The sequence below is a fragment of the Maritalea sp. genome (assembly GCF_051251695.1).
Classification (GTDB): Bacteria; Pseudomonadota; Alphaproteobacteria; order Rhizobiales; family Devosiaceae; genus Maritalea.
The window spans coordinates 1-113,774 of record NZ_JBPOEU010000012.1 but is presented as its reverse complement, the minus strand read 5'-3'; the positions used below and the strand labels follow the sequence as shown (position 1 = coordinate 113,774).

The following is a 113,774-nucleotide window of genomic DNA, read 5'->3' as shown; positions in this document are numbered from 1 at the left end:
CCGAAAGAACATGGTTAACAAAGGTTTAACGGCGAAAATTTTTATTCAATTTTTTGCCACTGCCCCATAATATGGTGACTGGGCAAAATTTTGTCGGCCAATTTTCTTTATGTCAACCATCGGGTTTACACCAAGCATGCGTATGTCTGACGTCAGCGTCTATTGGTTCCAAATACCCTGACTACGGACGGTTCTGTCGCAATTTTTTAAGCGGTTAGAGAACTGGCTATCGCTAGCCACGATTATGCAGCGAGTGATGCGAATTGCTGAAATACGGATTGGCCACTGAATATAAATTGGTGCTTTCGGATCATGTGAGCGACTTCGATACCCTCCAATGTTGCTGATGCAGATTGAAAGGATTTGAAGCCTTTCATAGGGCGGGTCAACTTCTTGATGAAACGATGGTCTTGTTCAATCATGTTATTGAGATATTTGACCTGCAGGACGTCGATTAGCCACAACCATCCATGCAATAGCAGTAGCAGATTCATGTTTTGTAATCCTGCAAAATTAGCTCCACTCTTATCTATTGCAACCTTTTCAGGCCAACCATTATTTTTGATTGTTCGAGCAAAGAAATTAGTAGCTGCGACTTCATTTCGGCGCTCAGACAGCATGAAATCAAGGGCTTTCCCGTGTTTATCAACAGCGCGATAAAGATACATCCACTTGCCCCTAACCTTAATGTAGGTCTCGTCCATATGCCAAGAACTGTTTGTTGCGGATTTCCGGCGATGAGCCTCACATGCAATCAACGGTGAATACTTGACCACCCATCTGTTCAGCGTCGCGTGGTCAACGACAACACCACGCTCTGCCATAATCTCTTCCAGATCACGATAGGATACAGCGTATCTGACATAGAAAAATACCGCATATAAAATTACGTCTTTGGGATAGTGGCTGCCTTTAAAGTCGATCATTGGAACCTCAACCTGCATATTCATTTAGTTGAGAGCTCAATACAAAATCAAAATGAACCGAGCGTAAATTTTGCGACAGAACCATCATCACCCTCTTGCTCGACACGAGGGGCCCTGGTGAGTTGGCGACGATGTCCCCGAAACACATTTATTTGGTTTCATTAAATCAAAGAGCCGGGTGGATCCTCAAATCAAGTCCGAGGATGACGAATAAGATGGTTGGGCAGCCTGCGCGGCATGAGCGCCAAAAAAATGCTGAGCGCTGCGACCAACGGCGGCGCAAAAGAACAGTAAACAAAAAGCCCGACACTGATTTCTCAGGCCGGGCTTTCTAATTCAGTCAAAGAATTTGAAGTGACTACTCGTCAGCTTCGCCTTCTTTGATTTCTTCGCCCGTTTCCTGGTTTACAACTTTCATGGACAAACGCACTTTGCCGCGGTCGTCAAAGCCCATCAATTTAACGTAGACTTTGCCGCCTTCTTTAACGACGTCAGTTGTTTTTTCAACGCGCTTATCGGCAAGTTGTGAAATGTGTACAAGGCCATCACGTGGACCAAAGAAGTTCACGAATGCGCCAAAATCAACACATTTAACAACTGTACCTTGGTAGATTTCGCCAACTTCTGGCTCATCTGTGATCGACTTGATCCATTTAATCGCTGCGTCGATGGCTTTGCCATCGCTTGAAGCAATTTTGATGGTGCCATCGTCTTCGATGTTCACTTTAGCGCCGGTTTTTTCAACGATCTCACGGATCACTTTGCCGCCAGTACCGATAACTTCACGGATTTTGTCGGTTGGGATCTTCATGGTTTCGATGCGTGGCGCAAATTCACCAACTTCGTCACGAGCACCATCAAGCGCTTTAGACATTTCGCCCAAGATATGCTCACGACCATCTTTAGCCTGAGCCAAAGCTGTTTTCATGATGTCTTCGGTGATGCCAGCGATTTTGATGTCCATTTGAAGTGAAGTGATACCTTCTGACGTACCAGCCACTTTAAAGTCCATGTCGCCAAGGTGATCTTCATCACCCAAAATGTCTGAAAGAACAGCGAAACGCTCGCCTTCCATGATCAAGCCCATGGCAATACCAGAAACCGGACGTGCCATCGGAACACCTGCATCCATAAGCGCCAATGATGCACCGCAAACACTTGCCATTGAAGATGAACCATTAGATTCAGTGATCTCAGACACGATACGAATAGTGTAAGGGAATTCTTCAACACTTGGGCGTACTGGGTTGATCGCGCGCCAAGCCAATTTACCATGGCCCGTTTCACGACGGCTTGTGCCGCCCATACGACCAGCTTCACCCACAGAATATGGAGGGAAGTTATAGTGCAGCATGAAGTTGTTTTTGAACGTACCGTCAAGGCTATCAACGAACTGTTCGTCGTCGCCAGTACCTAGCGTTGCAACAACCAAGGCTTGTGTTTCACCGCGTGTAAACACAGCAGAACCGTGCGTACGTGGCAAAATGCCAGCTTCAGCAATGATAGGACGAACCGTTGAAAGATCACGACCATCAATACGCTTGCCTGTATCCAAAACGCTCAAGCGAACAACTTGTGCTTGAAGCGATTTAAACACTGCACCAATTGTTTCGTCTTTATACTGAGCGTCTTCGCCTTCGGCTGGAGCATAGTGCTCTTTCACTTTGGCTTTAGCCGCATCAATAGCAACGTAACGTTCTTGCTTTTCAGTAATTTGATAAGCAGCGCGCAAATCGTCTTCAACCAATTTAAGCATTTCAGCTTCAAGGGCAGAATTGTCTTCTGCTTCGAACTCGCGTGGCTCTTTAGCCGCTAATTCAGCAAGCTTGATGATCGCATCAATGACTTTTTGTGATTGCTCGTGGCCATACATAACCGCGCCAAGCATCTGATCTTCGCTTAGTTCGCTAGCTTCTGATTCAACCATCAAAACGGCGTCTTGTGTGCCGGCCATGACCAAATCCAATTTTGAATCTGTGCCTTGTTCTGGCGCAAAGTTCAAAACATATTCGCCGTCGATATAACCAACGCGTGCCGCACCAATTGGGCCCATGAACGGGATACCAGAAATGGTGAGCGCTGCAGAAGCTGCAACCAGGCCAAGAACGTCTGGACGGTTTTCCAGGTCGTACTGAAGTACTGTTACAACGATTTGTGTTTCGTGCTTATAGCCCGCTGGGAACAATGGACGGATTGGACGGTCGATCAAACGACAGATCAGTGTTTCCGCTTCTGTTGGACGGCCTTCACGTTTGAAGTAGCCACCCGGGATTTTACCCGCAGCGTAGAATTTTTCTTGGTAGTTCACGGTCATCGGGAAAAAATCGACGCCCGCTTTTGCTTTTTTGGCTGAAACAACGGTTGCCAATACAACGGTTTCGCCAAGGGTTGCCAAAACAGCGCCGTCAGCCTGACGTGCCATTTTACCTGTTTCAAGGGTCAGCGGTTGGCCGCCCCAGTTTAGTTCCACCTTATGGTGATCAAACATATCTTTTTGTTCCTATATGGCCCTGCCGGACATGACCCTCATGGTCACATTTTCATCGTCGACAAGGCATCATTCATTCAATTGGCGAAACGGGAAAGTGAGCCGGATGGCAAGGCGCTTTTGAAATGAAGTAAATATACTTCAAAAGCGACCGACGATCCTGCTCGCTTGTCCGTTTCGCTAGATTATAAGTGACGCGGCGACCATCTAGGCCACCGCGCCAAAAGTTTTTGTCTAGCGACGCAAACCAAGACGCTCAAGGAGCGACCTGTAACGCGCATCGTCTTTTTTCTTGACATAATCAAGCAAACGACGACGCAAGCTAACCATTTTCAATAGACCACGACGGGAATGGTTATCCTTCTTGTGGCCTTTAAAATGTTCGGTGAGGTTGGTGATGCGCTCTGAAAGGATCGCAACCTGTACTTCAGGTGAACCAGTGTCACCCTCTTTGGTTGCATATTCTTTGATAAGCTCTTCTTTACGCTCAGCAGTTATCGACATCGTAAATTCCCTTCTACAAAACTAAAGGAGTAATAAGCCGCCATGCGCCAAGATGTCGTCCAGCGCTGGCCCGAATTGGCCGCCCGTCGGTCAGACCATAAGGGCGGTTAGGCTGGCTTATACAGGAAAATTTAGCCGATGAAAAGAGGTAGGTTTTCAGCGCAGGTTCAACCCGCTACGATGACCCGACTTGGCTTGAACTGGCCTTTTTCAACAAACCCAAGAGCAACCATTTCACCTTTATGGGTGGCATAGGCTTCTTCTACCGAGATCGGTGCGTTTTTGCCGATCAGAAGTGCTGGATTGCCCATACGGACCAATTGTGCCTGACGCTCATCCAAGCTGATTTCTTCAAGATGAGCAACCGCATCATTTAAGGAACGTAATTCTAGATCGCGCTCAGCCAATTCAAGGGCTTCGATTTCATCAATACTGGTCGCATCTTCATCGGTAAATGGGCCAACAGCCGCCCGGTGGAGGCGCGAAACATGGCCTTTTGTGCCCAATTGTTCTGCGATATCGCGCGCGAGCGCCCGCACATAGGTGCCTTTTTGACACGTCACGCGAAATGCCGACACGTCGTCGCTGTGAGAAACCAACTCAAACGCCTCGATTTGAACATCGCGTGGTGGCATATCCACTTTTTCACCGGCGCGCGCCAAATCATAAGCGCGTTCGCCGTTAATTTTGATGGCAGAAAATGCCGGGGGAATTTGGGTGACGGTGCCGGTAAACTGAGGCAAGACCGCTTCAAGTTCACCCTTGCTTGGTCGTACGTCGGAAGTGGCAACCACTTCGCCCTCGATGTCGTCTGTTGTGGTGGCGCTGCCCCATTTCAGATCAAACTCATAGATTTTGATGCCATCTTGCACATAGGGCACGGTTTTTGTCGCTTCGCCCAAGGCAATCGGCAGGATGCCAGTCGCCAATGGGTCAAGCGTTCCCGCATGGCCGCCTTTTTTGGCGCTGTACAGCCATTTGATTTTACCCACGGCTTGGGTCGAAGTCATATCATAAGGCTTATTGAGAATAAGCCAGCCGGAAATGGGCCGTTTTACACGTTTTAACTGGGTCATCAATTTGATCTTTTGGCCGTTTACTGGTCGTCTTGATTTTTAACTTCGTTTTCGTCAGATTCATCTTCGCGCGCAAGATCTTGCGCCACGTGATCTGAACGCAACAGCTTGTCGATCCGGCCAGCCTCGTCAAATGTTTCATCTGCATAAAACTTGAACTCAGGTGAAAACCGAAGATCCAGTTTTGGCGTGATTTGGCCGCGAATGAATTTTTGGTTGCGGTTGAGCGCTTCAACGACGGTCTGCACCTCTTGCCCACCCAATGGCATAATATAGACTTTTGCCCATTTCAGATCCGAGGACATGCGGACCTCGGGAACTGTTATGAATGCGCCATCTAAGTCTGGGTCTAGAATTTCATCACGAGACAAGAACGCAGAAAGCGCATGTCGCACCAATTCGCCGACCCGCAATTGACGCTGGGATGGAAGCTTTTCACCGCTCATAATATTTTGCCTTTAGTGGCTGGGGGCTGATTTTTTGATGGTGGCTAACATTGTCGCGCCCACCAAAACTGTTCCGCCAGATATTTTGTTGATCCAATATGCCGCGCCGCTTTTGGCCAAACTGGTTCCCGCGCGCTGAGCGATGAAGGCATAAGCCACTACGGCGGAATAATCAAGTATGACGAAACTGACCGCCATCAAAGTGAATTGAGGCACCAATGGTTGCGTCGGGTCAATAAACTGGGGAAAGAAGGCAACAAAGAACGCTATGGCTTTGGGGCTGGTTATCGCCACCACAAATCCTTGCCTGACATGCCACCAATTTGACTTCCTTGGGAGGTTTTCAATCCCATCTGTTTGAAATGTGGTTTTGGAGCGGATCATTTTGATCCCCTACCAAACCAGATAGGCAATTCCAACGATTTTGAGAATGGTGAACGCTGCCGCGGAGGTCGCCAAAACTAGGCCCAATCCAGTTGCGGCAAGCGCCATCTAAATAACATTTGCACTAACGTCGCCAAGAGCTGTGAACATCACGCGACGCCAGCCAATTCCCAAAGAATGAGAAACACCAAGCAAAACAGAGGGGCCAAGTGTAAGCTCCAAAACAACAACTGCGAAGTAAAGCGTGAGGTCCATTTGAACACGCTCAATAAGTGAAGACACTTTAAAAAAGCATACGCCGAAAGCCAATTTGCTGCTAGAGGATTTAAAGCTTTGCTCAAGCCACCCGACGCTGGCCATCAAAAAACTGCCCGAGACGCTCAAACGCAGCTCGCCACCCATTGCTGACGATTTCTTGATATTCAGGATGGACTGGCGATTGCATCAAAGTGACCAACGTGCCGCTTTCTGACTGTTCAAAAATGACCCTCACTGTTACGATCTGATCCGCCGAAAAACCTGGCATTTGATAAATCAGCAAATTTGGTGGATCAAATGTGATAATTTTGCCCTCAACCGTATGCTCCCCGACACCATTGATGGTCATTTTGTGCCGATAGCAACCGTCCTGTTGCGGCTCAATATCAGATTGTACCTTCGAGGTATCTTCACATCCCCACCAATGAGTGGTTTTAGCCGCGTCAATCCATGCATCAAACACGTCCGCTTTGGCCGCGTCATATATTTTTTTGGCTGTAAGGCAATTTTGCTCGCAGTTAATCTGTACGCTCATCCGAATTCTCCAATTGTTTCAATTTTTGTTCGACGAGATCGAATTGGTGATGCCAAAGGTTGGAATAATAGTGGATCCATTTAGCCGCCTCATCTGCGGCCCTTGCATTGACACTGATAAATTGCTCGCGGCCACGTTTTTTTCGACGAACCAAATCTGCCCTGTCCAGTACTTTAAGGTGCCGTGAAATGGCCGGCTGGCTAATGGCAAACGTCTTGGTTAAGTCGCCGACATTTTGCTCCCCAGTCGACAAGCGACTGAGGATACCGCGCCGCACAGGGTCAGACAGCGCGAAAAATATATGATCAAGTTGTTGCGAATCCATAACCATATGGTTATATATTTTCTATGTTTTGTAAACAGAAAAGTTTGAGCGGAAGAAAATGACAAATGAGATGAAAAATCTTGATCGGTATCAGGCGCTTGTATCGGCCTATTTCGACGATGTAGTGAAGGGCAAAAACAACCCGTACACCTCAATTAATGGCAATATGTATAGTTTTCTTGATCGAGATGGGCGTATTTGCTTGCGCCTCAACAAAGTCAAGGCAGCAACATTTGCGCCGCTTTTAGGCAGTGAGCCAGTGGTGCAATATGGGTCAATTATGAAGGATTATGTCGCCGTTCCCGAAACGCTGTTTAAAGATGAAACGCTGATCGCTGAAATTTTTACAGCTTGTCGTTCTCTTTCAAAAGCCTTACCTACAAAGCCAACAAAGCGCAAAAAGTAGCACCTAGTATAGAACACCAAATATCAAAAAGACAAAAAATATGGCGCCAGAAGACGCCATATATAAATCTGTAATTTTGACGAGAACGTTAAAGCGTGCGCTCAATCGATTCGACGCGGTAACATTCGATGATATCGCCTGCGCGCATATCTTCGTATTTTTCGAACGCCATACCGCATTCTTGACCAACTTGAACATCTTTCACTTCGTCTTTGAAGCGTTTCAATGTTGAAAGCTTGCCTTCATGGACAACAACGTCATCACGGATCAAGCGAACACCTGCGCCACGTTCCACCATACCGTCGGTAACCTGACAACCAGCAACACGACCAACTCTGGTGATGTTGAAGACTTCAAGGATTTTCGCGTTACCGATAAAGGTTTCGCGCACCTCTGGAGACAATAGACCGGACATTGCCGCTTTCACGTCATCTACAAGGTTGTAAATGATGTTGTAATAGCGAATTTCAACGCCTTCGCGCGTCGCCGCTTCGCGTGCTTGCTTATTCGCCCGTACGTTAAAGCCGATCACAACAGCATTTGAAGCCGCGGCCAATGTCACGTCGCTCTCTGTGATACCGCCAACACCGCCAATAAGCACTTGAGCAGACACTTCGTCTGTGCCCAACTTATCAAGCGCACCGGTAATGGCTTCAACAGAACCTTGTACGTCACCTTTAACAACCAATGGAATTTTGGCCATATCTTCGGTTTTAAGCTGAGACATCATTTGCTCAAGCGATGTTACACCGCCACCAGCGCCAGATTTCTCACGTTTTCCACGTTGACGATATTCAGAAATTTCACGGGCTCTCGCTTCGTGCTCAACCGCACCAAACAAATCGCCAGCATCTGGAACACCGGTAAACCCAAGAACTTCAACCGGGGTTGAAGGACCTGCCGTTTTAATCTGCTCGCCTTTGTCGTTGATCAATGCACGAACTTTCGCCCATTGCGACCCAGCAACAACAATGTCACCCACAGCCAACTTGCCGTTCTGAACCAAGACTGTTGCAACGGCACCACGGCCCTTGTCCAGTTTCGCTTCAATAACAATACCTTGGGCACGGCCCTCAGGATTTGCTTTGAGTTCAAGAATTTCAGACTGAAGGACAATCGCGTCCAAGATGCCATCAAGGTTTTGCTTTTTAACGGCAGAAACTTCAACATCTAGAATTTCACCGCCCATGGTCTCAACAAACACTTCATGTTGAAGCAATTCGTTGCGCACACGGCTTGGATCGGCTTCTGGCTTATCCATTTTGTTGATCGCCACGATAATCGGCACGCCGGCCGCTTTCGCGTGTTTGATCGATTCAATGGTTTGAGGCATAACGCCATCGTCAGCCGCAACCACCAAGATAGCGATATCCGTCGCTTGCGCACCACGGGCACGCATTGCGGTAAACGCTTCGTGGCCCGGTGTATCCAAGAACGTGATGTTTTGACCGTCGCGCTCAACTTGATATGCACCGATATGCTGCGTAATGCCGCCAGCTTCGCCCGAAACCACATTGGCTTTGCGAAGAGCGTCGAGTAGCGACGTTTTACCGTGGTCAACGTGACCCATGATGGTCACAACTGGCGCACGTGGTTTCAAGTCGTCAGGGTTTTGTGTGCCCTCGTCTTCAAACACACCCTCTACCACATCAGCTTCAGCAACACGTTTAACCGTGTGGCCCATCTCTGTTGCGATCAGCTCAGCAGTATCTGCGTCAATAACGTCATTGATGGTGACCATTTGGTCTTGCGCCATCATCAGTTTGATCACATCAACAGCACGTTCAGCCATACGGTTAGCCAATTCCTGAACGCTAATCGCTTCTGGAATAATGACTTCACGTGCAATTTTTTCTTTAGGAATTTGCGGACCTTTGCCACGCTGCTTCTCACGGCGACGACGCATTGCGGCCATTGAAGGACCACGATCGCGTTCGCTGTCGCCACGGGTCGCTGCTGTCACGGTGAGACGTGTTTTGCGGCGATCAGGTGCAGTTGATTTTTTGGTCGGCTGCGGTTTCGCCGCGCGCTTTGCCCGTTCCAATTCGTCCTGACGAACCAAAGGTGCGCCAGACTTACGTGCATGTTGTTCCGGTGTTTTGGAATTTGCACGCTCGGTTGGGGGGGCAGGCGGCTCGTAAGGCGCTTCCTCAGCTTTTGCAGGAGCAGCAGCTTTTTCTTTCGGCGCAGCGGTTTTTTGCTTCGCTTCTTGAGCAGCCGCACGTTCACTTTCTTCACGCTCTTCAACAAGACGAGCTGCTTCAGCCAATTTTGCGCGTTCCGCTTCTTCGCGATCTGCTTTGCGGCGTGCGGCATCATCGATGCGACGTTGCTCGGCTTCAGCCTGCAAACGCTTTTCATCGCCAGCACGTGCAGCGGCTGCGCGTAAGGCGCGCTCGCGGGCTGCATTTTCAGAACTGGTTAGACCCTGTTGAACTGGCCGTTTGTCGCCACCGCCTGCTGGACGGTTACGATTATTATTTGGCCGACCACTTTGATTTTGGGAACCAGGGCGTTGTCCGCCAGGTCGTTGCCCACCTGGGCGCTGACCTTGGGGGCGTTGACCCTGTGGTCTTGCCGGTGCTGTTGCACTATCACCGCCCGCAGGACGAGGTGCGCCAGCGCCACCGGGTGGGGTGAATTGGCGTGTTCGTTTTTCCACTACGACGGTCCGAGAAGACCGCGCAGCACCAGGACGACCGCCAGCAGCTGGTCCGCCTTTTAGCGAGAGGGTCTTTTTACCCTCTTCACCTGATGTTGCATCTGATCTTTTATCGTTGTCACTCATATATTCGCCACTATCCGTTATGTTTTGGCCAAATAGCGTACAAGGGTTTTGTACCGCTCTAAGGCCGAATTTGCTGCTGCACCGCCTACCAGCGCTGCATGTATCACATTTTTACCGCCAAATGCCAAACTCAATTGTTCAGCACCCAAAATATCAATATGAGGCAACGTGTCATCGAGTTCTAAAACCCGCAACAATTGCATCATTTTACGTCGACCATCTTCGCGCGCATCTTGGGCCGTAATGAGCGCCCGGGCTTTATCCGATTCTAATGCGCTGCGCACTTTGACCGCGCCCATTACCAAAAAGCCGCCCTTGCGCGCCAACTGTAACGCGCCAATCAAGCGATTTTCCAAGTGTTCTTGGGTCAAACCAGCAAGATCGTCTGGCATTTTAACCTGCATTTTCAGTGCGCGGGTAAATGCCTTGCGTTTTTGTGCCTCAGCAACATGATGAGCCGTTGGGGTTACCCATACGCCTCGTCCGCCAGCTTTTCCAGTCACATCTGGATAAATTTGGTCATCTGGCCCAACAACAAACCGCATTAGCTCGGTTTTTGGCAAAATTTGTTTGGTCACGCAACATTCACGCGTCGCAATTTGCCTATGTGTTGTCATTGAGCCTTCGTTTTCCTTTACCCTTAGTCTTATTCAGCTACAGGCTTTTCTTCTGTTTCAACTTCTGTCGCAACTTCAGCATCAGCCACCGCGTCTGCGGCCTCGGCTACAACTTCTGTTTCAGCTTCGCCTTCGTCTTGAACTTCTTCGTCGCTCAAATCGTCCAGCGTCACCCAACCAGCCTGCAAACGTGCAGCCATGATCATTTCCTCAGCTTCTTCGCGGCTGACAGGGAAGTCTTTGAATGTGCCATCAAAACGCGACACTTCGCCGTCTTTTTTCTCTGTCCAGCCAACCAAATCGTCCGCTGCAAAACCGGCAAAGTCTTCAATCGTTTTGATTTCTTCTTTACCTAAAGCAACAAGCATTGCGCCGGTTAGACCGGGGATATTGTAAAGTTCATCTTCAACGCCGAGTTTTTTGCGCTCGTCGTCACGCTCTTTTTCGCTCGCTTCAATATACTCAGCAGCACGGGCTTGAATTTCAGCCGCTGTATCTGTGTCAAAACCATCAATCGATGCGATTTCAGTTGGCTCAACATAGGCGACCTCTTCAAGAGAAGAAAAGCCTTCAGATGCCAACAATTGCGCAACCATCTCGTCAACATTCATCGCGTTCATGAACAGATCAGAACGTTCAGTAAATTCTTTTTGGCGACGCTCTGATTCTTCTTGCTCAGTAAGGATATCGATATCCCAACCCATCAATTGAGACGCGAGGCGCACATTTTGGCCGCGACGGCCAATGGCCAAAGACAATTGCTCGTCCGGCACAACAACTTCGATGCGCTCGGCTTGCTCGTCCAGCACCACTTTTACCACTTCGGCGGGCTGCAATGCAGAAACCACCAAATCACCGATACTTTCGGTCCATGGGATAATGTCGATTTTTTCGCCTTGCAATTCGTTCACAACGGCTTGCACGCGTGATCCACGCATACCCACACAGGCACCAACTGGATCGATCGAGCTATCATTTGAAACAACAGCAATTTTTGCGCGGCTACCCGGATCGCGAGCGATTGAGCGAATATTGATAATGCCGTCGTAAATTTCAGGCACTTCTTGCATGAACAATTTCGCCATGAATTGCGGGTGTGTTCGAGACAAGAAGATTTGCGGGCCGCGTTGTTCTTGGCGCACATCGTGAATGTAGGCACGCACACGGTCGCCATAGCGGAACGTTTCACGCGGGATCAATTCATCACGACGAATAATCGCTTCGCCGCGACCAAGGTCAACAATCACATTGCCATATTCAACGCGCTTAACAGTGCCGTTGATGATATCGCCAAGCCGATCTTTAAACTCGTCATACATACGCTCGCGCTCGGCATCACGTACTTTTTGTACGATAACCTGTTTCGCGGACTGCGCAGCAATACGGCCAAATTCAATTGGGGGAAGCGGCTCGGTGATAAAATCGCTTAATTTGGCTTCGGCATTTCGAAGCTGGGCGTCAGGCAATGAAATCTGACGGCCATGCTCTTCAACCTCTTCCACAACTTCGAGCAGACGCCACATGCGCAACTCGCCAGTTGTTGGGTTAATTTCTGCTCTAACTTCAGTTTCAGCACCATAGCGAGATCGCGCCGCTTTTTGAATTGCGTCTTGCATTGCTTCAATTACGATCGTGCGATCAATTGATTTCTCGCGCGCTACAGCGTCTGCGATCTGCAATAGTTCAAGCCGATTTGCACTGACAGCCATTATGTCATCTCCTCATATGTAAACAGGCACCTAAATTTTTAGGCGTCGCTGTCCTGTTCACCGATTAGTTCGGATTGGTCGATTTCTGTTTCTATTTCTTCATTATCCAACGGGCTCGCCTCTTTTTGTCTGGCGCGCGCTTCGTCGAGCAATTTGTCGGTCATCAACAATTTGGCTTCCGCCAAATTTTCAATCTCAATTTTGTGCAAGTCTTCTTGACCCGCAGGGATATCTGGCAATCGCAATAAAACTTGATTGCCTTCAACGGCCTCAATCGTGCCGCGATATCTGCGACGACCATCGACCATATTTTGCAATTCAACTTTTGCTTCATGGCCTACCCACAATGCAAAATCTGAAAGCCTAACCAACGGACGATCAATCCCGGGGGACGATACTTCCAAATGATATTCGCGGCTAATCGGGTCTTCGACATCCAAAATCGGTGAAATTTCTTTCGAGAATTTCTCACAATCGGAAATGTTGAACTCGCCTTGGGCGTTTTCAGCCATGATTTGCAGCGTGCAGCCATTATCATTGCTGACGCGCACGCGAACCAGCCGATAGCCCATATCTTGTGCTACCGGTTCAAGGATCGCGGAAACGCGCAGTTCTTGGCCCGTTTCGCGGTTAAATCTTTGTTCGTTTAAGTCGAGTTCGACGCTCATTTGACCCATTTTGGTATTAAAAAAGAGCGGGGCCGGTTGGCACCACTCTCATATTTAGATTGAGATTTTGAGGTCTATATACTTGCCTTATGCCGCTTTGGCAAGCCATTTGCTCACCACCCCGCCCGTCGACAAGCAAGCCACCAAGTTGACTTCCATCAACGCATTAAGGGGCAAACAAGTTCATCATAGACAAACAACACAAGGGAACAGCGATGCTCAGGAACTTTTTTGTCTATGCGTTCTATTTCACCGGGGCCACAATTGTGCTTTTGGCATTGGTGGGTTTCTGGTTCAATTTCAGCGACAAAAAGCAGCTGGACGCCGTCAATGATCAAATCTGGAAATGGCAAGATGGGGCAAGAGGTGTCTATGACCCTTCAATGATAGCCGGTCTACCGCCTGCTGTTCAAAGCTATTTTAACTTTATGATCGCGCCAGGTGCAGACCTAAAAGTTGTCAGTCGCATGGAAATGGTGGGCGACTTTGGATTGGGTGACGTGCATAAGCACACCTATTACAAGTTCACGGCAACCCAATATAATGCCCCCCCGACAGGATTTACGTGGAGTTTGAAGACCTACGACACCGCAATGCTCATGAATGGAAGTGACGTATTTTGGAACGCCAGCGCCAATACTCGGTTTTGGTTGTTGGGACTATTTCCTGTTGTGCGCGCAGGTGGGGACGCCAATTATCAACGCTCCGGTTTTGGCCGGTTGGTGATAGAAATGGCCGCGTGGTCACCTGTGTCCCTGTTGCCCCAATTCGGGGTTGAATGGGAACAGATTTCGCCCAACGTGATCCAAGCAACGGTAAATGCGCATGGGTTAACCCAAGCCGTTGACATTACAGTTGATCAGCGAGGGGCTCCAACTAAATTTCAAATTCAGCGGTGGAGCAATGCAAATGCAGCCCAAGAATTTAAACTGCAACCGTTTGGTGGCATAGCGCATGGGTATAAAACCTTCGACGGCATCACCATTGTGAGCGACGTGGAAGTTGGCAACCATATAGGTACCCCTGATTATTTCGCGTTTTTTAAAGCGCAAGTAACTGAATTTGAATTTCAGTAAACAACCGAACCCTAGCGACGGATAAAAGTGAAATAGAACGAGATGTCTCGCCCTTCTTTTCGCGCCTTTTGCTCATATCGGGTGGATTGCCATCCGTCCCATGGCTGATGCCATGATCCGGCTTTTGCAGTGGGCCAGTTAAATTCTGAATGGCGGACAACATGGCCAAGGGTCCAGGTGGCATAGTCTTCAATATCTGTTGCCACGCGAAATTGCGCGCCGGGCTTTAAAATTTTAGCCAATGCATCCAGCGTAACGGAATTGATAAATCGACGCTTATGGTGCCGTTTTTTTGGCCACGGGTCCGGATAAAGCAGATAGGCACCATCAAACTGGGCCTTGGGCAGCACTTTGAGCAGGTGTAGCGCGTCGTCGGTGTAAAGGCGCACATTTTCAAGATCGTTTTCATTGATGGCTTGCAGCATCTTGCCGATGCCGCCGATAAATGGCTCACACCCGATAAAGTTGGCGTCGCGATTTGTCTGTGCTTGACGGGCTAAATGCTCGCCACCGCCATAGCCAATTTCGATGAAGTTTTTGGACGCAGGCTGTGCAAAAACATCACCCAGCCCTACCTCACTGTCAGGCAGATCCAATTTGACCTTGGGCAATAGCTCTTGGGCCAGCTTTTCTTGGGTTGGGTGCAACTTATGGGCTGAGCGGCGACCAAAAAAGGCCTTTCGCTCAGCTTCTGGACCGTAGTCATTTTTTCGCACATGTGAGGTGGAAACGGGTGACATGGACTAGGACAACTCTGCCAATATTGATGGGCCCAAGTCTGAACGTTCCCAAGAAAACCCACCATCATTTGTTGGGTTCCGACCAAAATGGCCGTATGCAGCGGTTCGCTCATAAATTGGTTTGTTCAATTGAAGCGCTTCTCGAATGCCGCGTGGGGACAGGTCCATCACTTTGTTCAAAACTGGTCCCAGTTTATCATCATCAACCGTGCCAGTGCCAAATGTATCCACAAAGATCGATAGCGGCTTGGAAACACCAATCGCATAGGACAATTGGATCACGCATTTTTTGGCCAAACCAGCAGCAACCACATTTTTCGCCAAATAGCGGGCGGCATAGGCCGCAGAGCGATCAACTTTTGTTGGGTCTTTACCTGAAAACGCACCGCCGCCATGGGGCGCTGCGCCGCCATAGGTGTCCACGATGATTTTTCGACCCGTGAGCCCAGCGTCACCGTCAGGCCCACCGATGACAAATGCGCCGGTTGGGTTGACGTAAAAATCTTCCTCAGGGCACATCCAGCCCTTTGGCAAGGCATTAACCACAAAAGGACGCACAATATCGCGGACTTCCGCTTGGCTGACGCCTTCCATGTGCTGGGTGGAGACCACAATAGATGTCGCGCCAACCGGTTTGCCATCTTGATATCTCAGCGTGACCTGACTTTTGGCGTCCGGGGCGAGTTGAGGCACCTCGCCAGCATGTCGGGCTGTTGCCATCGTGCGCAAAATCTTATGGGCATATTGGATAGGCGCAGGCATGAGTTCTGGCGTTTCGTCCGTCGCAAAACCAAACATGATGCCCTGATCGCCAGCGCCTTCATCTTTGTCGCCTGCCGCATCGACCCCTTGAGCAATTTCAGCAGATTGCTCGTGAACATAGACATCGATATCACATTTTTCCCAATGGAAGCCGTCCTGCTCATAGCCAATATGCTTTATGCAGCCGCGTGCAATTTCTTGCATTTTCGCCTTGTCGATTGACTCAGGTCCGCGCACTTCGCCCGCTAAAACCACCCTATTTGTGGTGGCAAGCGTTTCAACCGCCACCCGGGAATAGGGGTCTTCCTTAAGGAAAGCGTCCAGGACAGCATCTGATATGCGATCACAAATTTTGTCTGGATGGCCTTCTGAAACTGATTCAGAGGTGAAAAGATATGACGAAGTTGCCACAAGCAAAGCCTTTCCGTAAGGATCGATAGGTGCCATTGGAGCACCATTGTCCCAGTTGTTGCCACGAGTGATATTATTTGAACGTCATAATTGCAATAGGATATAAAGATTTCGTTATATCAAAAATCATTCATCCAAATTTTGTGCCAAAAAAGGCGCAGCCATTTGGTCTGCGATGTCCAAAAGTGCCTTTTTGGCCTGATCTGAGGGAATCGCGTTGAACGCTTGCAACAAACGTTGATCGTCTGGGGAAAGGTTTGAAAATGATTGTTGGGCCCCTTCTGCAAACGCACTTTGGGTTCCGCTCGCGTAAAAATCACCGGGGCTACTGCCCAGTAATTCAGCGATTAGTGCGAGGCGAGATACGGGGATCCGGTTGGCACCGGTCTCATATTTTTGCACCTGTTGGTAGGTAATGCCTATTTTTTCTGCCAGTTGCTTCATGGACATACGGCAGGTTTTGCGCCGAATTCGAACTTGTTGGCCAACATGTTGATCAACCAAGTCTGGTTGTCGGGGGCTGGTGAATGACAAATTAGTCCTCCCATCGGCGACGCCATCGATTGCGCAATAATACAGAAATAAGCGTCGCAAAAATTATCAAATAAAATACATTGTGACGATATTGGGCAAAAATGGTTTTCTCAAGCCTTTGGGGCAAGTTGGCTGTGAGTATAAGCGCCTGATCAGGCGCAAGCGCCGCTGTTATGCGACCATTCGGGTCAATAATTGCGGTAAGGCCGGTATTGGCGACACGCACGAGTGGCAGTCCCTGTTCAACAGCCCGCATGCGCGCGTGTTCAAAATGTTGGGCTGGACCGATCGTGCCTTGAAACCATGCATCATTTGTTAAGTTAAGCATCCACTCGGCTTGTTGTGCGATTTGCCCAAACCCACCCGAAAAAATGACCTCGTAACAAATAAGCGGCAATAAAGGCGGCGTTCCCAGAGGTTGGAATGGTTTTCGGGGCGTGTCCCCATGCACAAAACTATCCGACGCGGTGACCAGTTCGCGAATACCCAAAAGGGAAAGCAAAGGTTTAAACGGTACATACTCGCCAAAGGGCACCAGCCGATATTTGTCGTAAGTGGCGTTTATTTCACCCTGATCATTAAAACTAATGATCGAATTAAAAATACCGTCCCGGTTCTGATCCACCCCTGACAGGGTAAAATCTTGACGGGCAGCACCAGCGATCAAAGTTGTGCCATTGGGTAACAGCCTTGCAATTCGCGCCAGTGCATCTGGGTGATCATTGATCAAAAACGGAAATACTGATTCAGGCCAAATCAAATGGGTCGCCGCAATTAGGCCAGGGTCAGATGGCGAGCTTTGTTCTTTGGACATGGCCAAAAGCTTTTCAAAGATCGGCACTGCATTTTCAGGTTTCCACTTTTCAACCTGGGGAATGTTGGGCTGAACCAAGCGCAAGCGCACATCATCACGAAAAATGGTGGGGTTTGCATTCAGCTGCATCTGTCCGAAGGCTGCAAAACCGGCAACAAGTACAATGCTAGCAAACAGAGGCCCAAATCTCTTTTTTGCCGATTGTTCCATGTGCGGCCAAATGGACGCGGGAGACATGGCAAAAAGCAGCGCCAAAAAACTCAAACCATAAATGCCCAGAATTGAGGCCAATTGCAGCGTTTGGTCGGTGATGGCGAAAACATAGCCGGGCAAATTCCACGGAAAGCCGGTGAATAAATGGCCGCGCAAAAATTCAGCAATGCTCAGACAGGCTGCCAAGGCAAAAATACGTTGCCCATAATCAGACCACATAAGGTGAGCCAATGCTGCACCGATACCCCAAAATATCGCCAAAACAGCTGGTAGACCCAGCAGCCCTAAGGGCAAAGCCCATAAAAACAGGTCCGGCTCGATAAAAAACGCGCCAGACATCCAATGGAGTGAAAAGGTGAAATATCCAAAACCAAAGGCCCAACCGATGCGAAAGGCCGGGCCAAATAGTTTTTGACGCCAACTCAGATCGGTTTCAACACCGTCAAGCAGCCACACCAAAATTGGAAAAGCGATAAACAGGGCGGGAAAGATAAATAGCGGCGGCATGCTGAGCGCCGCTAGGGCACCGGCCGCAAACGACAATATAAGGCGTCGCCATCCATGTACCAACATGCACCATTGTGCGAAATTTTCCAGCATTTTGCGGCTCTACCCAAATTGCAAATCAGTTAGGCGCATTGCTCACGTTTCACAGTGGGTTCGTCAAGTGCTGAACACGCCTATTCTTGCTGTGCCCTACTCAGCGGCTGTTTTCGTGCTGTCGCTTTCTTGGCTTTCTTCGATCTTAAGCTTGCGCGGGGGGCGCGGACGTGTCGCCCGTTTTCGTTGGGTCACCTTGATCGTGCGCAAACGGCGTGGATCTGCGTGAATAATTTCAAATTCAAATCCACGTAACTTTGAAATAACTTCACCCCGTACAGGCACGCGATCCACAAGCGAAGTTATCAACCCGCCCAATGTATCCACATCATCAGCGTGTTCGCCGGGATCAAACTCGGGGCCCAGAGCGATAGCTAAATCATCCAATTCACAGCGCGCATCTACAACGAAAGTGGTTTCGTCGAGCTGGCTGATTTGAATTTGTGCGGCTTCATCATGTTCGTCCTCGATGTCGCCGACAACTTCCTCGATCAAATCCTCAATGGTCACCAGACCATCGGTTCCGCCATATTCATCAACAACGATTGCCATATGAATGCGAGTTGCTTGCATGGATTGCAGCAAGTTGCCAACCGGCATGGCGGGGGGCACGTAAAGCACTTCGCGCACAATTCCGGTATTGGCCAGTTTTGTGCGCAGGGTGCCAGACTTGAGTTTTTCAGGTTGTGATTTTTTTTCGTCGGATTGCTGGGGTTCGGACAGGCTTAGCAATAGGTCTTTGATGTGAACCATCCCAACAATATTGTCGAGCATGACATCGTAAACCGGCAAACGCGAGTGACCTGCAATTCGAAACCGAGCGATCAGGTTTGAAACCGTATCATTAATTTCGGTTGCTTCGATATCAGCCCGATTGATCATCACGTCTTCGACGCGAATTTGAGACAGGTTCAAAACGTTTTGAATGAGCGCGCGTTCCCCATCTGAAAAGGCAGCGTCAAATCCATTTTTGGTCGAATCTTCAAGCGCCTCTTGCAGATCTTCACGCAAGGTCGGGGCACGGAACGCCAGTTTTGCTCGGATTTTTCCCCAAAAAGATAGCTTTTTATCAGCCAACTGGTTTTCAAGGGATTGAATTTTGGATGGTGCGCTGTCGCCAGATTGGCGATGCGGCCTTTGCGCCGCGGCGATGGGTTGATCTTTGTCGTTCATCTCAATACGGCCGTTGGGCCGTTTTTACTCCTCTAGAAGTCTTACGTTTTCAAGTGCTATTTCGGTGTATGGATCATCAATTTCAAGCGTCAATAATATTTCACGCTCTAAGAGTTCCATTTGCTCCGCGTCGTCATTTGTGAGGTGATCATAGCCCAAAATATGTAAAAAACCATGCACGCAAAGGTGCGACACATGATCTTTTAGGCTTTTGTTTTCACTCTGCGCCTCTTTTGCAACGGTCTCGTAGGCCAACGATATGTCGCCAATAAGGCCAGCAACCGGAGAAAACGGCTCAATTTGCGGGAAAGAAAGCACATTTGTTGAGGACTGTTTTTCCCGCCATTGCGCGTTTAACTCATGTTGATGCTGATCATTGGTCAGCAAAACTGAAAGTTCTGCTGGTACTTTTACATCAAGTTTTAGATGGGCAATCGCGGCGTTAATCGCGCGCAAAATATCAGCTTCCAAAGATAAAGGCCAAATCTCATCTACGATGAGAACGTCAATCTCCAAATCAAATTCAGGCAAGATCGAACACCAAATAAGCAGAAATTTTAATCTGCATTTTTGGCCTTTTTCTCAGCTTTATCGTAAGCGCGAATAATGCGGGCCACCAACTCATGACGAACAACATCTTTATCTGTAAAGCGCGTAACGTGAATACCTTCAACACCGTTGAGGAAATCCAACGCTTCTACCAAACCAGATCGAACGCCACGGGGCAGATCAACTTGAGAAGGATCGCCGGTGATGATCATTTTCGAGTTTTCGCCCAAACGGGTCAAAAACATCTTCATTTGCTGGGCAGTGGTGTTTTGCGCTTCATCCAAAATCACCACGGCATTGGACAAAGTCCGGCCACGCATAAACGCGAGTGGCGCAACTTCGATGGTGTGATTTTCAATGCAACGATCAACAATTTCAGGCTGCATCATGTCATATAGCGCATCGTAAAGCGGACGCAGATAAGGATCGACCTTTTCTTTCATATCGCCGGGCAAAAAGCCCAAATGCTCGCCAGCTTCAACCGCCGGACGAGACAAGATGATCCGACTAATATCGCCACGTTCTAACATTGTTGCGGCATAGGCGACCGCCAAGTAAGTCTTGCCCGTACCCGCAGGGCCAACGCCGAACACCAATTCGGTGCGATCCATGGCGCGGATATAGCCATCTTGTGCCGGTGATCTGGCGATAATGGTTGATTTGCGGGTGGCGATTTGCGCCATGCGCACACGGCCTTTTTTCTCAAATGTAGGCAAAGTGAGCTGGCTATCCTCGGTAAGGATCATGCGAATAACGCCATCTACATCGCCAATTGAGAAATTTTGGCCATCTTCAAGCTGCGCATAAAGAGATTCTAGGGTTCGTCGCGCCTGATCAACACTCACCGCATTGCCAGAAAGCATGACGTGATTGCCACGGGTATTGGCGCGAACGCCGAGCTTTTGTTCGATCAACGCTAGATTTTGGTCAAACTCGCCATAAAGTTGGGACGCGAGACGGTTGTCTTCAAACGCCATTTCCAAATCTGTTGTGTCCGATTTATGGCCTTCGGGTGACCATGATTTTGTCAAACAAGCGCTCCTAAATGTTTTGCGACTCACTATCACTTTGAGTATGCCGCAACTATTGGAATATTGATCTATCTAATTTGTGACAATCTTACCAAAAAGTGAAAATTTGCCTACCGATTCCACAAAAACATCCTGAATAGTCCCGATATGGGACGGGTCTGCATCCACTTGAACCGGTTGAAGGTATGGCGAACGACCAACAATTTGACCCGGATCACGGCCTGTTTTTTCAAACAATACGCGCATTGTTGAGCCGATACGAGACTTGTTGAACTCGGTTTGTTGGTGGTTGAGCAGTTCTTGCAAACGTTGCAACCGCTCAGACTTCACTTCTTCTGGCACCTGATTATCCATCTGCGCACCGGGCGTGCCGGGACGGGTTGAATATTTGAACGAATAGGCTTGGGCATATTCCACGTCGCGCACAATTTTCATTGTCGCTTCAAAATCTTCGTCCGTTTCACCGGGGAAACCAACGATGAAGTCTCCCGACAGCGCAATATCAGGACGCGCTTCACGCATGCGTTCCAACACCCGCAAATATTCCTCTGCCGTATGTTGACGGTTCATCGACTTTAAAATCGTGTCAGAACCCGACTGCACAGGCAAATGCAAATAGGGCATCAACATTTCAAGATCGCGGTGGGCGTTGATCAAAGCGTCATCCATATCGCGCGGATGCGATGTGGTGTAGCGCAAACGGTCCAGCCCTTTGATTTCGCTGAGGCGATAGAGAAGTTGGGCCAAACCTTGAGTTTCCCCGCCCTTACCTTCCCCGTGATAGGCGTTTACATTTTGGCCAAGCAGCGTGATTTCTTTAACGCCCGCATCAACCAAATTTTCTGCTTCGCCCAAGATTTGAGCCACTGGGCGGGAAACTTCTGCGCCCCTTGTATACGGCACCACGCAGAACGTGCAGAACTTATCGCACCCTTCTTGCACGGTAAGAAACGACGTTAATCCGCGCGCAATGGTGGTTTCTCTTGCGGGTTTGGGCAAATGTTCGAATTTGTCTTCGGCGGAAAAATCAGTTTCCACAACCCGGCCCTTATGGGCTCTTTCAACAAGTTCGGGTAATTTGTGGTAAGATTGCGGACCAAAAACCAGATCAACCACCGGCGCACGGCGAACGATTTCTTCGCCCTCGGCTTGAGCAACACAACCGGCAATCCCGATCATCATTTTGCCGCCAGCTTGTTCTCTTTTTTGGCGCATAATGCGCAATCGGCCCAATTCGGAATAAACCTTTTCCGCTGCCTTTTCCCGAATGTGACAGGTATTTAGAACCACCAAATCTGCCTGATCGATATCGGTCGTTGCTTCATAGCCCGAAGGGGCGAGCGCGTCCGCCATACGATCACTGTCATAGACATTCATTTGACAGCCATAGGTTTTGATGAACAGTTTTTTCATGAGGTGTAAAACCGGTCTTTTTTGATCATGTTAAAAGGATAAGGCGTCTTGTTACACCAAAGTTTCAGATGAGGCAAAGACTTCTAGTGCGCGCCTTGATGGGCGGTAGGCAGTGCGGTTTGCCGATTGATCGCAACCAACATATCGCGCACGGCTTGCTCAGCTTTTTTAGTCACCAGTTTACGGTCTTCATCACGCGAAAACAAAATTGGTTCTCCAAACATGATGGTGACAGATTTTGTGCCTGAACTAAGGATATCGCCAATATTGTCCTCGACCCCCATATCACCAACCCAAGCAATTTTGGAGCGCTCCGCGCGAGAGATCGGCAAGCCATTTAAATGGGTGTAAGCGATGGTCATGGGTTGGATGTAAAGCTCGCTAATTGCGCCATCTTTCATCGCCGTCTGGGCGCTGCCGACCAACGCCGAGCGAAACGGGAGGACATGCAAACCGATATCAGATGTTCCTTCGGCAAAAAGCAGAACAGGTTGTCCGCTGGACATGCGCTCGCTCATTTCGTCCGTTACCCGCCCGGTATCGGTTTTCCTTTGCCGATCGACATAAATCGTTTTTTGCAAATTGGCCAAGAACCCAACAATTGGCCAACGGCCAACTTCAGACTTGGCGACAAAGCTTACCGGTGCGGTTGCACCAACGGCTGGAATGTCGAGCCAAGAAATGTGATTACAGACCAAAAGGGTCGGCTTATCGCGCGCAGGCTGGCCGATTTGGCGCACCTTTAGCCCCAAATTGAAGCAAACCAATTTGTGCGCCAAATGTGGGAAAAAGTGCCAATTTGGCCATTTAAGCCACAAATAAATCGTTTGAAAAGTGACGATGGCAATAAGCCCCGGCACGGTAATCAGTATAAAAAATATGATCCGCCAGATCATTTATCTTCATCGTCCGCTTTTTTATCTTCAAGTGGCACGCCATAAAGTTCGAGCCGATGATCGACCAACTTAAAACCTAATTTGCGGGCGATGACTTCTTGAATGGCCTCGATTTCCTCGTTGCGGAATTCGATGACTTTGCCGGTGCGCACATCAATTAAGTGGTCGTGATGCTCGTCTGGGATTTGCTCAAAACGGGCGCGGCCATCTTTAAAATCATGCTTGGTGACCAGTCCCGCCTCTTCAAACAGGTTAACCGTGCGATAAACAGTTGAAAGGGAAATACGTGGATCAATTGCTGATGCGCGACGATATAGTTCCTCAACGTCAGGATGGTCAGCCGCCTCTGCCAGCGCACGGGCAATGACGCGACGCTGTTCGGTCATGCGCATACCCGATGTTTCGCAGAGTTGTTCAAGGTTTGCGTTCTCGTTTGAATTGCCCATCAGCCAAACCCCATTTATTCTGCGCAGTGATCTGAATTTGAATTATCCGAGATCAGCTTTCATGACAAGGGCCGTTGCCGTTTTGCCATCAGGACGTGGGTAATATCCACGCCGTTCGCCAATTTGGGCAAAACCAAAACGATCATAGAGTTTTCGGGCAGGCTGATTGTCTTCGTCCACCTCCAAAAACATTTTGGTGACCGGGCTCATCATCAAATCTTCAATCATCGCCTGCATTAAAGCGGTGGACAGGCGTTTGCCTTTGAATTTTTTATTGATCACGATGGTCATCAACTCGCACTCGTCATCCGCAATGCGCAACATGGAAAAGCCAGCGATTTTGCGTTTTGCATCACACGCGACATAAATTGGGGTTTCTGCGCTACGCAAATAAGATTGAAAATCCGCCGTGGTCCAACCGCGGAAGAACCCTTCAGCGTGCAAAGCGGCGAGGGACTTTTCATCACCCACTTGGGCAGGCTCGACATGAAGTCCGGCTGGTGCCATCCAGATTTTCATAGGCGTTCAATATGTTTTGCAGATTGGGGCTTTGCGTCCGGCGCGCGGATATAGCATGGCTCCGGCGGGAAATCTTCTATTTTGGCAGTTTGGCCAAACTCAGCCATCTTCACCACGTTGATGAAGGTGCGCATATCTGGGTCGCGGGCCAACTCCAAATTTTGAACGCCGCATTGTTCAGCCGCCCATTGGGCACCAGATCCAAGAACTCGGCTTTTGTCATCCAAACCTTCTAGCGCAAGGTTATTGTCAATCGCTGCGGGCGCGGACATTGGTTTACCCGGCGCAGAAAATTCTTGGCGGAAATACTGATCACGACGCGCATCAATCAGAACGCTTAGCGGGTGATTGTCTTTGCCGCTTAAGGAAAGCGCCAACATGGTAGGAATGCCCAAACACGGAATATCCAGCGCCACGGCCAGTCCGCGAGCGGCGGCCAATCCCACGCGCAAACCGGTGAAAGAGCCTGGGCCCGCGCTAACAATAATCCGTTCAAGGTCGTCATATTCGCGCTGCGCATTGTCAAGCAGCGCATCGATTTGATCCATCACATGTTCAGCATGCCCACGCGCTCGCGCTTCGGACATTGCATAGCTAGAGCCATCTGCGTCGATCAGTGCGCTTTGACAGCTGGCCTGCGCCGTGTCGATGGCGAGGGTGATGGGATAATGGGTCATCTAAGTATAATACTTGAAGCTAGATTTGCTGTACATCTTCTACACCAGGAACGAAGTGACGAAGGAGGTTTTCAATGCCGTTTTTCAACGTTGCGGTTGAAGATGGGCAACCAGCGCACGCGCCTTGCATATGCAGATAAACAGTGCCTTGCTTGAAGCCTTTAAAGGTGATGTCGCCGCCGTCCATCGCAACAGCCGGTCGCACCCGCGTATCCAACAGTTCTTTGATCACTTCGACCATTTCGGCGTCAGCTTCTTCAAAAAATTCGTCAGCATCATCACTTTGCGATTGGCTAGCGCCATCCGCTAACAACGGCTGGCCGGACATGAAATGTTCCATGATGGAGCCAAGAATTGCTGGTTTGATGTGTGACCATTCATTTTCGCCTTTGGTGACGGCGATGAAATCTGATCCAAAGAACACACCTGAAACACCATCAATGGTGAACAATGCGGATGCAAGCGGCGAAGCGCCTGCTGCTTCCTCGGTTCGAAAATCCATAGGCTCGCCTGCCAACACATCGCGTCCAGGCAAAAACTTTAGAGTTTGCGGATTTGGTGTCGCTTCAGTTTGAATAAACATGGTTCTCAGGTCTCCGAGCTTTTAAACCCATCGTTGGGGCTAAATCTTCTTTAGAATAGTTCCAAAATAGTATTTTTAAACGCAAAGGCAAGGGCTAACACTAAACTGTGACGCTTTATCGCCGCGAAGCTTAAGCTAATTCTTCAATATCTTCATCGCTGAGGAAGCCCGGCACAATCGCCACGGGTATGGGCAGAGCTGTCGCGCCACGTGCGGCAATGGCGCTCACCAATGGGCCCGGTCCATCAGTAGACTTAGACGATGCAAGCACTAAAATTGAAATGTGTTTATCTTCAGCGATTGCCGCTTCTACTTCATCTGCCTTAACGCCTTCGCGGATTTCGCGCTCAACCGGAATATCGCCGAGTTTTTTAATCTGAGCTTCAGCGTCGTCGAGCCAGCGATTAGCTTCTTCAAAAGCTTCGGCCCGCATGACATTTTCCACGCCAATCCAGTGTTGAAACTGATCGGGTTCGATCACAACAAGCAATTTGACGACGCCGCCGGTGCGGCGCATGCGGCACGCAGCAAAGGTAACGGCCACTGCGCATTCGTCCGTGCCATCCAAAACTGCTAAAAATTTGCGATTATATCTAGGTCGATCCATATTTGCCGCATCTCCCGTTTGGCGCATGCTGACATTTGCTGCGCCATTTGCCAAGATAGAATTCTTGACAGAACCGGCGCAGCAAATTTTCAATCTGATTTAGCTAAGAAAGCCAACGATTTGGCGCACATGCTTCATGGTTTCTTCTGCAATTTCACCCGCGCGTTCCGCCCCATCGCGCAAAATGGAATCAATTTCATCTGGTTCTGCTAACATCCGGCTGATCTCAGCAGAAATTGGGCTCAAGCGCTCTACGGCCAAGTCAGCAAGCGCTGGCTTAAACGCGCCAAATCCTTGTCCACCGAATTCACGCAAGACGTCTTCCGAGGTTTTATCGGCAAGAGCGGCATAAATTTCAACCAAGTTGCGCGCTTCAGCACGACCTTCAAGCCCCTCAATTTCGGATGGTAGCGGTTCCGCGTCTGATTTTGCTTTGCGGAATTTCTTCGCTATTTTTTCTGCATCATCCATCAGGGCAATGCATGACATTTCGGAAGGGTCAGACTTTGACATCTTTTTCGTGCCATCGCGCAATGACATAATCCGCATCGCTGGGCCGGAAATCAAAGGTTCGGTGATGGGGAAAAACTGTCCGTCCTCAAAACCTTCTTCAACGATTTCAGCGTTGAAATCATTGTTGAACTTTTGCGCGATGTCGCGGGTTAATTCCAGATGTTGTTTTTGATCATCGCCAACAGGCACATGTGTTCCGCGATACAATAAAATGTCCGCCGCCATCAAGCTAGGATAGGCATAAAGCCCCAAAGACGCATTTTCACGATTCTTACCGGCTTTGTCTTTAAACTGTGTCATGCGGTTCATCCAGCCGATCCGTGCCACACAATTAAACACCCAAGCCAGTTCTGCATGTTGCATGACTTGGCTTTGGTTGAAAATGATCGAACGTTTCGGATCAACACCAGTTGCAATGTATGACGCCGCAACTTCGCGGGTTTTTTGGCGAAGCACTTTTGGGTCCTGCCAAACGGTAATGGCATGCATATCAACAACGCAGAAGATGCAGTCAAACTGATCTTGCAGGGGGGCGAAGCGCCGAACGGCACCCAAATAATTGCCCAAATGAAGATCACCGGTTGGTTGTACGCCTGAAAATAGGCGATTTTTAAATTCAGTCATGGTGTGGACCCAAGCTTTATGAAGTTAATTGAAGGGATTACCTAAACGAAGTGAGGTAAAATTGTAAACAGTGAAGTCGCAGACATTTCAACACTATGTGCGTGGTTGTGCGCGCTCATCGGATTAGGATTTAACGAAATCTCGCCATCGGTTTAGGCGTTGAATGCCAAATATATGCAGCAGTGCAAAATAGCTGCCAGCCCCCGCAAAAACCAAAACTGCTAAACATAAAGCCCGCCACAATAGGGGCAACTCGGCCAAGAATTGAGCGCTTAGGTAGTTGGATGCAAAATAAAGCACCGCGCCCATGATCAAGCTGACGGCCAAAAGAGAGATCACGTTGAAGATAACAGACCAAGGCAACAGCAATTGACGCCAAAACCCCAACGTCACAACCAACATGAGCACATTTGCCCAACCCGAAATGGTAGTTGCCCATGCAATGCCAACATGTTGCAGTTTGGGGAACAACAACACCGAAAAGCCAATATTAAGGACAACGGAAACCGCTGCGAATATAGCAGGGGTTTTCGTATCTTCACGCGCAAAATAGCTGGGCTGGAATACTTTAACCAAAACAAAGGCTGGCAACCCGAGGGCAAAAATTTGCAGTGCTGCTGCGGCTTGCTTGGTCGCGGTTGCATCAAAGGCACCACGTTGAAACAGCGTCGAGATAATCGGCTCAGCGATTATAAACAACGCCACTGCGGCGGGCAGCGTCAACATTAAACCAAAGAACAAGCTGCGTTCTTGCACATTTGCGGCTTGGGTCGCCGCACCGGATTTTAGCAATCGTGATAATTCGGGTAAAAGCACAACGCCAATCGCAATGCCGATCATGCCCAATGGCAATTGATAAAGCCGATCCGCATAATAAAGATAGGCAATGGCGCTTTCTTGACTAGATGCAATGTTCGTGCCGACCAAAATATTGATTTGGGTCACACCGCCGGTCAAAATTGCAGGAATTGCCAGCGCCCAAAACTTCTTCAAATCGCTATCGAATTTGGGCCAGGTAAGGCGCGGGAAAAAGCCTGTACGCATGAGCGCCCACGCAACCAAGGCGATTTGGGCGAAACCACCGACCAATACGCCGCCAGAAATGATGATGCCTGCCAACGGTGTTTCAACGGAAACCACCACCAAATAGGCCAATACGATCACCAACACGACATTGAGCAAAACCGGGGCCAAGGCGGCGAGGAAAAACTTGCGAAGTCCGTTTAGAATTGAGCCATAAGCAGCCATCAGCGACATACAGGCCAAATAGGGGAAACAGATACGGGCCAGCAAAACCGTAAGTTCAAACTTTTCAGGATCATTTGCAAAACCAGTGGTTAAAAGCAAAATCAGCTGTGGCATGAAAATCTCAGCGAGGATGGTCAGCACCAGCAAAATATAGATGAGGGACGACACAATGTTAGCTGAAAAGCGTTTGGCTTGCTCTTCGCCTTCTTGTTCTAGTGCTTTTGCAAATAAGGGAATGAAGGCGGTGTTAAAAACGCCCTCAGCCAAAATGCGCCTGAACATATTGGGCAAACGAAATGCTGCAACAAACGCATCCGCCACTGGACCAGCGCCCAAAATGCCCGCCATCATAATGTCGCGGGCAAATCCCAACAAACGGGACAAAAGCGTTGCGCTACCGACACTGGCAAAGTTCTTAAAAAGCCTCACGCACGTATCTCTGCTGGCTTTTTCTTTGCCGGTTTTTCGCCATTACCTGAAGGAAAAATCCCGCCAAGCGCAGACCTTATCTTATTTTGCCGTTTGCGGTCAGTTACTTTCATGCCGGTTAAATCCGTCACATAGAACACGTCAATCGCACGCTCGCCAAAGGTTCCAATATGAGCCGAGCCAATGGTGAGGCTCAGATCAGCAATTGCTTTGGTGAGGTCATGCAAAAGGCCTGATCGATCAAGGCCGGATACTTCGATGACGGTGAATTTTTTCGACAATGAATTTGAAATTAGAACGTCGGTTGGGACACTGAAGGGTTTGAGACGCTTATTGAGTTTTGAACCTTTGCCCATTTCGGGCAATAGATGCTTTTCGCCGCTTAACAGCTTTTGCACCAATTCGATGATTTTAAGCGCGCGAATGCGTTCTTCTTCGTCAGATTTAAAGCTGCGTTTTAAACGCAACGTATCCAGCGCCCGACCATCGCGCATCAACGTAATTTGTGCGCCGACAATGTCAGCATTTGAAAGCGTGCATGCGCCAGCAATCATCGAAAGCAGGCGTGGATGATCCGGCGTATAAATTGAAATTTCGGTAATCGCTTCGAAGCTTTTTACCCCGACACAACCTGCAAATTGTTGGCCTAATTTATTGGCCTTGCGGATCATATGGGCATGGTCGATCTGCAATTGAAACTCTGAGCGTAACCAATAGGCAGAATAATGGCCCTGTAAGTATTCTTGCGCCTGTTTTGTGGGCCAATCGCGTAACGCTTGGGCTAAACGCTGTTTCGCCGCATCAATTCGATCAGCCTGACTGACTTGGGAATGCCCCCCGGACAGCAATGGCTCGGTCGCATAATAAAGCGCCCGCAACAACGACCCTTTCCAGCCAGTCCAAACCCCGGGTCCCACCGCGCGAATATCGCACGCGGTCAGCACCAACAATAGGCTTAGTCGAGCGGGACTTTGGATAATTTGCGCAAAGTTCGTCGCGGTTTCCGGGTCTTGCACATCGCGAGATTGTGAAATTTCGCTCATCACCAAGTGTTTTTCGATCAACCAAGCAACCGTATCCGTTTCCGCAGAACTTAGCCCAAAACGCGGACATAGGCGTCGCGCCATTTTTGCGCCAGCGATAGAATGATCCTCTGGGCGCCCTTTGGCGATGTCATGCAGGAAGAGGGCGACAAACAGCAACTTAACGTCGGTAAGATGGGGCAATAGTTCGTGGGTGAGCGGCAATTCATCCTTAAGGCCACCCTGAACGATTTCTGCCATAACCCCAACAGCGCGAATGAGGTGCTCATCCACCGTGTAATGGTGGTACATGTTAAACTGCATCAGCGCGACGATCCGACCAAATTCAGGGACGAACCGCCCCAAAACTTCCGCTTCGTTCATCCGCCGCAAAATGCGTTCGACAGATGGCGCATGGGTTAGGATTTCGAGGAAATACTTGTTGGCCTGAGGGTTTGTGCGCAGGTTTTTATCAATTAATCGGCGAGACCGGTTAATCTGTTTAAGGCTATCGGGATGAAATAATATCCCTTCGCGCCCGGCAACATAAAATATCCGGATCATGTTGACGGGGTCTTTTTCAAAGACATCTTGGTCAACAATATTGAGGCGCCCTCGCTCGATCACAAAATCTGTTTCGCCGCGAATTTTACGACGTCGCGACAAAGTTTTGCGCACCCGCCCCACCACATCCAAATCTTTGGCATGATTGAATTCAAGGGACGTGCAAAAAATACGGGTCAGGTCGCCAACATCTTTGGCCACCGCGAAATAGCGTTTCATCAATCGTTCAACCGGCTTTAGCCCGGCCCGGCCAGTTACATTAAGCCTTGCCGCCAACTCTTGCTGCAAATCAAAGCTGAGCTTTTCTTCGGAGCGGCCCGTTAGGAAATGAAGGTGGCAGCGAATGGCCCACAAAAAATCATCTGAACGGCGGAAACGGCGATATTCGCCTTTTGAGAAAACGCCCTTTTTGATCAATTGCGCGCTTTTATCGACCCGATAGAAATATTTGGCGATCCAGAACAACGTGTTCAAATCACGCAGGCCGCCTTTACCATCTTTGATGTTTGGCTCCACCACAAAACGGGTGTTACCGATTTTTTCGTGTCGCCCATCGCGCTCTGCCATTTTCGCCGCGATAAATTCTGGGCCGGTATCAGCGACGATTTCATCGCCAAAGCGTGTTTGAAGTTCTTTGAACAGCGCATTGTCGCCGGTGATGTGACGCGCCTCTAGCGTTGCTGTGCGCACGGTCATATCAGCTTTTGCCATGCGCAAACATTCGTCAATTGAGCGGACCGCGTGGCCAACTTTTTGCCCCAAATCCCACAACAGGTAGAGCACATATTCAGTAACGCTCTCGCCCCATGGGGTTTGTTTATAGGGCAGGATAAACAGCAAATCGATGTCAGAACCCGGCGCAAGCGTTCCACGCCCATAACCGCCCACCGCCGCGATGGATATGGCTTCGGCATCTGACCGGTTGGTGACCGGGTAAACATATTCCGAGGCAAACCGGAACGCCATTTTGATCAGTTCGTCTTGAGCGTTATTGAGGTTTTTGGCACAGGCTCGGCCCCGGCCATTGGCAAGTAAATCGGCCTCAGCTTCTTTATGGGCGGTTGCTAAAACCTGTTTGGCAATTTTTAAAACAACAGCTCTGGCCTTCGAGCTTGAAGGGTTTTCATCGCCAATTTCCCGCAGGATTTGAGCGACCAAATCGTCAGCTTTTGCAAGCGTGAAGCTCAATTTTTTGCGAATAGCGTTCTCCATGTTATTGGCCAAGCTTTTTGAGTTCATAAAGAAGATCAATCGCCATGCGCGGCGTTAATTCGTCCGGGTTTATTTCACGCACTCGCTTTTGCAATTGATCATTTATCTTTGGTTGCGGCGCTGGGCGTCGCTCGGCAAATAATGGCAATTGCGCCACCCCAGCCGCGACATCGCTGGTTTCTCGCTGTTCCAAAATAGTAAGGACTTCCTGGGCACGCTCCACCACATGGGTTGGAAGCCCCGCAAGTTTTGCCACCTGAATACCATAGGAGCGGTCGGCGGTGCCATTTGCTACTTCGTGTAAAAAGACCACGTCGCCTTCCCACTCACGCACCTTCATGGTGTGGTTCGACACACGATCAAGCCGATCTGAAAGGGCGGTTAGTTCATGATAATGGGTGGCGAAGAGGGCCCGACAGCCTGTATTTTCGTGTAAAGCTTCAACCGCTGCCCACGCGATGGAAAGTCCGTCAAATGTTGCTGTGCCACGGCCAATTTCATCCAACACGACAAGCGAGGCAGAAGTTGCGCGGTTTAAAATGGCAGCTGTTTCCACCATTTCAACCATGAACGTTGAACGGCCATGGGCGATATCATCCGCTGCGCCAACACGGGAAAATACGCGGTCAATCGTGCCAATATGAGCCGCGCTTGCAGGCACAAATGACCCCATTTGCGCCATGATGGCGATCAGTGCGTTTTGCCGCAAAAACGTGGATTTACCGCCCATATTCGGGCCCGTGATCAACCAAAGTGCGCCATCGTTTTGGCTCTGGGGCGGAGACAGGTCGCAATTATTTGCAACAAAAGCTGTTTCAGCCGACTTCGCAAGCATCATTTCAACCACGGGGTGACGCCCATCGGTGATTGCAAACGACCGGCTATCATCAATTTTTGGCCGGCAATAGTTTTGCTCCAGCGCCAATTGGCCCAAAGCGGCGGTGAGATCGAGTTCAGCTAAGGCATCTGCCAGGTTCTGCAGATTAGTGGTCTCACGCAATATCAGGTCGCGCAGTTCGTCGAATAATTTCAATTCGACCGCTAACGCCGCATCGCTCGCATGGGTGATTTTGCCCTGTAGTTCGGACAATTCAGTTGTGTTAAACCGCACCGCATTGGCTAGAGTTTGTCGATGAATGAACGTCTCATTTAGCGGCTCGCCCATCAGCTTTGCGCCATGGCTAGCAGGCACTTCGACGAAAAAGCCCAGCACATTGTTGTGTTTGACTTTTATGGCCTTGATGCCGGTCTCATCAGCATATCTTGCTTGCAGGGCGGCGATCACTTGGCGGCTTTGCGTTGCAAGCGTGCGAAACTCATCCAACTGCGCATCAAAGCCTTCGCAAATGAAGCCACCATCGCGGGGCAACATGGGCACCTCGTCCTTCAAACGCTCCCCGATTTGGGTCGCGAGCTCAAACGGCGCATCTTCAAATTTGTTGGACAGGCTTTGCACGCCTGCACTTTGCATTTCTAGTGCTTGAAGTTCTTTTGCCTGTGCAGCTGCGGTTTCAATTGCTGCTTTGATGGCCAGCATTTCGCGTGGTCCACCACGACCCAACGCCAATCGCGTTAATCCGCGCACGATATCTGGCGTTGATTTTAGTTTCTCACGCACCAGAGATGTCACAAGACTATTATTGACGAAATCGCCAACCATATCGTGGCGCTGGATGGTTGCTGACGCGTCGCACAAAGGGGCGCTTAGCCGCGAAGACAAAAGCCGAGACCCCGCAGAAGTCACGCATTTATCCATTGTGGCGCGCAATGCGCCTTTTGTTTCGCCCCGATTGGTGCGCAGCAATTCCAGCGACATGCGGGTTGCCGCATCGATTTGCATGAGCTTGTCGCCAGCGCGTTGGGGCAAACGAAGCGGTACTTTTGCGCCCTTTTGGGTTTGATCAATATAGGTGACTGCCCCCGCGATAGCCGACCGAACAATGCGTGATTGGCCAAGAATGTCACTCGCAGTTTCGCCAAAGGCCTCGCGCAAAATGTCGATAGCGGCTTCAGAATTAAAGATTTCGGAAGGCTGGACGGCCAATTGGCCTGAAAAACTAATCGGGATCAGGTTATGATCGGTCACAAACCGATGGGTTTGTTCTGAAACGATCAACTCAGTTGGCTCAATGCGGGCCAACTCATCCGAAAGTTGCTCGGCACTCACATCGCAATAAAACATCTCGCCCGTGGAAATGTCGGTGTAGCAAATGGCAAAGTCTGCATCGCCATGTTGAATCATGGCTAAACTGGCGAGGTAGTTATTCGCGCCGTCGTCCAACAGGTCATCTTCAGTGAGCGTACCGGCTGTCACCAAGCGCACGACATCGCGCTTAACGACAGACTTGGCCCCGCGTTTTTTCGCTTCTGCTGGGTTTTCCATCTGCTCACACACCGCCACGCGATGCCCAAGGGCAATGAGTTTTTTCAGATAACCTTGTGCTGCGTGAACAGGCACCCCGCACATGGGAATATCCTGCTCCAAATGCTTGCCACGCTTTGTCAGCGCGATACCGAGGGCCCGCGATGCGATTTCAGCGTCATCGAAGAACAATTCATAAAAATCGCCCATGCGGTAAAACAGCAAATATCCCGGATTAACTGCGCGAATTTCAAAATATTGCGCCATCATGGGGGTTAACTGAGGTGATGGCTTAGAAGCGGCGCTGGTTTTTGATGTTTGCGCACTTTCCTGTCGCGCACCCTCGCGCGGGGAACCGGTTAGTGGGGCTTGAGCCACATCATCATTTGGTTGAGCGAATTGCAGGTTTTCGTCTGTCATCAGGGTCGTTTATGCCAATTGGTGCGCCATCGAAAGGCAAGACTAGGCTAACCCGTCTAGTGTGCCAACAATAAACAGAAGGGTTTTACCTAGTTTTTGCGGTCCAAATTTGTCGCCGCCCGAAAATGCTGTTTGTAGCGCTCCGGCATTTGATCGATTAGGGCGACAATCATCACGTCCGTGGTGCCAAACTGACGGTCCACAAACACGCCTTCGCCAACATATGAGCCGACCCGCAAATAGCCTTTGATCAAGGGCGGTAATTCCCTGATCATTTGCTTTTTGTCATAAGCCTGTTCATCCAAATAGTTGACCTGTTCGCCAACATCCGGACGCGCGCGAACGTGCCATTTTTCAGGGGTTTGAGCCGAATGATGTAAGTAACTCAATGGCTTGATATGCTCTTGCACGTCCACACCTTCAAAACTCGCCACGCCGAAAAACACATCGATATCATAAAGCACTGAATAGGCCCAAAGCCCTGTCCAAAGCGCTTCAATGGTGCGGCGGTCCCGATAGCCGGGGGAAACGCATGAGCGCCCAATTTCACAAAATCCCTTTTCCCAATTATTGGCCAGCATTGATTTAAGTTCAAACTCAGCGGCTGAGTAAAATCCGTTGTTCGCATAAGCGACCTCGGCCCGAAGCGTTCGGTAAGTGCCAACAATTTTGGGTCGGGCTGAAATGCCCTCAACTTCTTCGTGATCGACAACAATTATATGGTCGCAAATGGGGTCAAATTCGTCGGCATCTCGTTTTGTGCGCAAAGTGCGTAAATCTGCTTTTGCTGACATTTCTTCGTAAAACACTGAAAATCGAAGGTGTTGGGCACGCCGAACTTCGCTTGCCGTTTGGGCAATGCGCACCTCCAAAGACCCAATGCGAGCCAGTGAGGCGGGGTCTTTTTGCTCACGATGTGCAGATTTTGACCGGCCAATTGCCGCAACGCTTGATCCGATTATTTGACGAGTATTGGTGGGGAAAATTTGCTCAAACCATCGTCGTGGTCGTCGGTGAACGGGCACAAACTCTTGCGGCTTTAAGTCAAACATAAACATTTACAAGCTTTCCCCGCCGCATTTCTGGGAGATAGTTTTCACCCTTCATTATATTCGAGCAATGGAGTGGATGCAATTGCTTGGATGCATTACGGCGCATGCTCGCTCAACGCGGCTTCTAGAATGGGTCTGTGGCCAGGGGGGCACGCCAGCTGGAAACTTCAGCAAACGAAGTCTGTTTTTGCTCGTCCCCAGTCGTGTTATCTTCTTCGTCAGGCACCATCAACGCATCTTCGCATATAGGTTTTCAGGCTTTGTCGCACTGTCGATTTGAAACCTATGGTCTGCAGGGGGGTGAGCACGTTGGCCGCATTCCAGCCGGGGGCATATGCGGCACCCGACGCCAATGGGCACGACTTGGCTTAAGTTTTTAAGGTCAACACCTTCCGAATAAATCATCTCTTTGGCGTGTGAAATGTGACATCCCAATCCGATCGATAGATGACGCCGGGGCGCATTGTGTCGATAGCCGCCCTTGGCAATTGATTTGGCGATGCAAAAATAGGTTTCATTGTCAGGCATCTGCGAAATTTGGATATTGATTTTTTCAGGTTGCAAAAATGCTGAGTAAATATTCCAGCGCGGACACGCGCCTGAATGGCGAGGGATATGAATGCCGGACAGCGAAAAGCGTTTGGATATGTTGCCAGCAATGTCTGTCCGCACCAAATGCAGGGGAATGCCTTGTTCACCTGTACGCTGCAATGTGGTCATGCGGTGGCAAACTTGTTCAAAACTCGCGCCGAACCGACGCGACAAGCGCTCCACATCATACCGATACTCGCGACAAGCGGCGAGAAATGGGGTGTAGGGCATCACCAACGAGGCAGCGAAATATGATGCAAGAACATTCCGCGCCAACATGGGCGCATCGCCCTCCGGCAGGTTTGATTGATCAACAATATTGTCAATTTGTTGTGTCGCGGTCAGCAACGCTGCGCGATGCGCCATGGAAAACAGAGCGGATTCTGGGCCCAAAATATCTGAAATATGCAGCTTGTTGGTGTCCTCATCCAATTGCTGGGCGATGCCCGAAGGCAATGATGTCATTTTGCATTCAAGGCCAAAGACATTGGCCAAATATGTTTTTAACCCCAGCTCAAAACTGTCCGATGCATGATCGATATCGTGCCGTACCCGCTCAGCAGACACTTCAAGGGCGGGGAAGTGGTTAGCATTTTCTTGAATGAAGTCAGAAATAGCTTCGGTCGCCATGTGATAGCCAGTGACCGGCGCTTGGTCCGTACCGTCTGGCTTGTTGGTTCCCCCGCTATTTGACTGTACTTCCTGAAATTTGTCGAACAAGCGCAATATTGCGCGCCCCGCCGATGGGTTGGAAAATGCCAAATCACGAATTTCATGATTGGTCAGGTCCGTATCGGCAAAGATATCATCGCCAAACAATTCCATTAAATCGCCGACAAGTTGACCTTCATCACTTTCCACCAATTCGCCCGGCTCGATGCCAAAATGCCCAGCAAGCTTAAACAACAAAGGAACGGTGATGTTACGCCGATTGTGTTCGAGCAAATTCAAGTAGCTCGCCGAGATGCCCAACGCTGTAGCCAAGTCAGCTTGAGAAATGTGCTTTTGCCGCCGCAACCGCCTGATTTTACCACCAATTTGTGGCCCGGACTTTTCCACATTCGCCTCCCACGGCTATTATAAACTTTACAAAAATTTACAATCTTGCGTCTCATGCTTTGCTAAACTTTACAGCTTAACACGTTGATTTTATGAATTATCTTGCATTTATGCGGCAAATGTCAAATCTTTACATCATCACTTCTCGGAACGGTTCCGGGAGACGGAGGAAAAAATGACACACACAATCGACAACCGGCCACATGCTACGCAAGATGAATATATCACGATCATTGCGCGCACCGTCGCAGATGCGATGCGCCAGTTCAAAGCCAAGGGACTTGATAAGTTGGGCTTTGCGATTGTGGGACCAGTGGACAAACATCAGTTTTCGCTGGCTGAAGGTGATGAGATTGTCACCGAAATGTTCGACGGCAATCCAATGATTTCCGCAACATTTAGACGCAGCACAGCGCAGTAAACAAAACCAAGTCTCTTTTCACCAATCTCTCCAACGCTCCTTGGCTCGGCTAAAATCGCCGTTCCAGGGATCGGCGGCGCTTTGAGCCAAAATGGCAAAACAGGACATAAGATCATGCTTGACCGAAACAAAAAACAATTTGCAGCACCTGAATGGGCACCCGATCGCTGGGATAATATTGCCCGCACATATACACCCGAAGACGTGGCCAAATTGGCCGGTTCTTTGCCCATCAAATATTCGCTCGCCGAAAATGGCGCGAAAAAACTTTGGAATTTGTTGCATACCGAAGATTACGTGCCAACACTTGGTACCTTTACTGGTAACCAAGCCGTTCAGCAGATCAAAGCAGGGCTGAAAGCGATTTATCTTTCGGGTTGGCAAGTTGCGGCAGACGCCAACAATTCTGGTAATATGTACCCTGATCAAAGCCTTTACCCGGCTGACAGTGTGCCTGCAGTTGTAAAACGCATCAATAAAGCGCTGCAACGTGCGGACCAAATCCAGACAATGGAAAAGCTTTCCGGCGAAGAGACAACAGATTTGGATTTCTTTGCGCCGATCATCGCGGATGCTGAAGCCGGATTTGGCGGCCAACTCAATGCATTTGAATTGATGAAAGGCATGATTGAAGCAGGGGCCGCTGCGGTACACTTTGAAGATCAACTGGCATCTGAGAAAAAATGCGGGCATTTGGGCGGCAAAGTTTTGGTGCCAACCAAAACTTTCGTGCGTACGTTGAATGCAGCGCGTTTGGCAGCAGACGTTATGGGCGTTCCGACCCTCATCATGGCACGTACTGATGCGGAAGCGGCACGTTTGATCACCTCAGATGTTGACGAATATGATGCGCCATTTGTAACCGGTGAGCGCACGGAAGAAGGCTTTTACCGCCTAAAAGGCGGGTTTGATGCCGCAATTGCACGTGGCTTGGCTTATGCGCCTTATGCTGACCTTATTTGGTGCGAGACATCCACACCAAACTTGGATGATGCACGCCGATTTGCAGAATCTATTAAACGACAATTCCCAGACCAAATGCTGGCCTACAATTGCTCACCATCCTTTAACTGGGCGAAACATATGGGCGAAGCTGAAATGGCTAAGTTCCAGGCTGAACTAGGTGCGATGGGATATAAATACCAGTTCATCACGTTGGCTGGCTTCCACAACCTAAGCTACACAACCTTTGATTTGGCAAGCCGCTACAAAGAACGGGGTATGGCCGCCTACTCAGAGCTTCAACAAGCTGAATTTGGTGCGGAAAGCCGTGGTTTCTCCGCGACGCGTCACCAGCGCGAAGTTGGAACTAGCTATTTTGATGCGGTTTCCATGACAGTTAGCCAGGGCAATAGCTCAACAACAGCGATGGCTGAATCAACAGAAACAGCCCAGTTCTAAGAGTACTTTAAATTGATATCTCAACTCTTATGGGTTTTGCACGCGTCCCCACTTTAGTCGTGCTGAGCCTGTTGAGAACTTAAACCGGCGGGTTTTCCCGTCGGTTTTTTTATGTGCTGTATTTTGCCATGCCGACTGAAGATGGCGCTGTTTCGCCAAATCCGAACTGTTTGTAGAGTTCTTTTGCCGTCCCATCAGCGAACAAGTTGACCCAAATAGATTTGGGCAAGTTTTCTTGCACAAATGTCATCAATTCCTGCATCACTTTGCGCCCTAAGCCCTGCCCCTGCCAATCGGGCCGCACGGCAATATCTGCAACTTGCACAAAACACCCGCCGTCACCGACCAATCGCCCCATGGCGATCAAATCGCCACTTTCGTCGCGTATAGATATTGCGAAAATGGAATTTGGCAATCCGATGGACGCCATTTGCTCGGTTTTTGCACTCAAGCCGGTTGCTATGCGCATGGCGCAATATTCTTCTACAGAAGGAACTTTATGTTCCACCGTAATTTGGTGTTCTAGCATTGGAATATCTCAACGTTTTGAAATTCTTGACACAATCAGTAATTTGGCAAATCGGCTTCGACCAAGCCAAGCTCGGCCAAGTCCTTCACCCGCTCGCTGCTATCGGCCTTAAACATGAATTCATCCAATTGCGGGGGCGCAACCGAAGTGCCTGAAAACATGGCGTGGGCCTGGCCCCGATGATGGACTTGATGTTGCAACAGATGCGGCAAAACATTACCCAATGGCTCTTTATATCGAAGCAAGGACACCATTTTTGGTAAATCATCGTCTTTTAACTCAGCACAAAACTTAATAAGCCTTTTGTCCACCGCACGCTGAGCGTGCTTTAGCGATGTTGCATCCTCAAATGGCTCTTCATTTTCCCAAGCTTTCACCCCAAGCGTTCCACCTTCAAATGCGTCTACATAATACCAATCAACCGTAATGTTATGGTTTAGCGTCTTCTTTATCGAGGGGAAAAAGCTAACCCCTTTGGCTTCAAACTCACCAGGGTTCAACTGTTCGGCTGCGGTCAGCAGACGATGATTGGCGAACAAATTATTGTAAGCGAGTTGAAGATAGATTTTGAGCATTTTAATTCCTTACGCTCCAATGCCGATACGGTAGCCCAGTGCTTCTGCGATGTGCGACTTTTTAATATGTTCAGTGTGCGACAAATCCGCAAGCGTTCGTGCCACTTTTAAAACGCGATGATAGGCCCGAGCGGACAGTGAGAATTTTTCAGCCGCTTGGATCAGTAGTTTTTTACCTTCCTTATCGGGCTGCGCCACTTGTTCGATTATTTTCGCGCTTGTTGCGGCATTATTGTAGATGCCTTTTGCGCCCAAGCGCATATATCGATCCAGTTGAATTTCACGCGCCTGCATGACGCGGGCCGCGACCTTCGCGCTTGGTTCAGCCTCTCCAGGCTCAATCATATCTAGCGCGGTGACGGCTGGCACATCAATTCGAATGTCGATACGGTCCAAAAATGGTCCTGAGATGCGCCCCTGATAGTCATCCGCGCAGCGGTTACCGCGTTTGCAGGTGTGTCCCGGCGTGCCTGCCATGCCGCATTTGCACGGATTCATCGCGGCGACCAACTGCACCCGAGATGGATAAACCACCCGGTGGTTCGCCCGGGCGATGACTGTTTCCCCGCTTTCCAACGGCTGACGTAATCCGTCGATAACTTGGGGGGCAAATTCAGGCAATTCGTCGAGAAACAACACCCCATTATGGGCGAGCGAGACTTCACCCGGGCGCACTTTAAGCCCGCCACCGATGAGCGCAGCCATGGACGCAGAATGGTGCGGTGCGCGAAATGGTCGACTATCGGACAATTGCCCGCCCGCCAATTCGCCCGCAATTGACTGAACCATTGAAACGTCAAGCAATTCGCGTGGGTTGAGCGGGGGTAAGATAGAAGGTAGTCGAGCGGCCAACATCGACTTTCCAGCCCCGGGCGGCCCCATCATCAAGAAATTATGTCCGCCAGCCGCTGCAACTTCTAGAGCCCGTTTTGCAGCTTCTTGCCCCTTGATCTCACTTAGGTCTGGCAACGAAAGATTGCGATCTCGCCGCCTTGCGACAGGCCTTGCGCAGAGTTGGTTGCCAGTAAGATGATTAACCAGCGCCAGTAAATTAACCGGCGCGATAATGTTAAGTTCCTCACCGGCCCAAGCCGCCTCTGGCCCACAGTCATGAGGGCAAATTAGCCCCCGTTCTTGGGATTCTGCTGAGATTGCAGCGGGTAAAGTGCCGGCAACTGATGAAATACGGCCATCGAGCGCCAATTCTCCTAACACCACAAACTCATCAAGACTGTCGCCGGGAATAGCCCCGATGGCCGCCATTAGCCCAAGGGCAATCGGCAGATCATAGTGCGAGCCTTCTTTGGGCAAGTCGGCGGGGGCGAGATTTATGGTGATGCGCTTGGGCGGTAAGGAAAGACCGGACGACGTCAGTGCAGAGCGCACGCGCTCCTTGCTTTCACCAACGGCTTTGTCCGGCAGCCCGACAATGTTAAAAGCGGGCATGCCGTTGGCGACCTGCACTTGCACGTCTACCGGGAGGGCTTGAATGCCTTGAAAAGCAACGGTTTGAACTCGGGTAACCATTAAAAGGTCCTGAAATGTCTTTAAGTATATATCCTAAGGCTAGCAGCCTATGAATGGACGCACAAGAACATTTCAGGAACGTGTTATTTGTATTTGCGCTCGATTGGCGGATCGACAAAGCCTATATCGCGCAACAAATGTGGACTTAGCTCAACCATGCGATCATTGGGGATAATTGGTCGTTGCCGCTTTTGTGCCGGCTGACGACGCCCGGTCCAAATTGCTTTTGTAAAGCGCAGGAACCAACTGCCAACACGTTGACGGTAAGATTCACGTGGAACATTGATATTGTCTACACAAGTCATGTTGATCTCCAATATGGGTTGTTCGTTGAAGTCATCATGTCCAAAAACCCGCTTGTCCACCAACAAAAGCTCAGCTATCATGCATAAGGAGAATTTATGCATGAGCCTACAACCTCTTCCCCCATTGACCGCCTTACGCGCGTTTGAAGCTGCGTCTCGACATAAGAGTTTTACTAAGGCTGCCAATGAGTTAAATATGACACAGGCCGCCGTAAGTTATCAAATAAAGCAACTTGAAGACCGGTTCGGGGAACCCCTTTTTATTCGCGGCACACGTCAGGTAAGTTTATCTGAAGCTGGTGTTCGCTTGGCCCCTTCAATCACAGAAGCATTTGAAATAATCAGACGGTCTTTTGCCGAGGCCAAAGGACATGCAGACGGGCTGCTGACCATCACCACTTCTCAGACATTTGCAAGTTCATGGCTAGCACGGCATTTAGGAGGTTTCCAGGTCCACTGTGACGAGCTGGCTGTAAAGCTAGACATCTCAAATACTTCCTATGATGATTTTCAAAGCGCTGGAGTTGATGTTGCCATTCGGACCGGCCTTGGCGATTGGGATGGCCTTGTGGCTCGAAAAATCATGCATATTGACTATACGCCGATGCTTTCGCCCAGCTTGGCTAAGCGAAGTGGTGGCGTGCCAAAACACCCCCAAGACCTATTGGAAATGCAACTTATCGACCCAGAGGACTTATGGTGGCGTAAATGGCTTGAAGGGGCGGGGGCGGATGCAAGCGCCTTAAAGACAGCGCGAGGCTTGCGATACGGCACACAAGCAATGGACGGCATCGTTGCGCAGTCTGGACATGGCGTGGGTATTTTAACGCCAAGTTTTTATCGCGATGAATTAGCCAGCGGCTTACTTATCCAGCCATTTGAACATGTGCAAAAAGAAGAATTTGCGATTTGGCTATGTTACCCGGAGCGTCGAAAAAACTGGTCCAAGATCAAAATTTTTGAAAATTGGCTATTTCCGATGCTCGACAAAACAATGCCTGACCGACGAGTTTAGTATTTATACCGAAATCCTGCAGCAATCGCGTTTGATCCGTCAATGGACGTAAATCCGGTAAGACCCCAAAGACCAGATCGGTGTTGCACGCGGGTGAAAATCTCATATTGAGGATTATCAACGTTCGACACGCTGATTTCTGGCGCCAAATAGAACAATATATCCGCTAACTGACCGGCGGCAGCTTCACGCGTTTTTTCGACACCAATTGTGTCCGAAACGACACTTATGCCAGCGGTTAGCGAAGGGGATACACGCCATGTATCCCCAAGGATCCAACCATCATATCGCACCACACCACCGCCCCAGACTTCCGCTGAGCTGTTTGCGCCCAGCCGACCAGCCAAACCCAATTCCAAGCCAAGGTTCCACCCATTTGGATCAGTGTCCAAAAAACGCTGATAGCCAACACCTACAATATAATTGTCTTCAAAATTTATCGGCAACGTGAACGAGGCGCCAAAATACCCCGAATGAAAACGCCCAGAGAACGCAAACACAGAGTGTTCGTAATTTTGATCGGACAATTTTGTATCAGGCACAGATTGAGCGTGCCCGATACCGGGCAGAAATCCCGCCAAAATACTTAAACTTATAATTATTCGATTTGTGAATGCCACGATGTTCGCTTTTCGCTCCCAATTTGGTGTAGATGCGCCCCAAGCCAAGTTCTATCTCGCTTTGTTTATAAAAGTAGTTTGTATCTAATGTGAACGTTTGAAGCGGCGAAAGGTTCCATTCTAAGCTTAACGGTTAGCGCCGTTTTTCAATGGCTTCCCAAATCAATACCGCGATGTCTGGGCCGCCGAATCGTTTGATTTCACGAATGCCGGTGGGGGAAGTCACGTTGATTTCGGTGATGTAATCGCCGATCACGTCAATTCCAACAAATATGAAGTCTCTTGCTTTAAGTGCCGGGGCGATTTTGTCGCAAATATCTTTTTCGCGTGCGGTCAATTCGCTCAATTCAGGCCGCCCGCCCACATGCATATTGGAACGTGCTTCGCCTTCTGCTGGAATGCGGTTAAGGCCAGCGACAGGCACGCCATCAATGATGATAATGCGTTTGTCGCCTTTCCTAACGTCTGGCAGATATTTTTGAACCATGAAAGGTTCGGGGAAACTATCCTCAAACATTTCAAGCAATGAGACCAAGTTTTGGTCGTTCTCACGCAGCAAAAACACCCCAGCGCCGCCATTGCCAAAAAGTGGTTTTACGATGATATCGCCGTGTTGCTCACGAAATTTCACAATGCGGGAGCGGTCACGGGTGACCAAAGTGGGTGGCATCAATTCAGGAAATTCGGTGACCAAAATCTTTTCTGGCGCGTTGCGCACAGGGTCAGGCGCGTTGACCACCAGCGTTTTGGGATGCAAACGCTCCAAAAGATGTGTCGTGGTGATGTAATTCATATCAAACGGCGGATCTTGACGCAGCATGATCACATCGAACTCAGATAGGTCGGTGATTTTAAATTCACCCAATTCAAACCAATTGGTTGCGTCGTCGGTGAGGGAGAGTGGCGCGACATTTGCGGTGACCACATTGTTTTCAAGCGCCAGGGTCGCGGGAACATAATAAAAAATGTCGTGACCACGATTTTGCGCTTCAAGCATCATGGCAAAACTGGAATCGCCTTTTGGATCAATCTTGTCGATTGGGTCCATTTGAACCGCAACTTTGAGTTTTTTAGACGATGCCATGATAAATACTCCCAATCAATTGGTCTGAAACGCATCAACGATATGCACGGGCCAGCGAAAAGGCGCAAGACCGATCACATCAAATCTTATTGTATAGTGCGCAAATTTTGGATTTTGGCTCAGCCAATATTGAGCGGCCCCAACAATTCGATCTTGACGAACACCCTCGAATGCTTGTTCAAGCATTTTGTTGTACGCGCGGGCCTTCACCTCAATAAAAACAAGCAGTTGCCCGCGTTTTACGACGATGTCTATTTCGCCGTTTCTGGATTTAACGCGCTGTCCAAGAATGCGAAAACCCTGCGCCCGGAGATAGAGTTTTGCCCAAAACTCGCCTTTGTGGCCAAATCGTTCGGCTTTTTGGCGGTTTTGACTATTTGCCATCACGCAACTCTAGGGCGGCTTGATAGACTTGTTTGCGTTTTAAATCGAAGTCTGCAGCGATCTTGTCAACGGCACCGCGCAATGGAAGTTCCTCCATTAAGGCAACCAGCGCGTTCTTCCACTCATCCGGGTCAGCTTGTGCCTGACGCTGAGCCCCGGCAACCAAAATCACCACTTCGCCTTTTACCGCTTGTCCATCGAACTGGGCGGCAAGTTCTTGGGCGGTGCCGCGATAGAGCGTTTCAAATCTTTTTGTCAGCTCACGGGCGACGACAACTTGTCTGTCAGCGCCGTAGGCTTCACCAATCGCGGCCAATGTTGCTGCGGTGCGTTTTGGCGATTCGTAAAACACCATGGTCATTTCATGGGATTTAAGGTCGCCGAGACGCGACAATCGTGCTTGTTGTTTTGCCGGTAAAAATCCAAAAAAACTAAAGCTATCTGTTGGCAGGCCACTTACGGCCAATGCCCCAAGCACCGCAGACGCGCCCGGAATGGCAAAAATTGGAATGCCAGCTTGCGCAGCCAATCTCACCAAAGGAAAGCCGGGATCAGAAATGAGCGGCGTTCCTGCGTCCGAAATTAGGCAAATCGATTTGCCGCTGACAACCTCATTGACGATATTTTGCGCCTGGGCGACCTCGTTATGCTCATGTAGGGACGTTTTTTGAGTTTGAATGCCATAGGCGTTTAAAAGCTTTGATGAGGTGCGGGTATCTTCGCACAGAATAAGATCAGCGCCCGCCAGCGTTTCTAAGCCACGGATTGAAATATCTTTAAGATTGCCGATTGGGGTAGAAACCAGATAAAGCGCTGCATCCAATTTGGGCGCATTGAACGCTTGCCCGGAAATTAAAAATTGCTGCGCCGCCATGAAATCTGCTCATTGTCGAATTAATTCTCATTTGACTCTTTAAGCTTTGCTGCCTGTTTTGTATAGCTATTGGATGATCTGCGCGAAAATGGCTGAAATTACAGCCAACGCGTATGCGGTAAAAGATCGAAATTGGGGTAGAACTGAATATGTTGGCGAACAACTTGAACTCAATTGCAACCGGCGCAAAACTGGCGGCTGGTGCAACTGCAATGTTAGCGCTGCTGGCCTGTACGCCAGACTTTGGTTTTGGCCCCACTTCGCCAAGCAGCGGAACAACTCGGCCTGTCGTGCAAGGAAACTTACCGCCAGCAAATGGCGAAATTTTGGGCAACGGCCCGGTCCGCGTTGTCTTGCTAACGCCAACGAGCGGCGAAGGCGGCTTGGGCAATGTGGGCATTTCCATTCGCAATGGCGCGAAAATGGCCATTGATAAAATCAATGCGAGCCCGCAATTTTCCTCCAATATTCATTTGGTCGTTAAAGATACTGGCGGCAGCGCGATAACAGCCAGAGCATTGGCCACTGAAGCCGTTGGCGAAGGCGCAAGCCTAATATTAGGGCCATTACGCGCTGACAGTGTTCGGGCAGCAGGCAGCGTTGCACGAACGGCAGGCATTCCGCTTATTGGGTTTTCTAACAATTCAGGCGCATCCGCACCGGGAATTTACTTGTTAAACATTTTGCCCGAAACAGAAGTGCTACGTTCGGTGAAATACGCGCAAAACTTTGGCCGTAAAAGCTTCGCAGCGATTGTACCGCGCACCGATTTTGGCCAAGTCCAAGAGGGTGCCTTCCGCGTCGCCACATCTCAAACTGGCGCGAGCGTGCAGGGGATTTATCAATTCTCAAATGAAGAAGAAGCCCGCACCGCCGTTGAACAATTGGTGCCGTTTCTAATCTCAGGCTCTGTTGACGCGATATTTTTGCCGGATCGGGCCACTGCGCCGTCCATCGCGGTTTTGTTTGAATCCGCTCAAATCGAAAAGACCGATGTTACGATTATCGGTTCTGCTGACTGGGACGGTGACGTTAAAATATCTCAAACGCCATTCCTGTCTGGCGCATTTTTCCCGGCGGTTGATGGGGCCGGATATGAACGCCTAAAACCAGAATACGAAACCATCTATGGCGCTGAGCCACATCCGATGGCGACGTTTGCCTATACATCTGTGTTGTTGGCTAACTCAAATTCACTGGTGAACGCCACACCGCGCTATGGACGCCAGCAATTGACGTTACCACGCGGCTTTTCAGGGCAAGACGGATCGTTCCGTTTCCTTGAAAACGGCACAAACCAACACGCGCTGGTGATGAAGCAAGTCGTGATTGATGGTAGCCGGATCGTTGATGCGGCGAAAATGCCTTAAGTCCCTCGGGGGCTCAAGCCGCTAGATCAGCCACCACGGCGTCAAGCACAGGCCAGCCTTTATCGGTGACTCGCAGATTGCCGTCTTCAAGGATTTGCACGAAACCGATTTCCGTCAGGTGGTCGACTTGTTGTTGCTTGAGTTTTTGACCGGCAAGGGCTTCAAACCGGATTGGTGAAATACCGGTTTTCAGCCTCAGGCCCATCAATAAATATTCGTCGCCCTGCTCACCTGCGGTCAAGGCATCAAATTCGACGAACCCGTCGCCTTTTTTTGAAACATATTCGTCCCATTTGAACGGCATGCGCTCGGTCGATGTGGCGTGGCGTTTTCCGTCAATCAGCAAACGACCATGGGCACCTGGACCGATACCTGCATATTCCCCATATTGCCAATAGGTCAGATTATGGCGGCTTTCTTCGCCGGGCATGGCGTGGTTTGAAATCTCATAGGCTGGTAGGCCAAAGCTCTCACAGATTTCTTGGGTCAGCTCATAAAATTGGGCCGATAGTTCCCCATCTGGCATTTTAAGTTTGCCCGCACGAAACAGGTCATAATAGCGCGTGCCGGATTCGATGGTCAGTGCATAAAGCGATATATGGTCCCGCGCGAGATTAAGAGCCTGGGTCAGTTCTTGCCGCCATTCATCCAGTGTCTGGTTTGGCCGTGCATAGATCAAATCATAGCTGACGCGGTCAAAAATGGATTGAGCAAGCTCAACCGCTTTGATGGCATCATCCACGGAATGCAAACGCCCCAATGCCGCGAGCGGTTCTGTGCGCAACGACTGTACACCCAACGAAACCCGGTTTACGCCAGCAAGCCGGATCGCCTGAAATTTGTCTGCCTCAACGCTGGTTGGGTTAGCTTCCAACGTAATTTCAACATCATTGGACAATTGCCATTTTGTTGAAATCGCATTGATAATTTTTTCAACCGATTGGGGCTGCATCAGCGATGGCGTACCGCCGCCAAAAAAGATGGATCGAACGGTCCGGTCGGGCACCAATTGGGCAGTTTGGTTTATTTCGGTGAGGTAGCTCTCAATATATGCGTCTTCGTCAAACGGGCCGCGATGGACATGTGAATTGAAGTCGCAATAAGGGCATTTGGCCGCACAAAACGGCCAATGCACATAAACACCAAAAAGATCAGGCTCAGTGGTCAGGGCAACAGTCCTTCACAAATAAAGAAAAGGCACGGGAACGATGTGAAAGGCCAATTTTGTCCTTTGACCAGGCGTGCTTTTCCGCTTCGCTCATTTCGCCAAACGTGCGCACATGGCCGTCCGGTTGAAACATCGGGTCATATCCAAAGCCCTGATTGCCACGTGGTGGCCAAATAAGGGTGCCTTCGGCACGTCCCTCAAAGCAAATGGTTTCACCTTCTGGATTGGCAAGACAAAGTGTCGCTACAAAAGCGGCGGTGCGTTGCCCGGGTGCCATAGCTCCCTTTTCCATCAAGGATGTATGGACTTTGACCATAGCGTCATCAAAGTTTTTGTCTGGGCCAGCCCAGCGTGCTGAATAAATGCCCGGATCACCATCAAGGGCATAAACGCTTAGTCCAGAATCGTCGGCTAACGCCCAAAGCGAAGACGCGCTGGCAGCGGCTTGCGCTTTTAGAATAGCATTTGCTTCATAGGTGGTGCCTGTTTCTTCGGGTTCAGGCAAACCAAGCTCACCAGCAGATACAAGCTCAAGCCCAAAGGGCGCCAGCAATGTTCTAAATTCGCGCAGCTTTCCCTCATTGTGGGTGGCCACCACCAGTTTTTGGCCTTTTTCAAGTTTACGCATGTCAGCCTTTCAACGCTGCTTTTTGCAGTTCCACCAATTCGCCAACGCCTTTTTGCGCCAAACCAATTAGTTTTGCCAACTCGTCCGCTGAAAAAGGGCTTTCTTCTGCGGTGCCTTGAATTTCAACAAATCCACCAGACCCTGTCATCACAAAATTCGCGTCGGTTTCAGCTTCGCTATCTTCGTCATAATCAAGGTCAAGAACAGGTTGGCCTCGGTAAATGCCGCATGAAATGGCCGCCAATTGATCAGTGATAACCTTATCGCCGACAAGTTCGCGCTCACGCATCCAAGATAGGGCGTCTGACATGGCAACAAATGCACCAGTGATTGAGGCCGTACGAGTACCGCCATCCGCTTCAATAACATCGCAATCAACAGTAATTTGATTTTCGCCCAGAGCTTTCATGTCTACGATCGCACGCAGCGAGCGGCCAATAAGGCGTTGAATTTCTTGGGTGCGGCCAGATTGTTTGCCGGCTGTTGCTTCACGGCGCATACGCTGGCCGGTAGAGCGGGGAAGCATGCCATATTCTGCGGTAACCCAACCAAGGCCTTGGCCACGACGCCAAGGGGGTAAATTCGTTTCAACGCTTGCCGTGCATAATACTTTTGTGCCGCCAAACGAGATCATGCATGATCCTTCAGCATGAGATGAAACGTTACGTTCAATGGTTACGTCGCGCATTTGATCATTTGCGCGTTTTGAAGGCCGCATTGCGGTTCCCCTTAATAAATTGCTTTGTTGGCATTTGATTGGCTGATAACGCGCTCAACTTCAAGAGTAAAGCGCGTCAAACGCTGTAATTTACTGCCTATTGGGTGCCTGACGTCTGTTTAAAACTTGGCGATTGGGCTTTTTGAGCCTAAATAAGCTTATTGAAGCGCATTTTATGGATGAGGCAAAATTGAGTATGCCACCACGCGAACCACCACTTGATCAGGATTTTTTATCCGTTCTGAACGAACGCTCGCAAGGCATTTTTAAACGGCTGGTCGAGCGCTTTATTGAAACGGGGGAACCTGTTGGGTCTCGGCAACTCTCTAGAGCGCTGGATGTTAGCCTTTCGGCTGCATCCGTGCGCAACGTCATGGCAGACTTGGAAGAACTTGGTTTGATCGCTGCGCCGCACACTTCTGCTGGTCGCGCGCCAACCCATACCGGCTTGCGGTTCTTTGTTGATGCGATGCTTGAAATCGGCGCTGTGGGCCATGACGAGCGGCAAAGTATTGAAAAACATATTGATGCCGCCGCCAAGGATGAAAAAATCGAGGACGTGCTGGCCCAAGCCAGCCAAGTTTTATCCGGACTTTCACACGGCGCGGGCCTCGTGTTAGCGCCAAAGGCCGATACCGTTCTCAAACATATCGAATTTGTGCGGCTTGGCGCGGAATTGGCGATGGCGGTTCTGGTGGGTGAAGATGGGCATGTTGAAAACCGGGTGTTTTCTATTCCTGCGGGATTAACCGCAAGCGAGTTGACCAAGGCCAGCAATTTTTTATCCCACCATATTATTGGGCGTACCTTGCGCGAAGTACGCGCTTTCATCCAAGATCAACATATAGCGCACAAAGCTGAACTTGATGATCTCACCAAGCGGCTGGTTGACGAGGGATTGGCCACCCTTTCAGAACCGCGCGGCGACGAAACGCCAACATTGATTGTGCGCGGACGCGCAAATTTAATTGCCGACACTATGGCCAGCGAAGAATTGGACCGGGTGCGTCAGCTTTTTGATGAATTGGAATCTAAAAAATCGATCATCGATTTGTTAGCGGATACCAATGACGCAAACGGCGTCAGGATTTTCATTGGCGCGGAGAATAAATTGTTCTCTCTTTCAGGCTCCTCGGTGATTTTATCGCCCTATCGCGACATCAATCAAAATGTTGTTGGGGTCGTCGGCGTGATTGGCCCTACTCGACTTAATTATGCCAAAATTGTACCCGCGGTGGATTATACCGCCCATGTGGTGTCAAAACTCATTAATAAGCGCGGCGTTTAGTGCAAATTCTAACTCATTTGAACTGAGTGCTTGAAATTTGTCTTTCAATGGTCAATATCCGGGGCACAGTTCAAATAAGAAACAAGCAGACCAACCATGATGAGTGACGAAGAGTTCCATAACGAAGCAAATCAAGATGAGCAGCACGATGCTGAGCCTTTGCATGATGCTGCGGACGAACAGGACGCGGCATCCCCAGTGGAGGTGCTTGAGGCAGAAAACGCCAAGCTTAAAGACCGTTTGTTGCGCGCTGTTGCGGAAATGGAAAATTTACGCAAACGCACAGAACGCGACGTAAAAGACGCGCGCCAATATGCGATGGCAAATTTTGCCCGCGACATGCTCACGGCCACGGACAATTTGTCCCGTGCGCTATTGACCATGCCCCAAGAGGCCAAAGACGAAGCTGACGGTCAGTTTAAATCGCTGATTGAAGGCGTTGAAATGACCGAACGCGAAATGCACCGGTTGCTCGAAAAAAACGGCATTACAAAGCTTGAGCCTAAGGGCGAAAAGTTTGATCCCAATTTCCACCAAGCGATGTTTGAAATTCCAAATAGCGATGTTGTGGAAAACACCGTTATGGAAGTTGTACAGGCGGGTTATGTAATCGGTGAACGCATGTTGCGCCCCGCGATGGTGGGTGTTGCAAAAGGCGGTCCAAAAACCGCAGCGGCAGCAGCATCTGAAAGTGGCGAAAACTTAGACAAATCCGTTTAAGCATTCACCTTAGTTCAACTGCAGCAATTCAAAACCGGCCAATGTGCCGGTTTTTTTATGTTTCGACTTTGAACACGGTGCCTAAATCTTGCTTACCCGCCGCAAGGTAAGGTTTATCCGTCCGCCTTCAGGAAACCATTCCTTCGCGTGATCCAAAAGATTGGACGAGTTAGGATAGACCCGATCAATACCGTGATAAGCAAGGCGCGTGTCTTTCTCTAAAACCAAAACGTCACCCGAACTAATTTCAAATGATGAAGTTTTGCCCCCACGTTTGGTGCCGCCTAAACGAAACCTTGCACGATCGCCCAACGAAACGGAAACAACCGGCGCATCAAAATCATCCTCATCGCGATCTTGATGCATACCCATTTTTGCGCCTGGGGCATAATAGTTGATCAAACACGCTTCAGGCGGTGCTGGATAATCTGTTATTTCCGACCATAAATCCAAAAGACTTTGCGGCATCACCGGCCAAGCCGCATCCGTTTCTGGGTGGGTTGATTGATATCGATAGCCGTTCTTTTGGTCGGAAACCCACCCGAGGGGGCCAAAATTTGACATGCGAACGGAAAATTCTTTCCCCGTTCTTGGCATCTTTGGCACAAACAGCGGCGCGACGCGCAGCGCGGCACTGATTTCATCAATGAGATCGATCTGTTCGGTTTTGCTCAACTGGCTTGGAAAAATTCGCATGTTTTTTTAATTTTTGCTGTCGCTTTTCATGTTCTTCACGTCTATATAACCGCGCTTGTTCTTTGCGGTCCAAAATATTCGCAAAAAATTGATCGAAATGGGCATGCGACCAATGTCGTAATTTAAGACACAAAAATTATGATCCTTGGTGCTTGAAGGGCAATTCGTTGCTTCCTATATACCGATCAACAACTGGTTTGGGTGCGATTGCGCTTAAAACTGAATATCAGGGATCCAAACGGCATATTGCCGGTGAAAGACTGCTGGAAACGGGGTCAGACAAAGGGTCTGCCAAAAAAGAGGTTTTATAAATGGGTAAAGTAATTGGAATTGACCTTGGAACAACAAATTCATGTATTGCGATCATGGATGGTTCTGAGCCAAAAATCGTTGAGAACGCTGAAGGTGCGCGCACAACCCCTTCCATGGTTGCGTTCACCGATGACGACCGCCTAGTTGGTCAGCCGGCAAAACGCCAAGCTGTCACCAACCCGGAAGATACGCTTTTTGCGATCAAACGGTTGATCGGTCGCCGGTTCGACGATCCAATGGTGAAAAAAGACAAAAATCTTGTCCCTTACAAAATTGTGAAAGCCGATGGCGGCGACGCATGGGTTGAAGCTAAGGGTGAGAAATACTCCCCTTCACAGATTTCAGCCATGATCCTTCAAAAAATGAAGGAAACTGCGGAAAGCTATTTGGGTGAGCCTGTAACGCAAGCCGTTATTACGGTTCCTGCTTACTTTAACGACAGCCAACGCCAAGCTACAAAAGATGCGGGCAAAATTGCTGGTCTTGAAGTTTTGCGGATTATCAACGAGCCAACAGCTGCAGCGCTAGCTTACGGCCTTGATAAACAAGAAGCTGGCATTATCGCTGTTTATGACCTTGGTGGTGGTACATTTGACGTATCCATCTTGGAAATCGGCGATGGCGTATTTGAAGTAAAATCAACCAACGGGGACACATTCCTTGGTGGTGAAGATTTCGATATGCGTTTGGTCGACTATTTGGCTGACGAATTTAAGCGTGAAAATGGCATCGACCTTCGGGGCGACAAACTTGCCCTTCAACGTTTGAAAGAAGCTGCTGAAAAAGCAAAAATCGAATTGTCTTCAGCGACACAAACAGAAGTCAACTTGCCGTTTATTACAGCTGACCAATCTGGCCCGAAACACCTTCAGCTTAAACTGACGCGTGCTAAACTTGAGCAGTTGGTTGAAGACTTCATCAAACGGACAATTGAGCCTTGTAAAGCTGCCCTAAAAGATGCGGGCATCACAGCTGGCGAGATTGACGAAGTTGTTTTGGTTGGCGGTATGACCCGTATGCCAAAAATCCAAGAGACTGTAAAAGAGTTCTTTGGCAGAGAGCCACATAAGGGCGTGAACCCTGATGAGGTTGTTGCTGCTGGTGCTGCTATTCAGGCAGGTGTTCTGCAAGGCGACGTGAAAGACGTGTTGCTTTTGGACGTAACACCTTTGTCTTTGGGTATTGAAACTTTGGGTGGCGTGTTCACGCGATTGATTGACCGCAACACCACTATCCCAACCAAGAAAAGCCAAGTGTTCTCAACCGCAGAAGATAGCCAATCTGCGGTGACCATTCGGGTTTCTCAAGGTGAGCGGGAAATGGCGAGCGACAATAAAATGCTCGGTCAGTTCGATTTGGTTGGTATTCCACCAGCACCACGCGGCGTGCCACAGGTTGAAGTGACGTTTGATATTGATGCCAACGGCATTGTGAACGTTTCAGCCAAAGATAAAGGCACAGGCACAGAGCAGCAAATTCGCATTCAAGCATCTGGTGGTCTTTCTGACGCCGAGATTGATGCAATGGTGAAAGATGCGGAAGCCAACGCAGATTCTGACCAAAAGAAACGCGAATCTGTTGAAGCGAAAAACCAAGGCGAGGCTTTGGTCCATTCAACAGAAAGCTCAATGAAAGAGCACAGCGACAAGGTTGACGAACTCACACGCGCCAACATTGAAGACGCACTTGCAGAGCTTAAATCTGCACTTGAGGGCGACGATGCTGACTTGATCAAAGAGAAAACCGGCGCATTGGCTCAAAGCTCAATGAAACTTGGCGAGGCTATGTATCAGGCCAACCAAGAAGAAGACGGCGAAGAGTTTGACGGCGGCGACGCAGCGGATGATGACGTTGTTGATGCTGACTTTGAAGAAGTCAAAGACGAAGACCAAAAGTCCTAAGTCTTTCCTGACTTAACCGATCTAATTGGTGGGGCAGATTGCGAAATAAGCAACCTGTCCCGCCAACGAACTCGGAGCACCAATTTTGGAGCACCAGCGCCATGTCGCAAAAAGATTTATATGAGGTATTAGGGGTTACCCGCGAAGCGGATGACAAAGCCCTTAAATCGGCCTATCGCAAACTCGCGATGAAATATCATCCGGACAAAAACCCCGGAGATGCTGCCGCAGAAGCAACATTTAAAGAAGTTTCTGTCGCCTATGACACATTAAAAGACGCGCAAAAGCGTGCCGCCTATGATCGATTTGGTCATGCCGCGTTCCAAAATGGTGGTGGCGGAGGCGGTCAGCATGGATTTGGGTCTGAGTTTTCATCTTCAATGTCTGATATTTTTGAAGACATTTTTGGCGACTTTATGGGTGGCCAACAAGGCGGGGGCCGCCGCGAACGCAGTTCAGCGACGCGCGGATCCGACCTGCGCTACAACCTTGAAGTTAGCCTGGAAGAAGCCTTTGAAGGCCAAACTGTTGATATCGACGTGCCATCCATGGTGGGTTGTGACACATGTTCTGGCAATGGCGCTAAACCGGGCACTGGCTTTTCGGCATGCGGCACTTGTCAGGGCCACGGCAAGGTTCGAGCTGCTCAGGGCTTTTTCACCATTGAGCGCACTTGCCCACAATGCCATGGGCGCGGCGAAACGATGGACCAGCCTTGTACGGATTGTTCCGGTCAAGGCCGTCGACAAGAATCACGCTCTTTATCTGTGGATGTGCCTAAAGGCATTGAAGACGGCACGCGCATTCGTTTGTCCGGCGAAGGCGAAGCAGGTATGCGCGGCGGGCCAGCCGGTGATCTTTACATATTCATTTCGATCAAACCCCACGACCTGTTCCAGCGCGATGGGGCAGATCTATTTTGTCGTGTACCCATTTCGATGACCACGGCAGCCCTTGGTGGCGAATTTGAAGTGCCGGGCCTTGATGGCGCCCGTGCAAAAGTCAAAGTCCCCCAAGGCACCCAAGCTGGGCAACGGGTGCGACTTAAGACCAAAGGCATGCCCGTATTGCGTAGCCAGCAGATTGGCGATCTTTACATCCAAATGGATGTGGAAACACCGCAAAACCTCTCCAAACGCCAACGCGAGCTGCTTGAAGAGTTCAATGAGATCACCACAAACGACAATAACCCAACGTCAAACGGCTTCTTTTCGAAAATTAAAGGGCTTTTTGAAGGGTTGGGTGACGGTAAATAATAAGTTTTTTCTTATTATATATTGACGTGTTCGCGAATTTACGTTTTGTTGCCCGAAATTGATAGGAAACAAAGATGAAAAAAATCTTGGCAATTTCGGGGTCAATTCGAAAAGGCTCTTACAATGAACAACTGGCTCAATTGGTCGTTAAACGATTGATTGAAAAGGGTGCGGACGCTGAATATATCGATCTTGGCAACTATCCGATGCCGATTTTTGATGAGGATCTTGAAAGCCAGCATCACCCGAAATGTGCGTTGGAATTAGCAAAGCGATTTGCGCAAGCTGATGCGATTTTTATCGCTACGCCGGAATATAATGGCTCCCTTAGTCCATTGCTTAAAAACACCATTGATTGGCTCACCCGGCAGAAGCAGGGTGCTTTTTCCAAAGCGACTTTTGGCCTTGGTGCCGCATCAACCGGCTCGCTTGCCGGCATAATGGTGCTTTCGCACCTGCGCGATATTCTGTCAAAGGTTGGCGCCTTAATGGCCCCGACGGCCCTTGGGGTGGGCATGGCAGCGACGGCATTTGACGAAAATGGTGAGCTAACAGTTCCACCAGTTGCGGCAAGAGCAGACGCTTTGGTCAATGAGCTTTTGACCATTCGGCGCTAGTTCCTTGTCCCATACCCTTTATCTTTCTCACCCGGAAGTCGTTATTGACCCAACCATTCCAACGCCGCGTTGGGGCTTGTCCGAAGTTGGACGAAAAAGATTACAAACTGGCGTGGACCGCGGCATTTTCGATCATGTCGAGATGATCATATCGTCAAGCGAGCAAAAAGCGATTGATAGCGCCATGATCATCGATCACCGGATTGGGGTTGGTTTTGTCCAAGACCCCCAGTGCGACGAGAATGAGCGCAGCGCATTGGGGTTTGTGCCACCCGAGCAATTTGAAAAAGTCGCTGACCAGTTTTTTGCAGAACCAGACAAAAGCGCTTATGGCTGGGAAACCGCTCGGAATGCGCAACAACGTGTCGTTGATGCGGTCCGTGAACATCTGCGCCGTCACAAAGACAAAAATGTTCTATTTGTCGGCCATGGTGCCGTGGGCACACTGCTGAAATGTCAGATTGGCGGACGCAAAATTGCCCGCAATGAAGATCAACGCCGCTTGGCCGCAAAAGGCGGCGGCAATATTTTTGCATTTGATCGCGATGGTTCAACACTCTTCTCTGACTGGACCGCAATTGAAGACTGGCCCATGAACTAACATTCGCTTGTCGATTTGTTCGAACTATGCCAGTTAACATTTCCGACAAGCTCAGAGTTCAATTTGAAAATTTCACTCTGAATTTTTGTTTGGTCGCGCGTTCGAACCGAAAAACCGGTTTCCACTTTTACTGAACGCGCTCAATATTGCCGGAGCTCCACTTCACATGTCCAATTCCACGTCCCAATTGATCATTCCGCTTGATGTCTCCACCCGAAAAGAGGCGGAGGCACTAGTCGAGAAGATTGATGATCGTGGCGTGTTCTATAAAATTGGCTATCAGCTTATTTATGGCGATGATGGGTTGGGTCTTGCTAAGTCGCTTAAGGCCGCTGGCAAAAAGATTTTCTGCGACGTTAAATTGTTGGATATTCCAAACACAGTGGAAAAAGGCGTTGCGGGGCTGGTTGAGCTTGGTGCGGATTTCGTCACTATCCATGCCGAACCTCATTGTATGGCCGCTGCAAAACGCGCCGCACAAGATTCAGAAACAAAACTGCTGGGCGTAACGGTGATGACCTCACTGGACGATGAAGACCTTAAGGCAAGTGGCTATGCATTTGGCGTACGCGATCTCGTGGAACGACGCGCCAAACAGGCTGCTGGCGAAGGTATTGATGGGGTGGTTTGTTCGGCCCATGAAATCGAATTGGTCAAACAGGCCAGTGGCGGCAAGTTGCTGGCGGTTACCCCCGGTATTCGCCCGGCAGGCAGCACCAGTGATGATCAAAAACGCATTTTAACCCCAAGCCAAGCCATTGAGATTGGGGCCAACCATCTGGTTGTTGGCCGCCCGATCTATCGCGCTGACGACCCATACGCAGCCGCCGGGGCGATAAATGATGAAATTGCGACCGCAAACGATACAATCATTTCAATTCGCCCGGCTGACAGCTCAGACGCGAAAGCGCTGAGCGAAATTGAAGCCGATGCCGCAAAACTGTTTGATCGGTTGGGCGGTGGGTTTGCGCTAATAGACTTCTCCCCGATGTCCGCGCAGTTTTACGCCGACGCCATGGCGCGAAACCAAATCATGTGGGTCGCTGAAATGTTTGGAGAACCCGTTGGATTTTTACGGGCGAAACCGGTTGATGATCTTCTTTATTGCGCTGAAGTTTCCGTTTTGCGCCAGCATCAAAGCAAACAAATCGGCAAAAAGCTCCTGAACAATTTTGCTGAATTTGCCAAATCCAACGGATTTGCTGGCATAAGCGGCATTACCTTTGAAAATGTGCCTTGGAACGCCCCCTATTACGCACGGCTTGGGTTTGGTGCGCTGCCAGCAGCCGACCTTGGCGAAGAGTTACGCCAGATCATGGCCTCGGATACCGAACAGTCCTTGGCAAAGGCTGGAAAACGAGTTGTTTTCGGCACCAGATTTTAACAAACTCGGCCTTCCGGCCTTGGCGCCCCTTGAGCATATCTGCTACATAAATATTCAAGAAGATGGATCGGCGAAAACATGCAAAAAATTACCATTTTGGGCGCCAGCGGGCGAATGGGTTGCGCAAACATTCGCGCCATATCGCAAATCGAAGGTGCTCAGCTTTATAGCGGTATTGAACGCGATGGTGCTGATGCGATTGGCAAAGACGCTAGCGTGATTGCAGGACTAGAAGCGTCTGGCGTGTTGATCACCTCTGATATTGACGCCGCGCTTTCAGGGTCTGATGCCATCATTGATTTTACGGTGCCACAAGTAAGCATCGAATATGCAAAACGGGCCCATAAATTGGGTCTTGTGCATGTGATCGGCACAACCGGTTGGACACAGGAACAAGACGATCAAATCGCGAACCTGTCCGGCAATGGTAGGATTGTAAAGTCTGGCAATATGTCGATGGGTGTCAACCTATTGGAAAATCTTGTAAAAAAAGCAGCGGCCGCGCTGCCGGATGATTTTGACATCGAAGTTTTAGAAATGCACCACCGTATGAAAATGGATGCGCCGTCCGGCACGGCGCTAATGCTCGGGGAAGCAGCGGCTGAAGGCCGCGATATTGATTTGGCAGACAATGCAGTTCGATCACGCGACGGGATCACCGGTGCGCGCGAAACGGGCACGATTGGGTTTGCGACTTTGCGTGGTGGCACGGTAATTGGTGATCATTCGGTTATTTTTGCGGGCAGTTACGAGCGCATTGAGATCAAACATCATGCCCAAGACCGTTCCGTTTTTGCCAATGGCGCCATTCGCGCCTCATTGTGGGCGCAAGATAAAGCACCTGGACTTTATTCAATGGCCGACGTATTGGGCCTCTAGCAATTTGGCGTTTGGCCATCAAAGATCAAGGAAAAGATAAATGGACCGCAGATTGATACTTGTTCGTCACGGACAAAGCGAATGGAACCTTAAAAACCTGTTCACCGGTTGGAAGAATCCCGGCCTGACGGAAAAAGGCGTTGAAGAAGCAACTTCAGCTGGCCAGTTGCTCAAGTCTCGCGGCTATGAGATCGAGATTTGCTACACGTCTGCCCTAAAACGTGCGCAACACACGCTTGATTTGATGCTCGAAAATATGGATATCGTCAATATGACGATCATCCGCAACCAAGCCCTGAACGAGCGGGACTATGGCGACCTTGCTGGCCTGAACAAAGATGATGCCCGCAAAAAATGGGGCGAAGAGCAAGTCCATATTTGGCGCCGATCATATGATACGCCTCCTCCGGGCGGCGAAAGCCTCAAAGATACTGCGGATCGCGTGCTGCCTTATTTTGAAGCTGAAATTGCACCCCGGGTTGCGGATGGCGGCACGATTTTGGTTGCAGCTCACGGCAATTCATTGCGTGCCTTGGTGATGAAACTGGAAAATCTAAGCCCTGAAGAAATCCTCAAACGGGAAATCGCGACCGGCAAACCGATCATTTATGATCTAGATGCGGATGGCAAAGTCCTGAACGTCGAAAATATCGAATAATCCGTTTGACGCCACAGTTGCAAACTACGTTTGCACCCCCGCTTCTTTTTTAAGCCGCCGTCGGCCCCTATGGGGCCTTCCCCGGCACCCCCGCCAATTGGTGCCTGTCATAAGTGCATCGAAAACGAGGGTGTCGGAACCGATCTTATGCTGTTAGCCCTGCTTCCCAACCCAAAATTGCCTGTTTGCGGGTAAGTCCCCAGTGATATCCGGTTAGTTTGGCGTTTTTACCGATCACCCGGTGACACGGCACAACAAACGAAATTGGATTACGCCCCACAGCTGCGCCAACGGCCCGTGCGGCTTTGGGGTTGCCCAAATGGGCCGCGATATCGCCATAGCTTGTGGCTTGTCCCGGTTTTATGTGCAAAAGGGTCTGCCAAACACGCACTTCAAAATCTGTACCGATCATAACGATACGCACCGGTTCCTCTGCGTTCCAACGTGTTGGGTCAAATATCTTTTCTGCCCAGGGCCGAATTTCATCAGGTTGTGCTTGCACATATTTGGCTTTGGGCCAGCGTTTTGTCATATCCGCCAACGCTTCTTTTTCTTCGCCAACGTCGCAAAAAGCCTGCCCCGCCAACCCATATTCGGTCAACATGATCAGCGCTTGGCCAAATGGTGACGGATGAAATCCATAGCGAATTTCCAGCCCCTCACCCTTCGCCCGGTAAATGCCTGGCGGCATCGCGTCGTGGGTGACGAAAAGATCGTAAAGCCGAGCAGCAGACGACAGCCCGAGTTCATAACTCGTATCGAGCAAAGACATATTGTCTTTGAGCATCTGCCGGGCACGATTAAGCGTTACGCAGTGTGAAAATGCTTTTGGCGTTAAACCCGCCCAGCGTTTAAAAAGAGCTGTTAACTGACGGGTGTTCAGCCCCAAATCGGCCGCGATGCGATCCAGATTATGCTCATCCGCCGGGCGTTTTGAGATTTCCTCAATCACCTGCTTGATGAGCTTATAGTCGTTGGCCTGTGCGTATAGCGGGGTCATATCGTTCATAATAGATGCAACATAACGCCGTTCGGTGCGCCTTGCGACCCGATTTTAACATGACGAATTACGCGATTTTCGACCCAAGACGAGATGGAGTGTGTTTTGTTTCCAAATATGTGCTTTTGCTCTTTAATTTGGGCCGTTCTCATGCCCTACTCAAAATGTCTTCATCTGAGTTCTGAGCACCATGGCCAAACGATCCCGACTTACAAAACAGACAATTCATCAGATGTTCGCCAATTTTCAGGCGAGCGATCCTCATCCTGAGGGGGAGTTGGATTACGTCAATCACTTCACCTTGCTTGTGGCAGTGGTCCTGAGTGCGCAAGCCACCGATATTGGGGTGAACAAGGCCACAAAGTCGCTGTTCGCAATCGCCTCTACACCCGAAGCCATGTATGCATTGGGCGAAGAAGAAATTCGCAATTACGTTAAAACGATAGGCCTTTACCGCAACAAGGCGAAAAACGTTTACACGCTTTGCAAAGACTTGATCGACAAACATAATTCTGAAGTCCCCCAAACCCGCGAAGAACTTGAAGCTTTACCCGGTGTCGGACGTAAAACTGCCAATGTGGTACTTAACATTGCCTTTGGGCAACCAACGATTGCGGTGGACACCCACCTGTTTCGTATTTCCAATCGCACCGGCCTCGCGCCAGGGAAAACGCCACTCGCGGTTGAATTATTATTAGAGCGCATCATTCCGGCTGAGTTTTTACTACATGCCCATCATTGGCTGATTTTGCACGGTCGATATATTTGCAAAGCCCGCAAGCCAGAATGCTACCACTGTATTATTGTGGATCAATGCAAATTTAAGGACAAGGTTCTAAAAGCATAAGGTAAGGCACCTGCTGGTATAAAAATGACCAGCAAACACATGACAACGATCCCGAGGGGCGAGATCCTTATGGCTGATGCCAGATTTGACGTTTTAACCATTGGCAATGCCATCATTGACGTATTTGCAAAAGTCGATGATGAATTTTTGCAAAAAGAAGGCATGGATAAATCCATCATGCATTTGGTGGACGCGGAGCGGTCTGAATATTTATATTCCCGCCTGCCCGGCAATCCTCAGCATATTTCAGGCGGTTCTTGCTGCAACACGGCGGTGGGCGTTTCCTCGCTGGGTGGCAATGGCGCTTTTATTGGCAAAGTGGCTGAAGATGATCTGGGGCAGATCTTTCGCAAAGATTTGACCAAAGCAGGTGTTGTTTATACCACGCCAACGCTTATTCACGGCACCTCCACAGCTCGTTCGATGATTGTGATCACCCCAGATGGCGAGCGCACCATGAACACCTATCTGGGGGCCTGTCAGGAGCTTACGGTTGCTGATATGGACGAAGACTTGATCTCTGCGTCCGCATTGACCTTTATGGAGGGGTATTTGTGGGATCCCCCTGAAGCCAAACGTGCTTTTGTGAAAGCGGGTCAATTGGCGCACAAACACCAGCGTTTGGCTGGAATTACATTGTCCGATCCGTTTTGCGTTGATCGTTTCCGGGATGAGTTTATCAATCTGTTGCGCAACAAAACCATGGATGTTTTGCTGGCAAATGAAGATGAAATTAAGTCGCTATATCAAGTGGATAATCTCAGCGATGCGGTCAAAGCTGTTCAAGAAGACTGCGCCACCGTCGCCATTACGCTCGGCTCAAAAGGTGCCCTTGCTATTAAAGATGGTACTGTAAGCGAAGTTCCTGCCTTCAAAGTGGAGCAGGTTGAAGACGTAACTGGCGCAGGTGACCTGTTTGCATCTGGTTTCCTTTATGGATTGGCGCGCGGCCAAACCATGGACCAAAGCCTTTCGCTGGGTTGCCTATGCGCTTCTGAAATCATTTCTCATGTGGGTGCTCGACCAAATATGAGCCTGGAACAGATGGCAAAAGATACAGGACTTGCTCTTTAAAGCTTACGCAATGCCACTTCATCAATGGTGTGATCGGGGCCCTTTTTAAGGATCAGATCTGCGCGACCACGGGTGGGCAAAATATTATTGGTCAAATTGGGCAGGTTGATCTGTTCCCAAATGGAGATGGCGAGTGCTTTTGCCTCGCCTGCATCTAGCTTTGAGAACCGATGGAAAAAGCTTGTTGGGTCTTGGAATGCGGTTTCGCGCAACCGCAAAAACCGCTCCACATACCATTTTCGCAAATTGGCTTCGGCGGCGTCAATATAGATCGAGAAATCTAGATAATCCGAGGCGAACAGGATCGGCTTGCCATTTTTGGGCAGTTCGCCCGGTTGAAGAATGTTGAGCCCCTCAACGATTAAAATGCTGGGCCGATCGACCGTAATTTCTTCGCCTTTGACCACGTCATAAACAAGATGAGAATAGGTGGGCACGCTGACATTTGGCTCACCGGCTTTAATCCGCGCCAAGAACTTTAGGAACGCCCCGCGATCATAGCTTTCGGGGAAGCCCTTTTTTTCCATTAAACCGCGTTTTTCCAGTTGCGCGTTTGGCAGCAGAAAGCCGTCTGTTGTGACAAGATCAACTTTGGGCGATGATGGCCAGCGCTGCAACAAAGCGCGCAAAATACGCGCCGTTGTCGACTTTCCAACCGAAACCGAACCCGCGACGCCAATAATAAAGGGCGCTTTTTCACCATTTTGATGCAAAAATTTACCGGACGCGAGGTGCAGTCCCTGGACCGCTTCGACATAAATTGACAAAAGCCGGGCGAGCGGCAAATAGATTTTTTCCGCTTCTGCTAATGAAATTGGATCATTTAATGATTGCAACCGCACCAGATCATCGGCGGTCAGCGTCATCAGCTCATCCGCACGCAGCGCAGCCCATTCCGCCTTCGAAAAATGACGATAGGGCGATGGGTATCCGGCGGCTTTGAGCTGGTCCAAATTTCAAGCCTTTCTCGAAGCTTTTTCGTCAAGCCCGCTTTGCGCGGTGCGCTGTTCAAGTTCACTCAACACGTCGCTTAGGGGAATATCAGCGCCTTTAAGCACAACAAGCAAATGATAAAGAACGTCAGCAGCTTCTTTGGTGAGTTCGTCGCGATCCCCAAGTACGGCAGCAAGAGCCGCCTCAACAGCTTCTTCGCCCAGCTTTTTCGCCGCTTCCTTACCGCCATTTTGCAACAATTTTGCCGTATAGGAAACATCGGCAGAAGCTGCGGCTTTTTGTGCAATAATGCGTTCAAGATCGCCCAGTGAAAAGGTCATAACACCTCTTTAGCCACATTATCTTGGCGCACGGCAATACCACTTTGGGCCAAATGTTGTTTTGCTTGTCCAATCGAATAGGTGCCGAAATGAAAAATCGAGGCCGCAAGCACAGCGCTCGCATGGCCATTTTTTACTCCATCAACCAAATGATCAAGTTCGCCAACCCCACCCGAAGCGATGACCGGCACAGGTACAGCGTCCGCAATTGTTTGGGTCAATTCAATATCAAACCCAATTTTGGTACCATCCCGATCCATCGAGGTCACCAATAATTCTCCAGCGCCACGCTTGACCATATCAATCGCGAATTCAACCGCATCAATGCCCGTCGCCTGGCGTCCGCCATGGGTGTAAATTTCCCAATTTGATCGATTGTCGCCGCCCAAAGATTGCGTGGCGCGTCTTTTTGCGTCGACTGAAACCACTATGCACTGATTGCCAAACTTATCTGCTGCCCGATTGATAAAGTCCGGATCGTTTACCGCCGCAGAATTGATCGACACTTTGTCTGCGCCGGACAATAAAAGCTTACGAATATCTTCAACGGTTCGGATGCCGCCGCCAACCGTTAAGGGCATAAAACAATGTTCAGCCGTGCGGGCAACCACGTCATAAATTGTGTCGCGACCCTCGTGGCTGGCTGTAATGTCAAGGAAACAGAGTTCATCCGCACCCGCAGCATCATAGGCAATCGCGCATTCAACCGGATCACCAGCATCAACTAGATCAACAAAATTGACGCCCTTAACGACGCGGCCATCTTTAACGTCGAGACAGGGGATCAAGCGGGTTTTAAGGCTCATTTTCCTGCCCCAATCATCTCAAGAGCGCGATCTACATCAATGCGACCATCATACAGCGCGCGGCCTGAAATAGCGCCTTCCAGCACGGCCATTTCCGGTTTGCACATCATTTTAATGTCTTCCATTGATGCCAACCCACCCGAAGCGACGACGGGTATTGAAACCGCTTGTGCCAGTTCCAACGTCGCGTCCCAATTGATGCCGGTCAGAATGCCATCGCGGTCAATATCGGTAAAAATGATCGCCGCGACGCCTGCGCCTTCGAACTTTTTCGCCAAGGTGATCACATCCAATTCAGATGTTTCGGCCCAGCCTTCAACCGCGACCTTGCCGCCACGCGCATCAATGCCAACGGCAATCTGGCCGGGGAATTTTTTGCAGGCTTCAATCACCAAGTCTGGGTCACGCACCGCAATAGTACCCAAAATGACCCGCGCTAGTCCGCGGTCAAGCCAGGCTTGAATATGCTCAATCGTGCGAATACCGCCACCAAGCTGCACCGGCATATTGACGGATTTGATAATCGCTTCAACCGCATCGCCATTCACGCTTTCGCCTGCAAATGCGCCGTTCAAGTCAACGACGTGCAAATATTCAAAGCCCTGATCTTCGAACTGTTTTGCTTGGTCAGCCGGACTGTCATTAAAAACCGTTACCGCATCCATATCGCCTTTTTGCAAGCGAACGCATTTGCCGTCTTTTAGGTCGATGGCAGGAAACAAAATCATTTGGCTTTGGCCTTTCTAGATGGACCAATTAAGGAAATTTGAGATGAGCTTTAGCCCCAGCGTTTGACTTTTTTCCGGATGAAACTGGGTCGCAACCAGATTGTCCCGGCCAATGATCGCGGTCAGGGTTTGCCCATAATCAACGGTTGCGATCAAATGTGCAGGATCCGCCACTTCAAAAAAGTACGAGTGAACGAAATAGGCGTGGCTCCCGTCATCCCCTAGATCGATATCATCAATCAGCGGGTGAGGATTGGTTTGGGTCAGCGTGTTCCAGCCCATATGGGGCACTTTAAGTGCCGGGTCATTTGGCTCGATATGCTTGACGATCCCCGGGATCCAATCAAGACCTTTGAAATAGATTTTTTCGCGGCCCTCGCTGGCCAATAGTTGCATCCCCACACACACGCCCAAAAAAGGCACTGCGTCCAAAATGACCCGGGAATGCAGGGCATCGATCATGCCATCAACGCTCTCAAGCCCGGCCATACAATCTGCAAACGCGCCAACGCCAGGCAAAATGACCCGGTCAGCATCTTTTACGTCCGCCACAGCGCCGGAAACGACAACATCCACTTCGCGGCCAAGTTCTTTGGCGGCGCGTTGTGTCGCATTTTGTGCCGATTTTAAATTGCCAGCGCCGTAATCGACGATCAGAACTTTTTCGCTCATTGCACGATCCCAGTTGGCCGTTCATTCGATAAAAAAGTGGTTGAAACCTCAATTGTTGATGGTTTCACCGGGGGTTCAACTTCGTCATCCACCTTCAATTCTGGTTCAGGGGCGACAGGTTTGAGCATATTGGCGACATAACGCCATTCAGCTTCGCTTGAAGATTGCGCTACTGCTTGGCCTTTAAACAAATAGCCTTTGCGCGTGAGCGCATAGCCTCGGATTGACGAGGCCTCAAACCCGATGAGCAGCGCCACTAAAAATCCAATCCAACTGCCCGCGCTTTCGCCGGTAAAGAACGCTGCGAAACCAAGTACAAATGCCACGCCTAGAAAAGCCGCGAGTTCAAGCCACAAACGATGCCAAATACACCAAAGTGGGGTCAACAAGCAGGCGAATATTGAAAAACGGTCCCGAATAACCGCAATTTCTTGGGTGATAAGGGATTGGGGTCCATCCTTGGCTACATTCTTGGATGAAGGTTTTGCATAAATGGCAAAAAGGCCCATGTCTTGCCTCAATTTTTAAATGGTTGGGACGCTATTGGAGCATACCCTTGGTCGACGGAATACGATCAGCGTTTCGCGGATCAATTTCAACGGCATCACGCAATGCGCGCGCCAATGCTTTAAAGCAACTTTCAGCAATATGATGCGCATTGTCGCCATATACGTTCTCGACATGAAGCGTAATGCCCGCATTCATGACAAACGCCTGGAACCATTCTTGGAACAGTTCCGTATCAAAATCACCAATTTTGTCGCGTTTAAACTCAACCCGCCACACTAGAAACGGACGACCAGATATATCAATCGCGGCACGAGACAAGGCCTCGTCCATGGGTAAATCGCACGACGCATAGCGACGGATGCCCTTTTTATCGCCCAAGGCCTCTTTAATTGCTTGGCCCAGCGCAATGCCCACATCTTCGGTTGTGTGGTGCGCATCAATATGCAAATCACCCTTTGCGACGATATCAATATCAATCATGCCATGTCGCGCCACTTGGTCCAGCATATGATCAAGAAAACCAACATTTGTATTGATGTTTGATTTTCCTGTACCGTCCAAATTTACAGACACGCTTACGTCTGTTTCATTTGTTTTGCGGATCAATTTTGCGCGGCGCATAACGAAGGCAACCTTTTAATTGAGGGCGGCATATGCCGCCTCGCCTTTAATTTCAGGGCCTTATTAGCATCAGTTCGCGGCAACGAAAAGTCGCTATTCGATTGAAATGATTGAAATTGGCAAAAGAAGGCCTAAATAGGATGACGAATTGCAGGAGATAATTTGACTATGCAAGAAAATCAGCAAGGCTCAGCAGGATGGCGCGGCACAACAATTTTGACGGTTCGCAAGAACAATAAAATTGTTGTGGCTGGAGATGGCCAAGTATCCTTAGGGCCGACAGTGATTAAACATGGCGCGCGTAAAGTACGGCGCTTAGCAGGCGGAAACGTCATCACAGGATTTGCCGGCGCAACAGCAGATGCCTTTACTCTATTTGAACGCTTAGAAGCAAAGTTGGAACAATATCCAGACCAGCTAATGCGTGCATGTGTTGAACTGGCAAAAGACTGGCGCACCGACCGGTATTTACGCAAACTTGAAGCCATGATGATTGTGGCGGACAAGAAAGACAGCCTTGTCCTTACCGGAACAGGTGATGTTTTATCGCCCGATCACGGTGTTATGGCCATTGGTTCAGGTGGAAATTACGCACTCGCAGCTGCCAGCGCGTTGATGGATACCGATTATGACGCAGAAGATATTGCACGTCGTGCGATGAAAATTGCGGCAGAGATCTGCGTTTACACCAACAATGAACTAATCGTGGAAACCATCGATTTGGACGAATGAGCTACTCAATACGCCGCCTAAGAAGGGAAGATGCACCAATTTTCCGCCAATTGCGTTTGAATGCACTGACAAAACACCCAGATGCATTTGGCGGCTCTGCGGGTGAGTATGCGGCAAAATCACTTGCCGACGTTGAAAAATGGTTGTCGGATTTGGTGACTTTTGGCGCATTTTCAGGTGATGAGTTGGTGGCGATTGGCGCCTATTTTCGCGAGAAAGGCGAAAAAACCAAACATAGTGCATCCGTTGTTTCCATTTACACGAGCCCAAAAGCACGAGGCCGTGGCCTCTCGGGCAAAATTTTGGATCAATTGGCTCAAACAGCAATGGATGCTGGCATTATCCAGCTTTACTTAGGCGTCAACGCAACAAATGAAGCCGCGAAAAAGTCCTACGTTAGGGCTGGTTTTGAAACATATGGCATTGAGCCACGCAGCCTTTTTGTCGATGGCAAATATATAGATGAAGAACTGATGGTGCGCTTTCTCGACAAGGCACCGAAAGGTAAGATTAAATGAGTGAACTAAGCTTTTCCCCCAGAGAAATCGTCTCGGAGTTGGACCGTTATATTGTAGGTCAAAAAGACGCAAAACGGGCTGTTGCGGTCGCATTGCGCAATCGCTGGCGCCGCCAGCAGCTCGATAGCGATCTTCGCCAAGAAGTCAGTCCAAAAAACATCTTGATGATTGGCCCGACTGGCGTGGGCAAAACCGAGATATCTCGTCGTTTGGCCAAACTGGCACAAGCCCCGTTCGTTAAGGTTGAAGCGACCAAATTTACCGAAGTTGGATATGTGGGTCGCGACGTCGAGCAAATTGTGCGCGACCTTGTTGAAGCCGGTATTTCCCTTTTGCGCGACAAGCGCCGTAAGGAAGTGCAGGCCAAAGCGCATTTACAAGCCGAAGAACGGGTGCTGGACGCGCTTGTTGGCGAAAGCGCAACTGCAGCGACCCGAGAAAGCTTTAGAGCGAAGCTGCGCAGCAATGAGCTCGACGACAAAGAGATCGAAGTTGAGCTTTCAGCGCCGCAGGGCAATGGGATGTTTGAAATTCCGGGCATGCCGGGCGCAAATATGGGCATGATCGACCTGTCCGATATGCTGGGCAAAGCCTTCAAGCAAAAAGGCGTTAAACGCACCATCAAGGTCATAGACAGCTATAAATTGCTGATCGACGAGGAAGCGGACAAGCTACTAGACCAAGATAAAGTCAACGCGGATGCGATCGACCTTGTTGAAAATCACGGTATTGTTTTCCTTGATGAAATCGACAAAATCTGTGTGCGTGATGGCCGTTCAGGCGGCGATGTTTCCCGAGAGGGCGTGCAACGCGATTTGTTGCCATTAATTGAGGGCACAACGGTTTCCACTAAATATGGACCGGTAAAAACCGATCATATCCTGTTTATTGCTTCCGGCGCATTCCATGTGGCCAAACCGTCAGACCTTTTGCCTGAACTTCAAGGCCGCCTGCCGATCCGCGTTGAATTGCGGGCCCTCGAGCATGAAGATTTTGTGCGTATTCTGAATGATATCGACGCGAGTTTGATCAAGCAATATGTTGCTTTGATGGGCACCGAGGGCGTAACGCTTGATTTTGCAGATGATGCGATTGATGTCATTGCCGAGCTGGCGGTATCGATCAATGCCAAGATTGAAAATATCGGCGCTCGTCGATTGCAAACCGTTATGGAAAAACTGGTGGAAGATATTTCATTCGACGCACCAGACAAAGACGGCGAAACCATCAAAATCGACGGTGATTATGTGCGCAAGCAAGTCGGCGTGTTGGCAGAAGACACCGATTTAAGCCGGTTTATCCTATAAAGCAAAAAAGAGCGTGCTTTGAAAAACACGCTCTTTTATCCACTGCTGGGATGGGCGGATGCAGTGGACAGTTCAATATCTGTTTATCGCTGTTATGCCGCTTTAAACGTCAGCGCGATGCCATTTAAACAATGCCGCTTGCCTGTTGGCTCCGGTCCATCATCAAAAATATGGCCAAAATGTCCACCACAACGGCGGCAATGAACTTCGGTGCGGGCCGTAAACAGCGTGTTGTCCGGTTTCGTGCGTACCGCATTTTCAATGGAAGCCCAATAACTTGGCCAGCCGGTATCGCTGTTGAATTTGGTGGTCGATGAATAAACGGCCAGGTCGCAACCAGCGCAGTGATAAGTGCCTTCGCGTTTTTCTTCGAGTAAATCTGAGGTGTAGGGACGTTCGGTTTTTTCTTCACGCAAAACCAGATACTGATTTTCAGTGAGCTGCGCTTTCCACTCTTCAGGGGTCCGACTAATTTCAAAGCTGCCTTCTGCGGCAACTGCACGAGAGCCACCAGTGCGCTGCAAGAGATATCCGCCCCCGCCTACACCAGCTATTGCCAGCGCGCCGAGCATAAGGCCGTTCTTTTTTAAAAATGAACGTCGGTCGAGATTTTTATCGTCTGACATGATGCTTACCTTATGTTTCCCTTGCCGATTAAGTTGGAGCGAAGGCTGGCTCTAAAAGAACCAGCCTTCAACCAAATGCTTATTTTGGAACCAAAACAGCGTTTACAACGTGAATAACACCATTTGATTGGTTGACGTCAGCGATCGTAACTTTTGCTGCGCCCATGTTTTCATCGATGATGTAAAGCTGGTCGTTCTTAACCTGGGCTGTTAGCGAATCTCCGCTCACTGTTGTGAACGCATATGTGCCGCCATTGTCCATGGTCATTTTCATCAAATCGGCACCTGAGATTTTACCTGCAACAACGTGCGCGGTAAGTACTTTAACCAGCATGTCCTTGTTTTCAGGCTTAAGCAATGTTTCGACTGTGCCTTCAGGCAAAGCTTCAAATGCTGAGTTTACGGGTGCGAATACAGTGAATGGGCCTTCAGACGCCAATGTTTCAACAAGACCAGCTGCGGTTACCGCTGCAACCAAAGTTGTGTGGTCTTTTGAGTTTACAGCGTTTTCAACAATGTTTTTGTCTTCAAGCATTGCAGCGCCGCCAACCATTGGGTTTTCAGCAAATGCAGTAGATGAAGCAAATGCGATGCCAGCAGCCATTACAAGGGCGGTAGATGATTTCAAAACTGATTTAATCATTTAAAGTTCTCCGTTTCCTAATTGCCCCCATTTTTTTGGGGTTATTAGAGCAACGGGTAAAAACTCAAATTAGTTTCAAAAAAGTGTAATTATTTTTGAAACCATTAAAAATCAATAACTTACCCTATGGCTAAAGTACCTGACGCGATGACCGGACCGGTTGGAATGCCCTCTGGTGCGCCACCATCTGGCTCAACTGTAATGGCCAAAGTCACACCGTCGATCAAAAGACCTTTCATGTCTTCTGACAAAGCCAGTTCTGCGGTGCCAGTTGGCGCAACAACGCCCATGGAAACAGGCGTGGCATTTTCGCCCGGAATGACCCACAATTCATGATCGTGACCATCAGCGGCTTGCATATTCGTTGTAACAATCATTTTTCCATTGCGCACATCGTAATTGGCAACTAGCGCTGCTGGTGCCTGCTCTCCGCTCAATATGGCGGTAAGGGGCGGCAAATCCTTGGTCAAAAACTGCGGCAAATATCCAATACCGACAACCAAAACAAGTACCGCGAGCGCAGCAGAAAAAATGCCGTAAATTTTGTTGCTGAATAATTTTCCAAACCAGCTCAATTGGGCCGGGTTTGAAAGGTTCAACTGATCTGCAATGTTTTTCCAAACGTGGGCGGGTGGGGTTACCGGTGCCACCGTTTCCAACATTGGTGACAAGCGTTCTGACCATTCATCGACTTCTTGACGAAACTCGATATCTTGATCATAGCGCTTAGCCGCTTCGGCCCGTAATTCATCTGCCAAACCACCCAGCGCAAATTCTGCTGCTAGCCAGCGGTCTTGTTCGTTTAAAGGAGTGCTCATTTGTCCAAACACTCCTTTAATTGCATTAGACTACGTCGGATCCATGTTTTGACCGTGTTGAGCGGTATTTTTAATGTATCCGCAGATTCTTGATAGGACCAGCCAGCCAGATATGTTTTGCGCACAGCTTGTGCATGATCTGGGTTGAGTTGATCAAGACATGCATCGATTTGGCTTTTTTGATCTGAGTGGAGCGCTGCCTGTTCTGGCGTGGGGGCCAAGTCCGAAATCTCATGATGATCATCTAGATCGTCAGTTGGCTTGCCACGTGCTCTATATCGATCAATCGCTTGGTTGCGCGCAATCGTTGAAAGCCATGCGATAACGCTTGCACGGCCTGTGGCGTACTTATCTGCCTTGTTCCAAACTTTGATATAGATTTCTTGCAACACGTCCTCAGCTTCGCTCCTATCATTTAAGATACGAAGGCAAATGCCAAAAAGTTTCGAAGATGTGCGCTGATAAAGCACAGAAAAGGCCTGTCGATCTTTTAAAGCGACACGCCCAATCAATAAATCTAGATCATTTGCTGGCAAACTTTCACCTGCAGTTGCTTCGAGAATGCCCATTTAATGGCCTTAAACTATGGCGTTTTCGTGAAACGTTCAATCTTCATATTTGGATCACAAAAATTAAAAATATTTTGGTTCAATTTTAAGCGCCCAAGATGTCAGACTAGATCAACGGCCGCCTCGTTGCCATGCCTTAATCGCTACCAAAGCGTATAGCCGCCATCAATTACCAACGCCGCGCCCGTCATGTAACTTGACGCTGGACTAGCAAGGTAAACAGCAAGTGGGCCAAGTTCAGAAGGTTCGCCAGCTCGGCCCATGGGCGTTGAGTTGGTGATTTGTTCAATCACTTCTGGTTTAGTTTTATTCCATTCTACATTTGCATCAGTCATGAAAAGCCCGGGGCAAATGGCATTTACATTGATGCCAAATGGAGCCCAATCAGCCGCCGTGGCTTTGGTGAACTGGACCATTGCCGCTTTCGCTGTTTCATATGATCGTCCGCCAATGCCGCGATTGGACACATAGGCATTCATCGAGGCAACGTTGATAATTCTGCCGCCCTCGGCGCGTTTTATCATTTCGCGACCCAGTATTTTTGTCCCCAAGAAACAGCTGGTAAGATTGAGGTCAATCGCTTCTTGCCATTGCTCAAGCGTCAAATCCTGGGTTTGTTGTGGACCAGTGCGTCCGCCAATATTGTTGATCAGAATATGAATTGGGCCGAATTGGCCGGCTGCCAATTGTTCAAACGCCTCTTCACACGTTTTCGGGTCAGCCATATCAACCGCGACCACATCAATTTTGGTGCCAAATTGAGCTAACTCTTTACGCGATTTTTCAAGAGTTTCAGCGTTGCGTCCAGTGATGATCACATCGGCGCCAGCTTGGGCAAGCGCCATGGCCATCTGAAAGCCCAGACCACGACTTGCCCCGGTTACCAACGCCCGTTTGCCGGTAAGCTTAAATTGATCAAGTACGTTCATCTTGCCACCAATGTTGGAACTTTGTTCTATTTGTTGTTTTTCGCCCGCGCGCGCGCGCCACGCTGCTCAACTTCTTGAACCAAATACATCAAGTCTTCTTCCTCTAAACTGGAGATATTTTGGGACAGTTTATTGGTCAATTCGGTGGCTTTGGGCGCTAGACCGGCCGTATCAATATAAATTTTAGGATCAGAAATTTCCGCAAGGCGTTGCAATTCTTCTGCTTCGTCCCAAATCACGTTAAAATAGGAAATGATACGCTGCAGCATAAACCATGTTGGTTTGCCGCGATGGCCGTGCTCAAGCGCTGAAAGATAGGCACTGGAAACATCTAAATCGCTGGCCATCTGCTTAAGCGAAATTTGTCGTTCCTTGCGGATTTTGCGGATTTTTGCGCCGAGCGGGGTCATTTTGTCCCCTTTTTAAGCCGGACATATAGAGCACCCGCGCCGCCGTGATTTTGCGCAGCCGCGTCAACGCCAGCAACCATGTGCAAAAGCTTTGGCTCTTTTAGCCAATTGGGCACAAGATATCGCAGGACGCCTTTTTGTTCGAATTCTGCATATCCTGTGCGCTTAACCCCTTTACCGGTGATCACCAGGATATTGCGGGCGCCACGATAAAAGGCAGATGAGACGAAGTGAATTAGGGCAGAATGTGCTTCTGTCTGGCGCATACCGTGCAAGTCGAGCGTCGCATCGATTGAAACGCGTCCGCGGGCGATTTTGCGCTTTAGCTTATGATCAATTGGCTTATCAGGCTTTGGGTGCGCCAATGTTGAATTGATATGGGGAATGTGGCGATCTTGATCGCCAAGATGGGTCGGCAAGGGCGACCAGTTTTTTGCAGCTGGTCGCACTTTCACTTTTATTTTTTTGTCTAAAACAACTGGCGGAACACTCGGCTTTACCCGCAGCACATCGGTTTGATGCGGCCTAAGAGGGCTGACAGACTTTGTCACTTCACTCCAAAGGTGCCAATCGGCAAGGTCTTTTGGTGGTTTTTTAGCGCGTGACATGTCGTTAAGTTCCGTTGCTCCTAATCCAATTGGTTTGTGCTGACCAATTTCCAGTTGGGATCGCGAGATTTTGTGTTGCGCGAAAATGTCCACTCATCCGCAATATTGACAACGGCTTCCTCGTCGCCATCAATCAATTGACCTTCAGCATTTTTGGTGGCTGAAACAACCTGTGCCGCATATTCAATCGTTACAAGTGCGTTCTTGCCGTCCATTTCAGCATTGCTCATTTTCACCTTGGAAAACCCAACAAACGTGAAATCGACTTTCTCGCCTCGTTTTTCGCGTTCTTCGATGGCAGATTCAAAACCTTCATAAACAGGTTTATCAAGAATCATTTTCAACGTTTTGCGATCGCCTTCAGCAAACGCCACAACAACCATCTCATAGGCTGAAATCGCGCCGTCCATGAAGGATTTTGGACCAAAATTTTGATCCGCTTGAATGATCTGGTTAAGACCAGCTGCAAGCTCAGCATTGTTGTCAGCGTAGTTTTCAACTTCAGCTTCTAGCTTAAGCGCGCGCTTTTCTGCGTCCAAATTGGCGGGTTTCACCTTTGGCTCGCGATTTGGCAGGCTAACGACGTTATCCGAATTATCTTCACCCTCATCCTCATTTTGGTCAGGACGTTCAGGTGGCCGCTCAAAGCCATCTCGCGTGCCCAAAACACTTCTAAGCCGTAGCAAAACCACAACGGCTATAACGAGAAAGAACAATGTTGGAATATCAAAAAAATCGCCCATATCTGCCTCAAATTTGTGTCGCCTCGCGACACTCGTATTCTTTATCAATCGCCCCTATATATAGAACGAAACATGGCTGTGACTAGCATGCATAACCGGTATTTATGTGTTTTGGTTCACTTTCACGTGCATTTTTAGAAAGGTTGTTCAATTGGGACGCTATTTATTCGCTTTATTTCTGGTTGTGCCGATAATCGAAATCGCAATTTTTGTCGCTATGGGCGGCCTTATCGGTTTTTGGTGGACCATGGGCGGCGTGGTGTTCACCGCTTTATTGGGCTCTTATTTGCTGCGACTTCAAGGTTTTGCGGTTTGGGCCGATGTGCAGGGGAAAATGCGTGTTGGGCAATTCCCCGGTCAATCCATCGTTGATGGAATTATGCTGGCAATTGCAGGTGCGCTTTTATTGACCCCTGGATTTTTCACTGACGCGGTGGGGTTTGCCCTATTTGTTCCCCAAGTACGCTATATGATTTTTGAATATATGCGCAAACGGGTCAATATTGTCTCCGCTTCAAGTCACACGACATATTCTTCGAACCAGCCTACGCAGCCAGAAGACGATGATGGCGTGATTGAATTGGATGAAAATAAATGGCGGGACGGTCAATAGGCAAGAAATGGCCCTCCAGCCTGTTCATTACTTGCCGCACCTTTTCAAAGATGCTAGCCAGCTTCTCGAGTTTTTTAATCAAAGATAGGCAGATCGATGGCCGACGAAACACCAAACACAGCAACTGACACCAATGCACCACAACCTTCATTGCAAATTGTTGGTCAATATATCAAAGACCTAAGCTTTGAGAACCCGAATGCCCCTGCATCGTTAGCATCTGGCCCGGCCCCACAAATTGCAATTAGCATCAATGTGGGCGCACAAAAGCAAGATGACGACATTTTTGCGGTTGAATTGACCATCAATGCTAAAGCCGAGCGTGATGACAATATCCTGTTTAATGTTGAATTGGTCTATGGCGGATTGTTCAACATCAAGAACTTCCCAGAAAACCAAATTCATCCCTTGGTTATGATTGAATGCCCAAGATTGATTTTCCCATTTGCCCGCCAAATTCTTTCAACTGTAACGCAAAATGGCGGTTTCCCGCCATTGTTGATGGAACCAGTAGATTTCAGCACGATCTATCGCCAGAATTTGGAAGCAGCAGCGGCTAAAATTAAAGAAGGCGACGACAAAACTGTAAACTAGCAGTCGCTAGTTGATTTTAGCTGGCTAACAGCATTTATGCTCTCAAGTTTTTTAGTTTTGCGCCCAGTATTTTTGCCAAAGGGGCGCATCAGACATTTCAGCGACAAAGTCCTTGTGATTTTGTCGCTGTTTTTCATCCAACAGTTGCGGCAAAGGTTTAGGCCTTGCTTGAGCTTTTCTTTGTGCGATCTGAATATCGGTCTCTTTGGTCGTTTCCTGCGCCAAACTAAAGGCCACTTGGCGGCCACCAATGAGTTCAAGATAAACCTCAGCCAAAATCTCACTATCGAGCAGCGCGCCGTGTAATGTACGGCGTGAATTATCGATGCCATAATGACGGCAAAGCGCGTCAAGGCTTACCCGCGCACCGGGATGGACTTTACGGGCAAGTTGGACCGTATCAATAACATCATTTTCAAGCCGAGGGGCGTTGCACCATTCTAGTTCAGCCTGCAAAAAACCCATATCGAACGGGGCGTTGTGAATGATGAGCACTGAATCTTGGATATAGTCCCGAAATTCTTGTTGGACATCTTTGAACAGCGGCTTATCAGACAAAAACTCTTCTGAAAGCCCATGCACTTTAAAGGCACCCTCAGGCATATCCCGTTCAGGATTACAATATTTGTGAAAATTGTTGCCTGTTGGAATGTGATTGATCAACTCAACACACCCGATTTCGACCACCCGATCGCCGCTTGCGGGGCTTAAGCCTGTTGTTTCGGTATCAAGAACAATTTCGCGAATGGCCATTGATCATATCGCCTTGTCTGAGGAATGTGCGTCTAGTTTAACCATTGCCCCAGTCGCGGCAAGTTTGGATAATTTCATCCACAATCTGTTGGGTCATTTCAGGCGTTGTACCAGTATCAATAATAAAATCGGCACGCTTTTTCTTTTGATCTTGGCTCATTTGGCGGGATTTTATCGCCTCGAACTTTTCTGTCGTCATACCAGCACGGGCCAAAGCACGTTGTTTTTGCACCTGATCGTCGCAATAGGTCACAGCGATTTTGTCCAACGGATAGGCTTTACCGGTTTCAAACAGCAACGGGATTTCCAAGATGATCAGCTCTTGGCCAGCTTCACTTTGGGCCGCGATAAAGTCATGCATTTTTTGATGAACAAGGGGGTGAACCAGTTCTTCAAGCTGCGCCAGCTTTTTTTTATCTGCCAAAACATGACCAGAAAGAGCTTTGCGATCAATTCGACCATCAATTACAGTGTCAGGAAACAAGGCACCGACCGGACCCACAGCTTCATTTTCATAAAGCTCATGCACCGCCTGATCAGCGTCATAAATCGGGATATCACGGTTGGCGAACATTTTGGCGACCGTGGATTTACCCGTTGCCATCGATCCCGTTAATCCAAGTTTGATCATTGCTCTATTCCCAATAATTTTTGACGCAATTGCGTCCCCACTGACGCTCGAACGCCAAACCAACGCTCAAATCCAGGCACGGCTTGGTGCAGCAACATACCCAGTCCATCAATGGCCTTCAGCCCCAGTTTTTCTGCATCCTCCAACAGCGGCGTGCAAAGCGGCGTATAAACGATATCGGTGACAATGGCATGTTTGGGCAACCGACTAAGTTCAAGACCATCAAAACGGGTATTGTTCATGCCCACCGCGCTGGTATTAACCAATAGATCTGCGTTTTGTGCATGTTCATTGAATTGCGCCAACGTGCCAGCCTGTAGGACATTTGTGCTGAGCGCCTCGTTTAGGTCGTCGCTCAGGTTTTGAGCGCGTTCAACTGTGCGGTTCAGCACGAAAATTCTTTGATAATTACGTTCGACCAGCCCAACCAAAATCGCCCGGGCTGCGCCCCCCGCGCCTAACACAATCGCTGTTCCACTATGTTGGCCCCAAGTCGGATCTTGCTGGTCTAGGTTCGCCAAAAACCCATATTTATCGGTATTGTCACCATAAAGCGCGCCATCTTGAACCCAAAGCGTGTTGACCGCACCAATGGTTTTTGCGGTGTCACTCAGATGATCGCAAAAAGGCATGATCTTTTCTTTATGGGGCACCGTAACATTGCCGCCAACAAATGAACCTGCTTTCAGGGATTTCGCAAAATCGCCCAGCATTGATGGTTCAATGTCCAATGCCTGGTATGAGCCGTCCAAACTGTGTTCAGCCAACCAATGACCATGCAAAACCGGTGATTTCGAATGGTTTATCGGGTGGCCAATGACAAAGGCTTTTTTCATTTAGATGGCTTTCAAATCTCTAAGCGCGCTTAGAAGGGGTAAGAGCGGTAGACCCAGCACAGTAAAATAGTCGCCCTCAATGTTACTAAATAGACGAATTGATGGCCCCTCAAGTCGGTAACCACCAACAGATTGAAGCAGTTTCTCGCCTTCTAAGTCGATAATCTCATCTGCTTGTTGTTCGTTAAAATCATGCATGGTGAGATGCGCAAAGGTCTGATGCTGCCAGATAACTTTATTGTGTTGAACGATTGAAACAGCCGAACACAGCGTGTGGCTTTTCCCGCTTAATGCCATGAGTTGGGAACGTAAAGCCGCAAAATTTTCCGGTTTGTGTAAATACGCGCCGTCAAAACTCAAGGTTTGATCCGAACCGATCACTAAAGCATGTGGATATTCTTTTGAGACATTCAGCGCCTTAGCGTCAGCCAACAAGGACGTTAGTTCCTTTTGGTCGAACTGCTTCGAACTAACGCTCGCTTCAATTACACGTTCATCGATTCGGGCGGGAATACACTCAAATTCCAGCCCCGCATTGACCAATAGTTGGGTTCTTGTGGGTGATTTTGACGCCAAAATAATCATATTTTCAATGACTTATGATTTTTCAAATTTGTTGTCCACATTGTTATCCACTTTGCTGATGCAGTTTACGCCCAACCGGCATCAAAAAGCGGTTCTTCGTATTTTGTACCCGTTCAGCAGATTTTCATCCACAGGATGTGAGGTGTTCATAAGCAAGATAGGAATAACAGGCAAATGTGGACAATAAATTTTATTCAATTTTGTCCCAGTTTATCCTCTTTTTATCCATAGGTTTTGCACAGAGGCAAAACTGTTTACCTTCTGGTAACCATAGGACTTAACGGTTTATTCACCTTTAAAATTTGTTTGTGCGAATTCCCACGCACAGTTGGCGCGCAAATGTCACATGTGAACAAGACTTGTGGAGTGAAAAGAATTCCTGCAATACACAGACAAGAAGAAGAAGAAGAAAAATAGAATAAGAATCTTTTGGGAATAAAGGTGAATTGATCGTGGTAGAACGAACAGGTCGTAAATTACTGGATTGTGTCAGAGGTTTTGTTGATGATGTGCCCCCTATGTGGATTATGCGCCAAGCTGGGCGATATTTACCAGAGTACAAAGAAGTACGTGCATCAACCAAAGGATTTCTTGATCTTTGCTATACCCCTAAAAAGGCAATTGAAGTGACATTACAACCACTTCGTCGTTTTGATCTTGATGCTGCAATTATCTTTTCGGATATTCTGGTTATCCCAGATGCGTTGGGACAAGATGTAAGGTTCGAAGCGGGTGAGGGACCTATATTAAAAGAGATTGAAACAGCAAAAGATCTTGCTGAACTTGATATATCTAAAGTTCTTGATCATTTAGCGCCTGTTTTAGAAACGGTGCGTGGGGTACGTGCTGGCATCGATGATGATAAGACTTTAATTGGATTTTGTGGCGCGCCATGGACGGTAGCGACCTATATGTTGGGTGGTCGTGGATCACCCGATCAGGCTAAAGCGCGATTGTTTGCTTTGGCAAATCCTGAGCTGTTTGCGCAATTGATGGATATTTTGGTTGAGGCCAGCGCTGAATATTTGTTAGCCCAGTTTGACGCGGGCGCTGATGTTGTTCAGATATTTGAGAGTTGGGCGCTCAATCTAGATGAAACCAACTTTAAAAACTTTGTGGTTGATCCCACGGTTCGTCTTGTTCAAAAAGTTCGCAAGAAACGCCCTGATGCACCAATTATTGGGTTTCCGCGTGGCGCATCGACAATGATCCCAGGCTATATCAAATCAACCAACGTTAATGCTGTTGGTTTGGACTATGCGATGCCGCTTTCTTATGCGCGTGAACATATTTCTCCTTTCGCGACCGTTCAGGGCAATCTTGACCCCTTACGGTTGGTGAGTGGGGGAAAACAAATGCTTGATCGAGCTGATGAAATTCTCGCAGCTTTTAAAGATCGCCCACATATTTTCAACCTGGGTCATGGTATTGTTCCACAAACACCAATTGCCCACGTTGAAGCGCTTGTGAACCACGTTAAGGGGCATTGAGTGATGGAATGGGTCAAAGCTCTACATGTGATCTCCATCATCGCCTGGATGGCAGGGCTGCTCTATTTGCCAAGACTGTTCGTTTATCATTGTGACGCATCGCATGGGTCCGATAAGTCTGACACATTTATCATTATGGAACGTCGGTTGCTTAAGGCAATTATGACACCGGCGATGATCAGTTCGTGGATTTTTGGACTGTGGTTGGCATTTGGATACCAATTGGTCGCTGTTGACGATATCTGGGCTTGGGTAAAGGGTCTGAGTGTTGTGGGCCTTACCGGCATCCACTTTCATTTGGCGGGCTATCAGCGGGCATTTGCCCAGGGCAAAAATACGAAACAACAACGGTTTTTTCGCCTGATAAATGAAGTGCCGACGGTTTTGATGATTGTTATCGTTATTATGGTGATTGTTAAGCCATTTTAGTCCAAAAATCTGGGACTATTTGGAATTTATTCTTGCAAAGGGCGTTGGTTTGGGATATACACCGCCAACTCCAACGAAACATATGGTCCTTTTGAATAATCGACCTCCGTTTACGTCTCCCCACCCTTTAAATGTTGTCTGCCAGCGCTAGGATACGTCCTTTATGCAGAATATGAAGCTCAGTGAGCTTAAGGCTAAAAATCCAGCCGAATTGTTAGCTTTTGCCGAAGAGGTGCAGGTCGAAAGCCCAAGCACTTTGCGTAAACAAGAATTGATGTTTGCAATTCTTAAAGAACTTGCGGAAAATGACGTCGATATTACCGGCGAGGGTGTGGTTGAAATCCTTCCTGACGGTTTTGGTTTCCTGCGCAGTCCAGATGCAAATTATCTTCCTGGACCAGATGACATTTATGTAAGCCCCTCACAAATTCGTAAATTTTCATTGCGTACGGGTGATACTGTTGAGGGCCAAATTAGATCGCCAAAAGACGGCGAACGCTATTTTGCTTTGCTCAAAGTGAATACGGTTAATTTTGAAGACCCTGACCGCGCACGTCACAAAATCAACTTTGATAATTTGACACCACTTTATCCTGACGAACGCTTTAATATGGAAGTGCAGGACCCAACAGTCAAAGACAGAAGCGGCAGAATAATCGATCTGGTCGCCCCACTCGGTAAGGGCCAGCGCGCACTGATTGTTGCGCCGCCTAGAACTGGTAAGACCGTATTGTTGCAAAATATCGCACAATCAATCGGCATAAATCATCCAGAATGCTACCTAATTGTTCTACTAATCGACGAACGTCCTGAAGAAGTGACGGACATGCAGCGTTCTGTGCGCGGTGAAGTGATCTCATCAACGTTTGATGAACCTGCTAGCCGACACGTTCAAGTTGCTGAAATGGTTATTGAAAAAGCCAAACGGTTGGTTGAACATAAGCGTGATGTTGTCATCTTGCTCGATTCCATCACCCGGTTGGGCCGCGCTTACAACACCGTAGTTCCATCTTCAGGTAAAGTATTGACTGGTGGTGTTGACGCGAACGCACTTCAACGTCCTAAACGTTTCTTTGGTGCGGCACGGAATATTGAAGACGGTGGTTCACTCACCATTATTTCGACCGCGCTGATCGATACGGGTAGCCGTATGGACGAAGTTATTTTCGAAGAATTTAAAGGTACTGGTAACTCTGAAATTGTTCTGGATCGCAAAGTTACAGACAAGCGCGTGTTCCCAGGTATCGATGTGACTAAGTCCGGTACACGTAAAGAAGAATTGCTGGTTGCCCCTGAAGTGTTGAAGAAAATGTACGTCCTACGTCGTATTCTTAATCCAATGGGCACTGTTGATGCGATTGAGTTCTTGATTGATAAGCTCAAGCAAACCAAATCAAATGCCGATTTCTTTGACTCTATGAACACCTAAAAGCGAGCGATGACCGTGGGACAGCAACAGGACACGATTGTGGCACTGTCCTCAGGTCAATTGCCTTCTGGGGTTGCGATTATACGTGCTTCTGGTGAGTGCGCGTCCGAACTACTAACTACATTCGGCATTAAGGTGCCGAATGCGCGGTTCGCGAAATTTTCCAAACTCTTATCGCCAATTGATCAAACAATTATCGACGAAGGATTGGTCCTCTATTTCCCAGCTCCAAACAGTTTTAGCGGTGAGGACCTTGTTGAACTCCAACTGCACGGCAGTCGGGCCGTCGTTCAATTTGTCCTTGATCAAGCAACTAAATTAGAGAATGTCCGGCTAGCTGAGCCAGGTGAATTTACCCGCAGGGCGTTTGAAAACGGCAAGCTAGATTTGACCTCAGTTGAGGGCATAGCTGACCTCATTGAGGCACAGACCGAAAGTCAACGCGCAATGGCCGTAAGCCGTATGCGGGGGAACCTGAATGCTGTGCTTGTTGATTGGCGTATCCAAATCACCAAGTTGCGCGCTGGCATTGAAGCAAATCTAGATTTTTCAGATGAAGACGACGTGCCTTTTGAGCTTCCAACCCATTTCATTGAAGATATTCAGCGACTTAGCGCTGAAATAACGAAGAAGCTTGATCGATTTGATCAAGGACGGATGGTGCGTGAAGGTGTTCGGGTTGCCCTTGTCGGCAGACCAAATGTTGGCAAATCATCGTTACTTAATGCACTGGCACGGTCCGACGTTGCTATTGTAACAGACATTCCGGGAACAACACGTGACGTCGTTTCTGTCGATGTAAATCTAGACGGAATCCTATTTAGTTTTTTTGATACGGCAGGCGTTCGCGATACAGAAGATTTGGTTGAAAAGCTTGGCATTGAACGTTCATTATCTTCTGCAGAAAACGCCGATATCGTTATTGGACTAACGGACGACGGCGCTCTACCTGACGGGATGGTTTTTGATTATGTTGTTGCGACAAAAGCTGATTCACGTGAAACACATTCACCCGAGTTTGAGTATGCATGCGAAGTGAGTGTGAAGACCAATGACGGCCTGAGCGACTTTGTTCAATTGCTGCTGAACAGTGTCGAAAAGGATAATGACTCACGTGAAACAATGCTTATTTCTCACATGAGAGATAAATTGGCGTTAACCGCAGCACTAGAAGCCCTAGATCGGGCCTCAAAAATGTTGTATGCACCAGAGCTTCTGGCTGAAGAATTGCGGACAGCATCGTTCTCGCTGTCTCGGCTAATTGGTGATGTGGGGACTGAAGACGTTTTGGACGAGCTTTTTTCCGGCTTTTGCATTGGAAAATGATTCACGTGAAACATTGGGCTGTTGTGAGCAAACTATGATCGACGATTTTGACGTTATTATTGTTGGTGGCGGACATGCAGGCTGCGAGGCCGCTGCAGCATCCGCGCGTCTGGGGGTGAAAACAGCTTTAGTCACCCATCAATTTTCCAAGATCGGCGAAATGTCATGCAATCCTGCCATTGGCGGATTGGGCAAAGGTCATCTGGTGCGTGAAATTGATGCGTTGGATGGGTTGATGGGCCGCGTTGCCGATCAAGCCTGCATCCAATACCGGTTACTTAATCGACGCAAGGGACCAGCAGTGCGGGGCCCACGCATGCAAGCGGACCGCAAGCTTTATCGCAACGCAATGCAACGCGAGATCGCCAAATATGACAATCTGTTTGTGATTGAGGGCGAAGTAGATGATCTGATTGTTAAGGATCAGCTTGTCGCTGGTGTTCAACTCGCAGACAAACGCCAAATTCTTGCATCCCAAGTTGTCTTGACGACCGGTACATTTTTGCGCGGTCTGATCCATCTTGGTGAAAAGCAAATCCCTGCAGGACGTATGGGCGAAAAACCTGTGCTTGGTCTTTCAACCCGCCTCGAAGCGCTGGGCCTAAAACTTGGTCGGTTGAAAACTGGAACACCACCTCGACTAGATAAAAACTCTATCGATTGGTCAGTGTTGGAAATTCAGCATGGCGATGAAGATCTAGAGCCGATGTCAGCATTGACCGACAAAATTGTTGTGCCTCAGGTTCCTTGTTATATCACCCGAACACATGCAGGAACGCACAAAATCATCGAAGACAATCTTTTAAAGTCGGCCATGTATTCAGGACGAATTGCGAGTAAGGGCCCACGGTATTGCCCTTCGATTGAAGATAAGATTGTCCGCTTTGCAGATAAAGACTCGCATCAGATTTTCTTGGAGCCCGAAGGTCTTGATGATGACAACATCTATCCCAATGGCATATCGACAAGTCTTCCAGAGGATGTGCAGTTACAAGTCGTCCGCTCCCTACCAGGGTGCGCCAATGCGATTATAAACCAGCCAGGTTACGCCATTGAATATGACTATATTGACCCACGCGAGCTCGACAATACGCTCCAGTTACAAAAACTTCCTGGTCTAGCGCTTGCAGGGCAAATCAATGGAACAACAGGTTACGAGGAAGCGGGCGCACAGGGGCTAATGGCCGGGGCTAATGCGGCGTTGCGGGTACTTGGTCGCGATCCGTTTATCCTATCTCGCACACAAAGCTATATCGCTGTAATGATTGATGATTTGATCACCCGCGGTGTTACAGAACCTTATCGCATGTTTACGTCTAGAGCAGAGTTCCGGCTTCATTTGCGGTCTGATAATGCAGACCAAAGACTTACAGAACATGGCGCTTCGGTGGGTCTGATTGGTGAACGTCGGATTGCACATTTCACTGAACGTAAAGTGAAACTGGATGCCGCACGAGTTTTGTTTGACCAGTTGTCGTTGACGCCAACTGAAGCACTGAAACTGGGTATTAAGATCAATGCAGATGGCGTTCGTCGATCAGCATTTCAGATACTATCTTATCCCGATGTGGACCTTTCCACCTTGATCGACATCTGGCCGGCGTTGGACGATGTAGAAGCTGACATACTGCAACAGGTGTCTGTGGATGCTCAATATGCGGTTTACCTTGATAGGCAGCGCGCGGATGTCGAATTGGTGAGACGGGATGAAAATCGAAACATTCCAGCTGACATGGACTATGACGTGCTTGATGGTTTGTCGTCGGAGATGTGCCAAAAACTGAAATCTCACAGCCCGCTTACTATTGCCCACGCTCAACGGATCGAGGGGATGACGCCTGCCGCCATCTTGCTTATTTTGGCAGCAGTAAAGCGCAACGATAATTTGAAGAAGGCGAGTTAAAAATTACCATGGATGAAAATTCAGCGCGGGATCAGATTGCTACTATATGTGTTTCCCAGGGCGTTGATCCCAAAAGCGTTGTTCAGATGCTTCAGCAATATGAAGACGAACTGCAGCGTTGGCAAAAAGTTCAAAATCTTGTTTCACGTGAAACATTACCTGAAATTTGGTCAAGGCATTTCTTGGATAGTCTACAACTTTTACAGTTGATTGATGTTCAAAAAGGCTTGATCCTTGACTTTGGTAGTGGCGGCGGACTGCCCGCGATTCCATTGGCATTGGCCCTTAAAGACAAGTTAGTTCCGGTGCATATGGTTGAATCAAATGGACGCAAATGTTCATTTCTACGCCAACTTATTCGGATGTTTGATCTGAATGCTGTAGTCCATAACATTCGTGCTGAGTCGTTGGTTCTTCCAAGTTCGGATATTGTTGGCACCATAACTGCTCGAGCATTTGCCGACCTTTCCAAGACGTTCTCCTACATTTCTGGAAGTTTTGGCGACCAGACAACGGCATTTTTGCAAAAAGGCCGTGGATATGATGAAGAAATTGCAACAAGTCGTGAAAAATGGCTGTATGATCTGGTTAAACATGAAAGCATTTTGGCGTCAGATTCTGTGGTTCTTGAAATCAGTCATCTAAAGGCGCTTTAGACTTAAGTCTTTGGAGGAACAGCAGTGCAGCCGCGTATTCTTACATTGGCAAATCAGAAAGGCGGCGTTGGCAAAACGACGACCGCTATCAATTTGGCCACAGCACTTGCTGCCATTGGTGAGCGCGTTTTAATCGTTGATATCGATCCGCAGGGTAATGCGAGCACTGGATTTGGCATTGAGAGACAAGCGAGAAAGTATTCCGCGTTCGATTTGATGACTGGCGATGTGAAGCTGGAAGATGCAATCGTGTCAACCAATGTGCCCAATGTCGTTGTTGTACCGTCTACCATGGATCTTTTGGGGCTTGAGATGGCCATTTCAGACCATGGAGACCGTGCGTTTCGCCTTCGGAACGCGCTGAGTGACGCTGGAAATATTATCTTTGACGGTAAGCCGATTACCTACATTCTAATTGATTGTCCGCCTTCTCTTAACCTACTTACGATTAATTCTCTTGCTGCGGCGGACGCGGTGCTTGTGCCAATGCAATGCGAGTTTTTTGCGTTGGAAGGTTTAAGCCAGCTGCTGCAGACGATTGAACAGATCAAGTCTAGTCTTAATCCAAATCTTTACATACAAGGTGTGGTGATGACGATGTTTGACAAGCGAAACAACCTTTCAAATCAAGTGCTTAATGACGTTCGTGCGCATCTGGGTGATTTGGTTTATGATACGGTAATACCCCGAAATGTGCGGCTTTCTGAGGCTCCTTCATATGGAAAGCCGGCACTATTATATGATCTGAAATGTGCGGGTAGTCAGGCATATTTGCATTTGGCTACAGAAGTTATTAAGCGCGAGCGCCGATTGACGGCAGCATAGGGCAAGCAAAATGAACGAAAAAAATTCAAATAGCAGACTGGGTCGTGGTTTGGCAGCGCTTATTGGCGATGTGCCGCCGATTGAAGCAACGCGCATTAATAGTGGGGATGGCATTCGTCGACTTCCAGTAGAGTTCATTGTTGCGAGCCCCAACAATCCTCGGCGTCATTTCGCGCCAGAGGATTTAGAAGACCTGACAAATTCAATTCGCGAAAAGGGTGTGATGCAACCTATATTGGTTCGTCCAAGTCCTTTGGAACCTGATCAATATGAGTTGGTCGCGGGCGAGCGACGGTGGCGTGCCGCGCAACGGGCGGGTCTTCATGAGGTGCCTGTTATCATTCGCGAGGTTGATGACCGGGAAGCACTCGAACTTGCGATCATTGAAAACGTTCAACGGGCGGATCTTAATCCATTAGAAGAATCAAGGGGTTATGATCAGCTGATGGATCAGTTTGGCTATACCCAATCAGATCTGGCACAGGTTATTGGCAAAAGCCGTAGTCACGTTGCCAATACATTACGACTGATGAAATTACCGACTGAAGTTCAGCAGTTCGTTTCAGATGGTGCGCTAACTGCTGGGCATGCGCGGGCGTTGATTACCGCAGATAATCCAACGGAATTAGCCAAACGCATCATCGACGGTGGGTTGAGTGTTCGTGAAACAGAAAACTTGGCGCAAAAACAAGCTCAGGCTGTTTCAGGTGGTGAGCCGTCAGCAAAAGGTTCGGCGAAAATTGCAAAAGACGCCGATACGTTGGCGCTTGAGAAAACGCTTAGTGATCTATTGGGACTTAAGGTTGTGATTGATCACAAGGAGCGTGGCGGCAAGGTTGAGATTAAATATCGCACACTTGAACAGCTTGATGATGTTTGTCAGCGGCTTCAACATCGTTGATTCTTAGATCAAGTAACTAAAATCCAGTTTATTGCCGCGCGGCGATCGTTGCGATAGCCAGAAGCGCTTGCCGTGTGTGGGCGTGATCAAGGTTGGCATTTTTGCGTGTTTGTAAAATTGTGTCATGCAACCGGGTACATGCTGCGGCCAAATTTTGAGCTGACCAAGATCGGATTTGGACTTCCATTGCGTTCTTGCGTGAAAAATGAACTCGACCACGACCCGAACTCATAATCTCTTGCAGTGTTTTACCTTGGTCAAAAGCGGCGCGCATTTCTCTCAAATTTGAAAAGTGCATGAGTGCGCGCGTTAATATGGCCGATGAATTTGTGCCTGAACTGAGTGCGCGACCGAGCGAGGTGTCGAGTTTTTGAAGGTGTCCGGTGCCGGCGCAGTCCAAAATTTCGTCCATAGTTTGGGCAGCATTGTCGCCACACAGCGTCATGACATCTTGGTAAGAAATGTGTTTTGACTGGTCAGCAAACAAAATTAGCTTTTCAACTTCAAGGCGGGTGATCTGACGATCATTGCCCAGAATATCGGTTAGGGCGTTTAAGGCGTCATTTTCAATTGTAATTTGTGCCTTTTGGAACATTTCACGTGCCAATTGGCCCAAACTTCTTGCGTCGTCAGCGTAGCAGGGCACCGCCCGTGACGTTTTTTGGCCCTCAGCGAGCTTTCTCAGCCCATCTTTTGGCGTCAAATTGCCCGATTCGACCAATAAAATGGCATCAAAGCCGTATTTGACGATTTGTTCTATGTCTTTAGCGAGGGCATTGGTTGCGCCGCGCACTCGAATTACGCGTCGATCTCCGAACATTGAGGGCGTATTTGCCTCAATGGAAATCCGTTCACCGGGATTGTCAACGTCTCCAAACTGAAGGCTGACGAGTGACATTGGGTCAGCGTCCTTGAGGTGAAAGTGGGATTGCAACCTGTCGGTTGTTTCACGGACGCGTCCTGCATCAGGCCCATAGATTAAAATGAAGCCGGTCTCGATGTCAGGTGAGTTAAGAAACCGATCGACGTCCCGCGCTTTTAGGCCGGTCAATTTTTGTCCTTAGTAATCGCCTGGGCAATAAGGAGTTGAAGTTGGCGAGCAACATCTTTTGCGGCGCGATCATAGGCATCATCACGGGCGGTATTTACAGCAATTTTTTGAGTGTTCTCTTGGAACACTGCGGTGCCAAACCGGCTTGCTGTTGCAACCTGTTCGCCTGTTTCAACTTTGGTCAGAATAAATGTGCCGGTTACCCGTGCTTCGGTTTCGTTGCGCGCGAAGCTAGAGCCCAATGAAAAGAGCCCACGTGTCGACGTGCTGGCATTTATGTCCACTTCATAAAGTGGAGACGAAGACTTCCCAATTCGAAATCTGAGTTCTTCAATGATCGATTGTTCAATCTTTGAGCTCGGATCTGCATATGAAACGGCAAATGAACCTGCATCTTGACCATCATATACCGGACGTAAGGTACATCCCGCCAAGGCGAGTGAGCTCACCAGAACGATCGGAACCAAACGCGAAACAAGTTTAAACAACAACATTTACAATTCTACCTGGCACGACGATCACCTTCTTAGGTGCTTTCCCGTCTAAGATGCGCGAAACTGCGTCCAGTGACAAGGCCGTAATTTCAATCTGATCCTTTGGCATGTCCTTAGCGATTTCAATTTCGCCGCGCCGTTTGCCGTTTACTTGCACAGGCAAGATGATGGTGTCATCCACCAAATATTTCGGATCAGCAACGGGCCACGTTTCATCTGCCAAAATCGTTGTGTTTCCAAGATGTGCCCAGCACGTTTCAGTTACATGCGGAATGATTGGGTTGCATAATTTCACCAAAGATTGCATGGCCGTTTTTAGGGCGGAGCGTTCTTTGATAGTTGGATTTTCCGTGACCGCAGAAACAGCTTTGCTAAGTGCATTCGTTAATTCATAAAGTTGAGCGATTGCACGGTTGAAACGAAGGCTTTCATAGGCGTTTGAAACTTGTTCAATTGCCTTATGGCTTGTTTTCAAGAGGGCCTCGACATCAAAATTTTCTATGCTGTTGTCTTCGGCCTTTTCAATGATCACCTTGCTATCATCTACAAGTCGCCAAACTTTTTGCACAAAACGCCAAACGCCTTCAATGCCAGATTCGGTCCATTGCACATCGCGTTCTGGTGGAGAATCGGACAAGACAAACCAACGGGTGGCGTCAGCGCCAAAGCTTTCAGCCATGGCGGTCATATCGATCACATTGAGTTTTGATTTTGACATCTTCTCAATTGATCCAATTTTCAGGACCTCGCCACTGCCATTGTGTATGGCTTTGCGTTCATTTTCTTCGTCTTGAAATGTGATTTCTTCGGGTGAAACCCAATCGCCATCTTTGGTTTTATAGGTTTCATGGGTCACCATGCCTTGGGTGAACAGACCTTTGAATGGCTCGGTTACATTCAAGTGGCCAGCCTTTTTCATCGCGCGGGCAAAAAACCGCGAATAAAGTAGATGCAAAATCGCGTGCTCGACGCCGCCAATATATTGGTCAACCGGCAACCACGCGTCAGCGGCTGCAGGGTTGGTTGGCGTGGAGGAATTAGGGGCAGTAAACCGAGCAAAATACCAGGATGAGTCGACAAACGTGTCCATCGTATCCGTCTCACGACGGGCTGGTGCGTCACAAGATGGGCAGTATGTGTCTTTCCAAGTTGGATGGTGATCTAATGGATTGCCGGGTTTGTCAAAACTTACATCGTCGGGAAGTTCAATTGGCAAGTCGCGTTCGCGCACTGGAACAATGCCGCAATTATCGCAATGAATGATGGGGATGGGGCAACCCCAGTAACGCTGTCGAGAAAGTCCCCAGTCCCGAAGGCGGTAATTTACACGGCGTTCGCCTTGCACTTGGCCATTAATGTCAACATTTGCCAAGCGGCCTGCGACTTCGTCGAACGCATTTTCAGGGCTCATTCCGTCAAGGAATGAAGAGTTAATCATCACACCGCTATCGGTATAGGCTTCATTTTCTACAGCAAATGTAGATGCGTCACCATCTTGTGGCATCACAACAGCTTTGACCGGTAGGTCGTATTTTCGCGCAAAATCCAAATCGCGTTGATCGCCGGACGGGCAGCCAAAAATGGCGCCGGTGCCATAGTCCATCAAAACGAAGTTCGCCACATAGATGGGCAATGTCCAATTGTCGTCAAACGGGTGTTTCACGTGAATCCCAGTATTGAAGCCACGCTTTTCAGCGGTCTCCAATGCGGCGACAGATGTGCCCAATCGACGACATTCATCGATGAACGTTTGTAGTTCCGGGTTAGACTTTGCCGCTTCTTTAGCGATCGGATGATCAGCGGCGACAGCCATAAAGCTCGCGCCAAAAATTGTATCTGGTCGAGTGGTATAAACCTCTAGATCCGAAAACCCATCGGGTGCGGTTGCTGGATCAAGGGCCCAGCGGATGGATAAGCCTTCGGATTTGCCGATCCAGTTTTTCTGCATCAAGCGGACTTTTTCGGGCCAGTCTTTTAGATTGTCGATTTCGTTCAACAGATCTTCGGCATAATCGGTGATCTTAAAGAACCATTGGGTGAGTTCTTTTTGCTCAACCAACTCGCCAGATCGCCAACCGCGGCCATCGATAACTTGTTCGTTTGCCAATACGGTGTGGTCCACTGGGTCCCAGTTTACCTTGGAACTTTTGCGGTAAATCAAATCTTCTTTTAAAAAATCTAAAAACAGTTTTTGTTGCTGGCTATAATATTCAGGATCACAGGTCGCGAACTCGCGAGTCCAATCCAGACTAAAGCCCATCGATTTAAGCTGCTGTTTCATCGACTCTATATTTTGATAGGTCCAAGTTTTTGGATGGGCATTGTTTTTCATCGCCGCATTTTCAGCAGGCATGCCAAATGCGTCCCAACCCATGGGGTGCAAAACATTAAAGCCTTTGGCTCTTTTGTAACGCGCGATCACGTCGCCCATTGTGTAATTTCTGGCGTGGCCCACGTGGCATCGACCTGAAGGGTAGGGGAACATTTCTAGGACATAATATTTGGGCCGCTCATCTTCATTGCTTGAAACAAAGCTGGAGCGTTCGTTCCATACTTTTTGCCAATGCGGTTCGCTCTCGCGCGGATTATACCGTTCAGAATTATTGCCGGTCACTCTTTAAGTCCTCTAAGTCGTCATGTTTGTTTCAGATCTGACGTCTGATTTTTTAAGCTGTATCCGGAGCTTCACCAGAATTTATGGGTCGGGTCAACACAGATCGCACTTGAATCGTTTGCCCAAGCAACAAAAATGATTCAAATAGAGTGTGGAAGTGATTTGAGGATCAAAATGGGCATTGCACAATTAGAAGACGTTCGGGAGCGGATTGAGTTATCGGCTAAGCGATTTGGCGACGATGGTGCGAAACCGGCTCAACTCATCGTTGTTTCCAAGACATTTGGCATTGAAGAAATTGAGCCGATTGTTATGGCTGGGCAAAAGCATTTTGGTGAAAACCGTGTGCAGGAAGCCCAATCAAAATGGGTGGAACTGAAAGCGCGCCATGATGATATTGTGCTTCACCTCATCGGCCCGTTACAGACCAACAAAGTAAAAGACGCGGTGGCACTGTTTGATGTAATCCAGACGGTTGATCGCGAGAAACTGGCGAAAGCATTGGCCAGAGAGTTCGCGAACACGGGTGAAAATTTGCCCGTGATGGTACAAGTCAATATTGGGGAAGAGCCACAAAAGGCTGGCATTGCGCCAAATGAAGCCGTTACGTTTGTTGAATTGTGTCGGCAAACTTATGGTTTAAAGGTTGTCGGTTTGATGTGCATCCCGCCAGCCGGGCAACCCCCTGCACCCTATTTTGCGCAATTGGTGGGCCTGGGCGAAAAAGCAGATGTGAAAGAATTATCCATGGGGATGAGTTCAGATTTTGACACAGCCGTTGAAATGGGGGCAACCTATGTGCGGGTTGGTTCTGCAATTTTTGGTGATCGAGACTATCCAGCAAATTAACCAAAATCGCGCGCACACATGCTTGTGATTGGGATGTTAACAGCTTGTGCTTACATTATAAATTCAAGATTGATTTTGTATGTGGGCCAACAAAGGGCGAGAAGATGAACAAACGTCGGATTTTGATTGTTGACGATGAAGATGAACTGCGCCAATCGCTGGTTGACCAGATTTCCCATTATCGTGAATTTGAAATTACACAGGGCGCTGATGCAGCAACCGCATTGCGCACAGTAAAGGCATCGCCCTTCGATCTGGTGATTTTGGATGTTGGTCTGCCGGATATGGATGGACGCGAAGCCGTTAAGATCATGCGACAGGATGGGTTCAAAAGTCCGATATTGATGTTGACCGGTCACGACAGCGACAGCGACGAGATCTTGGGACTTGAAAGCGGCGCCAATGATTATGTGACCAAGCCGTTCCGCTTTTCAGTTTTGCTGGCTCGGGTGCGCGCACTGTTGCGTCAGCATGATCAAAGTGAAGACGTGGTGTTCACCATCGGGCAGTATAATTTCCAACCCGCCACTAAAATGCTTGAAACAGAGGAGGGCAGCAAGGTCCGTCTGACCGACAAGGAAACCTCGATTTTAAAGTTCCTTTATCGTCAAGGGGCGAAAACTGTTTCACGAGATGTGCTGTTGCAAGAGGTTTGGGGATATAATAATCGGGTGACCACGCATACGCTTGAAACCCATATTTATCGCCTTCGCCAAAAGATTGAGCGAGACCCAAGCAATGCACGATTGCTAGTGACCGAAGAAGGTGGTTACCGTTTGGTGCCATAGCTTTCAGGAATGAACTTAGGACAAAAGATGTCGCTTGAAGAAATCACGTCAATTTTAAAACTGGCAGACCCATTCCAAAACTTAAGCGACGAACAGCTTAAGCTCATTGGGTTTGTCAGCGACATCAAAAATTTGTCTAAGGACGAGGTGTTGTTTGTTGAAGGTGACGTCGCGGATGGTGCCTATATTCTGGTTGAGGGTGCGCTAACCAGTAAGCATGATGGCGCAAAATCTACCGGTCAGGTGATCGACATTCAAGGCACGACATTTGGCGAATTGGCGTTGATTGTTGATAAGCCTCGTCCTGCAACCGTAAGTGCTGTGGGCGAAGCAAAAGTGATATTTGTGCCGCGTGTTCACTTTAAGCGGTTGATCGAGAACTATCCTGAACTGGCTGCTAAGGTAGCAACGCGCATTAAGCTGTCCATGAACCGCTACGTCAATGCGCTGTCTGGGGCACTTGTTCAGTAAGCGTTCTATCTAGCCAAAATGAGATATGATGGGCACATGGTCGGAAGGCTTTAAGCCCCAGCCCCGTGCATCACGTAAAACGACAGTTTGAGAACTGTGACCTGCGATGTCAGGTGTCGCCCAAATATGGTCGAGGCGGCGGCCTTTGTTGGATGCATTCCAATCTTTAGACCGATAGCTCCACCAACTATATAGACGTTCCTCGTGGGGAATGTGTTTGCGCACAACATCCACCCAATTGCGGCGCGCCTGAAGGGCGTTCAAGGTGTCGGTTTCGAGCGGCGTGTGGCTCACAACTTTTAGAAGTTGCTTGTGTGACCAAACATCATTTTCGTGTGGTGCGATATTGAAGTCGCCGACAATGATTTGCTCATTGTCAAAATCATCCTCATCAAACCAATCCTGAAGCTCGCTCAAAAAGTCCATTTTGTGTTTGAACTTTGGGTTGATTTCAATGTTGGCTTCGTCGCCACCAGCAGGGATGTAGAAATTATGGATGCGGGTTTTGCCAAATGGCGCTTCAACAATTGCACTCACATGGCGCGCGTCACCCATCTTGCAAAATTCTCGTGTGTCACTTTCCAGCAGCGGCAAACGTGAAACAATGGCAACGCCGTGATAGCTTTTTTGGCCATTTACCGCGTGATATTGATAGCCAGATTCTGCAAACGCTTTGGCGGGGAATTGATCGTTCTGGCATTTGATTTCTTGCAAACACAAAACATCAGGCTGGTGATTGGCCAAAAATTCTTGCACCATTGGTAGGCGCAAACGAACGGAGTTGATGTTCCAAGTGGCAACTGAAATCGACATTTTTTCTCCCGGCAAATAACTAGCGAATCGCTAGTTCCCTATATTGGCAAATTGGGCGTGCGGGTCCACCCGTTTTATACCAAGCGGCTAATTATAGTCGGGCAGGTAGAAATAGGATTTGGGAATTTTGATGTCGGTCGTGGTGTCGTAAATCGAAAATGTCACTTCATTGCCGTTCGGCTCTGTAAGGGTCCATTGCTCAATATCTTTGGTTTCAAGATTAAAGATCATGGTCACAGAAACCGGGCCAGCCGGTGTGTCGTCGGCAACAGTTACAGCGATCATTTCTTCAGTTTTAACGACCTCTTGCATGTTGGCCGAAAACAGATCGATTTTATCTGACAAGAACTGACGAAGCGGCACGCGCTGTTGCGGGTAGGCGAATTTTGTCTCTTCCTTGCGGTCGATGACATAAAAGCCTTTGCCGGTAGAAATCACTTCTTCATAGGATGGGGGGGCATATTTAAAACGAATTTTGTTCGGGCGCTTCAAATAGAAAATGCCTTCAGATCGATTGCCTGCGCTATCAAGTTGCAAAAACCGCCCAGCCAATTGTTCAACACTGGAATGGTGCTGACCAATATCTTTGATGATGGCAGTTTCTTCTGGCGTTAGCGCTCGGTCTAGAGCAACACCGGCAGGAACAAATGCCACGGACGAAATTGCCAAAGAGGAAATTGCAACAACAAGAAGGCGAAGAGTTTTGCGCATAATAGACCTGATTTCTAAACGATAACGATACGAATCAATAGTTTTACAATATGGCGATTGAATGGGCGTTGACCATCACAGGGAATTTAGTTGGCTCAATGTTTGGGTTTCACGTGAATCAAAACGGGTTTTCGTTTTCCCCACCAACTAAGATTTCGCGTTTTCCGGCATGGTTGGCCGGGGAGATGACGCCCTCTTGTTCCATCCGCTCAATGATTGTCGCGGCGCGGTTGTAGCCAATTGAAAGGCGACGTTGGATATAGCTTGTTGAAGCCTTGCGGTCATCCAGAACAATGTTGACCGCCTTGTCATATAGATCGTCCCCAGAATTGGACAGGTTTGACGTGCCTGTTTCGCCGCCATCTTCTTCCTCTTCCACGGTGACGCTTTCAAGATATTCAGGCGAGCCTTGGGCTTTAAGATGTTTCACAATGGTTTCAACTTCGCCATCGGCAACAAATGGGCCGTGCAAGCGTTTGGTTCGTCCGCCGCCAGCCATGTAAAGCATGTCGCCCATGCCCAACAATTGTTCTGCTCCTTGCTCACCAAGAATGGTTCGACTGTCGATTTTTGACGTCACTTGGAACGAGATACGGGTTGGGAAGTTGGCTTTGATCGTACCGGTAATCACATCCACAGATGGACGTTGTGTGGCCATGATAAGGTGAATGCCAGCGGCACGCGCCATTTGCGCCAGTCGTTGGATCGCGCCTTCAATATCTTTACCGGCAACCATCATCAAATCGGCCATCTCGTCAACAATCACCACGATGAACGGCAATGGCTCTAGATCGAATTCTTCGCTTTCAAAAATGGGCTCGCCAGTATCTTTGTCAAACCCGGTTTGCACCGTGCGGGTGATGATCTCGCCCTTTTGTTTTGACTCAGCAACTTTTTGGTTGAAGCCATCAATATTGCGCACGCCGATCTTTGACATCTTCTTGTAGCGATCTTCCATTTCGCGCACAGCCCATTTCAGGGCGGTCACAGCTTTGGTCGGATCGGTCACAACTGGGGTGAGCAAATGGGGAATGCCATCATAGATCGACAGTTCGAGCATTTTCGGATCGATCATGATCATGCGGCATTGCTCTGGTGGCCAACGGTAGAGCAGCGAAAGAATAAACGTGTTGATGGCAACTGATTTACCAGAACCGGTCGTACCCGCAATCAGCAGGTGAGGCATACGCGCCAAATCGGCGATAACAGGTTCGCCGCCAATGGTTTTACCCAAACAAAGTGGCAGTTTGCCTTTAACTTTTTCAAAGTCAGCTGAACCCAACATTTCGCGCAGATAAACAGTTTCGCGCGTTTTGTTGGGCAACTCGATGCCGATCGCATTGCGGCCGGGCACAACCGCCACACGCGCAGAGATTGCGCTCATTGAGCGGGCGATATCATCTGCAAGCCCGATGACGCGAGAAGACTTAATGCCGGGTGCGGGTTCTAGTTCATAAAGGGTGACGACAGGGCCGGGGCGAACATTGATAATGTCGCCGCGCACGCCAAAGTCTTCCAACACGCCTTCGAGCAATCGCGCGTTTTCTTCCAACACTTCGGGCAAATGTTCGCGTTCAGTTTTTTTGCTCGGTGGCTCCGCTAGGTAACTGAGTTCAGGCAATTCGAATTCATCGGTACCCAGCAAGCTCTGCTGTGCTTCGGCCACAACACGACGGCCTTGAACTGGGCGTGGGGCAGGGGCGGCTACACGTGGGCTTGGCTTCTGAGGAACTGAGGTTTGCGAGACGGGTTGTGGGGATGTTGCTGGGTCGATGTCGGCCACTGGTGCATAATCGTCATATGGTGTATCGACAAAATCTTGATCGTTCTCATCAAAATGGCCTTCAACCCAGTTTTGCGCGTTGTGCGCCATGTCGCTCTCAAACTGAGGTTCAATCCGCTGGCGCGACTGTTTTGCGTCTTGATGGTCGGCACGGTGCTGGGTTTGGCTTATTTGTGGCTCAAGCGATGGCTCGGCATCGCCTTTGCGCCAAGGTTGAGTTTGTTCTTGTTGTTTTTGCTCGCTTCTTTGGGCCCAAGATTTCTTGATGGAAACATGGGTTGAAAAGATCAAATGAGTAAGCGCGCCCAATAGAATGGTGAACATGGCCGAAAGCTTCGAGCCAAACCAAGCCCATATGCCTTTAGGCTGAACGTTCTTATCTTGGTTTCGTGCGAGCTCAGTCGATGTTGCTGGCTCAAGCCCAAATCGGGTGCCTGCCCTTACCGCAAGCCATAGGCTTACAATAGCGGGTGTGAGTAAAAGCAGTGCAAAAATCCATCCGGCGGCCAGGCGCATTTCCTCACCAACAACAAAACCTGCCATGGCTGAAAATCCAAGACCGATAATGCCACCCAATCCGGTGGGGAGCGGCCAAGTATCTGGCGTAGGCAAAAAGGCGAGCACGCCACAAAACAAAATTGTTGTTGCAATCCACATGATCGAGCGTAAGCCAAACCGAAGTGGAACTTTCTTGCGGATGAGCGTGAGCGACCAGATCGCGGGCGGAATAATAAACAACAGCCCAGCAAGGCCCAAAAATTGAAATGTCAGATCAGCGACAACTGCACCGGGGTAACCAAGCCAATTATTCACAACTTCGTTTGAAGCATAGCTCAAGCTTGGGTCATTTGCAGACCAAGACATGAGGGACAAAATAATAAGCGCAATGGAGACCAAACACAGGATGCCAATCAAGCGCAAAGGTATCTTGACCGCAATTGAAGTGGGGGTTTCTTGTGCCATATTTCGGTTTTTTTGCAAAGCTGCTGATGTGTGAACGGCCAATGTACGATCTCATTTTACGCAATAACTCGACATTGATCTTAGGTCGGCGTGGTTAATTTGTGCCTAATAAAGAACAAAAAGGGCCCACCAGCATTGCCGATGGACCCTTAGCGTTGCCAATCATAGCGAAATGATCGGCACACTCTCCCCTAGAGATTAGAATTCTGGATAAGCTTCAACGCCTATTTCTGCTTTATCTAGCCCAAGGGATTCGTTTTCGGCTGATACGCGAATGCCGATGGTTGATTTCAGCACGAACCAAATCGCGCCTGAAACCGCCATGGTGAACGCACCAATTGCGACAATACCAATGAGCTGTGTGATGAAGTTGCCTGATCCGCTTAATGGGGTAACCAATGTGCCCCAAATGCCGGCCAATAGGTGAACGGGAATGGCGCCAACCACATCGTCAATCTTAAGCTTGTCCAACATCGGTACCGCAAAGACGACGATCGTGCCGCCAATTGCGCCAATGAACATTGCAAGGGGGACGCTTGGGGCAAGAGGTTCGGCTGTGATAGCAACCAGACCAGCAAGCGCTCCGTTGATCACCATGGTGACGTCGATCTTTTTGTAGATCAGTTGCAACAGCACAATTGTTGTGATCGCACCGGCAGCGGCGGCAAGGTTTGTGTTCACAAAGATACGGGATACGTCCCCGGCGTCTGAAATTGTGCCCATGGCCAATTGAGACGCACCGTTAAAGCCAAACCAACCCAACCACAAAATAAACATGCCAAGGGTGGCCAGCGGAATTGAAGAGCCTGGCATGGGTGTTACCGCGCCATTTTCACCATATCGACCTGCTCGCGCACCAAGGAGTAACGCACCGGCTAGCGCCGCCCAACCGCCAACAGAGTGGACCAATGTTGATCCGGCAAAATCGGAAAAGCCCATTTTAAACAGCCAGCCTTGGCCCCACTGCCATGAACCGGTGATGGGATAAAGCACGCCGGTCAGGATGGCGGTGAAAATTAGAAACGGCCAAAATTTGATCCGCTCGGCAAGCGTCCCTGAAACGATGGAAGCTGTCGTGGCGCAAAACACCATCTGGAAAAACCAGTCAGAGGCAACCGAATATCCAGCACTATGATCGTCAGCACCTGGTGCGGGGAAATCATAAGGGCCAAAACTGCCGAAAAAGCCACCATCGACGCCCGTATACATAAGGTTGTAACCAGTGAACCAAAACATGATCCCGGCGATTGAATAAAGGGCGATGTTTTTGAGGCCCTGCATGGAAACATTTTTTTGGCGGACAAGGCCCATTTCCAGCATGGCAAAACCCGCAGCCATCCACATCACCAAAAAACCGCCTACCAGAAACAGTAGCGTATTGAAGATTTGGGTATATTCAGGCACTGCTGCGGCGTCTTGTGCAAAGGTCGGATTGCCAAGCAGGGGATAAATTGCAGACGCCAACGTGAGCGTCATAAGTTTCTTTTTGTTGTTTTTGAGCATGTTCATGGTCTCCAGCTATTCTTTAAAGTGCTTCAAGGTCGCGTTCGCCGGTGCGAATACGAACGGCGTCAAGCAAATCAAGGACAAATATTTTTCCGTCACCGATACGGCCAGATCGTGCGGCCTCAGCAATGCAATCAACAGCGCTCGATGCTTGGTCCGTTGGCACGGCAACTTCAATTTTGAGTTTGGGCAAAAAATTGACGGCATATTCTGCGCCACGGTAAATTTCTGTGTGACCCTTTTGGCGTCCGTAACCGCGTACTTCGGTGACGGTCATGCCGTGAATGTCTTTCGCGCTAAGTGCGTTGCGAACCGCATCCAGGCGCGAGGGTTTGATGATGGCGGCGATAAATTTCATTTTGGCTCCTTGGGCAGCATTCTTGTTTGTTCAAACGTCTTCTGCCCTTAGACAAAACAAGAGTCGTGCCAAACGAGCATTTTCGGAGCTAATCTTTTGATATTTATGGGAAACCACTAATATAAGTATTTTATTGGTATCATTGCCAATAGGATGCAAAATGCATAAAAAATGCACATACATTTGTATGTGTCTAAAAAATAAACAGCATGCGACAAAGCACAACTTGAGTGTTCGGCAAATGGAACTACAATGCATCCAGATTGATTTGGGAGTGCGAATTACATGCCAATAGAACGCCATTTTGATGTGTTGATCGTTGGGGCTGGTCCGGTCGGGCTTACGCTTGCATTGGCGTTGAAGCGCTTTGCGCCGGAGATTTCAGTTGCGATTAATGATGTCAAACCATTGTCTATCCCCAACGATGAGCGCTCGTCAGCGTTGGCACTCGGGGTGACCAATGTATTTGAAGCGTTGGGCGTTTGGTCTGAAATGGTTGGCGAAGCCTCACCCATCAATGGGATGAAAATTACGGACAGCGATAAGGACGATCTGCACCGGCCTTTGTTCTTAAAGTTTGAAGGGGATGTAAAACCCGGACAACCTTTTGCGCATATGGTGCCCAATCGGGTGACGCTTAAAGCGCTGATCGAAGGGGCCAAGCAAACCGGCGTTGAGGTTTTTGCTCCAAATAAAGTGGTCGAATGTCACGCAGGGCTGGCTGTTTCTCAAATCAAATTGGAAGACGGCACTCAGTTCACGGCATCATTGGTTATCGGCGCCGATGGCGCCCGGTCTCAACTGCGTGAAAATGCAGGCATCAAAACCTTTGGCCACGACTATAAACAGTCGGGGATCGTGACAACCTTCGCGCATGAATATGATCATGAGCAGATGGCATACGAGCATTTTTTGCCGGCCGGTCCGTTTGCAACTCTGCCTCTGCCCAACAAACGGTCGAGTTTGGTGTGGACAGAAGGAACAGATGATGTTCAGCGCTATCTAGATATGAGCTTGGAAGACGCTGCGTTGGAAATTGAACGGCGTATGGGGTCAAGTTTTGGTCAAGTGAAAATTGAAGCCCCATTGCAGGCCTTTCCACTTAAGCTCCAAATCGCCAAAAGCTTCATCGCAGATCGGCTTGCCTTAATCGGTGATGCAGCCCATGTGGTTCACCCGATTGCCGGGCAGGGCATGAATTTGGGCATAAAAGATGTTGCCGCACTGACCGAAGTTTTGGTTGAGGCCATGCGACTTGGCGAAGATATCGGCAGCGAAGCGGTACTTGAACGCTATCAAAACTGGCGGCGGGTTGATATCGGCCTTATGGCGGTGGCAACTGAGGGTTTGAACAGGTTGTTTTCCAACAATGTTGCGCCATTGCGGATCATTCGCGATTTGGGCCTGGGGGTAGTTGACCGTATGCCAGCGCTTAAAAACGCGTTTATTGGCCATGCCGCGGCCGCACACGGCGGTCCGAAACTGTTAAATGGGCGTCCTATTTAGACCAAAAGGCTTTAGGGATTTCTCTGTTCGTCATCCTCGAGTTGCCTAGCTTCATCCAAAATGAGCAGTGGCACATTGTTTCTGATCGGGAAAGCCAAGCGCGCAGCGTAAGAAATCAGCTCCGTTTTGTCTTTTGACCATTCAAGCCGGGTTTTGGTGAAGGGGCAGACCAACATTTCGAGCATTTTGGGGTCAATATTGGGCGGCTCGTTTTGCATCTTATTGCATTGTGATGTTGGAGGCTTGCCGGGACATTTCAATTTCAGCAAAGGCCATCAGCATTTCCGCACGCGTGGATAAAGTATCTGCTTCTAACAGTGCTTGGCGTTCTCTTGCTTCATAAGGGCTGGCCATAGAACATGAATTGATCAAATCCTCCAAACTGGCTTCGTTGATCTCGTCCCAATCCAGATCAAATTCGGCAAACTCAGCGTATGATTTTAACAATTTAACGAAGCGCTGACGATCAATCGAATTTTCACCAAAGCCAGCAATCAGGTCTGTTTCAAACGAAGTCAGATCAATATCCCCGATCCGGTAGGGCTTTTCGCTTTGTTCGTGCTCATGGGTGAGGGTGAAACGAGATATGCCGTGCAGCCCGATCATATAGCGGTCGTCTTCGATTTCTTCGAAATGGGTGATACGGCCCAATGTGCCGACATTTTGCAGCGCTGGATTTGTGCCTTCATCGCCCAAATTGGGTTGAATGATCCCTAAAATCCGACTGCCGCCCAACACATCGTCGATAAGCTCTAAATAGCGTGGCTCGAAAATGTGCAGCGGCAAAATTGTGCGCGGCAGCAAAAGCGCGCCTTCCAATGGAAGAAGGGCGACGGAGCTTAAATCCGAAAATTTCACGTCACGCGCTTTACTCATAATTCAATCTAACTCAGATGGCTCTAGCTGAAAAGGATGCTGGACAGCATGCGGCGGCCTTTGATTGACGCTGGGTCCATTGGTCCCCAGGCTTCAAAGAGTTCCAAAAGCTTCTTGCGTGCGCCATCTTCATTCCAGTCACGGTCTGTTTTGATGATTTTAACGAGATTTTCAGCAGCCCCGAGCTTGTTGCCCTCAGCATTGTAAGAAATGGCGAGATCATAGCGAGATTGGTGATCGTCTGGATTTTCCGCTAGTTTGGCCTCCAAAGCATTTGCACCATCAAGGCCCGCCGCTTCAGCTGCCAATTCTAGCGCTGCTTTTAGTTTTACGAATGCGGGGAGCTTTTGGCCCTCTTCGCTCACTGCCATCAAAGTTTGTTCGGCTTTTTCGTTGTCGCCAATATTGGAATGAATGGTCGCAATGCCGATAATGGCTTCGTCATTTTCTTGATCGAACTGCAAAACTTGGCTGTAAACTTGTGAAGCGCTGGCGAAGTCGCCAGCTTCCATGGCGGCACTTGCTTGTTCCAAGGCTGCTTTAATTTGTTCTTTTGGATCGGCCGGCGCTGGAGGAGCTGCTTTTAGTACCTTTTCGATAAAGGCCTTAATCTCAGTTTGTGGGATAGCGCCCATAAACCCGTCAATTGGTTGGCCGCCAACAAATGCAATAACAGCCGGGATAGACTGAATACCCATTTGTCCGGCAATGGCTTGGTTTTGATCGATATCGACCTTCACCAGCTTCACTTTGCCGCCAGCCTCAATCACCGCATTTTCGATCATGGGCCCCAATTGTTTGCATGGACCGCACCAAGGGGCCCAAAAATCAACCAGTACAGGGACGGTTTGCGAGGCTTCCATGACATCTGCAGCGAAGTTTGCTGTGTCAGAATCTTTAATCAGATCAGCCGTGGAAGCTGATGCATTGCCGTTTTGAAGATCTGAATGCATGATTTTCGTCCGTTCTATAAGCGGTTTAATGTTCTTATCTACAATGTGGAGCCTTCATGCGATAAAAACAAGGCGTTGACCAGTATCAGATTGGTTTTGAGCCATGAAAAACCGGGGGTAGATTTTGTCAGAAATGGCTTTTTTTGCATTGAGGCAAAAAAGGTGAAAAATATGGCTTGCAATTGGTGCGCGGTTTAGGCATATATCCGCGCACACCAGCTACGTCATTTATGGCGCTCATAGCGCTGGTAACGGATGCGGGCGTAGCTCAGTGGTAGAGCACAACCTTGCCAAGGTTGGGGTCGTGAGTTCGAATCTCATCGCCCGCTCCAAATTTCTTCAGCTTTTATAAAGTATCGACGAGAGTTTTGAGTTGTTCACGCATTACTTTCGACACCTGCATTTGTGTATTTCTAAGGTGCTCGCCTGTACGAGCTCGCGTGAAAACGAAATACTCCACCATTTGGATCACCGCAATATATGCAACAATGGGTTACAAATCCAATTTGAAATCCTCCGCGTTATCCCCCTGACACATGCAACGTGTGCAACATCGTGATCCCGGTTAAGGGATTTAGTGATTATCAAGGAGAAATGACATGCGGAAATCAATTATCGGCGCAGCACTTGCTATTAGCGTTATTGCAGCACCAGCTGCTTATGCAGGTAACATTGTTGAAACAGCGCAAGAAGCTGGCGTTTTTAACACTCTAATCGCTGCAGCAAGCGCGGCTGGCTTGGCTGGTGCTTTGGCAGACGGCGAGAACCTAACCGTTTTTGCGCCAACTGATGAGGCCTTTGCGGCTCTTCCAGAGGGCACTGTTGAAATGCTGTTGAAGCCAGAGAACAAGCAAAAGCTGGCTGATATCCTTTCTTACCACGTTCTTCCTTCAAAAGTGACTTCATCTGATCTGCCTGCTGGCACGAACGATGTTGCAACACTCAAAAAAGGTGGCGATGAAACCGTCACGGTAAAAGTGATGGGCGGCAAAGTCATGATCGATGAAGCAACCGTTGTTACAGCGGACGTGATGGCAGACAATGGCGTGATCCACATCATCGACAAAGTAATGTTGCCATCTGACTAATTTGCTTGATGGCAAAAAGAATTTGTGGGGCGCCCAATGGGTGCCCCTTTTTTGTTGGTGGTTCATTTTCAGCGGAGGCAAAGCCCTATAACAACAATCGCTAGCTTTGGCGGAACGCCAAAAAGCTTGGTCTAGGCAATTTCCGAAACGCAACTATTGATCAAGTTTTGATTTTTTCGGGGCCAGTAAAATGTTGGTTTCGGTTAGGCTGACGCCTTCGATTAATCTGATGCGGCGCAGCACGTCATCAAATTCGATCAGGTCGGCGGTTTCCAAATCAGCGATGAGATCCCATCTGCCGTTGGTCGTGTGTAGGCTGCGCACTTGTGGAAGTCCCATCATGGATTTGACCACGGTTTCAGCGCTGCGGCCGCCCACCTCGATCAGGGCAATGGCGTGAATGGTTTTGTCGTCGCTTGGGGAGCCAGTGATAATGGTGAACCCGGCGATCACGCCGTTGCTGACCAATTTATCGATCCGGGCTTTTACCGTGGCGCGGGAGATATTTAGCGTTATGGCGATTGTCGCTATTGGGGTGCGTGCATCGTGGCGCAAAAGCGCGATGAGTTTGTTATCTAGATCGTCCATTTATCAATTTGCTCATATTGGGATAACATTATGACAAAGTTAAACTCAATTTTGGTCAAAAATTCAACTATTCGCTGGTCCCTATCCATAATATAGTGTCTTTAACCGGAAACAGAAGAGTTCCGGACAAAGAGCTAGGGTACTAAAATGGATAAAATTGCATCGCGTGGATCAGTCGCGCTTATTGGCGCACCTGTTGATGGCGGTGCTGGATTATCCGGTTGCATTATGGGGCCGGCTGCATTGCGTGTTGCCGGCCTCGCGACGTCTTTAACCCAGCTCGGGTATGAAGTTTCTGATTTGGGAGATGTGACCCCGGACGACGTATCGCTTAAATTATCAGGCGCCACCCACCATGAAAATGAAGTCGCTGGATTTGCCCGTGCGTTGAACCGCACCGGCTATAAAGCCTTAAAATCAGGCGCGACGCCGATCTTTTTGGGTGGTGACCATTCATTGGCCATGGGGTCTGTCACCGGCGTTGCCCAATATGCCGCCGAACAGGGCCGAAAGCTGCATGTTTTGTGGCTAGACGCGCACCCTGATTACAATACAACTACAACGTCGACGTCTGGCAATATGCATGGCATGTCTGCTGCGCTATTTTGCGGTGAACCAGGGTTTGACGGCGTATTGGACACGCCCATAAGTCCGGTTAATCCACACAATTACCACGTGTTTGGCGCGCGTTCGATTGATGAGTCTGAAGGTGAATTGCTGCGTGAGCGTGGCGTTGACGTGATGGATATGCGCCGGATTGATGAGCGCGGTGTAGCGACTTTGATCTCTGGGGTTCTGGATGCCGTGCGTGCGGACGATGCAATGTTTCACGTGAGTCTGGATGTTGATTTTCTTGACCCAGCTTTTGCGCCCGGTGTTGGCACCACAGTGCCCGGCGGGGCGACTTACCGGGAAGCGCATTTGGCCATGGAAATGATTTCCGATAGCGGTTTGATGACCTCGATGGATTTGGTTGAACTAAACCCTTATCTTGATGAGCGCGGAAAAAGCGCACGTATGCTGGTTGCTTTGACTGAAAGTGGATTTGGTCGTCGTGTATTTGATCGCCCAACATCTACGGGTGAATAATAACTAGGGTGTGGACTCAACCCGAAGGGCAGCATTCAATTTTGCCAGCTTGTCGTTGAAATCTGATCAAAATTGATCTGCTGTGCAGATCATTTCCTAATTGGGTTCACACCCTAATGGTCTTTGACCGCCTCCATCGCCACGAAAGTGGAGGTTTGGGACACATGGGGAAGGGCGGAGATGACTTCGCCCAACACCCGCCGATAGGCTGAAATATCCTTTGTTCTAACTTTAAGTAGATAGTCAAAACTGGCGGCCATCATATGGCACTGGGAGATTTCGGGTGTTTTCTTCACAGCATCATTGAATGCGTCCAACGCATTTGCTCTCGTGTCGTTTAGCGTGACTTGCACAAATGCAATATGTCCGCTGTCGGTCTTTTCGTGGTTTATTCTAGCGCTATATCCCAAAATTATGCCATCGCGTTCCAGCTTTTTAACCCGCGTCTGGGTGGGGCTTTTTGATAGGCCCACTTTTGCTGACAATTCTGACATGGAAAGTCGGGCGTTCGACATAAGCGCATTGACTATTTTCTTGTCGATTTGATCCATATGTCCTGCTTTTCCTAAAAATGCCATTCGATTGGTCGTATATTTCCCTAATGTTAGCGCACATTATATGATTTGTCGTCATCATACGGGACAATATCCTGTTCTAGAGATGGTAGATTTGCGCCAACTTAGATTTTGTGGCAGCCTTAATTGGCATGCCCTTGGGAGGCCTAAACGATGTTGGACAAAATTCGCGAAGAAATTCGAGCGCACTATTTGCCAAATGAAGCTAAGATTGTTGATGGGCTCATTGAGCATGCGCAACTCAGTTCTGATGACCGATCAGCAATTGTTGACGATGCGGCGAACCTTGTCAGCACGTTGCGGGATCAGTCCAAGCAGGGCTTGATGGAAACGTTTTTGGCTGAATATGGATTATCGACAGACGAGGGTGTCGCCCTGATGTGTTTGGCCGAAGCCATGCTGCGTGTGCCTGATGGGCCAACTGTTGATGATCTGATCGCCGACAAAATTGTTGATGAAGATTGGCTCAAACATTTGGGGGTCGCCGAGAGCTTTTTGGTGAAGGCCTCGACCCTTGGGTTGGTTGTTAGCTCGGCGCTGATGGATGGTGACGGACCAGGTATTTTAAAGCCTATCGCACAAATGAGCCGACGTTTGTCTGCGCCGCTAATTCGTACCGCCGTCGGGCAGGCCATGCGCATTATGGGGTCTCAATTTGTGTTGGGTCGGGACATTGAAGAAGCGCTGAAAAATGGCGCTGGTCCGGTATCCAAGGGCTATACTTATTCCTTTGATATGCTTGGGGAAGGTGCGCGGACCGAAGAAGATGCTCAGCGTTATCACCGGGCTTACTTGGATGCGATTGAACGCTTGGCCAAAAGTTCAACCTTTGGCGATGTGCGTAAAAATCCAGGTATTTCGATCAAACTATCCGCGCTGCACCCGCGCTATGAATATATCAAGCGTGAAACCGTTGTGGCTGAAATGGTCGAGCGGGTCATTGAATTGGTCAAACCTGCCGCAAAGGCTCAAATGGGGCTTAATATTGACGCGGAAGAGGCTGACCGTTTGGACCTGTCGCTTGATATAATTGAGAAAGTTTTGGCCCATCCAGAACTTGAAGGCTGGGACGGATTTGGCGTGGTGGTTCAAGCCTATGGCCCTCGCGCGTCATTCGTGCTCGATTGGCTTTATGCGTTGGCTAAAAAGCTGGATCGTAAGATCATGGTGCGGTTGGTCAAAGGCGCTTATTGGGATACCGAGGTCAAGCGCGCCCAAGTGATGGGCCTTTCTGGCTACCCGGTCTTTACCCGCAAGATCAATACAGACATTTCCTATCTATCCTGCGCGCGTAAGCTCTTGGATATGAAGGATCGGGTGTATCCCCAATTCGCCACCCACAACGCGCATACAACGTCTGCTGTGTTGCGCATGGCGGGCAATGATCGTGAAGGGTTTGAATTCCAACGTTTGCACGGCATGGGCGAAGGGTTGCATGACGTGTTACGCAAGCAAAATGGCACCCGTTGTCGGATTTACGCGCCAGTTGGCGCGCACCGAGATTTGCTTGCTTACTTGGTTCGCCGGCTATTGGAAAATGGGGCAAACTCCAGCTTCGTTAATCAAGCCTACGACAAGAATATTCCACCTCGGGCGATTGTTGCAGACCCGATTGATGCGCACCACGACCATCAGTTGACGCGCAATAGCAATATTCCATTTCCGCGGGATATTTTTGGTGCTGACCGGCAAAACGCCAAGGGTTGGGATTTTACCGATGTTGGTGATGTGCGACAAATCCACCATGATAGCGCCAAGTTTGCCGCGCCGTTTCAATGGCGTGCAAAAGCGAACAAGTCCCTTGGCGAAGGGGCGACGGATCAGCCGATATTTAATCCAACCCATCCAAATGAGATTGTTGGCTTTGCTCAAAACGTCACCCCGGCACAGGTAACCAAAGCAGTTGATGTTGCGCTGGATGGTCAAAAAGTTTGGGGCAAAACGGATGTGGTTGATCGCGCGGGTATCCTAAATCGTGCGGCAATTATGTTTGAGGAACGGGCGACCGAGTTCTTTGCTTTGGCCACGCGCGAGGCGGGCAAGAGCCTGCCAGACGGCATTGCCGAAGTTCGCGAAGCGGTCGACTTTTTGCGGTTTTATGCCAATGAGGGATTGAAAGCCGAGCAAAATGGTTCTCCACGAGGCGTAATTGCTTGCATTTCGCCGTGGAACTTTCCGTTGGCTATTTTCACCGGCCAAGTGGCGGCGGCTTTGGTCACCGGCAATGCGGTGATTGCAAAACCTGCAGAGCAAAGCCCATTGATGGGTGGTCTGGCGGTTTCCATATTGCATGAAGCTGGGGTGCCAAAGGACGTGCTTTTGTTGACGGCTGGGGCTGGTAACATCGGTGCGGCTTTAACGGCAGACCCAAGAATTGGTGGCGTGTGCTTTACCGGCTCGACTGAGGTGGCAAAACTCATCGATATGCAATTGGCCAAAACCGCTGATACAGACGTAATGCTGATCGCGGAAACGGGCGGACTGAACGCCATGATCGTAGACAGTACAGCGCTTGCAGAACAAGCGGTGCGCGACATTGTGGCGTCAGCTTTTCAAAGTGCAGGGCAGCGTTGCTCGGCCTTGCGCATGTTGTATGTGCAAGAAGACATTGCTGACGGTTTGATCGAAATGCTCACCGGCGCAATGGATGCGTTGCAACTTGGTGATCCATGGGATGACGCGACAGATGTGGGTCCGGTGATTGATGCTGAAGCACAATCAGACATTTTAGCCTACTGCGCCAAAATGGAAGAAGCGGGGCATTTGGTGAGAAAGCTGGACGCTCCTGAGAAAGGCTATTTCGTCGCCCCGCACCTGTTCAAAGTTTCTGGTATTGGTGCGCTTGAACGTGAAATCTTTGGTCCGATTTTACATGTTGCGACCTTTAAGGCACACAAAATTGATGACGTCATCGCCGATATTAATGGACGCGGTTTTGGGCTGACATTTGGCCTGCATACGCGCATGGATGAGCGGATTGAAAAAATCGGCGCAAAGATCAAAGTCGGCAATTTCTACGTCAACCGAAACCAAATTGGTGCGATTGTTGGATCTCAGCCGTTTGGCGGCGAAGGCCTGTCGGGAACTGGCCCGAAAGCTGGCGGCCCGAACTATCTCAATCGGTTTAGAACCGATAGTGCGTTTAAAGACTTGGACATCAAAGAAGCAAATGTTACGGCGCAAAATATCCAAGATGCCTTTGGTTCACATGACACAAAAGACTGGGTAAATCGGAATGATCGCGCCGAGCTTTTAGGACTTGTTGCTGATGAGATGCAGCATGATCTGCCTGGCCCAACCGGTGAATATAACCGTCTGTCTTATTCGCCCCGGGGCAAGTTTTTAATCATGGGGGCTGGTGAAGCGCTGGTGGATTTGGCCAAGGCGGCGTTAAAATGGGGCAATAATGTTGTTGTGGTTACCAGTCAAATTTCCACTCAGTTGGGTCAATTGGGTATGCTCGGCGCGCCGATTTCAATCATTGAAGGATCTATTGATCCAGCCATATTGGCTGAATTGGAAATTGACGGAATTGGCCTTGCTGGGTCGGGCGCTTTTGGGCAACAGGTGCGGCAGAGTTTGGCGAAACGTGATGGACCAATTGTGTCGGTGATCGGTGATGCATTTGACGTGGCTGGCTTTGTGCATGAACGGGCCATTTGTGTGGATACGACGGCGGCAGGTGGCAACGCATCCTTGTTGGCGCAATCGAGCTAGCGGTTTCTTTGCATCAAAGAACTGGATAGAAAAAAACCCGGCCAAATGAGCCGGGTTTTTTATGTTTTCGTAAAGAAGAAAGCAGCGACTATTCAGCGCTTGCTTCGCTTTCAGCAGCTTTTGCTTCTGCGGCTTTGGCTTCATCAGAAGCTTTTTTCGCTGCAGCTTTATCAGCTTCGCGTACCGCTTTTGCAGCCAATGCTGTTTCGCGCTCACCGTCTTGAATCTTTTTCGTACGTGCATTTGTTGATTCAAAGATACGAGCTGATTTGCCGCGCAATTCACGCAAGTAGTAAAGCTTCGCACGACGGACCTTACCGCGGCGCAGCACTTCGATGCTATCGACGACAGTTGAGTAAAGTGGGAACACCCGCTCAACGCCTTCGCCGTAAGAAATTTTGCGAACTGTGAAGCTCTGATTTATGCCAGCGCCTGAACGGGCGATTACAACGCCTTCATAGGCTTGCAAACGCTCTTTATCGCCTTCGCGGATTTTCACCCAGACTTTAACGGTATCACCATGAGAAAAATCAGGTGTTTCGCGCTTTGCGGCAAGTTCTTCGAGCTGCTCTTTTTCAAGCTGTTGGATAATATTCATTTTTTCGTCCGTTGATTCTCGCCGATCAGAGCGTCCCTAAAAGTCTAGCCAGAAGGGGCGGTTACACCGGGCTTGGTGTTTTATGACAAAATTGATTGACGGGCTATACCGCAAAATACCCATAGAGTCTATGGATTAGTTGCGTTTTTGCTGAAATTAGACCGCAGTTATGGCGACCTGAATTTCATTTCAATTTTCATGCGTATGGTGGCATGGCAAAAATGGCGACGAGCGCTTTTACGCAAGTCACATGATAAAGTAACATCATGATGTGCAGCATGCGAGGTCTATATCGTCTCGATTACGCGCTATTTGTTTTTCATTGAGACCATAAAGACCCCGCATGTGATGGTTTTGCCGCTTTGAATTGGTCGCCCCGGGGTGCTCACCCTTTTATCCCCTTTTGCTACATCATGATCCGTTGATCGATCATTGAAGAAATTTTGCCTCACGGCGCGCTTCACAAATCTCATGACGGGCTAACGCCGCCCTATGAGATTTGTTGCACCTCCGGCGGGGCGGCCAAAAAGTTGGCCGGGGTCCTCGGCGAGAAATCGCCTCGTCCACCTTTTCCCCTTGGGCGTTTTTACGCCGCAAAAACAATTTCCCCAGAACGGCTTCAACATGCCGCCCAATGATTTACACCTGCCTTCGGTGTCAGACTGGACAATCAATTCAAAGTTTAAGCCGCATCGTCATCGCGACCACCATCGTCCTTCGACGGTTTGACCTGTTAAGGGGTCAACCCGACCACTTCCTGCCCGTCAGCAAGCCGCGTGGTTAAACATAAGACTGGGGCATCATAGGTGTGGATTGGAGGGGCGGGGATAAGATTTTTGGGAAGTGGGGATGGCGATGTCTGGTTTGAGCCCAAACTGCCAGTTCGGTGGTCTCATTGATCGGTTCGGCCAGGTGACAATTCACTGCCAGAAATAACCCATTGTGGTAGCAATGGCTTTGGGCTTATGCTTGTTGAATGAGACGAATTCACATCACCGGAAACGCTGGGTCTGGCAAAACAACGCTTGCTCACCAACTTGGCTCGGCGCTCGGCTTACCCGTCTTCGGGTTGGATAGCATTGTGTGGCAGGCCGGGTGGCAAAAGACGCCAAATATGATGAGGACAGCAGCTGAGGAATCTCTGATATCAAAAAATGACTGGATAATTGAAGGTGTATCCGAGCGGGTGCGGAAAGCTGCTGATACAATCATCTTCCTAGACGTCAGCCGAACGACTTCTCTCTGGCGTTGCGCAAAGCGGAACTGGAAATACTTGTTTAGGAGTCGCCCTGAGTTACCTGAAGACTGTCCAGAAATCTTGATCATTCCAAAATTGATCAAGATTATTTGGGGCTTTAAACACAATGTCAGTCCATCGATCATCAACGATTTGAAAACGCACACTGGCAACGTTTACGTCGTTCGAAATCAACTTGAACTTGATGCATTAAAAACGACGCTGAGAGGACATTCTCTCAACACTCCATGAATACACTCACTTCGCATAATCGCAGAATTCCCGAACTGTTTTCATACAGTTAGCTAAAACCGCTTCCTACCCCAAGATTCCCTAGACGAAAACCACGGGTTTGGTCACTTTGTTCGAGCTGCCGTCATCCGATGGAACTAGTCTAAGGACCGGTTTGAGCCCTATATGACCGATGCTGCGTGATGAACCGATGGCGGCTTTGCGCAGTTAGCGATCTTTGTGAAATCACGCGGATTGCCCTAACCTGCCTTTCAATAGTTTATCGAATACTGCGCTGTGGCATCCCT

At 49.0% G+C, this 113,774-nt stretch carries 117 protein-coding genes, 1 tRNA gene and 1 pseudogene; 40 read left to right on the top strand and 79 right to left on the bottom strand.

What is annotated here, in order from left to right:
* Positions 1-242: 242 nt before the first annotated feature.
* From ACSHWX_RS09330 to ACSHWX_RS09290, 9 genes are all read right to left on the bottom strand, one after another.
* Entirely contained in the window at positions 243-926 is a 684-nt protein-coding gene (locus ACSHWX_RS09330) for an IS6 family transposase (protein ID WP_435667935.1), read from the bottom strand.
* A 358-nt stretch (positions 927-1,284) separates the two neighbouring features.
* Positions 1,285-3,414 carry a polyribonucleotide nucleotidyltransferase gene (gene pnp, locus ACSHWX_RS09325; protein WP_435667934.1) on the bottom strand — a complete coding sequence of 710 codons (2,130 nt, stop codon included), beginning with the start codon at positions 3,412-3,414 and terminating at the stop codon, positions 1,285-1,287.
* 234 nt (positions 3,415-3,648) lie between these two features.
* Complete coding sequence (gene rpsO, locus ACSHWX_RS09320; RefSeq protein ID WP_435667933.1) at positions 3,649-3,918, bottom strand: 30S ribosomal protein S15; 270 nt, start codon at positions 3,916-3,918, stop codon at positions 3,649-3,651.
* Between the two features lie 167 nt (positions 3,919-4,085).
* Positions 4,086-4,997 (bottom strand): tRNA pseudouridine(55) synthase TruB, encoded by a 912-nt coding sequence (gene truB, locus ACSHWX_RS09315; protein ID WP_435667932.1) that lies wholly within the window; start codon positions 4,995-4,997, stop codon positions 4,086-4,088.
* Between the two features lie 17 nt (positions 4,998-5,014).
* Complete coding sequence (gene rbfA / locus ACSHWX_RS09310) at positions 5,015-5,440, bottom strand: 30S ribosome-binding factor RbfA (RefSeq protein ID WP_435667931.1); 426 nt, start codon at positions 5,438-5,440, stop codon at positions 5,015-5,017.
* Between the two features lie 12 nt (positions 5,441-5,452).
* Positions 5,453-5,824 (bottom strand): LysE family translocator, encoded by a 372-nt coding sequence (locus ACSHWX_RS09305; protein WP_435667930.1) that lies wholly within the window; start codon positions 5,822-5,824, stop codon positions 5,453-5,455.
* Positions 5,825-5,932: 108 nt separating this feature from the next.
* Positions 5,933-6,106, bottom strand: coding sequence for a hypothetical protein (locus ACSHWX_RS09300; RefSeq protein WP_435667929.1), 174 nt, complete (start codon positions 6,104-6,106; stop codon positions 5,933-5,935).
* Positions 6,107-6,161: 55 nt separating this feature from the next.
* Complete coding sequence (locus tag ACSHWX_RS09295) at positions 6,162-6,617, bottom strand: SRPBCC family protein (protein ID WP_435667928.1); 456 nt, start codon at positions 6,615-6,617, stop codon at positions 6,162-6,164.
* Positions 6,601-6,942, bottom strand: coding sequence for an ArsR/SmtB family transcription factor (locus ACSHWX_RS09290; protein WP_435667927.1), 342 nt, complete (start codon positions 6,940-6,942; stop codon positions 6,601-6,603). The genes ACSHWX_RS09295 and ACSHWX_RS09290 overlap by 17 nt, the downstream gene beginning before the upstream one ends.
* Before the next feature lie 58 nt (positions 6,943-7,000).
* Here ACSHWX_RS09290 and ACSHWX_RS09285 point away from each other — a divergent pair, with 58 nt between their 5' ends.
* Entirely contained in the window at positions 7,001-7,348 is a 348-nt protein-coding gene (locus tag ACSHWX_RS09285) for a hypothetical protein (protein ID WP_435667926.1), read from the top strand.
* An 88-nt stretch (positions 7,349-7,436) separates the two neighbouring features.
* Here ACSHWX_RS09285 and infB read toward each other — a convergent pair whose 3' ends face one another.
* Genes infB through rimP form a run of 4 tightly spaced genes read right to left on the bottom strand, consistent with a single transcriptional unit; the run spans position 7,437 to position 13,130 of the window.
* Entirely contained in the window at positions 7,437-10,136 is a 2,700-nt protein-coding gene (gene infB, locus ACSHWX_RS09280) for a translation initiation factor IF-2 (protein ID WP_435667925.1), read from the bottom strand.
* 17 nt (positions 10,137-10,153) lie between these two features.
* Positions 10,154-10,753 carry an RNA-binding protein gene (locus ACSHWX_RS09275; RefSeq protein WP_435667924.1) on the bottom strand — a complete coding sequence of 200 codons (600 nt, stop codon included), beginning with the start codon at positions 10,751-10,753 and terminating at the stop codon, positions 10,154-10,156.
* 29 nt (positions 10,754-10,782) lie between these two features.
* Positions 10,783-12,462 (bottom strand): transcription termination factor NusA, encoded by a 1,680-nt coding sequence (gene nusA / locus ACSHWX_RS09270; RefSeq protein ID WP_435667923.1) that lies wholly within the window; start codon positions 12,460-12,462, stop codon positions 10,783-10,785.
* A gap of 38 nt (positions 12,463-12,500) precedes the next feature.
* Positions 12,501-13,130, bottom strand: a complete 630-nt coding sequence (rimP, locus tag ACSHWX_RS09265) for a ribosome maturation factor RimP (RefSeq protein WP_435667922.1) — start codon at positions 13,128-13,130, stop codon at positions 12,501-12,503.
* Between the two features lie 215 nt (positions 13,131-13,345).
* Here rimP and ACSHWX_RS09260 point away from each other — a divergent pair, with 215 nt between their 5' ends.
* On the top strand, positions 13,346-14,206 hold the full coding sequence (locus ACSHWX_RS09260; protein ID WP_435667921.1) for a DUF6544 family protein: 861 nt from the start codon (positions 13,346-13,348) through the stop codon (positions 14,204-14,206).
* Between the two features lie 11 nt (positions 14,207-14,217).
* Here ACSHWX_RS09260 and trmB read toward each other — a convergent pair whose 3' ends face one another.
* From trmB to ACSHWX_RS09160, 20 genes are all read right to left on the bottom strand, one after another.
* On the bottom strand, positions 14,218-14,946 hold the full coding sequence (gene trmB, locus ACSHWX_RS09255) for a tRNA (guanine(46)-N(7))-methyltransferase TrmB (protein WP_435667920.1): 729 nt from the start codon (positions 14,944-14,946) through the stop codon (positions 14,218-14,220).
* 3 nt (positions 14,947-14,949) lie between these two features.
* Complete coding sequence (gene metK, locus ACSHWX_RS09250) at positions 14,950-16,119, bottom strand: methionine adenosyltransferase (RefSeq protein ID WP_435667954.1); 1,170 nt, start codon at positions 16,117-16,119, stop codon at positions 14,950-14,952.
* A 126-nt stretch (positions 16,120-16,245) separates the two neighbouring features.
* On the bottom strand, positions 16,246-16,653 hold the full coding sequence (locus ACSHWX_RS09245; RefSeq protein WP_435667919.1) for a helix-turn-helix domain-containing protein: 408 nt from the start codon (positions 16,651-16,653) through the stop codon (positions 16,246-16,248).
* A gap of 1 nt (position 16,654) precedes the next feature.
* The gene (lnt, locus tag ACSHWX_RS09240) at positions 16,655-18,280 is read right to left on the bottom strand and encodes an apolipoprotein N-acyltransferase (RefSeq protein ID WP_435667918.1); all 1,626 of its coding nucleotides are present in this window, start codon (positions 18,278-18,280) and stop codon (positions 16,655-16,657) included.
* A 96-nt stretch (positions 18,281-18,376) separates the two neighbouring features.
* Positions 18,377-19,453 carry a hemolysin family protein gene (locus ACSHWX_RS09235; protein WP_435667917.1) on the bottom strand — a complete coding sequence of 359 codons (1,077 nt, stop codon included), beginning with the start codon at positions 19,451-19,453 and terminating at the stop codon, positions 18,377-18,379.
* Positions 19,454-19,477: 24 nt separating this feature from the next.
* The gene (ybeY, locus tag ACSHWX_RS09230; RefSeq protein ID WP_435667916.1) at positions 19,478-19,984 is read right to left on the bottom strand and encodes an rRNA maturation RNase YbeY; all 507 of its coding nucleotides are present in this window, start codon (positions 19,982-19,984) and stop codon (positions 19,478-19,480) included.
* A gap of 26 nt (positions 19,985-20,010) precedes the next feature.
* Entirely contained in the window at positions 20,011-20,979 is a 969-nt protein-coding gene (locus tag ACSHWX_RS09225) for a PhoH family protein (RefSeq protein ID WP_435667953.1), read from the bottom strand.
* Between the two features lie 126 nt (positions 20,980-21,105).
* Entirely contained in the window at positions 21,106-22,446 is a 1,341-nt protein-coding gene (miaB, locus tag ACSHWX_RS09220) for a tRNA (N6-isopentenyl adenosine(37)-C2)-methylthiotransferase MiaB (protein ID WP_435667915.1), read from the bottom strand.
* 83 nt (positions 22,447-22,529) lie between these two features.
* Entirely contained in the window at positions 22,530-23,342 is an 813-nt protein-coding gene (locus ACSHWX_RS09215) for a lysophospholipid acyltransferase family protein (RefSeq protein WP_435667914.1), read from the bottom strand.
* Entirely contained in the window at positions 23,339-23,788 is a 450-nt protein-coding gene (locus ACSHWX_RS09210) for a Fur family transcriptional regulator (RefSeq protein WP_435667913.1), read from the bottom strand. Before ACSHWX_RS09210 ends, ACSHWX_RS09215 begins: the two co-directional genes overlap by 4 nt.
* A 42-nt stretch (positions 23,789-23,830) precedes the next feature.
* Entirely contained in the window at positions 23,831-24,307 is a 477-nt protein-coding gene (rimI, locus tag ACSHWX_RS09205; protein WP_435667912.1) for a ribosomal protein S18-alanine N-acetyltransferase, read from the bottom strand.
* A complete protein-coding gene (gene tsaB / locus ACSHWX_RS09200; RefSeq protein ID WP_435667911.1) occupies positions 24,304-24,984 on the bottom strand; it encodes a tRNA (adenosine(37)-N6)-threonylcarbamoyltransferase complex dimerization subunit type 1 TsaB in 681 nt (226 codons plus the stop codon). The genes rimI and tsaB overlap by 4 nt, the downstream gene beginning before the upstream one ends.
* Before the next feature lie 19 nt (positions 24,985-25,003).
* Positions 25,004-25,567 carry a NifU family protein gene (locus ACSHWX_RS09195; RefSeq protein ID WP_435667910.1) on the bottom strand — a complete coding sequence of 188 codons (564 nt, stop codon included), beginning with the start codon at positions 25,565-25,567 and terminating at the stop codon, positions 25,004-25,006.
* Positions 25,568-25,697: 130 nt separating this feature from the next.
* Entirely contained in the window at positions 25,698-26,174 is a 477-nt protein-coding gene (locus ACSHWX_RS09190) for a universal stress protein (protein WP_435667909.1), read from the bottom strand.
* Between the two features lie 99 nt (positions 26,175-26,273).
* Positions 26,274-27,311 (bottom strand): tryptophan--tRNA ligase, encoded by a 1,038-nt coding sequence (gene trpS / locus ACSHWX_RS09185; protein ID WP_435667908.1) that lies wholly within the window; start codon positions 27,309-27,311, stop codon positions 26,274-26,276.
* Positions 27,312-27,434: 123 nt separating this feature from the next.
* On the bottom strand, positions 27,435-28,988 hold the full coding sequence (murJ, locus tag ACSHWX_RS09180) for a murein biosynthesis integral membrane protein MurJ (RefSeq protein WP_435667907.1): 1,554 nt from the start codon (positions 28,986-28,988) through the stop codon (positions 27,435-27,437).
* Entirely contained in the window at positions 28,985-31,813 is a 2,829-nt protein-coding gene (locus tag ACSHWX_RS09175) for a [protein-PII] uridylyltransferase (RefSeq protein WP_435667906.1), read from the bottom strand. The genes murJ and ACSHWX_RS09175 overlap by 4 nt, the downstream gene beginning before the upstream one ends.
* A complete protein-coding gene (gene mutS / locus ACSHWX_RS09170; protein ID WP_435667905.1) occupies positions 31,788-34,568 on the bottom strand; it encodes a DNA mismatch repair protein MutS in 2,781 nt (926 codons plus the stop codon). Before mutS ends, ACSHWX_RS09175 begins: the two co-directional genes overlap by 26 nt.
* Before the next feature lie 89 nt (positions 34,569-34,657).
* Complete coding sequence (locus ACSHWX_RS09165) at positions 34,658-35,626, bottom strand: GNAT family N-acetyltransferase (RefSeq protein ID WP_435667904.1); 969 nt, start codon at positions 35,624-35,626, stop codon at positions 34,658-34,660.
* A 222-nt stretch (positions 35,627-35,848) separates the two neighbouring features.
* On the bottom strand, positions 35,849-37,270 hold the full coding sequence (locus ACSHWX_RS09160) for a helix-turn-helix domain-containing protein (protein ID WP_435667903.1): 1,422 nt from the start codon (positions 37,268-37,270) through the stop codon (positions 35,849-35,851).
* A 175-nt stretch (positions 37,271-37,445) separates the two neighbouring features.
* Between ACSHWX_RS09160 and ACSHWX_RS09155 the strand changes: the two genes are divergently transcribed.
* Complete coding sequence (locus ACSHWX_RS09155) at positions 37,446-37,691, top strand: hypothetical protein (RefSeq protein WP_435667902.1); 246 nt, start codon at positions 37,446-37,448, stop codon at positions 37,689-37,691.
* Between the two features lie 114 nt (positions 37,692-37,805).
* Entirely contained in the window at positions 37,806-39,092 is a 1,287-nt protein-coding gene (aceA, locus tag ACSHWX_RS09150) for an isocitrate lyase (protein ID WP_435667901.1), read from the top strand.
* Positions 39,093-39,201: 109 nt separating this feature from the next.
* Here aceA and ACSHWX_RS09145 read toward each other — a convergent pair whose 3' ends face one another.
* The 4 genes from ACSHWX_RS09145 to ACSHWX_RS09130 all read right to left on the bottom strand — a co-directional run bounded on the left by ACSHWX_RS09145 (position 39,202) and on the right by ACSHWX_RS09130 (position 42,028).
* Positions 39,202-39,621 (bottom strand): GNAT family N-acetyltransferase, encoded by a 420-nt coding sequence (locus ACSHWX_RS09145; RefSeq protein ID WP_435667900.1) that lies wholly within the window; start codon positions 39,619-39,621, stop codon positions 39,202-39,204.
* Positions 39,622-39,656: 35 nt separating this feature from the next.
* Entirely contained in the window at positions 39,657-40,196 is a 540-nt protein-coding gene (locus tag ACSHWX_RS09140; protein ID WP_435667899.1) for a DinB family protein, read from the bottom strand.
* Positions 40,197-40,205: 9 nt separating this feature from the next.
* Entirely contained in the window at positions 40,206-41,723 is a 1,518-nt protein-coding gene (locus tag ACSHWX_RS09135) for a YifB family Mg chelatase-like AAA ATPase (RefSeq protein WP_435667898.1), read from the bottom strand.
* An 83-nt stretch (positions 41,724-41,806) separates the two neighbouring features.
* Positions 41,807-42,028 carry a hypothetical protein gene (locus ACSHWX_RS09130; RefSeq protein WP_435667897.1) on the bottom strand — a complete coding sequence of 74 codons (222 nt, stop codon included), beginning with the start codon at positions 42,026-42,028 and terminating at the stop codon, positions 41,807-41,809.
* A gap of 100 nt (positions 42,029-42,128) precedes the next feature.
* On the opposite strand from ACSHWX_RS09130, the gene ACSHWX_RS09125 reads away from it, so the two are divergent.
* A complete protein-coding gene (locus ACSHWX_RS09125) occupies positions 42,129-43,043 on the top strand; it encodes a LysR family transcriptional regulator (protein WP_435667896.1) in 915 nt (304 codons plus the stop codon).
* On the opposite strand, the gene ACSHWX_RS09120 is transcribed toward ACSHWX_RS09125, so the two are convergent.
* The 4 genes from ACSHWX_RS09120 to rsmI form a co-directional block, all read right to left on the bottom strand.
* Positions 43,040-43,663, bottom strand: coding sequence for a hypothetical protein (locus ACSHWX_RS09120; protein WP_435667895.1), 624 nt, complete (start codon positions 43,661-43,663; stop codon positions 43,040-43,042). The genes ACSHWX_RS09125 and ACSHWX_RS09120 overlap by 4 nt on opposite strands.
* A 133-nt stretch (positions 43,664-43,796) precedes the next feature.
* Positions 43,797-44,747 carry a glutathione synthase gene (gene gshB / locus ACSHWX_RS09115; protein ID WP_435667894.1) on the bottom strand — a complete coding sequence of 317 codons (951 nt, stop codon included), beginning with the start codon at positions 44,745-44,747 and terminating at the stop codon, positions 43,797-43,799.
* A gap of 15 nt (positions 44,748-44,762) precedes the next feature.
* A complete protein-coding gene (locus tag ACSHWX_RS09110) occupies positions 44,763-45,131 on the bottom strand; it encodes a YraN family protein (protein WP_435667893.1) in 369 nt (122 codons plus the stop codon).
* Positions 45,121-46,005, bottom strand: coding sequence for a 16S rRNA (cytidine(1402)-2'-O)-methyltransferase (rsmI, locus tag ACSHWX_RS09105; RefSeq protein WP_435667892.1), 885 nt, complete (start codon positions 46,003-46,005; stop codon positions 45,121-45,123). Before rsmI ends, ACSHWX_RS09110 begins: the two co-directional genes overlap by 11 nt.
* Positions 46,006-46,154: 149 nt before the next feature.
* Here rsmI and ACSHWX_RS09100 point away from each other — a divergent pair, with 149 nt between their 5' ends.
* Complete coding sequence (locus ACSHWX_RS09100) at positions 46,155-47,375, top strand: penicillin-binding protein activator (protein WP_435667891.1); 1,221 nt, start codon at positions 46,155-46,157, stop codon at positions 47,373-47,375.
* A 13-nt stretch (positions 47,376-47,388) separates the two neighbouring features.
* Here the strand turns inward: ACSHWX_RS09100 and hemW are convergent, their stop codons facing one another.
* From hemW to rph, 3 genes are read right to left on the bottom strand one after another with little or no spacing between them, the layout of a single operon-like run.
* Positions 47,389-48,510, bottom strand: coding sequence for a radical SAM family heme chaperone HemW (gene hemW / locus ACSHWX_RS09095; protein ID WP_435667890.1), 1,122 nt, complete (start codon positions 48,508-48,510; stop codon positions 47,389-47,391).
* A 22-nt stretch (positions 48,511-48,532) separates the two neighbouring features.
* The gene (rdgB, locus tag ACSHWX_RS09090) at positions 48,533-49,171 is read right to left on the bottom strand and encodes an RdgB/HAM1 family non-canonical purine NTP pyrophosphatase (protein ID WP_435667889.1); all 639 of its coding nucleotides are present in this window, start codon (positions 49,169-49,171) and stop codon (positions 48,533-48,535) included.
* Position 49,172: 1 nt separating this feature from the next.
* On the bottom strand, positions 49,173-49,889 hold the full coding sequence (rph, locus tag ACSHWX_RS09085; protein WP_435667888.1) for a ribonuclease PH: 717 nt from the start codon (positions 49,887-49,889) through the stop codon (positions 49,173-49,175).
* A gap of 175 nt (positions 49,890-50,064) precedes the next feature.
* On the opposite strand from rph, the gene hrcA reads away from it, so the two are divergent.
* Both hrcA and grpE read left to right on the top strand, forming a co-directional pair.
* Positions 50,065-51,177: a heat-inducible transcriptional repressor HrcA gene (hrcA, locus tag ACSHWX_RS09080; protein WP_435667887.1), complete on the top strand. Its 1,113-nt coding sequence runs from the start codon at positions 50,065-50,067 to the stop codon at positions 51,175-51,177.
* A 99-nt stretch (positions 51,178-51,276) separates the two neighbouring features.
* Positions 51,277-51,897 carry a nucleotide exchange factor GrpE gene (gene grpE, locus ACSHWX_RS09075; protein WP_435667886.1) on the top strand — a complete coding sequence of 207 codons (621 nt, stop codon included), beginning with the start codon at positions 51,277-51,279 and terminating at the stop codon, positions 51,895-51,897.
* An 81-nt stretch (positions 51,898-51,978) separates the two neighbouring features.
* Here grpE and ACSHWX_RS09070 read toward each other — a convergent pair whose 3' ends face one another.
* The gene (locus tag ACSHWX_RS09070) at positions 51,979-52,593 is read right to left on the bottom strand and encodes an alpha-ketoglutarate-dependent dioxygenase AlkB family protein (RefSeq protein ID WP_435667885.1); all 615 of its coding nucleotides are present in this window, start codon (positions 52,591-52,593) and stop codon (positions 51,979-51,981) included.
* 311 nt (positions 52,594-52,904) lie between these two features.
* Here ACSHWX_RS09070 and dnaK point away from each other — a divergent pair, with 311 nt between their 5' ends.
* The 8 genes and pseudogenes from dnaK to ACSHWX_RS09030 all read left to right on the top strand — a co-directional run bounded on the left by dnaK (position 52,905) and on the right by ACSHWX_RS09030 (position 60,201).
* Positions 52,905-54,806: a molecular chaperone DnaK gene (gene dnaK / locus ACSHWX_RS09065; protein ID WP_435667884.1), complete on the top strand. Its 1,902-nt coding sequence runs from the start codon at positions 52,905-52,907 to the stop codon at positions 54,804-54,806.
* A 101-nt stretch (positions 54,807-54,907) separates the two neighbouring features.
* The gene (gene dnaJ / locus ACSHWX_RS09060; protein WP_435667883.1) at positions 54,908-56,062 is read left to right on the top strand and encodes a molecular chaperone DnaJ; all 1,155 of its coding nucleotides are present in this window, start codon (positions 54,908-54,910) and stop codon (positions 56,060-56,062) included.
* Positions 56,063-56,136: 74 nt separating this feature from the next.
* Entirely contained in the window at positions 56,137-56,679 is a 543-nt protein-coding gene (locus ACSHWX_RS09055) for an NADPH-dependent FMN reductase (protein ID WP_435667882.1), read from the top strand.
* Positions 56,680-56,683: 4 nt separating this feature from the next.
* Positions 56,684-57,280: a histidine phosphatase family protein gene (locus ACSHWX_RS09050; RefSeq protein ID WP_435667881.1), complete on the top strand. Its 597-nt coding sequence runs from the start codon at positions 56,684-56,686 to the stop codon at positions 57,278-57,280.
* Between the two features lie 166 nt (positions 57,281-57,446).
* Positions 57,447-58,142 (top strand): annotated as a pseudogene (gene pyrF, locus ACSHWX_RS09045) (orotidine-5'-phosphate decarboxylase); the annotation flags it as partial.
* 126 nt (positions 58,143-58,268) lie between these two features.
* Positions 58,269-58,664 carry a GNAT family N-acetyltransferase gene (locus tag ACSHWX_RS09040; RefSeq protein ID WP_435667952.1) on the top strand — a complete coding sequence of 132 codons (396 nt, stop codon included), beginning with the start codon at positions 58,269-58,271 and terminating at the stop codon, positions 58,662-58,664.
* 78 nt (positions 58,665-58,742) lie between these two features.
* Positions 58,743-59,543: a 4-hydroxy-tetrahydrodipicolinate reductase gene (gene dapB, locus ACSHWX_RS09035; protein ID WP_435667880.1), complete on the top strand. Its 801-nt coding sequence runs from the start codon at positions 58,743-58,745 to the stop codon at positions 59,541-59,543.
* Positions 59,544-59,583: 40 nt separating this feature from the next.
* A complete protein-coding gene (locus tag ACSHWX_RS09030) occupies positions 59,584-60,201 on the top strand; it encodes a 2,3-bisphosphoglycerate-dependent phosphoglycerate mutase (protein ID WP_435667879.1) in 618 nt (205 codons plus the stop codon).
* Between the two features lie 145 nt (positions 60,202-60,346).
* Here ACSHWX_RS09030 and ACSHWX_RS09025 read toward each other — a convergent pair whose 3' ends face one another.
* Entirely contained in the window at positions 60,347-61,210 is an 864-nt protein-coding gene (locus ACSHWX_RS09025; protein WP_435667878.1) for a methylated-DNA--[protein]-cysteine S-methyltransferase, read from the bottom strand.
* Between the two features lie 181 nt (positions 61,211-61,391).
* Between ACSHWX_RS09025 and nth the strand changes: the two genes are divergently transcribed.
* Both nth and ACSHWX_RS09015 read left to right on the top strand, forming a co-directional pair.
* The gene (gene nth / locus ACSHWX_RS09020; protein WP_435667877.1) at positions 61,392-62,048 is read left to right on the top strand and encodes an endonuclease III; all 657 of its coding nucleotides are present in this window, start codon (positions 61,392-61,394) and stop codon (positions 62,046-62,048) included.
* Between the two features lie 69 nt (positions 62,049-62,117).
* Complete coding sequence (locus ACSHWX_RS09015) at positions 62,118-63,122, top strand: adenosine kinase (RefSeq protein ID WP_435667876.1); 1,005 nt, start codon at positions 62,118-62,120, stop codon at positions 63,120-63,122.
* On the opposite strand, the gene coaA is transcribed toward ACSHWX_RS09015, so the two are convergent.
* Genes coaA through hisB form a run of 7 tightly spaced genes read right to left on the bottom strand, consistent with a single transcriptional unit; the run spans position 63,119 to position 67,733 of the window.
* A complete protein-coding gene (gene coaA / locus ACSHWX_RS09010; protein WP_435667875.1) occupies positions 63,119-64,075 on the bottom strand; it encodes a type I pantothenate kinase in 957 nt (318 codons plus the stop codon). The two genes, ACSHWX_RS09015 and coaA, sit on opposite strands and share 4 nt — an antisense overlap.
* Positions 64,076-64,078: 3 nt before the next feature.
* A complete protein-coding gene (locus ACSHWX_RS09005) occupies positions 64,079-64,396 on the bottom strand; it encodes a phosphoribosyl-ATP diphosphatase (protein ID WP_435667874.1) in 318 nt (105 codons plus the stop codon).
* Complete coding sequence (gene hisF / locus ACSHWX_RS09000) at positions 64,393-65,202, bottom strand: imidazole glycerol phosphate synthase subunit HisF (protein ID WP_435667873.1); 810 nt, start codon at positions 65,200-65,202, stop codon at positions 64,393-64,395. Before hisF ends, ACSHWX_RS09005 begins: the two co-directional genes overlap by 4 nt.
* Positions 65,199-65,930 (bottom strand): 1-(5-phosphoribosyl)-5-[(5-phosphoribosylamino)methylideneamino]imidazole-4-carboxamide isomerase, encoded by a 732-nt coding sequence (hisA, locus tag ACSHWX_RS08995; RefSeq protein WP_435667872.1) that lies wholly within the window; start codon positions 65,928-65,930, stop codon positions 65,199-65,201. The genes hisF and hisA overlap by 4 nt, the downstream gene beginning before the upstream one ends.
* 15 nt (positions 65,931-65,945) lie before the next feature.
* Positions 65,946-66,602: an imidazole glycerol phosphate synthase subunit HisH gene (hisH, locus tag ACSHWX_RS08990; protein ID WP_435667871.1), complete on the bottom strand. Its 657-nt coding sequence runs from the start codon at positions 66,600-66,602 to the stop codon at positions 65,946-65,948.
* Positions 66,599-67,111 (bottom strand): DUF2628 domain-containing protein, encoded by a 513-nt coding sequence (locus tag ACSHWX_RS08985; protein WP_435667870.1) that lies wholly within the window; start codon positions 67,109-67,111, stop codon positions 66,599-66,601. The genes hisH and ACSHWX_RS08985 overlap by 4 nt, the downstream gene beginning before the upstream one ends.
* 31 nt (positions 67,112-67,142) lie before the next feature.
* Positions 67,143-67,733 (bottom strand): imidazoleglycerol-phosphate dehydratase HisB, encoded by a 591-nt coding sequence (gene hisB / locus ACSHWX_RS08980; protein WP_435667869.1) that lies wholly within the window; start codon positions 67,731-67,733, stop codon positions 67,143-67,145.
* 168 nt (positions 67,734-67,901) lie between these two features.
* Between hisB and hslV the strand changes: the two genes are divergently transcribed.
* From hslV to hslU, 3 genes are read left to right on the top strand one after another with little or no spacing between them, the layout of a single operon-like run.
* Positions 67,902-68,465 (top strand): ATP-dependent protease subunit HslV, encoded by a 564-nt coding sequence (hslV, locus tag ACSHWX_RS08975; protein WP_435667868.1) that lies wholly within the window; start codon positions 67,902-67,904, stop codon positions 68,463-68,465.
* Positions 68,462-68,983: an N-acetyltransferase family protein gene (locus ACSHWX_RS08970; RefSeq protein WP_435667867.1), complete on the top strand. Its 522-nt coding sequence runs from the start codon at positions 68,462-68,464 to the stop codon at positions 68,981-68,983. The genes hslV and ACSHWX_RS08970 overlap by 4 nt, the downstream gene beginning before the upstream one ends.
* The gene (hslU, locus tag ACSHWX_RS08965; RefSeq protein ID WP_435667866.1) at positions 68,980-70,290 is read left to right on the top strand and encodes an ATP-dependent protease ATPase subunit HslU; all 1,311 of its coding nucleotides are present in this window, start codon (positions 68,980-68,982) and stop codon (positions 70,288-70,290) included. The genes ACSHWX_RS08970 and hslU overlap by 4 nt, the downstream gene beginning before the upstream one ends.
* Positions 70,291-70,382: 92 nt before the next feature.
* Here hslU and msrB read toward each other — a convergent pair whose 3' ends face one another.
* The 8 genes from msrB to ACSHWX_RS08925 all read right to left on the bottom strand — a co-directional run bounded on the left by msrB (position 70,383) and on the right by ACSHWX_RS08925 (position 75,636).
* Positions 70,383-70,916, bottom strand: a complete 534-nt coding sequence (gene msrB, locus ACSHWX_RS08960) for a peptide-methionine (R)-S-oxide reductase MsrB (RefSeq protein WP_435667865.1) — start codon at positions 70,914-70,916, stop codon at positions 70,383-70,385.
* Positions 70,917-70,995: 79 nt separating this feature from the next.
* Positions 70,996-71,520, bottom strand: coding sequence for a fasciclin domain-containing protein (locus ACSHWX_RS08955; RefSeq protein WP_435667951.1), 525 nt, complete (start codon positions 71,518-71,520; stop codon positions 70,996-70,998).
* 158 nt (positions 71,521-71,678) lie between these two features.
* Positions 71,679-72,377, bottom strand: a complete 699-nt coding sequence (locus ACSHWX_RS08950; protein ID WP_435667864.1) for an anti-sigma factor — start codon at positions 72,375-72,377, stop codon at positions 71,679-71,681.
* Entirely contained in the window at positions 72,374-72,946 is a 573-nt protein-coding gene (locus ACSHWX_RS08945) for a sigma-70 family RNA polymerase sigma factor (protein ID WP_435667863.1), read from the bottom strand. Before ACSHWX_RS08945 ends, ACSHWX_RS08950 begins: the two co-directional genes overlap by 4 nt.
* 143 nt (positions 72,947-73,089) lie before the next feature.
* Positions 73,090-73,875 (bottom strand): SDR family NAD(P)-dependent oxidoreductase, encoded by a 786-nt coding sequence (locus ACSHWX_RS08940; protein ID WP_435667862.1) that lies wholly within the window; start codon positions 73,873-73,875, stop codon positions 73,090-73,092.
* Between the two features lie 26 nt (positions 73,876-73,901).
* A complete protein-coding gene (locus ACSHWX_RS08935) occupies positions 73,902-74,285 on the bottom strand; it encodes a helix-turn-helix domain-containing protein (protein WP_435667861.1) in 384 nt (127 codons plus the stop codon).
* Positions 74,282-74,893: a Smr/MutS family protein gene (locus ACSHWX_RS08930; RefSeq protein ID WP_435667860.1), complete on the bottom strand. Its 612-nt coding sequence runs from the start codon at positions 74,891-74,893 to the stop codon at positions 74,282-74,284. Before ACSHWX_RS08930 ends, ACSHWX_RS08935 begins: the two co-directional genes overlap by 4 nt.
* A gap of 20 nt (positions 74,894-74,913) precedes the next feature.
* A complete protein-coding gene (locus ACSHWX_RS08925; protein WP_435667859.1) occupies positions 74,914-75,636 on the bottom strand; it encodes a Tim44/TimA family putative adaptor protein in 723 nt (240 codons plus the stop codon).
* A 151-nt stretch (positions 75,637-75,787) separates the two neighbouring features.
* Here ACSHWX_RS08925 and ACSHWX_RS08920 point away from each other — a divergent pair, with 151 nt between their 5' ends.
* Together ACSHWX_RS08920 and secB are read left to right on the top strand one after the other, a co-directional pair.
* On the top strand, positions 75,788-76,249 hold the full coding sequence (locus tag ACSHWX_RS08920; RefSeq protein WP_435667858.1) for an FxsA family protein: 462 nt from the start codon (positions 75,788-75,790) through the stop codon (positions 76,247-76,249).
* Between the two features lie 96 nt (positions 76,250-76,345).
* On the top strand, positions 76,346-76,843 hold the full coding sequence (gene secB / locus ACSHWX_RS08915; protein WP_435667857.1) for a protein-export chaperone SecB: 498 nt from the start codon (positions 76,346-76,348) through the stop codon (positions 76,841-76,843).
* A gap of 51 nt (positions 76,844-76,894) precedes the next feature.
* On the opposite strand, the gene dnaQ is transcribed toward secB, so the two are convergent.
* The 4 genes from dnaQ to ACSHWX_RS08895 are packed head-to-tail and all read right to left on the bottom strand — an operon-like array spanning position 76,895 to position 79,648.
* Complete coding sequence (gene dnaQ / locus ACSHWX_RS08910) at positions 76,895-77,590, bottom strand: DNA polymerase III subunit epsilon (RefSeq protein ID WP_435667950.1); 696 nt, start codon at positions 77,588-77,590, stop codon at positions 76,895-76,897.
* A 43-nt stretch (positions 77,591-77,633) separates the two neighbouring features.
* Entirely contained in the window at positions 77,634-78,227 is a 594-nt protein-coding gene (gene coaE / locus ACSHWX_RS08905; RefSeq protein WP_435667856.1) for a dephospho-CoA kinase, read from the bottom strand.
* Entirely contained in the window at positions 78,224-79,063 is an 840-nt protein-coding gene (locus tag ACSHWX_RS08900) for a shikimate dehydrogenase (protein ID WP_435667855.1), read from the bottom strand. Before ACSHWX_RS08900 ends, coaE begins: the two co-directional genes overlap by 4 nt.
* Positions 79,064-79,648 (bottom strand): Maf family nucleotide pyrophosphatase, encoded by a 585-nt coding sequence (locus ACSHWX_RS08895; RefSeq protein ID WP_435667854.1) that lies wholly within the window; start codon positions 79,646-79,648, stop codon positions 79,064-79,066. It lies immediately after the preceding gene.
* A gap of 452 nt (positions 79,649-80,100) precedes the next feature.
* Here ACSHWX_RS08895 and hemE point away from each other — a divergent pair, with 452 nt between their 5' ends.
* The 8 genes from hemE (at position 80,101) to ACSHWX_RS08855 (ending at position 88,607) form a co-directional block, all read left to right on the top strand.
* Positions 80,101-81,138 carry a uroporphyrinogen decarboxylase gene (gene hemE, locus ACSHWX_RS08890; protein WP_435667853.1) on the top strand — a complete coding sequence of 346 codons (1,038 nt, stop codon included), beginning with the start codon at positions 80,101-80,103 and terminating at the stop codon, positions 81,136-81,138.
* A 3-nt stretch (positions 81,139-81,141) separates the two neighbouring features.
* Positions 81,142-81,567 (top strand): protoporphyrinogen oxidase HemJ, encoded by a 426-nt coding sequence (hemJ, locus tag ACSHWX_RS08885; protein ID WP_435667852.1) that lies wholly within the window; start codon positions 81,142-81,144, stop codon positions 81,565-81,567.
* Between the two features lie 163 nt (positions 81,568-81,730).
* A complete protein-coding gene (gene rho / locus ACSHWX_RS08880; protein WP_435667851.1) occupies positions 81,731-82,996 on the top strand; it encodes a transcription termination factor Rho in 1,266 nt (421 codons plus the stop codon).
* Positions 82,997-83,011: 15 nt separating this feature from the next.
* Complete coding sequence (mnmE, locus tag ACSHWX_RS08875; RefSeq protein WP_435667850.1) at positions 83,012-84,322, top strand: tRNA uridine-5-carboxymethylaminomethyl(34) synthesis GTPase MnmE; 1,311 nt, start codon at positions 83,012-83,014, stop codon at positions 84,320-84,322.
* Between the two features lie 34 nt (positions 84,323-84,356).
* The gene (gene mnmG, locus ACSHWX_RS08870) at positions 84,357-86,225 is read left to right on the top strand and encodes a tRNA uridine-5-carboxymethylaminomethyl(34) synthesis enzyme MnmG (protein ID WP_435667849.1); all 1,869 of its coding nucleotides are present in this window, start codon (positions 84,357-84,359) and stop codon (positions 86,223-86,225) included.
* A gap of 8 nt (positions 86,226-86,233) precedes the next feature.
* Positions 86,234-86,881, top strand: a complete 648-nt coding sequence (rsmG, locus tag ACSHWX_RS08865) for a 16S rRNA (guanine(527)-N(7))-methyltransferase RsmG (RefSeq protein ID WP_435667848.1) — start codon at positions 86,234-86,236, stop codon at positions 86,879-86,881.
* Between the two features lie 24 nt (positions 86,882-86,905).
* Positions 86,906-87,706 (top strand): ParA family protein, encoded by an 801-nt coding sequence (locus tag ACSHWX_RS08860; protein ID WP_435667847.1) that lies wholly within the window; start codon positions 86,906-86,908, stop codon positions 87,704-87,706.
* A gap of 10 nt (positions 87,707-87,716) precedes the next feature.
* Positions 87,717-88,607 (top strand): ParB/RepB/Spo0J family partition protein, encoded by an 891-nt coding sequence (locus tag ACSHWX_RS08855; protein ID WP_435667846.1) that lies wholly within the window; start codon positions 87,717-87,719, stop codon positions 88,605-88,607.
* Positions 88,608-88,635: 28 nt separating this feature from the next.
* On the opposite strand, the gene holA is transcribed toward ACSHWX_RS08855, so the two are convergent.
* Genes holA through leuS form a run of 3 tightly spaced genes read right to left on the bottom strand, consistent with a single transcriptional unit; the run spans position 88,636 to position 92,766 of the window.
* Positions 88,636-89,658: a DNA polymerase III subunit delta gene (holA, locus tag ACSHWX_RS08850; RefSeq protein WP_435667845.1), complete on the bottom strand. Its 1,023-nt coding sequence runs from the start codon at positions 89,656-89,658 to the stop codon at positions 88,636-88,638.
* Positions 89,655-90,152 (bottom strand): hypothetical protein, encoded by a 498-nt coding sequence (locus ACSHWX_RS08845; RefSeq protein ID WP_435667844.1) that lies wholly within the window; start codon positions 90,150-90,152, stop codon positions 89,655-89,657. Before ACSHWX_RS08845 ends, holA begins: the two co-directional genes overlap by 4 nt.
* On the bottom strand, positions 90,139-92,766 hold the full coding sequence (gene leuS / locus ACSHWX_RS08840; protein WP_435667843.1) for a leucine--tRNA ligase: 2,628 nt from the start codon (positions 92,764-92,766) through the stop codon (positions 90,139-90,141). Before leuS ends, ACSHWX_RS08845 begins: the two co-directional genes overlap by 14 nt.
* A gap of 174 nt (positions 92,767-92,940) precedes the next feature.
* Here leuS and ACSHWX_RS08835 point away from each other — a divergent pair, with 174 nt between their 5' ends.
* From ACSHWX_RS08835 to ACSHWX_RS08825, 3 genes are all read left to right on the top strand, one after another.
* The gene (locus ACSHWX_RS08835; protein ID WP_435667842.1) at positions 92,941-93,615 is read left to right on the top strand and encodes a YggS family pyridoxal phosphate-dependent enzyme; all 675 of its coding nucleotides are present in this window, start codon (positions 92,941-92,943) and stop codon (positions 93,613-93,615) included.
* A gap of 104 nt (positions 93,616-93,719) precedes the next feature.
* Positions 93,720-94,403 (top strand): response regulator transcription factor, encoded by a 684-nt coding sequence (locus tag ACSHWX_RS08830; RefSeq protein ID WP_435667841.1) that lies wholly within the window; start codon positions 93,720-93,722, stop codon positions 94,401-94,403.
* 27 nt (positions 94,404-94,430) lie between these two features.
* Positions 94,431-94,874 carry a cyclic nucleotide-binding domain-containing protein gene (locus ACSHWX_RS08825; protein ID WP_435667840.1) on the top strand — a complete coding sequence of 148 codons (444 nt, stop codon included), beginning with the start codon at positions 94,431-94,433 and terminating at the stop codon, positions 94,872-94,874.
* A 9-nt stretch (positions 94,875-94,883) separates the two neighbouring features.
* On the opposite strand, the gene ACSHWX_RS08820 is transcribed toward ACSHWX_RS08825, so the two are convergent.
* The 5 genes from ACSHWX_RS08820 to ACSHWX_RS08800 form a co-directional block, all read right to left on the bottom strand.
* Complete coding sequence (locus ACSHWX_RS08820) at positions 94,884-95,687, bottom strand: exodeoxyribonuclease III (RefSeq protein WP_435667839.1); 804 nt, start codon at positions 95,685-95,687, stop codon at positions 94,884-94,886.
* Positions 95,688-95,774: 87 nt separating this feature from the next.
* Positions 95,775-96,398 (bottom strand): LolA family protein, encoded by a 624-nt coding sequence (locus tag ACSHWX_RS08815; protein WP_435667838.1) that lies wholly within the window; start codon positions 96,396-96,398, stop codon positions 95,775-95,777.
* A 118-nt stretch (positions 96,399-96,516) separates the two neighbouring features.
* Positions 96,517-99,144: a DNA translocase FtsK 4TM domain-containing protein gene (locus ACSHWX_RS08810; protein ID WP_435667949.1), complete on the bottom strand. Its 2,628-nt coding sequence runs from the start codon at positions 99,142-99,144 to the stop codon at positions 96,517-96,519.
* Between the two features lie 198 nt (positions 99,145-99,342).
* Positions 99,343-100,647 carry an ammonium transporter gene (locus tag ACSHWX_RS08805; protein ID WP_435667837.1) on the bottom strand — a complete coding sequence of 435 codons (1,305 nt, stop codon included), beginning with the start codon at positions 100,645-100,647 and terminating at the stop codon, positions 99,343-99,345.
* Between the two features lie 22 nt (positions 100,648-100,669).
* Positions 100,670-101,008 (bottom strand): P-II family nitrogen regulator, encoded by a 339-nt coding sequence (locus ACSHWX_RS08800; protein ID WP_435667836.1) that lies wholly within the window; start codon positions 101,006-101,008, stop codon positions 100,670-100,672.
* Between the two features lie 285 nt (positions 101,009-101,293).
* On the opposite strand from ACSHWX_RS08800, the gene ACSHWX_RS08795 reads away from it, so the two are divergent.
* Positions 101,294-102,514: an FAD-dependent monooxygenase gene (locus ACSHWX_RS08795; RefSeq protein ID WP_435667835.1), complete on the top strand. Its 1,221-nt coding sequence runs from the start codon at positions 101,294-101,296 to the stop codon at positions 102,512-102,514.
* An 11-nt stretch (positions 102,515-102,525) separates the two neighbouring features.
* Here ACSHWX_RS08795 and ACSHWX_RS08790 read toward each other — a convergent pair whose 3' ends face one another.
* The 3 genes from ACSHWX_RS08790 to trxA are packed head-to-tail and all read right to left on the bottom strand — an operon-like array spanning position 102,526 to position 104,343.
* A complete protein-coding gene (locus ACSHWX_RS08790; protein WP_435667834.1) occupies positions 102,526-102,732 on the bottom strand; it encodes a Trm112 family protein in 207 nt (68 codons plus the stop codon).
* A gap of 1 nt (position 102,733) precedes the next feature.
* The gene (locus ACSHWX_RS08785; protein ID WP_435667833.1) at positions 102,734-103,390 is read right to left on the bottom strand and encodes an LON peptidase substrate-binding domain-containing protein; all 657 of its coding nucleotides are present in this window, start codon (positions 103,388-103,390) and stop codon (positions 102,734-102,736) included.
* A 23-nt stretch (positions 103,391-103,413) separates the two neighbouring features.
* Complete coding sequence (gene trxA / locus ACSHWX_RS08780; RefSeq protein WP_435667832.1) at positions 103,414-104,343, bottom strand: thioredoxin; 930 nt, start codon at positions 104,341-104,343, stop codon at positions 103,414-103,416.
* A 257-nt stretch (positions 104,344-104,600) separates the two neighbouring features.
* On the opposite strand from trxA, the gene ACSHWX_RS08775 reads away from it, so the two are divergent.
* Together ACSHWX_RS08775 and ACSHWX_RS08770 are read left to right on the top strand one after the other, a co-directional pair.
* Positions 104,601-104,675 (top strand) — tRNA-Gly (locus ACSHWX_RS08775).
* A 267-nt stretch (positions 104,676-104,942) separates the two neighbouring features.
* The gene (locus tag ACSHWX_RS08770) at positions 104,943-105,431 is read left to right on the top strand and encodes a fasciclin domain-containing protein (RefSeq protein ID WP_435667831.1); all 489 of its coding nucleotides are present in this window, start codon (positions 104,943-104,945) and stop codon (positions 105,429-105,431) included.
* A 153-nt stretch (positions 105,432-105,584) separates the two neighbouring features.
* Here ACSHWX_RS08770 and ACSHWX_RS08765 read toward each other — a convergent pair whose 3' ends face one another.
* Positions 105,585-106,019, bottom strand: a complete 435-nt coding sequence (locus ACSHWX_RS08765) for an Lrp/AsnC family transcriptional regulator (RefSeq protein WP_435667830.1) — start codon at positions 106,017-106,019, stop codon at positions 105,585-105,587.
* 147 nt (positions 106,020-106,166) lie between these two features.
* Between ACSHWX_RS08765 and rocF the strand changes: the two genes are divergently transcribed.
* Positions 106,167-107,108, top strand: a complete 942-nt coding sequence (gene rocF, locus ACSHWX_RS08760; RefSeq protein WP_435667829.1) for an arginase — start codon at positions 106,167-106,169, stop codon at positions 107,106-107,108.
* A gap of 113 nt (positions 107,109-107,221) precedes the next feature.
* On the opposite strand, the gene ACSHWX_RS08755 is transcribed toward rocF, so the two are convergent.
* On the bottom strand, positions 107,222-107,686 hold the full coding sequence (locus ACSHWX_RS08755) for an Lrp/AsnC family transcriptional regulator (protein WP_435667828.1): 465 nt from the start codon (positions 107,684-107,686) through the stop codon (positions 107,222-107,224).
* A gap of 150 nt (positions 107,687-107,836) precedes the next feature.
* Between ACSHWX_RS08755 and putA the strand changes: the two genes are divergently transcribed.
* Positions 107,837-111,400: a bifunctional proline dehydrogenase/L-glutamate gamma-semialdehyde dehydrogenase PutA gene (putA, locus tag ACSHWX_RS08750; protein WP_435667827.1), complete on the top strand. Its 3,564-nt coding sequence runs from the start codon at positions 107,837-107,839 to the stop codon at positions 111,398-111,400.
* Between the two features lie 88 nt (positions 111,401-111,488).
* Here the strand turns inward: putA and rplS are convergent, their stop codons facing one another.
* Entirely contained in the window at positions 111,489-111,998 is a 510-nt protein-coding gene (gene rplS, locus ACSHWX_RS08745; RefSeq protein WP_435667826.1) for a 50S ribosomal protein L19, read from the bottom strand.
* A gap of 976 nt (positions 111,999-112,974) precedes the next feature.
* On the opposite strand from rplS, the gene ACSHWX_RS08740 reads away from it, so the two are divergent.
* On the top strand, positions 112,975-113,487 hold the full coding sequence (locus ACSHWX_RS08740) for a hypothetical protein (protein WP_435667825.1): 513 nt from the start codon (positions 112,975-112,977) through the stop codon (positions 113,485-113,487).
* Positions 113,488-113,774: the final 287 nt, after the last annotated feature.

Excerpts from the sequence above, each read along its gene's own strand:
- ACSHWX_RS09330 (WP_435667935.1), bottom strand. The coding sequence starts at position 926 with ATGATCGACTTTAAAGGCAGCCACTATCCCAAAGACGTAATTTTATAT.
- pnp (WP_435667934.1), bottom strand. The coding sequence starts at position 3,414 with ATGTTTGATCACCATAAGGTGGAACTAAACTGGGGCGGCCAACCGCTG.
- rpsO (WP_435667933.1), bottom strand. The coding sequence starts at position 3,918 with ATGTCGATAACTGCTGAGCGTAAAGAAGAGCTTATCAAAGAATATGCA.
- rbfA (WP_435667931.1), bottom strand. The coding sequence starts at position 5,440 with ATGAGCGGTGAAAAGCTTCCATCCCAGCGTCAATTGCGGGTCGGCGAA.
- ACSHWX_RS09305 (WP_435667930.1), bottom strand. The coding sequence starts at position 5,824 with ATGATCCGCTCCAAAACCACATTTCAAACAGATGGGATTGAAAACCTC.
- ACSHWX_RS09295 (WP_435667928.1), bottom strand. The coding sequence starts at position 6,617 with ATGAGCGTACAGATTAACTGCGAGCAAAATTGCCTTACAGCCAAAAAA.
- ACSHWX_RS09290 (WP_435667927.1), bottom strand. The coding sequence starts at position 6,942 with ATGGATTCGCAACAACTTGATCATATATTTTTCGCGCTGTCTGACCCT.
- ACSHWX_RS09285 (WP_435667926.1), top strand. The coding sequence starts at position 7,001 with ATGACAAATGAGATGAAAAATCTTGATCGGTATCAGGCGCTTGTATCG.
- infB (WP_435667925.1), bottom strand. The coding sequence starts at position 10,136 with ATGAGTGACAACGATAAAAGATCAGATGCAACATCAGGTGAAGAGGGT.
- ACSHWX_RS09275 (WP_435667924.1), bottom strand. The coding sequence starts at position 10,753 with ATGACAACACATAGGCAAATTGCGACGCGTGAATGTTGCGTGACCAAA.
- nusA (WP_435667923.1), bottom strand. The coding sequence starts at position 12,462 with ATGGCTGTCAGTGCAAATCGGCTTGAACTATTGCAGATCGCAGACGCT.
- rimP (WP_435667922.1), bottom strand. The coding sequence starts at position 13,130 with ATGAGCGTCGAACTCGACTTAAACGAACAAAGATTTAACCGCGAAACG.
- ACSHWX_RS09260 (WP_435667921.1), top strand. The coding sequence starts at position 13,346 with ATGCTCAGGAACTTTTTTGTCTATGCGTTCTATTTCACCGGGGCCACA.
- trmB (WP_435667920.1), bottom strand. The coding sequence starts at position 14,946 with ATGTCACCCGTTTCCACCTCACATGTGCGAAAAAATGACTACGGTCCA.
- lnt (WP_435667918.1), bottom strand. The coding sequence starts at position 18,280 with ATGCTGGAAAATTTCGCACAATGGTGCATGTTGGTACATGGATGGCGA.
- ACSHWX_RS09235 (WP_435667917.1), bottom strand. The coding sequence starts at position 19,453 with ATGAACGACAAAGATCAACCCATCGCCGCGGCGCAAAGGCCGCATCGC.
- ACSHWX_RS09225 (WP_435667953.1), bottom strand. The coding sequence starts at position 20,979 with ATGGCGTTTGAAGACAACCGTCTCGCGTCCCAACTTTATGGCGAGTTT.
- miaB (WP_435667915.1), bottom strand. The coding sequence starts at position 22,446 with ATGAAAAAACTGTTCATCAAAACCTATGGCTGTCAAATGAATGTCTAT.
- ACSHWX_RS09215 (WP_435667914.1), bottom strand. The coding sequence starts at position 23,342 with ATGATCTGGCGGATCATATTTTTTATACTGATTACCGTGCCGGGGCTT.
- ACSHWX_RS09210 (WP_435667913.1), bottom strand. The coding sequence starts at position 23,788 with ATGGGCAATTCAAACGAGAACGCAAACCTTGAACAACTCTGCGAAACA.
- rimI (WP_435667912.1), bottom strand. The coding sequence starts at position 24,307 with ATGAAAATCTGGATGGCACCAGCCGGACTTCATGTCGAGCCTGCCCAA.
- tsaB (WP_435667911.1), bottom strand. The coding sequence starts at position 24,984 with ATGACCCATTATCCCATCACCCTCGCCATCGACACGGCGCAGGCCAGC.
- ACSHWX_RS09195 (WP_435667910.1), bottom strand. The coding sequence starts at position 25,567 with ATGTTTATTCAAACTGAAGCGACACCAAATCCGCAAACTCTAAAGTTT.
- ACSHWX_RS09190 (WP_435667909.1), bottom strand. The coding sequence starts at position 26,174 with ATGGATCGACCTAGATATAATCGCAAATTTTTAGCAGTTTTGGATGGC.
- trpS (WP_435667908.1), bottom strand. The coding sequence starts at position 27,311 with ATGACTGAATTTAAAAATCGCCTATTTTCAGGCGTACAACCAACCGGT.
- ACSHWX_RS09175 (WP_435667906.1), bottom strand. The coding sequence starts at position 31,813 with ATGAACTCAAAAAGCTTGGCCAATAACATGGAGAACGCTATTCGCAAA.
- mutS (WP_435667905.1), bottom strand. The coding sequence starts at position 34,568 with ATGACAGACGAAAACCTGCAATTCGCTCAACCAAATGATGATGTGGCT.
- ACSHWX_RS09165 (WP_435667904.1), bottom strand. The coding sequence starts at position 35,626 with ATGTTTATGTTTGACTTAAAGCCGCAAGAGTTTGTGCCCGTTCACCGA.
- ACSHWX_RS09155 (WP_435667902.1), top strand. The coding sequence starts at position 37,446 with ATGACACACACAATCGACAACCGGCCACATGCTACGCAAGATGAATAT.
- aceA (WP_435667901.1), top strand. The coding sequence starts at position 37,806 with ATGCTTGACCGAAACAAAAAACAATTTGCAGCACCTGAATGGGCACCC.
- ACSHWX_RS09145 (WP_435667900.1), bottom strand. The coding sequence starts at position 39,621 with ATGCTAGAACACCAAATTACGGTGGAACATAAAGTTCCTTCTGTAGAA.
- ACSHWX_RS09140 (WP_435667899.1), bottom strand. The coding sequence starts at position 40,196 with ATGCTCAAAATCTATCTTCAACTCGCTTACAATAATTTGTTCGCCAAT.
- ACSHWX_RS09135 (WP_435667898.1), bottom strand. The coding sequence starts at position 41,723 with ATGGTTACCCGAGTTCAAACCGTTGCTTTTCAAGGCATTCAAGCCCTC.
- ACSHWX_RS09130 (WP_435667897.1), bottom strand. The coding sequence starts at position 42,028 with ATGACTTGTGTAGACAATATCAATGTTCCACGTGAATCTTACCGTCAA.
- ACSHWX_RS09125 (WP_435667896.1), top strand. The coding sequence starts at position 42,129 with ATGAGCCTACAACCTCTTCCCCCATTGACCGCCTTACGCGCGTTTGAA.
- gshB (WP_435667894.1), bottom strand. The coding sequence starts at position 44,747 with ATGGCATCGTCTAAAAAACTCAAAGTTGCGGTTCAAATGGACCCAATC.
- ACSHWX_RS09110 (WP_435667893.1), bottom strand. The coding sequence starts at position 45,131 with ATGGCAAATAGTCAAAACCGCCAAAAAGCCGAACGATTTGGCCACAAA.
- rsmI (WP_435667892.1), bottom strand. The coding sequence starts at position 46,005 with ATGGCGGCGCAGCAATTTTTAATTTCCGGGCAAGCGTTCAATGCGCCC.
- ACSHWX_RS09100 (WP_435667891.1), top strand. The coding sequence starts at position 46,155 with ATGTTGGCGAACAACTTGAACTCAATTGCAACCGGCGCAAAACTGGCG.
- rdgB (WP_435667889.1), bottom strand. The coding sequence starts at position 49,171 with ATGCGTAAACTTGAAAAAGGCCAAAAACTGGTGGTGGCCACCCACAAT.
- rph (WP_435667888.1), bottom strand. The coding sequence starts at position 49,889 with ATGCGGCCTTCAAAACGCGCAAATGATCAAATGCGCGACGTAACCATT.
- hrcA (WP_435667887.1), top strand. The coding sequence starts at position 50,065 with ATGGATGAGGCAAAATTGAGTATGCCACCACGCGAACCACCACTTGAT.
- grpE (WP_435667886.1), top strand. The coding sequence starts at position 51,277 with ATGAGTGACGAAGAGTTCCATAACGAAGCAAATCAAGATGAGCAGCAC.
- ACSHWX_RS09070 (WP_435667885.1), bottom strand. The coding sequence starts at position 52,593 with ATGCGAATTTTTCCAAGCCAGTTGAGCAAAACCGAACAGATCGATCTC.
- dnaK (WP_435667884.1), top strand. The coding sequence starts at position 52,905 with ATGGGTAAAGTAATTGGAATTGACCTTGGAACAACAAATTCATGTATT.
- dnaJ (WP_435667883.1), top strand. The coding sequence starts at position 54,908 with ATGTCGCAAAAAGATTTATATGAGGTATTAGGGGTTACCCGCGAAGCG.
- ACSHWX_RS09055 (WP_435667882.1), top strand. The coding sequence starts at position 56,137 with ATGAAAAAAATCTTGGCAATTTCGGGGTCAATTCGAAAAGGCTCTTAC.
- ACSHWX_RS09040 (WP_435667952.1), top strand. The coding sequence starts at position 58,269 with ATGTCCGCGCAGTTTTACGCCGACGCCATGGCGCGAAACCAAATCATG.
- dapB (WP_435667880.1), top strand. The coding sequence starts at position 58,743 with ATGCAAAAAATTACCATTTTGGGCGCCAGCGGGCGAATGGGTTGCGCA.
- ACSHWX_RS09030 (WP_435667879.1), top strand. The coding sequence starts at position 59,584 with ATGGACCGCAGATTGATACTTGTTCGTCACGGACAAAGCGAATGGAAC.
- ACSHWX_RS09025 (WP_435667878.1), bottom strand. The coding sequence starts at position 61,210 with ATGAACGATATGACCCCGCTATACGCACAGGCCAACGACTATAAGCTC.
- nth (WP_435667877.1), top strand. The coding sequence starts at position 61,392 with ATGGCCAAACGATCCCGACTTACAAAACAGACAATTCATCAGATGTTC.
- ACSHWX_RS09015 (WP_435667876.1), top strand. The coding sequence starts at position 62,118 with ATGGCTGATGCCAGATTTGACGTTTTAACCATTGGCAATGCCATCATT.
- ACSHWX_RS09005 (WP_435667874.1), bottom strand. The coding sequence starts at position 64,396 with ATGACCTTTTCACTGGGCGATCTTGAACGCATTATTGCACAAAAAGCC.
- hisF (WP_435667873.1), bottom strand. The coding sequence starts at position 65,202 with ATGAGCCTTAAAACCCGCTTGATCCCCTGTCTCGACGTTAAAGATGGC.
- hisA (WP_435667872.1), bottom strand. The coding sequence starts at position 65,930 with ATGATTTTGTTTCCTGCCATCGACCTAAAAGACGGCAAATGCGTTCGC.
- hisH (WP_435667871.1), bottom strand. The coding sequence starts at position 66,602 with ATGAGCGAAAAAGTTCTGATCGTCGATTACGGCGCTGGCAATTTAAAA.
- ACSHWX_RS08985 (WP_435667870.1), bottom strand. The coding sequence starts at position 67,111 with ATGGGCCTTTTTGCCATTTATGCAAAACCTTCATCCAAGAATGTAGCC.
- hisB (WP_435667869.1), bottom strand. The coding sequence starts at position 67,733 with ATGCGCCGCGCAAAATTGATCCGCAAAACAAATGAAACAGACGTAAGC.
- hslV (WP_435667868.1), top strand. The coding sequence starts at position 67,902 with ATGCAAGAAAATCAGCAAGGCTCAGCAGGATGGCGCGGCACAACAATT.
- ACSHWX_RS08970 (WP_435667867.1), top strand. The coding sequence starts at position 68,462 with ATGAGCTACTCAATACGCCGCCTAAGAAGGGAAGATGCACCAATTTTC.
- hslU (WP_435667866.1), top strand. The coding sequence starts at position 68,980 with ATGAGTGAACTAAGCTTTTCCCCCAGAGAAATCGTCTCGGAGTTGGAC.
- msrB (WP_435667865.1), bottom strand. The coding sequence starts at position 70,916 with ATGTCAGACGATAAAAATCTCGACCGACGTTCATTTTTAAAAAAGAAC.
- ACSHWX_RS08955 (WP_435667951.1), bottom strand. The coding sequence starts at position 71,520 with ATGGCTGCTGGCATCGCATTTGCTTCATCTACTGCATTTGCTGAAAAC.
- ACSHWX_RS08950 (WP_435667864.1), bottom strand. The coding sequence starts at position 72,377 with ATGAGCACTCCTTTAAACGAACAAGACCGCTGGCTAGCAGCAGAATTT.
- ACSHWX_RS08945 (WP_435667863.1), bottom strand. The coding sequence starts at position 72,946 with ATGGGCATTCTCGAAGCAACTGCAGGTGAAAGTTTGCCAGCAAATGAT.
- ACSHWX_RS08940 (WP_435667862.1), bottom strand. The coding sequence starts at position 73,875 with ATGAACGTACTTGATCAATTTAAGCTTACCGGCAAACGGGCGTTGGTA.
- ACSHWX_RS08935 (WP_435667861.1), bottom strand. The coding sequence starts at position 74,285 with ATGACCCCGCTCGGCGCAAAAATCCGCAAAATCCGCAAGGAACGACAA.
- ACSHWX_RS08930 (WP_435667860.1), bottom strand. The coding sequence starts at position 74,893 with ATGTCACGCGCTAAAAAACCACCAAAAGACCTTGCCGATTGGCACCTT.
- ACSHWX_RS08925 (WP_435667859.1), bottom strand. The coding sequence starts at position 75,636 with ATGGGCGATTTTTTTGATATTCCAACATTGTTCTTTCTCGTTATAGCC.
- secB (WP_435667857.1), top strand. The coding sequence starts at position 76,346 with ATGGCCGACGAAACACCAAACACAGCAACTGACACCAATGCACCACAA.
- coaE (WP_435667856.1), bottom strand. The coding sequence starts at position 78,227 with ATGATCAAACTTGGATTAACGGGATCGATGGCAACGGGTAAATCCACG.
- ACSHWX_RS08900 (WP_435667855.1), bottom strand. The coding sequence starts at position 79,063 with ATGAAAAAAGCCTTTGTCATTGGCCACCCGATAAACCATTCGAAATCA.
- ACSHWX_RS08895 (WP_435667854.1), bottom strand. The coding sequence starts at position 79,648 with ATGATTATTTTGGCGTCAAAATCACCCACAAGAACCCAACTATTGGTC.
- hemJ (WP_435667852.1), top strand. The coding sequence starts at position 81,142 with ATGGAATGGGTCAAAGCTCTACATGTGATCTCCATCATCGCCTGGATG.
- rho (WP_435667851.1), top strand. The coding sequence starts at position 81,731 with ATGCAGAATATGAAGCTCAGTGAGCTTAAGGCTAAAAATCCAGCCGAA.
- mnmG (WP_435667849.1), top strand. The coding sequence starts at position 84,357 with ATGATCGACGATTTTGACGTTATTATTGTTGGTGGCGGACATGCAGGC.
- rsmG (WP_435667848.1), top strand. The coding sequence starts at position 86,234 with ATGGATGAAAATTCAGCGCGGGATCAGATTGCTACTATATGTGTTTCC.
- ACSHWX_RS08855 (WP_435667846.1), top strand. The coding sequence starts at position 87,717 with ATGAACGAAAAAAATTCAAATAGCAGACTGGGTCGTGGTTTGGCAGCG.
- ACSHWX_RS08845 (WP_435667844.1), bottom strand. The coding sequence starts at position 90,152 with ATGTTGTTGTTTAAACTTGTTTCGCGTTTGGTTCCGATCGTTCTGGTG.
- ACSHWX_RS08835 (WP_435667842.1), top strand. The coding sequence starts at position 92,941 with ATGGGCATTGCACAATTAGAAGACGTTCGGGAGCGGATTGAGTTATCG.
- ACSHWX_RS08830 (WP_435667841.1), top strand. The coding sequence starts at position 93,720 with ATGAACAAACGTCGGATTTTGATTGTTGACGATGAAGATGAACTGCGC.
- ACSHWX_RS08825 (WP_435667840.1), top strand. The coding sequence starts at position 94,431 with ATGTCGCTTGAAGAAATCACGTCAATTTTAAAACTGGCAGACCCATTC.
- ACSHWX_RS08820 (WP_435667839.1), bottom strand. The coding sequence starts at position 95,687 with ATGTCGATTTCAGTTGCCACTTGGAACATCAACTCCGTTCGTTTGCGC.
- ACSHWX_RS08815 (WP_435667838.1), bottom strand. The coding sequence starts at position 96,398 with ATGCGCAAAACTCTTCGCCTTCTTGTTGTTGCAATTTCCTCTTTGGCA.
- ACSHWX_RS08810 (WP_435667949.1), bottom strand. The coding sequence starts at position 99,144 with ATGGCACAAGAAACCCCCACTTCAATTGCGGTCAAGATACCTTTGCGC.
- ACSHWX_RS08805 (WP_435667837.1), bottom strand. The coding sequence starts at position 100,647 with ATGCTCAAAAACAACAAAAAGAAACTTATGACGCTCACGTTGGCGTCT.
- ACSHWX_RS08800 (WP_435667836.1), bottom strand. The coding sequence starts at position 101,008 with ATGAAATTTATCGCCGCCATCATCAAACCCTCGCGCCTGGATGCGGTT.
- ACSHWX_RS08795 (WP_435667835.1), top strand. The coding sequence starts at position 101,294 with ATGCCAATAGAACGCCATTTTGATGTGTTGATCGTTGGGGCTGGTCCG.
- ACSHWX_RS08790 (WP_435667834.1), bottom strand. The coding sequence starts at position 102,732 with ATGCAAAACGAGCCGCCCAATATTGACCCCAAAATGCTCGAAATGTTG.
- ACSHWX_RS08785 (WP_435667833.1), bottom strand. The coding sequence starts at position 103,390 with ATGAGTAAAGCGCGTGACGTGAAATTTTCGGATTTAAGCTCCGTCGCC.
- trxA (WP_435667832.1), bottom strand. The coding sequence starts at position 104,343 with ATGCATTCAGATCTTCAAAACGGCAATGCATCAGCTTCCACGGCTGAT.
- ACSHWX_RS08770 (WP_435667831.1), top strand. The coding sequence starts at position 104,943 with ATGCGGAAATCAATTATCGGCGCAGCACTTGCTATTAGCGTTATTGCA.
- ACSHWX_RS08765 (WP_435667830.1), bottom strand. The coding sequence starts at position 106,019 with ATGGACGATCTAGATAACAAACTCATCGCGCTTTTGCGCCACGATGCA.
- rocF (WP_435667829.1), top strand. The coding sequence starts at position 106,167 with ATGGATAAAATTGCATCGCGTGGATCAGTCGCGCTTATTGGCGCACCT.
- ACSHWX_RS08755 (WP_435667828.1), bottom strand. The coding sequence starts at position 107,686 with ATGGCATTTTTAGGAAAAGCAGGACATATGGATCAAATCGACAAGAAA.
- putA (WP_435667827.1), top strand. The coding sequence starts at position 107,837 with ATGTTGGACAAAATTCGCGAAGAAATTCGAGCGCACTATTTGCCAAAT.
- rplS (WP_435667826.1), bottom strand. The coding sequence starts at position 111,998 with ATGAATATTATCCAACAGCTTGAAAAAGAGCAGCTCGAAGAACTTGCC.
- ACSHWX_RS08740 (WP_435667825.1), top strand. The coding sequence starts at position 112,975 with ATGAGACGAATTCACATCACCGGAAACGCTGGGTCTGGCAAAACAACG.